Consider the following 115343-nt stretch of genomic DNA (forward strand, 5'->3'; position numbering starts at 1 on the left):
ATTTGCCTGGCGGCACTAGCGCGGTGGTCCCACCTGACCCCATGCCGAACTCAGAAGTGAAACGCCGTAGCGCCGATGGTAGTGTGGGGTCTCCCCATGCGAGAGTAGGGAACTGCCAGGCATCAAACAAAAGCAAAAGCCCCGTACGAAAGTACGGGGCTTTTGCTTTTGTTGTTATCATGCTCTCTGCTCGAGAAGAGAGCATGACAAAAGGCGTGGCGTTTTGAACGTTGCAAAGCAACGGCCGGAAGGGTGAATAACGACGTTATTCATCAACTGCCAGGCATCAAATAAGTGAGAAACCTCAGTCGAAAGACGAGGGTTTTTTGCTATAGAGATTTTAGTGAAATGAAGTGAGTGTCTTTTGCTCAAAATAACATGAGGGGAGCCCGTTGGATCATTGTCACCATGAGTAATGCCTGAGAGATCGCTATTTTCCAGCCAACCAACGGATAATAAACTGGCCAATAGCTGCAATGTTGTTGAGTTCCAAAGCAGGCAGAGTGTGGTTAAGTAAACGATCACTCGCTACTGCTATTACGTTACCCTCAATCAATCCTTCAAATGGCCCGGCCATCCCAGAACGATAGAGTGCAATTTTATCCATTTCCTCATGTTTAAAGCCCTCCACTAAGATCATATCCAGTGAGCTTCTGTCGAAACGGCTGGCGAGATACTGGAGATCGAGCCTTTCCAGCACCGGCGTTTCCGTCATCAGTGCCCATCGCTGACTGCTTGCCACCATCGTCTGATGCGCACCAGCTTTTCTGAGCTCGAAGCTATCCTTGCCTGGCGTGTCAACATCCACATCGTGGTGCGTATGTTTAATCAACCCAACACGAATACCCTGGCTGTTCAGATAAGGAATTAGCTGTTTTAAAAGTGTCGTTTTACCCGTGCCGCTGTAGGCTACGATACCAAGTAAAGGGATTAATGAAGAGTCGTTCACTGTAAATTACCCTTTCTGCTTTCCCAGCTTACAATATCTGCTGGAGTATTGAGATTAGCAAAAGCATCCTGCGCATCAAATGTAACAGGCAGGGCATTTATCTTTTTGAAAAAAAACATGACTTTGCGCTCACCACTAGTGAGATATTCATCTAAAATCGGGATGATATTTTTATTTAATAAACATAGAGTTGGGTGTTCTCGCTGTAGATCTCTGGCGTATAATCCCTGGTGTACTGATTTATGTCGCCAAAATTCTTCAGCCAGATTTCGAGGAAATGCAGGAACATCACATGGAACGAACAAAGCCCAATGCGTTTTGATGGCTTTCAGGCCAGCCAGCATTCCAGCCAGTGGCCCTGAATGGTCTGGAATTAGATCGGCTATCACTTCAAAACGTTGTCCATACCGTTGCTGATTTTGATTAGAATTGATCAGAATCTCACCGACCATCGGTGCTAATCTTTCGGCAATATGCTCGAATAAAGGTTTCCCTACAATTTCTACAAGACCTTTATCCTCGCCCATTCTGGTTGAACGTCCGCCTGCCAAAATAACGCCAGTTATATCTGCCCTACCCATTATTCGCACCTGTAAGATCCACAATGCTGGTAATTGTAACGTTAAATCTCATCAGGAGCAGATTTTACTCAAGCCTCCTAACTGCCTCTTTCCCTGATCATAGAAGACTGATATTTTGTGTGGCTACTGCACATGAAAGGATTTTTTTATGAAAGACCATCGCGTAAATGAGCTGATTGAATTACTTTATCCAGCCTGGAAAAATGATTCGGACCTCAATCTGCTGCAATTTTTGCAGAAACTGGCTGCTGAATGCGGCTATCATGGACCGCTGGCAGAGCTAAGTGACGATATGTTGATTTACCACCTGAAAATGCGTGGCAGTGAAAGTACCACAGAGATCCCGGGCCTGAAAAAGGACTACGAGGATGATTTCAAAACGGCTATTTTGCGCGCCCGCGGTATCATTAAGGATTGATGTAAACTTATGTGAACTTCATGCGACATGCCAAAAATAGATGATACTATTTCCTACTATCATTTTTTCGTGCGGCCTATCTGAATGAAGTTATGAACAATTCTGCTTTCAATTTTCAGGCATTGTCGCCAGATCTGATCCTTGATGCGTTAGAAAGCGTTGGCTTGCTCGCAGAGTCAGGGCTGATTGCATTAAACAGTTATGAAAACCGTGTGTATCAGTTTTTGTGTGAAGACAAAAAACGCTACGTGGTAAAATTTTATCGCCCGGAGCGCTGGAGTGAATCACAAATTCATGAGGAGCACGTTTTTTCTCAGAATATGTCTGACGCTGAAATCCCGGCTGTCGCGCCGCTGAATATAGAAGGTAATACCCTTCATTCCCACCAGGGTTATCTTTTTACCGTGTTTCCAAGCGTCGGCGGCCGCCAGTATGAGATCGATAACCTCGATCAACTTGAGTGGGTTGGGCGTTTTCTTGGCCGTATTCATCAGGTCGGAAGCGAAAGTTTGTTTATCGCCAGACCTACCATAGGCCTTGATGAATACCTTATTCAACCCCGCACGGTGCTTGAAAAAACCACGCTAATTCCTAAACGTCAACGCACCTCATTCCTGGCCGCCACAGACAAACTAATCACAACCATTGGTGAATATTGGCATGATGACTGGCAACCGCTGCGTTTACATGGCGATTGTCATCCGGGAAATATTCTTTGGCGTGATGGTCCGCTATTTGTTGATTTAGACGATGCGCGCAACGGCCCTGCTATACAGGATTTATGGATGTTGTTGCATGGGGATATAAACGAACAAAGACTTCAACTGGATATTCTACTCGAAGCTTATGGTGAATTCGCAGAGTTCGATACCCGCCAGCTGTCGCTGATTGAACCACTGCGTGCGATGCGTATGGTCTATTATCTGGCATGGGTGGCCCGCCGCTGGGAAGATCCTGCTTTTCCGAAAAGTTTCCCCTGGATGAAGGATGAAGACTTTTGGTTAGGTCAGGCTGCAGCGTTTACCGAGCAAATAAAGAAATTACGGGCACCTCCTCTACAGTTGATGCCAATGTACTGAGTCGTGAATAAACGTTAAAAGTTTAATTAATTTGGAGATGGGCTTTATATGAAAAAGATATTCTTGGCACTGATTGGTATGGTTATGGCATTCAGCGCAACGGCAGCACAGTTTTCTAATGGTTCGCAATACGTTACGTTGGATAAGCCTGTAGCAGGTGAGCCACAGGTTCTTGAGTTCTTCTCATTTTATTGCCCGCACTGCTATCAGTTCGAGCAGGTATGGCATGTCTCTGAAGGCATTGAGAAGAATTTGCCTAAAAATGTAAAATATGCGAAATACCACGTTGAATTCCTTGGACCTTTAGGCAAGCAGTTAACCCAGGCATGGGCCGTAGCTATCGCGCTTGGGGTGGAAGATAAAGTCAGCCCGTTGATGTTTGAAGCCGTGCAGAAACAACAGTCAGTACAGACGCCAGATGATATCCGCAAAGTCTTTATTCAAGCCGGCGTTAAAGGCGAAGAATATGATTCTGCGCTTAATAGCTTTGTGGTGAAATCATTGGTTGTTCAGCAAGAAAAAGCCGCTGCTGATCTTGGTTTGCAAGGTGTGCCATCCGTATTTGTAAATGGTAAATACATGGTTAAAAATGATGGGCTTGATACGAGCTCGCAAGAAATGTACGTTAAGCAATATTCAGATGTGATCAATTTCTTGTCTACTCAGAAGTAATCCATTCTAAGAAAAAACGTCAGCCCAGAGCTGGCGTTTTTATTTTCTCTAGTCCGTCATCATAACAATGAATATCTTCAAACCTGTTGTTAGGTGTATATTGAATTCGGTAGTTTTATCAGATTTTATTATTATATCCACATTGCTGATTAAAATTACATGACAGAGGTATTGCAATGATAACGTCGTTAACTTCATGAAAGTGTGAGTTAAAAATAACGTGCCACTTTCCTTCTTACTAGATTAAATTCTTGTTTTTATTTTTATTCACAAAGTTATCCACAGGTTGATCTCGCGAGATCCCTCGCAAGTTTGCTACCAATTTATCTCTCATGGTTCGACTTTATCCCCAGCTATGGCATCCTTAGGCATGTCCGATCACGAATAAAGAAGAATTATGGCCCAAATAGCAGAAAATCCACTTATCCTGGTAGACGGTTCGTCTTACCTTTACCGCGCCTACCATGCATTTCCACCGCTGACTAACTCAGCCGGTGAACCGACCGGCGCCATGTATGGTGTGCTGAACATGCTGCGCAGCCTGTTGCTGCAATACACGCCGAGCCACATTGCCGTTGTTTTTGATGCGAAAGGCAAAACCTTCCGTGATGAACTGTTTGACAAATACAAATCCCACCGCCCACCGATGCCTGACGACCTGCGCGCCCAGATTGAGCCGCTGCACCAAATGGTCAAAGCTATGGGGCTGCCTTTGTTGGTTATTTCCGGTGTTGAGGCTGATGACGTTATTGGTACTCTGGCCCTTGAAGCGGAAAAGGCCGGTCACGCTGTACTTATAAGCACCGGTGATAAAGATATGGCGCAGTTGGTCACGCCGGGCGTTACCCTTATTAACACCATGAATAATGCAATTCTTGGGCCGGATGAAGTGGTCGAGAAGTACGGGGTTCCTCCAGAGCTAATTATTGATTTTCTGGCGCTGATGGGAGACTCCTCGGACAACATCCCTGGCGTTCCCGGTGTTGGTGAGAAGACCGCTCAGGCGCTGTTACAAGGTATTGGTGGTCTTGATGCACTGTATGCGGATCTCGATAAAATCTCCACGCTCAGTTTCCGCGGTGCTAAAACCATGGCAACCAAACTGGCTGATAATAAAGAGGTGGCCTATCTCTCTTACCAACTGGCAACCATAAAAACGGATGTCGAATTGGGAGTCACCTGCGATAAGCTCAACGTGCTTGAACCAGATGCCGCCGAGTTACATACATTGTTTGCCCGTTATGAATTCAAGCGCTGGTTAGCCGATATCGAAGCCGGTACATGGTTAAATGGCAAAAAAGGTTCTCCTAAAGCGACCGCGGGTAAGAAAAAAGGCGCTGTGGAAATTGATATTGCCGACCATGATCCCGTCGAACGTACCCAGTTATCACAAGACGGTTATGTCACCATTCTCGATCAGACGATGCTGGATGAGTGGATAGGTCATCTGAAAGCTTCAGAGGTTTTTGCTTTCGATACCGAAACTGACGGCCTGGATACCCTTACGGCAAATCTGATAGGCCTCTCATTTGCGGTGGAGCCGGGTAAAGCCGCTTATCTTCCTGTTGCCCATGATTATCTGGATTCTCCGGCGCAGCTCGATCGCGATACCGTATTAGCCCAATTGAAGCCATTGCTGGAAGATGAAAAGCAGCTAAAAGTAGGACAGAACCTCAAGTTTGATCGCGGGATCCTGTTGCGATACGGCATCGAGATGAAAGGCATAGCCTTCGATACCATGCTGGAGTCCTATGTACTGGATAGCGTATCAGGCCGACATGATATGGACAGCCTGGCCGACCGATATCTCGGTCATAAGACGGTCAGCTTCGAAGAAATTGCCGGTAAAGGTAAAAACCAGCTCACTTTCAACCAAATTGCGCTTGAGCAGGCAGCACCTTATGCCGCTGAGGATGCCGACGTCACTCTGCAGTTACATCAGACGCTCTGGCCGAAAATCCAGGAAAGCAAAGCGTTGACCACGGTCTTCAATGATATTGAGATGCCGCTGGTTCCTGTGCTGTCCCACATCGAGCGTACTGGCGTTCTTATCGACCAGCATATTCTTGCCGCGCACTCTAAAGAACTGACCTTACGTCTGGCAGAGCTCGAAAGCAAAGCGCATGAGCTGGCCGAAGAGCCATTCAACCTATCTTCGCCTAAACAGCTGCAGGCGATCCTCTATGAAAAACAGAAGTTACCCATCCTGAAGAAAACGCCTGGTGGCGCTCCGTCGACTAACGAAGAAGTGCTGGCCGAACTGGCGCTCGATTACCCGCTGCCGAAGGTCATTTTGGAATATCGTGGTCTGGCGAAACTGAAATCGACCTATACCGACAAATTGCCACTCATGATTAATCCGCATTCTGGCCGCGTACACACGTCGTATCATCAAGCAGTAACGGCCACCGGGCGTTTATCTTCCAGCGATCCGAACCTGCAAAATATTCCCGTACGTAACGAAGAGGGGCGTCGTATTCGTCAGGCCTTTATTGCGCCTAAGGATCACTGCATCGTAGCAGCCGACTATTCACAAATTGAACTGCGCATCATGGCGCACCTTTCAAAAGATGAAGGGTTGTTGAAGGCGTTTGCGGAAGGTAAAGATATCCATAAGGCGACTGCTGCTGAAGTTTTTGGCATGCCGCTGGACAATGTCACCGGCGAACAGCGCCGCAGTGCGAAAGCGATTAACTTTGGTCTGATTTATGGTATGAGCGCCTTTGGTTTATCCCGTCAGTTGAATATCCCGCGTAAAGAATCGCAGCGCTATATGGATTTGTACTTTGAACGTTATCCGGGTGTGCTGGAATACATGGAGCGTACTCGGACACAAGCTTCTGAGAAGGGCTATGTCGAGACGCTAGATGGTCGCCGTCTCTACCTGCCTGATATCAAGTCCAGTAATGCCATGCGCCGCAAGGGCGCTGAGCGTGCGGCGATCAATGCCCCTATGCAAGGTACAGCGGCGGATATCATCAAACGCGCGATGATCAAAGTGGCCGACTGGTTGCTGCAACCCAATGCACCACGTGCGCGTATCATCATGCAGGTTCATGATGAATTGGTATTTGAAGTACACAATGATGATGTCGAGCCTGTCAGCGAAAAGGTCCGCAGCCTTATGGAGGGCAGTATGGAACTGGCTGTTCCGCTGAAAGTTGAGGTGGGTGTAGGTAAAAATTGGGACGAAGCTCACTAAGTGAAGATAAATTAAGCGGTTTTTGTAATTAAGCTACACAATTTCATGAAAAATTTATGAAGGTGATCGCATAACCCGCAAATTTTGTGTAAGTAAACTACAAAAAAGTCTTTTTCCTGCCCATGAATTAAGGTAAAGTCTTGCTCGTAGGGTACAGAGGTAAGATGTTCTATCTTTCAGACCGTTTACTTAACGTAATCGGATTTGGCTGAATTTTTTAGCCGCCCCAGACATTTATGTCTGGGGCGTTTTTTATGGATTTTTTCACCTCTGGTCCTGCTAAATCGCCATTAAAAAAGGCGACTAATTAGCCGCCCTTCGAATGTCTACAACGCTTAGCCAAGCCGTATTTATTTTCAACACAGATTCATGGGTTATACAACGTTACTCGCCAGACAGTTCGTCTTGCAGCACTTCCGGCGGTATCTCACTGAACCAGGTGTTCAGCTTGTCAGTCAGTTTGTCTACGCCCAGCTTTTTCAGCGAAGAGAATGACTCAACCTGAATATCGCCCATAAACTCTTTGACTGTTTCGCGGACCATCTTGATTTGTGCCTGACGGGCGCTGGAAGATAATTTGTCGGATTTGGTGAGCAGCAACATTACCGGCGTGCCCACAGCCACGGCCCAGGAGACCATCTGGCGGTCTAGGTCTTTCAGTGGATGGCGGATATCCATCAAAACAACCAGCCCTTTCAGGGAGTTACGCATTTGCAGATATTCCCCGAGCGCTTTCTGCCACTTACGCTTCATCTCTTCAGGAACTTGCGCATAACCGTAGCCTGGCAGGTCGACCAGACGAATGCCTGGCTCTACTTCGAACAGGTTAATCAGTTGTGTACGGCCAGGTGTTTTACTGATGCGTGCGAGACTTTTCTGTTGGGTAAGCGTGTTTAGCGCGCTGGATTTGCCGGCGTTTGAACGACCAGCAAATGCGACTTCAATGCCTTCATCACTTGGCAGATGCCGGATGTCCGGGGCGCTCATGACGAAATGGGTCATATGATAGTTGTATGTTTGGCTGGTCAAAACGTGCATCTCCGTGAGGCATGGGTGTCTGGTTGGCGATTATAGCTGCAACAGGAGCGGGATGCGTTTCTGTTTTTATAATCCGAATGATGATGAGTAGGGGTCACAGATATGAAGGTGCGGAAAAAATTCCTTCACGATGTAAGACATTTGCCATTCAAAATGCGGGCTATCACGCTGTTTTCGCGCCGTGATGTTTAAAGTTTTAAAATTCAAAATGATGTCGGAATACATAAAAACCCACTCCGATCTTGCGGCGGCTATCTTGAGCCTTTACGCCATTGGGGTAAAGTATTTCTTAATACGATGAAGGCAAGAAAGGAAACACGGATAAATGGGTCTTCAAATAGTAGAGGACCAGTATTGCCACTCAGGGAAGATCAGGGTCAGACGCTCTGAAATGCAAAGGAAAAATCGGGGGGCTGCTGGCATATATGGACAGTAGTGTAAGAATATCCTTCCGATGAAGGAAATAAAAAGGCAGTAAGGCTTACTTGCTGCCTTTTTTCTTTGTGCGCTTTCTGCTAGATTCCGGCGCAAATCTATACTAAATGTACACACCTAAGAGCAGATGCCATGAAACAGCCAGCGAAAGCCCCGCGCGCCAATACCGCGACAGCAAAACCAAAGAAGAAAAAAAATCGCGTCGAACTTGATATCGAAGCGCGCGAACGTAAGCGTGATAACCGCCGTCGTGGGCACAAAGCGGGTTCACGTACCAATCCGGACGGAGAGAAAAACCAAAAAGGCGTGCCAGGTAAGAATGCGGATCCGCGCATTGGTAGTAAGAAAGCTGTTCCACTGGTGATTGAAACTGTTTTTAACAACGCACCTAAAGCGAAGAAAACGCCTAAGCCGCCGGTTGAAGTTGCAATTAAACCGCAGTTATCACCTGAAGAAGAGCTGACACTACTGGAAAATGACCCGCGTCTCGACAGCTTGCTTGATAAGATTGATGACGGTGAAAAACTGAATGCGGAAGATCAGTCTTATGTTGACCAGACACTGGACCGTATCGATGCATTGATGGAATTGCTGGGCATTGAACTCGGCGACGAAGATGACGAAGTGGAAGAGAAAACCAAGAACGAAGACATGATGCAGTTGCTGAAACGTGGGGAATCGAAAGAAGGTTTATAAAACTTGCGCTGGGTCATTCCGACCGCAATGGCCTTACTCTTCGCATATTATCTGCTTTGGTTATTCGTTAAACTACGCCGGTTAACGAAAACCAAAGCACGTTTGTATCATGCACGCGCTGTCCGGCAGACTAAACATCTGCCAGTCATGCGTACCGGCAGGAGCAGACGCCGCAAAGAGTGAGTGCTCATTATGTCAACGAACGCTGCGTCATCAAAAGTGGAATCACAGCAGTCTACTGTCTGGGATTTAGCGCTGATCCAAAAATATAACTATTCTGGTCCACGCTATACGTCCTATCCCACCGCTCTGGAATTCAGTGAAAGCTACAACGACGCCGCCTTTAAGCGCGCAGCCCTGCATTATCCTGAACGCTCACTCTCCTTGTATGTCCACATTCCCTTCTGCCATAAGCTTTGCTATTTCTGCGGCTGCAATAAATTGGTTACCCGGCAGCCGCATAAAGCAGAAGAGTATCTCAACGTCCTGGAGCAAGAGATTCGTCACCGTGCGGAGCTGTTTAAAGGCCGTCAGGTCACTCAGTTGCATTGGGGCGGGGGTACTCCGACTTATCTGAATAAAGCCCAAATAAGTCGTTTGATGGGCCTTCTGCGCGATCATTTTGACTTCCTGCCCGATGCTGAGATGTCGCTGGAGCTGGATCCGCGTGAAATAGAGCTCAATGTGCTCGACCATCTGCGTAGCGAAGGTTTTAATCGCCTGAGTATGGGCGTACAGGACTTCAACAAAGACGTTCAGCGGCTGGTTAATCGTGAACAGGATGAAGCGTTCATTTTTGCTCTGATCGCCCGGGCTAAATCGCTGGGCTTCAACTCGACCAATATTGATCTCATTTATGGCCTGCCAAAGCAGACCGCGGAGAGCTTCGCCTATACGTTGCAACGGGTAGCCGAATTAAACCCCGATCGTCTCAGCGTGTTTAATTATGCGCATATGCCAAAACTGTTCGCTGCCCAGCGTAAAATCAAAGATGAAGATTTACCGGGAGCCGAGGAGAAACTGCGGATTTTGCAGGAAACCATCGCCTCGCTGACGTCATCCGGTTACCGTTTTATTGGCATGGATCACTTTGCGCGGCCAGACGACGAGCTGGCCGTGGCTCAGCAGGAAGGCAAACTTCATCGTAACTTTCAGGGTTACACTACGCAGGGCGACAGTGATTTATTGGGGCTGGGCGTGTCGGCCATCAGCATGTTAGGCGACACCTATGCGCAGAACGAAAAAGATTTGAAAACCTATTATGCACAGGTGGAAGAACAGGGGCATGCGCTGTGGCGTGGTCTGGAAATGACGGCGGATGACTGTCTGCGTCGTGATGTCATCAAAGCATTGATCTGCCACTTCAAACTGGATTTTGCCGAAATAGAAAAGCGTCACGGTATAGAATTCAGTACGTATTTCGCTGACGATCTGGCGTTGCTGGCTCCGCTGGCGAAGGACGGACTGGTGGAAGTGAGCCACGAGAATATCCTTGTTACCCCGCAAGGCCGCCTGCTGATCCGCAATGTCTGCATGTGTTTCGACGTTTATCTGCGCCAGCAGGTCCGCCAGCAACAGTTTTCCCGCGTGATCTGATTTTTCCTGTCGCATAAAAAAACGGCCGCAAAAGCGGCTGTTTCTGTTTACAAGCGGGCGGTTATTCCATTCCCAGTTCTTTCAGTTTTCGGGTCAGCGTATTACGTCCCCATCCCAGTAAGCGTGCTGCTTCCTGTTTATGTCCCTGAGTATGGCGTAATGCTGTGGTCAAAAGCGTTCGCTCCATTTCGGGTTGCGCTTCCGACAACAGATTTTGATGACCGGAACGCAGCGCGCGATCGGCCCACTGCGCCAGCAGCGTCGCCCAACTGTCTGGTAAACTCTGTCCGCTCGCTTCAGGAGCCGAACTTTCAAACAGTTCGCTCGGTAAATCCTGAATCAATACTTCCTGTCCGGCCGCCATGACCGTCAGCCAGCGACAGGTGTTTTCTAACTGGCGTACGTTGCCTTGCCATGGGAGGCGGGTTAGCGCAGTTTCCGTTTCAGGATGCAAATTCTTTGCTTCCACGCCTAACTCTTTGGCCGCAACTTGTAGGAAATAGCGCGCCAAACGCGGAATATCCTCACGACGTTCGCGCAGCGGCGGCAGATGAACGCGGATCACGTTCAGACGGTGGAACAAATCCTCACGGAATTTTCCTTCCTGAACCCGTAATTCCAAGTTTTGATGTGTGGCTGCAATAATTCGCACGTCCACCTTCACCGGAGCATAACCCCCGACGCGGTAAAACTGTCCGTCAGCCAGCACACGCAGCAGGCGGGTTTGAACGTCGAGCGGCATATCGCCTATTTCATCCAGGAATAGCGTGCCGTTGTCGGCCTGTTCAAAACGTCCCTGACGGATCTGGTTCGCGCCGGTAAATGCCCCTTTCTCATGACCGAACAGTTCGGATTCGATCAAATCTTTCGGGATCGCGGCCATATTCAGCGCGATAAACGGCGCTTTTGACCGCGGGCTGTGGCGATGCAGGGCATGTGCAACCAGCTCTTTACCTGTACCAGATTCGCCGTTGATTAATACGCTGATCGACGAGCGGGAAAGGCGGCCGATGATGCGAAACACATCTTGCATCGCCGGTGCTTCACCGATGATATCTGCGGTCGGGCCGCTTGCTGGTTGAGTTCTTGGCGGTTGCTGCTGCTCTTGATAGTGACTGATAGCGCGTTCAACCAGCGCGACCGCTTCATCGATATCGAAAGGTTTTGGCAGATAATCAAATGCCCCTTGCTGATAGGCGCTGACTGCGGCATCCAGATCAGAATGTGCCGTCATTATGATGACCGGAAGCATAGGGTGGCGCTGTTTTATCTGTTTTAGCAGCGCTAAACCATCCATGCCGGGCATGCGGATATCAGATAACAACACGTCAGGGGTTTGAGTCGCGATGGCTTCAAGCACAGCATTGCCGCTATCGAAGGCGGTACAGCTTAAGCCCGCTCCAGTGAGCGCGCGTTCAAGTACCCAGCGGATGGAACTATCGTCATCGACGATCCAGACTATCCCTCGTTGCATAAGAACCTCACTGGCGAATAGGCAGGTAAACCGAGAATTCGGTATGTCCTGGCCAACTGTTAAATTCAACTTTACCCGAATGCTGATCAATCAAACTGCGCGCGATGGACAAGCCCAAACCTGTGCCCCCTTCGCGGCCACTGACCATAGGGTAAAAAAGGGTATCCTGTAAGTGTGCCGGAACGCCGGGGCCGTTATCTTCAATGTCTATCCTGGCCGCCAAACGGTAACGCACTCCGTGCAGGGTAATTTGAAAAGCAGTGCGCGTGCGCAATGTAATCGATCCGCCTTCCTCACCCAAAGCCTGTAAGGCATTGCGGGTAATATTCAGCAGAATCTGTTCGATCTGGTCTGGGTCGTGCGCCAGTTCCGGTAGGCTGGGGTCGTAATCGCGAATCAGCTGTACGTTGTCTGGTTTCTCCATCGATACCAACTGGCAAACACGTTCGGCGACCTGATGTATGCTTTGGGTGATGTGCTGGCTGGGACGCTGAGGGCCGAGTAAACGATCCACCAGATTACGTAGCCTGTCGGCCTGTTCAATGATGACTTTGGTGTATTCAAGCAACGCCGGATCTGGCAACGCGCGGGACAAAAGCTGTGCAGCGCCACGCAATCCACCCAGTGGATTTTTAATTTCATGTGCCAGTCCGCGAATTAAATCCCTCGCCGCCACTTGCTGGGCGTGCTGTAACTGTTCCTGACTCAGCCTCCGTTGGTTATCCATTGGTGCCAGTTCAACCAAGATAAAACCATCTGGCTGCGCCTGAGCCGTCAGTGATAAAACATGTGCCCTGCCATCGACAACCAATGTCACTTCACTATCGGTAAAGCCTTGTCCCGCCTGTAAACTTTCACGCATCAGGTCGATATTAAGAGAGAAATAGCCCACCAGTTCCGGCAGTGGGGTACCAAAAAGTTTGCGTGAACTTTGTGCCAATAATTGTTGAGCTGCCGGATTGGCATAATGCACAGCCAGTTCGTCGTCCAACAATAGAATGCTGTTAATAAGAGAGTTCAGGATCTGTCCAGCATCGGGCAGCTTGCCAGTTGCCATACCGCAGTCTCCCGCACCTGTTCGGTGCATTTCATCCGGCTACCCGGCGAATTCACGGGTTAGTGGGGTTAAGCAGGAAAGAGTGTGGAGAAAAAAGCCCATCCGGAGATGGGCTATACGTTTCCACGGCAACAAATATACCCTTTAGGGTATTGGTCTTACGTATTTCGATTTAGACGCTGTAGTACATTTCAAACTCAACAGGATGTGGAGTCATACGTACACGGTCCATCTCTTCTTTACGCAGCGCGATGTAAGCATCGATTGCATCGTCAGAGAATACGCCGCCACGGGTCAGGAACTCGCGGTCTTCGTTCAGGCACTGCATCGCTTCTTCCAGTGAACCTGCAACTTTTGGAATTTCTGCTTCTTCTTCCGGTGGCAGGTCATACAGGTTTTTATCCATCGCATCGCCAGGGTGGATCTTGTTGATGATGCCGTCCAGGCCAGCCATCATCAGTGCCGCAAACGCCAGATATGGGTTAGCAGCTGGATCAGGGAAGCGAGCTTCGATACGCATAGCTTTAGGGCTTGAGACATGTGGAATACGGATAGATGCAGAACGGTTACGCGCAGAATAAGCCAGCATCACTGGCGCTTCGTAGCCCGGGACCAAACGCTTGTAGGAGTTGGTGGTCGGGTTAGCGTAAGCATTTATCGCTTTAGCATGCTTGATGATACCGCCGATGTAGAACAGTGCCATTTCAGACAGGCCGCCGTATTTGTCACCAGAGAACAGGTTGTTACCGTTCTTGAACAAAGACATATGGCAGTGCATACCTGAACCGTTATCGCCAAACATTGGTTTTGGCATAAAGGTTGCAGTTTTGCCAAACGCGTGAGCCACGTTGTGAACCACGTATTTGTAGATTTGGATTTCGTCAGCTTTCTTGGTCATAGTGTTGAAGCGAGTTGCCACTTCGTTCTGACCAGCAGTTGCGACTTCATGGTGGTGAGCTTCAACAACCAGGCCCATTTCTTCCATGGTCAGACACATGGTAGAACGCATATCTTGGGAGGAGTCGACCGGAGGAACCGGGAAGTAACCGCCTTTTACTGCAGGACGGTGGCCTTTGTTGCCGCCTTCGTATTTTGTCGCTGAGTTCCACGCACCTTCGATGTCATCGATAGCAACGTGAGAACCGGAGATGCTGCTGCCGAAGCGCACATCATCAAACAGGAAGAACTCTGGCTCTGGCCCAAACAGTACAGTGTCCGCAATACCTGAAGAGCGCAGGAAATCTTCTGCACGCTTGGACGTCGAACGTGGGTCACGGTCATAACCTTGCAGAGTCGTTGGCTCAAGGATATCGCAACGAATGATCAGGGTGGTTTCTTCGAAGAATGGATCAAGAACAGCAGTGCTGGCATCTGGCATCAGAACCATGTCAGATTCGTTAATGCCTTTCCAGCCACCAATTGAAGAGCCATCAAACATTTTGCCTTCTTCGAAGAAGTCAGCGCTAACCTGGTGTGCAGGAATGGTGACGTGCTGTTCTTTGCCTTTGGTATCAGTGAAACGTAAATCTACGAATTTCACTTCATGCTCATTCAGCATCGTCAAAACGTGTTCAGCGGACATACTAGTTCTCCCGAATTTCTCATTATCATCGTGGAACGAATAACCATTTAGTTGGCATTTAGTTGGTATTTCTTTAGAAATAGCCAAACAACACTACCGGAGCTGGCGTGTGGCCTAAACAGTTTCTTTAATTGCTCTGATAAGACACTTTCACCCTGTATAAATTTTTTACTTCTAAAAAGTAATAGCGAAATCTGTGCCAACTTTGAGAAAATGCCAATAACGCCATATTTAGGGGCTTTTGCACTCTGTGAGTATGCACCATAACGGCAATGTTGCACTTTTTTGGTGCCTTCCGCGAGATGTGAAGCACCATTATAGTGCGTCATCATGGTTAAGGGGTCTCTTTGCACCGTGAAAGGGATCACAAAGTAACCATCCTTGAGTTGTTTCGATAAGATCCTTGTGATCTTGTTTAGAACCTCGCTTAATACGTGTACAATAGCGCGCTATTTCTAAATGCCTGAGGCAAAGCTGTGATCGAAAATTTGCGTAACATCGCCATTATTGCCCACGTTGACCATGGTAAAACTACTTTGGTCGACAAGTTGCTCCAACAATCCGGGACTTTCGGAGAGCGTGTAGAAGCAACCGAACGCGTAATGGACTCCAACGATTTGGAGAAAGAGCGTGGGATCACCATCCTCGCTAAAAACACCGCCATTAATTGGAAAGACTACCGCATCAACATCGTGGATACCCCGGGACACGCCGACTTCGGCGGCGAGGTTGAGCGTGTGATGTCAATGGTTGACTCGGTGCTGCTGGTTGTGGATGCAATGGATGGCCCAATGCCGCAAACCCGTTTCGTGACCAAAAAAGCCTTCGCTAATGGTCTGAAACCGATCGTGGTAATCAACAAGGTTGACCGTCCTGGCGCACGTCCTGACTGGGTTGTGGATCAGGTCTTCGACCTGTTCGTTAACCTCGACGCGACCGACGAGCAACTCGACTTCCCAATTATCTTCGCATCTGCCCTGTTGGGTATCGCGGGTACCGACCATAACGATATGGCCGCAGACATGACCCCGCTGTATCAGGCAATCGTAGACCATGTTGAAGCACCTAAAGTTGACCGTGATGGTCCACTGCAGATGCAGATTTCTCAACTGGACTACAACAACTACGTTGGCGTTATCGGCATCGGCCGTATCAAACGCGGTGTGGTTAAGCCTAACCAGCAAGTCACTATCATCGATAGCGAAGGCAAAACCCGTAACGGTAAAGTTGCTAAAGTACTGGGCCACATGGGTCTGGAACGTATCGAAACTCAACTGGCTGAAGCTGGTGACATCATTGCAATCACTGGTTTGGGTGAGTTAAATATCTCCGATACCGTTTGTGATGTGCAAAATGTTGAAGCATTGCCACCGTTATCTGTTGATGAACCAACGGTAACTATGTACTTCTGCGTAAACACCTCTCCGTTCTGTGGTAAAGAAGGCAAGTATGTGACTTCACGTCAAATCCTTGACCGTCTTAACAAAGAACTGGTGCACAACGTGGCACTGCGCGTTGAAGAAACTGAAGATGCTGATGCGTTCCGCGTATCCGGCCGTGGTGAGCTTCACCTGTCAGTTCTGATCGAAAACATGCGTCGTGAAGGTTTCGAAATCGCTGTTTCCCGTCCAAAAGTTATCAACAAGATGATTGATGGTCGTAAACAAGAGCCATTCGAAAACGTAACGCTGGATATCGAAGAACAGCACCAGGGTTCAGTCATGCAAGCCATGGGTGAGCGTAAGGGCGATGTTAAGGACATGATCCCAGACGGCAAAGGCCGTATTCGTCTGGATTATCTGATCCCAGCACGTGGTCTGATCGGCTTCCGTACTGAATTCATGACCATGACTTCCGGTACTGGCCTGCTGTACTCCACGTTCAGTCACTACGATGACGTCCGTCAGGGCGAAATCGGCCAACGTCAGAATGGCGTACTGGTTTCCAACGGTCAGGGTAAAGCAGTTGCGTTCGCACTGTACAGCCTGCAGGACCGTGGTAAATTGTTCCTGGGCCACGGCGCAGAAGTGTATGAAGGCCAGATCATCGGTATTCACTCACGTTCGAATGACCTGACCGTGAACTGCCTGACCGGTAAAAAGCTGACTAACATGCGTGCATCAGGTACTGATGAAGCGACAACTCTGGTTCCTGCTATCAAAATGTCTCTGGAGCAAGCTCTGGAATTCATTGATGATGACGAACTGGTTGAAGTCACTCCTCAGTCTGTCCGTATCCGTAAACGTCACCTGACCGAGAACGACCGTAAACGTGCAAGCCGTGGCCCTAAAGAAGCTTAAGTTTCTTCCACGCTAACCGTTTTCAATAAAACAGGATGCCTTCAGGTATCCTGTTTTTTTTTACACTTTTTTCTGACACTTCCCTGCTGCCTGATATTTCCGTCTCTGTTCATGTGTACCTTTTCCCGCTAAAGTTAATCATCATCTTCGAAATCAGGAGCGTGCAATGCTGTACATTTTTGATATGGGTAACGTCATTATTGATATCGACTTCAAACGTGTCCTCGGCGTCTGGAGCAATCTCAGCGGTACGCCTCTGGCGACGTTGATCGAGCGATTCTCTATGGGCGAAGTGTTTCAGAAACACGAACGGGGCGAAATCAGCGACGAAGATTTTGCCGCAGAGCTTTGTGATGAGATGGGCATTGCGCTGAGTTTTGAACAGTTCAGTTTAGGCTGGCAGTCGGTGTTTGTTGGCCTGAGGCCTGAGGTTATCGCTGTATTCAAGACATTGCGCGAGCAGGGGCACCGGGTCGTTGTACTGTCAAACACTAACCGACTGCATCTCAATCACTGGCCTGAACATTATCCTGAGATCGAAGCCAATACTGATGCGCTCTACCTTTCACAAGATTTGGGAATGCGTAAGCCGGAGCCACGGATTTTCGAGCACGTCCTTAACAAAGAGGGTGTTAACGCGAGTCAGGCCGTTTTCTTTGATGATGTTATCGAAAACGTAGAAGCGGCAAGGTTGATGGGCATTGAAGCCGTTCTGGTAGAAGACAATAACACCGTACCGGCCTGGTTTTCCTGAGTGGAGCTTGAATGAGAACAGCGTGGCATCGTGTTAAAACGGGTTGGCATTTTGTACGCCTGTTACTTAAGCGCGCGGATAAAGATGGCCTCACGCTGTTGGCGGGCCATCTTGCCTATGTTTCCCTGCTTTCATTGGTCCCGCTGATCGCCGTGGTCTTTTCTTTGTTTGCGCTGTTTCCGGTATTCTCAGAGATTAGCGCTCAGTTAAAAACTTTTATTTTCAATAACTTCATACCCTCTACCGGCGATGTTATTCAGCGCTATCTTGAGCAGTTCGTTGCTAACTCCAGCAAAATGACGGCGGTTGGTACCTGCGGGCTGATAGTCACCGCGTTGTTGCTCATCGCCTCCGTTGACAGCGTGCTGAACAAAATCTGGAACAGTAAAAATAAAAGGCCAATCGTCTTTTCATTTGCTGTTTACTGGATGGTGTTAACGCTCGGGCCGATACTGCTGGTGGCCAGCGTGGCGATAAGTTCCTATTTACTGTCCCTGAATTGGCTGAGCATCAATGGGGTTCATTCAGTCATCGACCACATGCTGCGCATTCTCCCATTACTCATTTCGTGGATCTCCTTCTGGTTGATTTATCAGGTCGTCCCGACCGTTCGCGTTCCGCCCCTGGACGCGTTAATGGGAGCTTTGGTGGCGGGATCGTTATTTGAACTGGGTAAAAAAGTTTTCGCACTCTATGTCCAACTCTTCCCGTCCTATCAACTGATTTATGGTGTGCTGGCGGTGATCCCGATCTTATTCCTCTGGGTATATGTGAGCTGGTGTATTGTGCTTTTGGGAGCAGAGATCACCGTAACGCTTGGGGAATATCGTTCCTTGCGTAAGCTCCAGTCTGCTGACGCGGCTTCGTTAACCGATAAAGAGCCATAACTCGAAAAGTCTGAAGGATTTTTATGATTGCATTGATTCAGCGGGTTTTAAGTGCCCGCGTCACTGTTGAGGGCGAGATCTGTGGGGAAATTGGCACCGGATTGCTGGTTTTGTTGGGCGTCGAGCAGGGCGATGATGAGCAGAAAGCCAAAAAATTGTGCGATAAGATGATCGGATACCGTATCTTCGGTGATGAAAACGACAAGATGAACCTTAATGTTCAGCAAGCGGGCGGTAGTCTGTTAGTTGTCTCCCAGTTTACGCTGGTGGCTGATACGAAAAAAGGTAACCGCCCTGGTTTTTCGCGGGGCGCCGCGCCGCAGGAAGCTGAACGACTCTATGATTATTTTTGTGGAGAGTGCCGCGAAAAGGGGATAACGACCCAAACCGGGCGCTTTGCTGCTGATATGAAAGTGGCACTGGTCAATGACGGACCGGTGACCTTCTGGCTACAAGTCTGAATGTAAAGGCATTACGCCGGAGAGAACCTATCTATGTACCATTTGAGAGTTCCTGTTACAGAAAAAGAGCTGGCTGCTTATTACTCATTTCGTTGGGAGATGTTGCGTAAACCTTTGCGTCAGCCGGAAGGTTCAGAGCGTGATGCCTATGACGCGATGGCACATCATCAGATGGTGGTCGATGAGAGCGGAAAAACCGTGGCGGTTGGCCGTTTATATATCAATGCCGACAATGAGGCCTCTATCCGCTTTCTGGCCGTCGACCCGAATGTACAGGCAAAGGGGTTAGGTACGCTGGTGGCGATGACCCTGGAGTCCGTGGCGCGGCAGGAAGGGGTGAAGCGTGTAGTGTGTAGTGCGCGTGAAGATGCCATGGCGTTCTTTGCCAAACTGGGCTTCTTGAACCAGGGCGAAATTACGACGCCACAATCCACGCCAGTGCGCCATTTTCTGATGATCAAACCGGTTGCAACACTGGATGACATTCTGCATCGCCCAGACTGGTGCGGGCAGTTACAACAGGCCTGGTACGACCATATACCGCTGAGTGAGAAAATGGGTGTGCGTATCAGCCAATATACCGGGCGGCGTTTCGTGACAACCATGCCGGAAAATGGCAATCAGAACCCTCACCATACCCTGTTTGCCGGAAGCTTGTTTTCGCTGGCGACGCTCACCGGATGGGGGTTGATCTGGCTGCTGTTGCGCGAACGCCATCTGGGTGGAACTATCATCCTCGCTGACGCACATATCCGTTACAGCGCCCCTGTAACAGGCCGACCGCGCGCGATTGCCGATCTCAGCTCCCTCAGCGGTGATCTGGACCGGCTCGCTAAAGGCCGCCGGGCACGGGTTCAGTTGGAGGTCAGTCTGTTGGGGGATGAAACTACGGGCGCTATCTTTGAAGGCACTTACCTGGTACTTCCGGTAACCCCTGAGGCGCCGCTTGAGCCGAAAATTAACTGATATCTTTAAGCCGTCAATACAGAAGTTACCCCACGTCTTGTGGGTAAAAGCACGAAAGATAAAAAACAAAAGGCACTGCTAAGCGGTGCCTTTTGAGTTTCCAGAGTGAGCCAGTGAAATCTACGGCGTGACAGTACCGGCCACCATGCCTCTATTCATTTGCTGATCCAGCTGTTTTCCATCAGCGGCTAACACGTGCAGTTTACCGTTTAATGTGGGCTGGAAATCAATGTTTGCAGGCATCTGACCTTGCAAATTGAGCTGCATATTGGCGTTGCCTTGTAGGTCAAGATGTGTCCAGCCCCAGTTTTCCAGCACGTTTACCGGAACAGCACGGCCATTCATGCTTATTGAGAAGTTACGTTGCGGTAGTTGGTCAACATGGGCGGTGGCCTCGAGCAGACCCTCTTTGGTAAACGCGCTCAGCTCCGTGAATTTCACCTGACTGTCCGTTGCCTCAAGGGCAAGCGAAGGTCGACGTACATCGACTTTATTGAAGGTAGCAGCACTGGCATTGAGATTGAGTTTGCCCGACCAGATACCCCACTGATGATCCCGCGCAAGCAATAAATCCGTACCGAAGCCATCCAGTGCGGTGAGCTGGAAAGGGAACTGCGGTGAGATATCAATGATCAGGTTGCGGTTGGTCATTAATTTCCCGACGTAAACCTCTGACAACCAGTCCGGTAAGGCTTGCACCCAGAGCTGGCGCCAGTTTTGCGGTAGCGTATATTCGAGTGCCGCAACGGTAAGCTCGTTTAATTGCAGACGATGGCTGTCACGTATCCAGTTGCCGGTTGTGCGCAGCAAGCCACCTTCCCAGCGTGCGCTGACCTGTTTAATGGCAATCCCCTGCGGTGAGAGGTCCAGATTGATAATCGGATCGATGACATGCAGGTTGCCGTTAATCATTTCTGTGGCATTCAGTGAGATTTCACCGTCTTGGCTCTGCCAGTCACCTTTCTCGAAGCTGACGTCCTTAACGGACAGATCAACATCACTGAACGCCCAGTCCTTACCTTGCAGGCGGGCATCAATCAAATCAAAACGCTTAACAACGACCTTCGGCTGCTGGTTTAAGTCTTGCAAGAATGCCGACAGCGGCTGTGATGTTTGTAACCGCACATTGCTTAGCCGCACGTTGTCTACTGCCCAGCTACCATCAGGCGCACGGCTGGCTTTACCTGTCAGTTGCCCCCGAGCCAGGTCGCCGCCAAAGTTACTCAGCGTAAGCTGGTTATTATTGATCTGACCTTGCACCAGCACGTTCTCTGCGGGAATGCCATTGATGCTCAAAAATGCAGCGCTAAGCTGGAATTCCGTATTCTCACCCAGCAGATGACCGGCCTTTGGCTGCCATGGATAAATGCCAGCATTTATCTGTTGGCCGTCGACCACCCAGCTATCGGCATCACCTGTGAGTGCCATTTTACTTAGCTGGAGTGTGTTCGCCTGAATAGGGATATTTAATGTGGAAGGATTGAGACTGAGCTGCCCGCTAACTAATACGATACGGTCAAAGAAACGGGGTTCGGTTATCTGGCGCCAACTCAAATCCAGATTTACCTGGGCGGCATTTAGAACATCGGGCTGATTTTTCTGCCCCAGTTTCACGCGGTTCAGCGTTATGCGGCCAGGGTTGGACCAGGTATGATCAATTTTTTCGACTGAGAGGCGGTAATTGCTGTTATTGCTCATCCACTGGCTAAGCTGGCCTGCGGCCCAGCGAGTCTGCAACACGACATAAAGCAGTACAAATGCCAGCACCAACAGTAGAAGGAGTGTCAGTAAAATTTTGCCGATAAATTTCATCGTCTGAATCCATATCCGTCGGGAAAGGGGAAAGAATACTCTGTTTATGCCGTAAACAGCGGCCTTTCTCAATAGGTTAGCACGACAGAGGCAATAAAATGCGGCGAGGGTTCCGGACCTTTCGTCGCATTTGCCGGGGTTACAGCGGAAGTTTATTTTTCGTGAGGAAAAATGAGGTTCAACACAATGGCTGTGATACCTCCGGCCGCGATTCCAGATGAAAGCAGGGTTTTGAGCCAGTCAGGTGCAAATTGCAGGATCAGGGGTTGCTGTGAAACGCCCATCCCGACGGCCAGTGATAATGCCATGATCATAATTGCACGACGATTAAGGCGTTCACGCGACACAATGCGTACGCCTGAGGCGGCGATGGTACCGAACATCACAATGGTCGCGCCACCCAATACCGGCTCCGGAATGTGCTGAACCAATCCTGCCACCGCGGGAAACAGACCAAGGACGATCAGCATCAGTGCAACCACGAAACCCACATAACGACTGGCAACGCCGGTCAGCTGAATGACACCATTGTTCTGGCCGAAGCAGGAATTAGGGAAGGTGTTAAATACTGCCGAAAGCATTGAGTTCAATCCATTCGCCAGCACACCACCTTTAATACGTTTCATATAGAGCGGGCCACTTACCGGCTGCTCGGAGACATCCGAGGTCGCGGTGATATCACCAATCGTCTCAAGCGAGGTCACCATGAAAATCAACATCAGTGGAATAAGCAGATTCCAGTCAAAACCCAGCCCGTAATACAGCGGGGTTGGCAGCGTTATCCAGTGGGTCTGTGTTACGGGTGTAGTGGTGGGCAGCATTCCCATCATCCATGCAGCCAGATAACCTACCGCCATCGCGATCACCAGCGATGCGACGCGCAGATAAGCATTTTTCTGCCGGTTGAGCAGAATGATCACCACAAGAACTATCGCAGCGAGTATCAGATTTTTGGGCGCACCAAAGCTATGGTCACTCATGGCGGCATAACCGCCACCGATGGAGGTCAGCCCGACCTGAATCAATGACAAGCCGATGATCATCACCACAATACCTGAAACTAACGGGGTAATAATGCGGCGCGCCAGATGCAAGAAACGCGACAGAATAATCTCAGTGCAGGAGGCGACCATTAATGTGCCGAAGAGGGCTGCCATCATGGTTGGAACATCCGCCCCACCATTTTTTAGCGCCATGCCCCCCATGATCAGCGGAGCCACAAAGTTAAAACTGGTGCCCTGAATCGACAGCAGACCTGAACCCACCGGACCCCAGGTTTTAATCTGCAATATAGAAGCCAGCCCTGAAGCGAACAGCGACATGCTGATGATGTGCTGAGTGTCCTGAGCCGGAAGCCCAAGAGCCTGGCAAATCAAGAGGGCGGGAGTGATCACCGCGACAAACATCGCCAGTAAGTGCTGACAGGCCGCAAACAGGGTCTGTGGCAGGGGAGGGCGATCCTCAAGACGATAAATCAATTCACTGTTGGGTGTGCGGGAAAGGTCAGGGCGCTGAGTATCTGGCTCGGCGGATTGCGTACTCATGATTTGGGCATCCATTAAGCTGCAAAGCGGGCATTTTTAATGAAAATAAGAATAAAAGCAATCGTTTGCTTTGTCGGCCTATTCTACCGTTAATTTTAATTTGACAAGCATAACTGGGCTGTTTTTCTTGCGTTGAGTTGGCTATCTGACTTCTAATCCCGTATCTGAAAAATATCAGAGAACTGGGATTATTATAACTTAATAATATTATTGGATTTTTTTAAAATGGAGGACTTGAATGATTCATCTTGATACCTACGGCACGTTAGTTGCCGCAACGCTGGTACTCCTGTTAGGACGTAAATGCGTCCAGACTATTTCAATATTTAAGAAATACACAATTCCAGAACCTGTAGCGGGCGGTTTACTGGTTGCTTTACTGTTGCTGCTGGGCAATCAGTTTTTCAGTTGGGAAGTCACTTTTGATATGTCGCTTAAAGAGCCGCTGATGCTGGCCTTCTTCGCCACCATTGGGCTAAACGCTAATCTTGCCAGTTTGCGTTCCGGCGGCAAATCTCTGTTCTTACTGGTGTTGGTTGTCCTGGGATTATTGCTACTGCAAAATGCGATTGGCATTGGCATGGCAAAATTGCTCGGACTCGACCCGCTGATGGGACTGCTGGCAGGTTCAATAACTTTATCGGGTGGACATGGGACAGGCGCTGCCTGGAGTAAATTATTCAGCGAAAGATACGGCTTTGAAAATGCTACGGAAGTTGCTATGGCCTGTGCAACTTTTGGCTTGGTGCTGGGTGGTATTATTGGCGGGCCGGTTGCACGTTATCTGGTCAGTCACTCCTCAACACCCGACGGTTCGCCGGATGATGCTGTAGACCCGAGTGCGTTTGAGAAGCCAACGATTGGCCGGATGATCACGCCTTTGGTGATGGTGGAAACCATCGCACTCATTGCTATCTGCCTGATGGCCGGCACTCACGTTTCGACTTTCTTACAGGGCTCTGCTTTCGAAATTCCGACCTTTGTTTGTGTGCTTTTTGTCGGGGTTATCCTCAGCAATATGCTGGCATGGCTGGGTTTTTACCGGGTATTTGATCGTGCGGTATCTGTGCTGGGTAACGTCAGTCTGTCACTGTTTCTGGCGATGGCACTGATGAGCCTAAAGCTTTGGGAAATGGCCTCACTGGCATTGCCAATGGTAGCTATTCTGGGCGTACAGGCGATGGCGATGGCGCTGTATGCCATCTTTGTGACTTACCGGGTGATGGGGAAAAACTATGATGCGGCAGTACTGGCTGCGGGGCACTGTGGCTTCGGGCTGGGGGCGACACCAACGGCAATCGCCAATATGCAGGCCATTACCAACCGTTTTGGGCCATCGCATCTGGCCTTTTTAGTGGTGCCAATGGTTGGCGCATTCTTTATTGATATCGCCAACGCGATAGTCATCAAATTATTCTTGTTATTGCCGGTATTCCCTGCCATTGCATGATGAGATTGAGTGCCAGGGAAGGCACATAACAAGGCAAATGAAATCAGGCGTTGGTATACCGTACACGCTCCGGTAACCAGCGTTCGATCAATGCATGGGAGTGTTGGGGGAAGTGCTGTTGCAGATAGCGTGCAATTCGTTGCACTTCTGGGATCATCGCCTGGTCACGCAGTAAATCCGCAACTTTAAATTCGGCGCTGCCCGTCTGGCGCGTTCCCAGTAATTCTCCCGGGCCACGGATCTCTAAATCCTGCTGCGCAATAACAAATCCGTCATTACTGTCTCGCAGGACCTGCAAACGTTTTTGTGCTGTTTTGCTAAGTGGCGTTTTATATAACAGGACGCAGTGTGAAGCGATGGCACCGCGCCCGACACGGCCACGCAGTTGGTGCAACTGAGCAAGCCCGAGACGTTCCGGATTTTCGATGATCATCAGGCTGGCATTTGGTACATCCACGCCCACTTCTATTACCGTGGTGGCGACCAGTAACTGTACTTCACCCTGTTTGAAGGCTTGCATCACTGCCAGTTTTTCCTGAGCCTTCATCCGGCCATGAACCAAACCGATTTTAAGTTCAGGCAGGGCAACTTTCAGCCCTTCCCAGGTCGCTTCCGCTGCCTGAGCTTCCAGCATTTCCGACTCTTCGATAAGTGTACAGACCCAGTAAGCCTGACGATTCTCCTGCTCACAGGCGCTCTTCACTCTGGCGATAATATCGCTGCGGCGGGTGTCAGGGATCGCGACGGTGGTCACCGGCGTTCTGCCTGGTGGCAGTTCATCAATCACGGAGGTATCAAGGTCGGCATAGGCCGTCATGGCCAGTGTTCGCGGGATCGGCGTTGCCGTCATAATTAACTGATGTGGGTGGAAACCTTGTTGTTTTCCCTTCTCCCATAATGCCAGGCGCTGGTGGACGCCAAACCGGTGTTGTTCATCGATAATCACCAGAGCAAGTGAGGAAAAAAGAACTTGTTCCTGAAAAATGGCATGTGTACCCACCACCATAGAAACCTGACCACTGGCAATCGCCTCTTGTTGTGCCTGTCGTGCTTTGCCTTTTTGCTTACCGGCCAACCAACCGACCTGTATGCCTAGCGGTTCAAACCACTGACGGAAGTTATTCGCATGCTGCTCTGCCAGAAGTTCGGTAGGCGCCATCAGACCGACCTGCTTACCCTGTGCAATAGCGCACAGTGCGGCTAATGCGGCAACCAGCGTCTTGCCTGAACCCACATCCCCCTGGACCAGACGCATCATCGGATAGTTTTTGGCCAGATCCTGTTCTATTTCGGCCACAACTCGCTGCTGTGCACCGGTCGGACTGAACGGCAGCAATGCTAAGAACGAGTCCTTAAGGCGGTCATCGTGCTGTAGTGGTAGCGCTTTATAGCTTTGAGTGCCAGCGCGTACGGCCAGCATACTCAGATTATGTGCCAGCAGCTCTTCCATGATCAGTCTGCGTTGCGCCGGATGTTGGCCCTTTTCAAGATCAGCAAGCTGAATATCAGGAGGTGGGCGGTGCAATAGATGCAGGGCTTTGGGCAGTGAAATGAGCGACTGACTCAGTTCTTCTGGAAGAAGTTCTGCGATAGGGACGGTATCAAGCAGTGCGAGCGCCTGATCGGTCAGCTTGCGCAGCGTCGCCTGGCGTATCCCTTCGGTGGTGGGGTAGACCGGCGTTAAAGACTCCTGCAGAACAACTTCACTATTTTCTCCCTGAATACGATATTCCGGGTGAATTATCTCTGCTCCCAGCGTTCCGCGTTTGATCTCGCCATAGGCGGTCACACGACGCCCGGTTGCCAGACTGTTTTTCATCGCGGCATTGAAGTTGAAGAAGCGTAACGTAACGATACCTGTGCCGTCACTGATCTGGCAGGTCATCATGCGGCGGCGGCCAAAACTGATATCACTACGCAGCACTTCGCCTTCTACTGTGGCGAAAATACCAGGCAGCAAATCATTGATAGCGTAGAGACGTGTGCGATCTTCATAACGCAGAGGGAGGTGGAGCAGGAGATCCTGAATAGTTTCGAGGCCGAGTTTTGCGAGCTTCTCTGCCTGACTGGCTCCAACGCCTGAAAGTGACGTGAGCGGGATGGCGTCGAGCAGGCGGCCCTTCATCTTTTAACCGTCATTTGCATAGCGGCCCACCACAGGTCATCAGCAATAATTTGCCCGGTTTCATCGATCAAGGGACGGGGTAATTTTTTGCGTTTTGCCACATTTGACAATACTGGATAGCCGCCATCAAACAGCAGCCGTTGTTGCTCTTTCTGGCTAAGAGGGCTTATCTGACGTTGATACATCCCGGCATTCTCGCGCTGGCGCTGTGCTTCATACAAAATGAGTGCAGATGCCACGGAGACGTTGAGCGACTGAACCATACCGGCCATGGGAATAACAATATCGCTGTCAGCCAGTGCCAGTGCTTCAAGTGTAATACCGGTCTTTTCTTGTCCGAGTAAAATACAGGTAGGACGGGTGTAATCGATGGTGCGAAAGTCGACAGCTTTGTCAGACAGATGCGTTGCGAGTATCTGCATGCCTTTCGCCTTCATTTTGGCAACGGCATCCTGAATCGTTTGATGTGTTTTGACTTGAACCCAGCTGTTACTGCCGGCCGCCGAAGAGACTAAAGTACGCATGCGGCTTGAAGGCCAGATGGCATGAACCTCATGAACACCAACGGCGTCAGCTGTGCGAATGACAGCAGCAATGTTATGCGGTTTGTGCACTTCTTCCATGCAAACCGTCAGGTCAGGTTGCCGGGCTGCGAGCATTTCACAGATGCGCGCATAACGCTCAGGTGTCATAACATTTAGTTTCGGTTACGGCTGACTTTAATGACATCCGGCATGATACGAATTTTCCGCATGATATTTGCCAGATGTACACGGTCGCGGGTGGTCAGGCGAATAAAGGCGCTGTAAACACGGCCGTCTTTCTCTTCAGTACTCAGGCTCTGAATATTAGACTGTGCTGCGTTAATCGCTGCCGTTAAATTCGCCAGCGCGCCTTGATGATTGAACATGTCGACTTTAATTTCAGCGATAAACTCTTGATCCGTCTCTTGGTCATCCCAGTCGACCGCCATGAATTTTTCAGGCTCTTTCTGATAGCCGCGGATATTACGGCAGGACTCGTGGTGAACAACCAGACCTTTGCCTGGGCTGATGTGGGCAATAATCGGGTCACCAGGAATAGGGCGGCAACATTTGGCAAAAGTGATCAGCACGCCATCTGCACCTTTAATGGGCAGATTACGCGTTCCGCTGGTTGCCATGGACGATTGGTCACCCATCAGATTTTTGGCGACAACTATGCTCATGGCATTTCCCAGACCAATTTCTGCCAGCAGGTCATCCATGCTGGCGAGCTTCATGCGGTCCAGTTCATTCTTGATATTTTCTGGTGGAAGATCCGATATTTTCTTGCCACTGCCCAAGGCATGATTGAGTAAACGACGCCCAAGAGAAACGGAGTCATCACGTTTTAGATTCTTGAGCATCTGGCGAATTTTGGCACGTGCGCGTGAGCTCACTACAAAATTAAGCCAGGCCGCATTCGGACGGGCGCCCGGCGCGGTAATTATTTCGATAGTCTGACCGCTGGTCAGTGGCTGCGACAGCGGATAAGGCTGGCGGTCAACGCGTGCACCGACGCAGGCATGACCGATGTCAGTGTGCACGGCGTAAGCGAAGTCTACAGGTGTGGCACCGGCCGGCAGTTCAACAATACGGCCTTCCGGCGTGAAGACGTAGATTTCATCCGGGAACAGGTCGGACTTAACGCTCTCGATAAATTCGAATGAGTTCCCTGCGCTTTGTTGCAGCTCCAGTAAACTTTGTAACCAACGCTGCGCGCGAATTTGCGCCGTCGTGCTGTTCTCGCCATTCTCTTTATAGGCCCAATGCGCGGCAACCCCCATTTCTGCCATCTGATCCATGTCTTCAGTACGTATTTGAACCTCTACCGGAACGCCGTGCGGCCCGATAAGGGAGGTGTGCAGAGACTGATAGCCGTTGGCTTTTGGAATGGCAATATAATCTTTAACTCTGCCCGGGCGTGGTTTATACAAGCTGTGAGCCTGACCCAATACGCGATAGCAGGTGTCGAGTTCTTTAACGATGACCCGGAAAGCGTAGATATCCATGATTGAATGGAAACGTTGCTCTTTTAAGTGCATCTTGCAGTAAATCGAATAGAGGTGTTTTTCCCGGCCACTGACCCGGCACTGAATTCCTGCCTCGGTTAGACGCCCCTCGATTTCAGAAAGAATCTTATGGATCATTTCCTTACGGTTACCACGCGCGGCTTTCACCACTTCTTTAATGACGCGATAACGGTTCGGATAGAGTGCTTCAAAACCCAGCTCTTCAAGCTCGATTTTCAAGTGGTGAATACCCAAACGGTGTGCCAACGGGCTGTAAATTTCCAGCGTTTCACGAGCAATTCGGCGGCGCTTATCCGGGCGTAAAGATCCCAGAGTGCGCATATTATGGGTACGGTCGGCGAGTTTGATCAAAATGACGCGGATGTCTTGCACCATTGCCATGATCATCTTGCGGAAATTCTCTGCCTGGGCTTCTTTCTTATCGCGAAATTTCAACTTGTCCAGCTTCGAAACACCTTCAACCAGTTCGGCCACGCTTTTGCCGAACAGTTGTTCCATATCCTGATATGTTGCAGGCGTGTCTTCAATAACGTCGTGTAATAACGCCGCCATCAGAGTCTCGTGGTCGAGCCTCATTTCAGCCAAAATACAGGCTACCGCGACCGGGTGAGTAATATAGGGCTCACCGCTGGAGCGAGTCTGCCCCTCGTGCGCGTCCCGCGCAACGAGGTAAGCCTGCACTAGGCGCTTAATTTGCTCCTCCGGCAGGTATTTTTGAATCAGTTGATTCAGGCTTTCAAAGATGTACAAGTGAGATCCGTTTCGTTAATTAACGACGGCCTTCAGCGATAGCAGTAACTGCCTGAATCTCTGCGGCTTCCTGCTCTTGCTGCTCCTGACGATCGCGAACATCAAGGATCTTATTTGTGATAAGGCCTTCTTCGATTTCGCGCAGGGCGATAACGGTAACTTTATCGTTTTCTTCAGCGACCAGCGGATCTTTACCACCGGATTGAAGCTGGCGTGCGCGGCGAGCAGCCACCAACACCAGGTCAAAACGATTACCAATTTTTTCTACAGCGTCTTGAACAGTTACGCGTGCCATATTATGTGCTACTCCACAGGGTGACGAAAGACTGGGCATAATACTGAAAGTGACTTCAGTCTGCCAATAGTTTGGTGATTAATCCTTCATGACGAAGCTTTTGACGGCTCAGACGAAGACGTTCGGCGCGAATAATGGTTTTTAAATCCGACAGGGCCAGATTAAAATCATCATTCACAATTAAATAGTCGTACTCAGCAAAGTGCTTCATTTCAGCAACGGCTTGCGCCATGCGTTTTGCTATGACTTCTTCACTGTCCTGACCACGGCCACGCAGACGGCGGTCAAGTTCGTCTTTCGACGGCGGCAGCACGAAGATACTGCGTGCCTGCGGCATTTTTTTCCGGATTTGCTGAGCACCCTGCCAGTCAATATCCAAAAACACGTCAACGCCCGAGGCTAAAACCTGCTCTATAGTTTCACGCGAGGTGCCGTAATAGTTACCAAAAACTTCCGCATGTTCCAGGAACGCGTCGTTTTCAATCATCCCGCAAAACTCTTCTTTAGAGACGAAGAAATAGTGATCGCCATGTGTCTCACCCGGACGTACTGCGCGGGTCGTATGTGAAACAGAAACTTGGGTATCGTAAAGCGGTTGTGTTTTCAACAAAGCCTGAATCAGACTTGATTTACCTGCTCCACTCGGTGCGGAAACAATATATAACGTGCCTTGGACCATGATGAAATTTCAACTGAATAGGTTGATGGGAATCTTGCGAAGAGTGATCTTCCGCACAGTATACACGCTAGCCGCTTCCGGTGCAGCGTTCAGACGTATTTCATCGTACCTGAGAACGTTATCACAGTGCAGGAGGTCATTTTCTCGCGTTACCTTCCAAAAATTCTTCTTATTGCTGCAACATCTATTAATGACAGGAATGCCGACTGCATCCTTCATACAAGCGGCTGGAAGAACCCGATGATTCAGCGTTTACTTGTCCTCCACAAGGAGGTGCCCAATGCGCCATATATTCAAGATGTTGCTGCTGTTATTGATTCATTCCTCTTGCCAGGCTGCGGATTGCCCGGACTGGCCACAGTCGCGTTTAAATGAGGAAACTCAAACCTTGGCTAAGCAGCTAGCGCAATGGGACGGTATTTATCATCAACAGGGTCAAAGCCCGATAGACGATGAGTCATATGACAGTCTGCGTCTCAAAGAACGGTTTTGGCTGCAATGTGCCAAACAACCTGACTATGAGCCGAATCCTCCCCGTGTGATTGCATCAACCCGTCAGACTTTGGTGGTGCATCCGATTGCTCACACCGGTCTGAAGAAAATGCGGGATAAAGTTGCTTTGGTAAACTGGATGCATGGGCGCGAGGACCTGTGGGTTCAACCCAAAATTGATGGTGTTGCGGTTTCACTTATCTACCGTGAAGGCAAGCTGGTGGCGTTACTCAGTCGTGGAGATGGTAAGTTTGGTCAGGACTGGACGGATAAAGCGCCCTTCATTGCCGCAATTCCAGCCTCTATTGATGACAAGCGCGGGCTTCTAGTTTTGCAGGGTGAGCTCTATCTGATGATGACCGGACATCAACAAAAGCTGGCGGGGGGCATGAATGCCCGTTCGAAAGTTGCGGGTGCTCTCATACGGCATTCTCCATCTGAACTCTTAAAACAGCTAGGTTTGTTCATTTGGTCCTGGCCCGATGGTCCACAAATTATGGAAAGTCGTCTGCCAGAGCTAACCCGCCTGGGTTTCGCGCAAACCGAAGTGTTCACCAAGAAAGTGGCCTCAGTGAATGATGTGGCTAAATGGCGCGAAGCATGGTTCAGCTTACGGCTGCCTTTTGTCACCGATGGTGTGGTGATCCGCCAGAGTGAGGAACCCGCCGGGAAGTACTGGAAAAACAATACGGCAGACTGGGCTGTTGCCTGGAAATATCCGCCCGTCACAGCATCTACAGAAGTCACTGGCATCGAAACGACATTGGGGCGGCGAGGAAAGATAACTGTCTTGCTCCATCTGAAGGAGATCAAAATCGATGACAAAAATGTTAGCAAAGTCAGTATTGGCTCTCTGGCGCGTCTTAACAAGTGGGATGTTGTCCCTGGCGATCAAGTTGTCATCGCCCTTGCCGGGCAAGGGATCCCGAGGTTAGACAGGGTTATTTGGCGCGTGAAAGACCGGACGTTACCCACTTTACCACAACCCCAAGATCACTCATCGCTTACCTGTTTTTTGCCTACTCCGGGCTGTCAGCAGCAATTTCTCTCCAGGCTTATCTGGCTAAGCGGACCCGAAGGACTGAACATGACGGGCCTTGGCGGTGCCACATGGCGCTCGTTGATTCAGCAGCAAAACGTCAGAAACATGGTCGATTGGTTGCAGTTGACGCCTGAGCTACTGAGTTCCGTTCCGGGTATTAGCCCCAAAATAGCGCAGAAGATTTTTGCGCAGTTGCAGCTGTCACGACAAAAAACATTCAGGCAGTGGCTCTCAGCCATTGGCTTCCCGGCATTTGCGGTCAATGAAGCGGCGACTTATAGAAACTGGTCCCGGGTCAAAGACGTCACGCCATCTCAGTGGCGGCGTTCGACGGGTATAGGTGAGCGGCGGGTGGCTGACATTCTGGATTTCATAGGACACCCACAGGTAAAGGCGCTGACTCAGTTGTTAAGAGAGGAAAATGTACCCGCGTTTGTTGAGGCCAGCCCGTCAGGGATTGATGAATAAAGTGTGGGCAATTAGTGGTCTGAGTGCGGATAGTTGAATACGGGCAAAGCCAACCGAAAACGCAAGGCAACCAGACGTGCAATAAATCCTGCCAGCAGGGTAATAATCACCACCAGATTGTGTGGCAGTGTGAAATATTGCAGACCGATGTAGATCCAGGCCGATCCAAAAGAGATACCTGCGTAAATCTCTTTCTGAAACACCAACGGGATTTGATTGCACAACATGTCGCGTAAAACACCACCAAATACGCCGGTGATGACAGCGGAAACGGACGCGATAATAGCGCCATGCCCCATGTCGAGAGCAACCTGAGTACCAATAATTGAAAAGACCACCAAGCCTAAGGCATCAAGGACTAAGAACAGGCGGCGCAAATGGCGCATAAGCGGTGCCAGCAGAGTGGTCAGGATTGCGGCAGCGGCTACAATTACAATGTATTCGGGATGTTTTACCCAACCCAAAGGATAATGCCCCAGCAGCATGTCTCGCACCGAACCGCCGCCAATTGCCGTGGCCGAAGCGATAATGATCACGCCGAAGGTATCCATTTTACGACGCCCCGCCGCCAAAGCGCCGGTCATAGCTTCAGCAGTGATACCAATAATATAAAGAACGGTGAGCAACATAGACTTTCGCAGGTCTTAATAAGGAAGATTTATCTCTGTTTAGGATAATGAGATTTGTATTGCAGTACGACTGAATTTTTCTTCCACACCTCCATTCGGATTATAAAAAATAATGCATTTATCTTTTTTTCGCTTTTAATCTGGGGAATGAGATGAATGGTTTTATTTTTTCACATTAGAAATAATAGAAAATATCAAGATCACTTAATGCCGTTTGTGTTCACGGCGGTTCTTAATCTCACGCCTTCATCCATCACATTAACAATTTAAGCATGGTGAAAAGGTAACAGAAAGGTTACGATTATTAAAATTAATCACTCATCACAAAATCAATCCATTACGAAGTAAATCACTGACGTACACGCCTGGAGGAATGCATGAAACCTGATATTCCGGTTGCATTGACGCAGCGCGGACCAGCAGAACATGAACGGCGCGAACAGATCATAAATGCTGCTTTTGACCATTTCCGACACTACGGTTACGCCAAAACATCCGTCGCCGATCTGGCAAAGGCAATCGGTGTTTCCAGCGCATATATTTATAAGTTTTTTGAATCAAAACAGGCTATTGGCGAGGCAGTTTGTTCACAGCGCGTTGGCCAGATAGGCTTTGCCTTGCGTAAGATTGCCGATAGTAATGAGTCGGCGACATTACGCCTTCGCACTATCTTTAAGACGCTTATGAGCAAAAGTCTCGATCTGTTTTTCGAAGACCGTAAGCTGCATGACATTGCCGCCGCCGCTGCGGCACAGCGCTGGACCTCTGCGCAAAATCATCGTGCTGAGGTATACAGTATTATCCAGCAGGTCATCGTCGATGGGAGAGAATCAGGAGAGTTTGAGCGTAAAACGCCCCTGGATGAAGTCTGTCTGGCGATCACCAGCGCAATGACACCTTTTTCTCACCCGTTAATGCTCGAGCAAAAGACGCCGGAGCAGTTAGAAGAGCGCGTGGTAGCTATCACTTCTCTGGTATTACGCAGTCTATCGAATTAACGACCGGGACAATATTTTCAGGGTTACGGGTTTGCAAAATCGTAATTCATCACATACTGTCATCCGCTATGACATAACTTCCTGCTGTTGCTGACTCATTTTTCAGCGATTCAGCGCATTAAATGAACGTAGAGAACGAAAGAGGAACATTTTATGACTCATCGTCGAGTGGTTATTACCGGCATGGGGGCTGTGAGTCCTCTGGGCTGCGATATCGAAACTATCTGGAAACGTCTTCTGGCGGGCCAGTCGGGTATTCGTGTTTTGCCTGATGAAATCGTTGAAACCTTGTCGGTGAAAGTTGGCGGGCAAGTGTTAACCAAAGAGCAGGATCCTGAGTCAGGCTTTGAACCGGACCTGTTTGTCGTACCGAAAGACCAGAAAAAAATGGACCGTTTTATTCTGTTTGCCATGGCTGCTGCCGAGATGGCAATAACCAACGCTGGCTGGAAAGCAGAAACCGACGAGCAGCAGGAACGAACTGCAACCGTGATTGGTTCTGGTATTGGCGGCTTCCCGGCTATTGCCCATGCGGTGCGCACCAATGATAGCCGTGGACCTAAACGCTTGTCACCGTTCACTATTCCTTCATTTTTGGTGAATCTGGCTGCGGGCCAGGTTTCTATCAAGCATCATTTCAAAGGTCCAATTGGCGCACCGGTAACCGCTTGCGCCGCGGGTGTTCAGGCGATTGGCGATGCTGTGCGTTTGATTCGCAATGATGAGGCTGACGTGGCGTTGTGTGGTGGTGCAGAGGCGGCTATTGATACCGTGAGCCTGGGCGGGTTTGCAGCTGCCAAAGCCATGTCATCCGGCCATACAGATCATCCTGAAGAAGCCTCACGTCCTTTCGACAGTGCACGAGACGGCTTTGTCATGGGTGAAGGCGCAGGGATGTTGATTATTGAAGAGCTGGAACATGCTAAAGCGCGTGGCGCCACTATTCTGGCTGAAATAGTCGGTTACGGTACCAGCGGAGATGCTTACCATATGACCTCTGGTGCAGAGGATGGTAACGGTGCAGGCCGTGCAATGAAGATTGCCCTGCGTCAGGCTGGCTTGCAGCCCTCCGATATTCAGCATCTTAATGCTCATGCAACGTCTACACCGGTCGGTGATATGGGTGAAATCAATGCGATTAAAACATTGTTTGGCACCGATGGAAAACTGGCAGTGACGTCGACCAAATCGGCAACCGGCCATTTACTTGGCGCGGCAGGTGGTCTGGAAACCATTTTCACCATTCTGGCTATCCGCGACCAAATCGTGCCGCCAACGCTGAATCTGGAAAATAAAGATCCGGCCGCCGAAGGCCTGAACATTATCGGCAACACTGCGCAGCCTCATGCAATCACTTATGCGCTGTCTAACGGTTTCGGCTTTGGTGGCGTCAATGCCTGCGTACTGTTGAAACGCTGGGCAAACTGAGTCGAGTCTTTTCGGCGATAAACGTAAAAAAGCCCGCGATGATGAAAGCGGGCTTTTTATTGTTTTCAAGGAGCTAAAGTTACTCGATATTCTGAATCTGCTCACGCATTTGTTCAATCAGCACTTTCAACTCGATGGCTGACGTTGTGACATCAGAGTTGATCGACTTGGAGGCCAGGGTATTCGACTCACGGTTGAATTCCTGCATCATGAAATCCAGACGGCGGCCGACGGCCTCTTCTTTCTTCATGATTTTGTGCGTTTCTTTGACATGCGCTTCCAGGCGGTCCAGCTCTTCAGCCACGTCAACGCGCTGTGCCATCAGAACCAGCTCTTGTTCCAGTCGTGTATTTTCCAACTGAACCTGCGCATCTTCCAGTTTGCTGACCAGTCGTTCGCGCTGCCATTGCAGAATATTAGGCATTTGGGCACGGACTTTGACTACTTCGGCGCTGACGCCGTCGAGACGCTGTTCGATCATGACTTTCAGTGCAGCCCCTTCGCTTTCGCGGGCGGCGATGAAATCATCCAGCGCAGTTTCCAGTGCGAGCAGCAGTTCAGTGCTGATTGCATCGAGATCCTGTTCTTCCGCCAGCATTACGCCCGGCCAGCGCAGCACTTCCAGTGGATTAATTTCGCCTTCGTCGCTTTGCATTTTGACCCATTGAGCCGCCTGGACCAGCTGCTTCGCCAGCTTTTCATTCAATTGCAGAGCACTCTGCGCACCCGGATCGAGATCAAAACGCAGGTTACATTCGACTTTGCCGCGCGTCAGGCGGGCACGGATGCGTTCGCGCACGACCGGCTCCAGGCTGCGAAATTGCTCAGGCAGACGGATATAAGTTTCGAGATAACGTTGGTTTACTGAACGGAGTTCCCAGGCTGCGCTGCCCCAGTTACCCTTGATTTCGCGGCGGGCATAAGCGGTCATACTACGGATCATGTCTGCGTACCTGTTAATGTAAAGATGAAGCGATTATAGCTTCGCTGGGCGGGCCATGATAGGCATTACCTGATGAAGCCCGTATATACCCGTCATCATTCAAGCTGCCTCTGCGTTGGCTGCCTTCATTTACCCCAGTCATTCACTTGCCGCCTTGATGCAACTCAAATGATTTGAGGTATAATGCGCGGCCAAACATGAATCGCGACCCGGAGATCAACCCATGCGTCCAGCAGGCCGAAATGCACAACAGGTGCGCCCCCTGACACTGACCCGTAACTATACCAAACATGCTGAAGGCTCAGTTTTAGTGGAATTTGGTGATACCAAAGTGCTTTGTACCGCCACGGTAGAAGAGGGTGTTCCGCGCTTTCTGAAAGGTCAGGGTCAGGGGTGGATCACTGCCGAATACGGTATGTTGCCACGCTCAACCCATACCCGTAATTTCCGTGAAGCAGCTAAAGGTAAACAGGGGGGCCGTACTCTGGAGATCCAACGCCTGATCGCCCGCTCCCTGCGTGCTGCAGTTGATTTGAAAAAGCTTGGTGAATTCACCATCACGCTGGACTGTGACGTCTTGCAGGCCGATGGCGGCACTCGCACTGCCTCGATTTCCGGTGCCTGTGTGGCATTAGCCGATGCGCTGAACAAGCTGGTTACCGCAGGTAAGCTGAAAGCTAACCCGATGAAAGGTCTTGTGGCTGCGGTTTCTGTCGGCATTGTGAAGGGTGAAGCGTTATGTGACCTTGAGTATGTTGAAGACTCTGCCGCAGAAACCGACATGAACGTGGTGATGATGGAAGACGGTCGTATGATTGAAGTTCAGGGCACGGCGGAAGGCGAGCCGTTCAGCCATGAAGAGTTACTGAGTCTGTTGTCTCTGGCTCGAGAGGGAATCAACACTATCTTTGCAGCGCAGAAAGCGGCGCTGGCGGAGTAGTTTTTAAGGCGGCTGAAAAGTCGCCTTTTTTATGGCCAGCGTGCCGACGATATCAGATGAGAACAGTTTAGAGAGGAAGCACCCCATGAAGGCTTATCAGCGCCAGTTTATTGAGTTCGCATTGAACAAGCAGGTTTTGAAGTTTGGCGAGTTTACGTTGAAGTCTGGCCGCATCAGCCCTTACTTCTTCAATGCCGGTTTGTTCAATACCGGACGTGACCTGGCGTTATTGGGCCGTTTTTATGCCGAAGCTTTGATGGATTCTCAGATTGATTTCGATTTACTCTTCGGTCCGGCTTACAAAGGCATTCCTATTGCCACGACTACGGCGGTCGCGCTGGCAGAACATCACGATCGCGATGTGCCCTATTGCTTTAATCGTAAAGAAGCTAAAGAGCACGGTGAAGGAGGGTTGCTGGTAGGTAGCCCGTTGCAAGGCCGCGTGATGCTGGTAGATGATGTGATCACCGCCGGAACCGCCATTCGTGAATCCATGGAGATCATTGCTAAGCATCAGGCAACCCTGGCCGGCGTGATGATTTCTCTCGATCGTCAAGAACGTGGGCGTGCCGATATTTCAGCGATTCAGGAAGTTGAGCGAGATTATCATTGTAAGGTGATCTCAATTATTACCCTGGCCGACCTGATTACTTATCTGGAAGAGAAAACCGAAATGGCTGACCACCTGGCGTCAGTCCGCGCTTATCAGCAAAAATACGGTATCTGATGCGTCGTCTCTAAACCTGCAAGGAAGTCAGTATGAATCTGTCGTCGCATAAGAATAGTATTATGCCCTCCGGGGAGGCTGAGCATCTTTGCCGCTCTCTCTCAACGTTAGTGAATACGCCTCCTACCGAAGCCAGCAGGTTAACGCCGGCGACTTACCAGCAAATCCTCAATTATTGCGGCGTGCGGCCTGACATCTCAGGCTGGCGCAGATTCCTGATGCTGTCTCTCTCCTTGCTGGGATTGCTGGCCTTGGTCGCAGGCATGATATTTTTCATCGCCTGGAACTGGGCCGCGATGCCGAAGATGGTGAAATTTGCGCTGGCAGAATTATTGATGATTGCGCTGGCTGTGGTGGTTTGGTGGCGCTGGTATGACGTCATATCACGTGTGGCGCTTTTGGCATTGGGGCTGAGTTTTGGCGGACTGTTTGCATTGTACGGACAGATATACCAGACCGGCGCTGATAGCTGGGAGCTGTTTCGTGCGTGGACCTATGTCCTCCTTCCTTTGGCACTGATTGGTCGTCAAAATGCACTGTGGTTTTGCACCTGGGTCATCGCTAACCTTGCCTTCCAGCTTTATCATGCCAGCCGTGTGCTGTTTTTGTCTGATGATTCCCTGCTGATGTATTTGTCCTGGATGGGCGACATCACGCTGTACGTCTACTTCACTATTCAGGGACTTTTGCTGATCGTGCGCGAAGCGTTGGCTGAGCGTGCGGAGAAAAAAGAATCGCATAACTGGCTAGTGCGCCGCTGGTTACCACGCGCAATGGCAGCATATTTGCTGATGACGATGACACCTGCCGTCGCCGAAGCCGTTTCATACTGGGGCAGCCTTTATACCAGTAAAATAGTCATTCTTATCTGGGCGGTAGCGCTACTGGCCGGATACGCTTATTACCGTTATCGTCGCCCTGATTTATGCATGCTGACGCTGGGCGTGATCAGTGTAATGGTCGTAGGTTGCGTGGTGATCATGCAACTGTTTGACTTCTCATGGGACGTCGGGAGCCTGTTTGCCGCAGGATGTTTGATGGCGTTATGGCTGGCAGGCGGTGGTGCGTTGCTCTTGTACTGGCGGCGTCACCTATACCAGCGACAAGTTGCGGAGATTGCTCACGGCGAAGTTGACGACTTGCTGCATGAACTTCATCAGCATCATCTCCTCAACGATGAACAGGTAGCAGACATTAGACAGCGCGATCACTCTGATGACTTGCCGTGGTATTTACGAGCTGTACTGGCTGCGGGTGGCTGGGCAGCGGCACTGATTATTCTTTTGCTGCTGGCGCTTATTTTTTATATCACTGATTCACTTGATACTCTGAATGGCATCACACTGATCATCCCTTCATTATTAATCGCGGGTCTGGCTACTGTCCTTTTACGGGCGCAGGGGATCGGCAAACAGCATATTGGTCTCGCCTGGGCCATCGCCGCCACTTGCGGATTATGCCTGGGTGTCTATTTACTGATTGACCCGGAATGGGATGGCAATTTCATACTCGGTTGGTTCTCAATCCTGCCTGTACTGGTTTTTATGGCGCTTTGCATGCCAAACCGCATGTATCGTTTTATGGCAGTTACTGCGTTTATCGTTTCTCTGGTGTTATCCACAGGTTATAGCGCCAGTTTATATATGCCGCCACGGCTTGCTATCAGCATACTATCGCTGCTGATAGCCTGTGTTGTGATGCTCTGGTTATGGATTATTAATAGAGCAAACCGGGAGAGAGTGGCTTCCCTGATGTACGGTATCCCTGCCGCATTGATGCTGCTATGCCTCGCCAGTGTGCATTCTAATTTCATTGATGATTTGTTCTGGGATTTCTCGTTCGCAGCTTACCTGCCTGCTGTTTTGGGCTTTGGTATAGCCGAAGGTTTAGCGCTGAGCGGCCTGGTTCAGGCTTGTGTCTTCCGGTCACCGATGACGGTGGTTTATCTGCCAGCGGCCATTATTTGCGCAGCTATTGCTGTTTTTGCGCCGGGCCTTGGTTTGGGGCTGGCACTCTTGCTGGTAGCTCGTTATCTGGGAAGTAAAGGATGGCTGGTGGTATCTGGCTGTTTCCTGATGCTCTATCTGAGTGAGTGGTACTACTTACTCAGCATCACTCTTTTGCAAAAATCGCTGCTGCTGCTGGTAACCGGCGTAGTTCTTCTGGGGCTTGCCATCGCCGCGAAAAAATTACTGCCAGCTGGCACGGGAGTGGCTTATGAAAACTAAAAATTTGATGAAGTGGTTAGTCGGTGGCGTCGTGCTGTTAGCGCTGTTTGCGACCAACGCATCGATTTATAAAAAAGAACAATTATTGAAGCACGGCGTAGTGGTGGTGCTGAAGCTGGCACCCGTCGATCCGCGCTCGCTGATGCAGGGGGATTATATGGCGCTGAGCTATGCGATTACCCAGCCACTTCAACAGCAACTGTATGAGCAAAGCAGTGCTTGCCGTGATTCCGGCGTGCGATGTTTGCCTGTCAGCGGGAAAATTGTTGTGGCGTTGGATGCACAGCATCGCGCAGTGAGTGCGGAATTCGACCAGGGACAGACATTGCGTCCACAGGACGTTTTGATGAAATACCACCGCTACTCCAACTTACTCAATGTTGGTACGAGAAGCTATTTCTTTCAGGAAGGGCATGCAGAACGTTTTGCTAATGCGCGCTATGGTGAATTTCGCGTTGACCATGATGGTACCGCTTTACTCACTTCTCTTCTTGATGCAAAAGGTGAACGCATTCTGCCCTGAGCAGACAAAAGAAAAGGGCCGGAAGGCCCTTTTTCGCACAGTGCATCGATTTACTGCAATTGAGCGGCTATTAGCGGCCAACGGGTATCAAAATCCTGCGTTGGACGATATTTAAATTCCGAACGTACAAAACGCGACAACATTCCTTCGCAGTAAGCCAATAACTGGCTCGCCAGCAAGCTTTCATCCGAGCTATAGCCGCTGCCTTCGCGCATTTTCTTCTCGCGAAGCACTTGTTTCAGCTGTACCTCGATGCGTTCAAACAACTGATTGATGCGCCCCTGCAGGCGGTCTTGTTCAAACATTAATGCATGGCCGGTCATGATTCGTGTCAGGCCAGGATTGCGTTCCGCAAAACCAAGAATCAGCAGCAAGATCAAACGAAGTCTGTTCAGCGTATCCTTCTCATCCTGCAAAATCAGGTTGATTCGGGTGATCAAACTGTCCTCGATAAACTCAATCAGGCTATCGAACATACGTGTTTTACTGGGAAAATGACGATAAAGTGCAGCTTCAGATACCCCAACATTGGCGGCAAGCTTTGCCGTAGTGATCCTCTGGCTGCCATCGCTGGACTGGAGCATTTGCGCTAACGCCTGCAAAATCTCCTCACGCCGGTTCCTTTTGGTAGTTTCTTTTTCTGCCATGTCTGAATAGACCCTTGCTAAAAACGTCTTAAAACATAAGAGACCACACGCTTGCCGCATGAATCATAGAGATCCTGCGGCTTATTGGTTCAATACCTTTCAATTATTTTGGGTATTACAATGCGGTCTGGTAGTGATAAGGATCTGTTCAATATCGTGCGCAACGCGCTGCTGAACAGGTTCTTATTGGCGCCCTGAATGGCCAAAGCCACCTTCGCCACGTTCGCTGCTTTCGAAGTCTTCGACCAGATTGAACTCGGCCTGAATGACAGGCACGAAGACCATTTGGGCAATACGTTCACCCGGCTCAATGATGAAGGTTGTCTGACTACGGTTCCAGACGGAAACCATCAGTTGGCCCTGATAATCCGAGTCAATCAGACCAACCAGATTACCTAAGACTACACCATGTTTATGACCGAGACCCGAGCGAGGCAAAATAACTGCTGCCAGATTAGCATCATCGATATGAATAGCCAGACCCGTCGGTAATAGGGTGGTTTCACCAGGTTTTAATTCAACAGCCGCATCAAGACAGGCCCGTAAATCAAGCCCCGCAGAACCCGGTGTAGCGTAAGCTGGTAATGGAAAAGTCGAACCGATACGCGGATCGAGAATTTTAATGTCTATGGTTTTCATCGTGACAGTTTTCATCATAACGGCTGACTATCTCATCGAGTAAACGTTGGCCAAGGAGGGTTTTATCACTAAGGGGTAAAACAGCTTCTCCGTCCTGCCAAAAGAGCTGCAAAGCATTGGTATCACCGTTGAAACCATGCCCTGCAATGGAAACGTCATTGGCGCAAATCAGGTCCAGATTTTTACGAACCCGCTTTTGCCGTGCATATTCTTCCACATTCTGGGTTTCTGCGGCAAATCCAACAACGTACGGACGGTGGTTTTTCATTGCACCGACGCTGGCGACAATGTCGGGGTTCTTCACCAATTTCAGTGTGATTTCATCGCCTTGCTTTTTGATTTTCTCATCGGCGATGACCTCAGCACGATAATCAGCAACCGCAGCACAGGAGATAAAAATGTGCTGAGACGTGATGCTGGTTTGCACCTCGCGTTGCATATCGAGTGCACTTTCCACATCTACCCGAGTGACGTTGGCAGGCGTTTGCTGTGTTACCGGCCCTGCAATCAGCGTAACGTGAGCGCCCCGAGCAGCGGCGGCTTTGGCGACAGCAAACCCCATCTTCCCTGAACTGTGGTTGGTGATGAATCTTACCGGATCCAGTGCCTCACGGGTTGGACCCGCGGTGATCATGATATTCAGGTGGGTCAGATCCCGGCGCGCGGAAAAATGTTCATTCGCCATTTCGACAATCACTAAAGGATCAAGCATCCGGCCCGGCCCGACGTCGCCACAGGCCTGGCTGCCGCTATCGGGGCCCCATAGCAGCGTGCCGCGCTGGGCCAGGCGGTGCAGGTTCTCCTGCGTAGCAGCAGCCCGGTACATTTGTTGGTTCATGGCAGGAACGACGGCAATGGGAGCTGCGGTTGCCAGACAGACAGTGGTCAGCAGGTCATTGGCCATACCCGCAGCCATGCGGGCAAGTAAATCCGCTGTTGCTGGCGCAATAAGAACCAGATCGGCCCATTTGCCTAGTTCAATGTGCCCCATGGCCGCTTCGGCTGCAGGGTCGAGCAGGTCATCGGACACCGGATACCCAGACACCGCCTGCAAGCTGAGCGGTGTGATAAACGATTTCGCTGCCGCTGTCATGACCACACGCACTTCAGCGCCTCTGTCGCGCAAACGGCGTACCAATTCAGGTGCTTTATAAGCAGCGATACCACCGCTAACACCGAGCACAATATGTTTGCCGTAGATCCCCGTCATCATGATTGTCCGATTCCAAGCAGAAAGAAGCGACATTTTAGCATAACGCCGATTGATGACAGCATCTGGTGCCGTCCTATGGCGAATAATTAATTATTTGCGCGATGCCTCGCAAGGTTGAAAACGCAGTAAATGCAGATACAGGAGGGTGTGGCAGTATGTTGCCGCAACAAGGAGCGTGCATGAAAAAGAATAGGGATATCTGGCAAGGAGAACTTGCGCCAAGAGAGAAATTACTGAAATTGGGTGCCGGAGCATTATCAGACATCGAGTTGCTAGCCATTTTCTTGCGCACGGGAGGAAGAGGTCTAAATGTGATTAAACTGGCTGAAAGTATGATTGAGCACTTTGGCTCATTGCACCATCTTATGTTGGCTGAGTTCGAAGAGGTAAATGCCATTAAAGGTCTTGGCTTGGTCAAGTATGTGCAGTTATCTGCCGTGTCAGAGTTATCACGACGTTGCCATGCCAGCCATCTTTCCAGTGAAAGTGCGCTGCTAAACCCGGCAATAATCCAACAATACTTACAAAATATTCTCGCTTATCGCGAAAGAGAGGTGTTTTTGGTACTTTTTCTCGACAATCAACATCGCGTTATTCGCCATGAGGAGATGTTTGCTGGTACCATTAGCAGCGTAGAAATTCATCCTCGCGAAATTGTTCGCGAGGCGCTAAAGGTTAATGCGGCAGCTATCATTCTGGCGCATAATCACCCGTCCGGCGTAGCTGAACCCAGCGCAATGGACATTCGGGTGACCGAGCAGATAATAAAAGCCTGCCAACTGTTGGGTATTCGTGTGCTTGACCATTTAGTCATAGGCCACGGAGAAACGGTCTCTTTTGCCGAGCGCGGTTGGATTTAGACTTCTTTTTTGAAGATCCTTAAGGATCTTTAGTTGTTCGGGACTTGAGCACTTACGCTACAGAGCGTATACTACGCCACCTTTGAGAATCTTGGGTTTGGCGTTAAGAGCCTATCTCAGCAGGTTTCATACCTGATGATTTGGTTTTTTACCCGACGACAGTGAGTCGGTTCTCAGTGGAGTTTGCTGAGATGGGCTCTAAAAGCCTGACGAGGCGGCCATACCCTATACGAAGCTCGAGCTGATTTGATTTTTGGAGATATAGACATGTCCCGAGTCTGCCAAGTTACTGGCAAGCGCCCGGTGAGCGGTAACAACCGTTCCCACGCAATGAACGCGACCAAACGCCGTTTTCTGCCAAACCTGCACTCACACCGTTTTTGGGTTGAGGCTGAGAAGCGCTTTGTAACTCTGCGCGTATCTGCTAAAGGTATGCGTGTTATTGATAAGAAGGGTATTGAGACGGTCTTGGCCGATCTGCGTACCCGCGGTGAGAAGTATTAAGGAACTGAATCATGGCTAAAGGTGTTCGCGAGAAGATCAAGCTGGTTTCTTCTGCTGGTACTGGTCACTTCTATACCACTACGAAGAACAAGCGCACTAAGCCGGAAAAATTGGAACTGAAGAAATTCGATCCAGTTGTCCGTCAACATGTGATCTATAAAGAAGCTAAAATTAAATAGTTTTAGTGGATTAATAAAACCCGGCTCCGGCCGGGTTTTTTATTGCCTGATTTCTGAGTATCCGTATTCTCGGGTACTGTAGCGGCTTCGCGCTTTGCGTCTTTCTTGATTTTCTTTAGGAGAAATTATGCCTGAATTGCCTGAGGTGGAAACCAGCCGAAGAGGTATCGAGCCTTACCTTGCAGGACATACCATTGTTCATGCCATCGTGCGTAATTCCCGTTTGCGCTGGCCGGTTTCACCAGAAATCCTTGCCCTGAGCGACCAGCCGGTGATTAGCGTTCAGCGTCGGGCAAAGTATCTGCTGGTGGAATTGCACACCGGATGGATCATCATTCATCTCGGGATGTCAGGCAGTTTGCGGATGCTGCGTGAAGAGACCGAAGCAGGAAAACATGATCACGTCGATTTAGTTATGGAAAGCGGCTATGTGCTGCGTTATACCGATCCACGTCGTTTTGGCGCGTGGCTGTGGTGTGAGAATTTAGCGGCAAGCAGCGTGCTGGCACATCTTGGTCCAGAACCGCTGAGTGAAGATTTTTCTGCCGATTATTTGTTTGAGAAATCGCGCAACAAGAAATCGCCGGTCAAACCCTGGTTGATGGACAACAAAGTTGTGGTGGGTGTGGGGAATATCTACGCCAGTGAATCACTGTTTGTTGCCGGTATATCTCCCGCAAGACCCGTCAATCAACTGACACACCACGAAATGTCACTGTTGGTAGCTACCATTAAAGCCGTGCTCTTGCGCTCGATAGAACAGGGAGGTACCACGCTGCGTGATTTCCTTCAGTCTGATGGTAAGCCGGGTTACTTTGCGCAGGAGTTACAGGTTTATGGTCGTGCCGGAGAACCTTGTCGGGCTTGCGGAACGCCGATCTTGAGTCAAAAACAAGCTCAGCGGACCACCTTCTTCTGCCCTAAATGCCAGAGGTGAGTATGCGCAACGCTAGTCTCCAGCTATTTTTTTAAGTAATGCCTGAGTGATATTGTCTGGAAGGAAGGGTTTGATATCACCGCCGTGACGAGCTACTTCCTTCACCAGAGACGAAGAGATAAATGACCACTCTTTTGACGGCATCATGAACACGCTTTCCAGCGTCGGCATCAAATGTCGGTTCATATTAGCCAGTTGCATCTCATATTCGAAATCCGATACTGCCCGTAATCCTCTCACCAAAACTGTAGCATTGTTGTTTTTGGCAAAGGTGGCCATGAGGTCACTAAAGCCAATGACTTCAACGTTGCTAAGATGCGAGATGGCGACGGTGGCAAGTGCAACACGTTCGTCCAGTGAGAACAGCGGTTTTTTACTTGGGCTGGCGGCGACCGCCAGAATCACGTGATCAAACATCAGCGCTGCGCGGGTGACCAAATCCAAATGACCATTAGTCATGGGGTCGAAGGTGCCAGGATAAATCGCTTTAGTGCTCATTATTGCTCACTTCTGCAGTTGATGGCTCAGAGCCCACAGGGCGGCATATTTGTTAAAGGTATATTGTGCGTTGACCCCAGCAAGAATCAAACCTTGTTTCCCATCGAGAAAACCTGTCCGAAGTATCCACGTTTTGAAAAAAGCGCCAAGAGTATGGCTGATAATGGAGAAGAAGCTGCAACGGCGACCTTGCTGATGGCGCTGCTTTGCCCAGGCTTCGGCGTAATTAAGCTGTTTACGCTGGAAATCGAATAAGTTACAACAGGTTAGATGCAGCAGATCGCCTTTAAGCGGCACGATTTCAGCGGTGCCAATAGACAGTGACTCATGAACCAGATCGTCGTTATAGCGGAAATGTGTCGCATTGTATAAACGGTTTACACGATCAGGATACCAGCCGCTGTGGCGCATAAAACGGCCAAGGAACAGATTAAGCCGGCCCAGACTATAGACCCGGTTCTTATCTGCATTTTGCAATACTGATTCGATGGATTGCCGCAGTTCAGGTGAGACACGTTCGTCGGCATCGATCATCAAAATCACATCACCAGTGGCATAACGCTGAGCCAGTTGGCGCTGTTTACCAAAACCTTGCCAGTTGGTATTTTGATAGAATTTCGCGCCGAAGCGCCGCGAGATCTCTTCTGTTGCATCGGTGCTGCCGGAATCAAGTACGATAATCTCATCTGCCCAAGAGATCGAGCTTAGACAATCAGTCAGTAGCTCTGCTTCATTGCGCACGATGAGCACGACTGAAAGACGTTTTTTATCAGTCATTATTGGCTCCGTTGCGGCAGATAAGGCTCCAGCAAATGCAGAAGGCGCTGCAATGCACCTTGATTCTGGCGCAGAACTTCAACGGCATGGCGGCCATAATAGAGTCGGTAATCTTCGTCAGTCAGCAAAGTGGAAATTTCTTTCACCAGCGACATGGTATCCGTGACGGTGATCAGGCCATCGGCCTGCGCAAGTTTGGCACAAATATCTTTGAAGTTAATGGTATGCGGGCCCATCAGCACGGGAATAGCATGAGCAGCGGCTTCAAGTGGATTATGCCCACCGCGTTCAACCAAGCTTCCACCAACAAATGCCAGATCGGCAATGCCATACAGCAGCATTAGCTCACCCATCGTGTCGCCGATAACCACCTGCGTTGCGGCAGAAGGGACTTCACCCGTGCTTCGTTGAATAAAGGTAAGGCCGGCTTTTTGTGTTAACTCACGCGCAACAGAGAAGCGTTCCGGATGACGTGGCACCAGAATCAGCAGTAAATTAGGATGGGTTCTTAGCAACATTTTATGCGCATCGAGAAGCAATGTCTCTTCACCATCGTGCGTGCTGGTTGCAATCCATACCTGGCGACGCGACGCCCACTGGCTACGCAGTGCAATGGCTTTTGCTGCCAGCTCCGGCGTGACGGATATATCAAATTTCAAACTGCCGGTGATCGCCAGTTGATTGCGTTTAAGGCCTAGCGCAATGAAGCGAGCGCCATCTTCTTCATTCTGAGCGGCGATCAAGGTGATGCGTTGCAAAATTTTACGAATGAACTCACCAAGCTTTTTATACCCTTTGGCTGAACGTTCAGACAGGCGTGCGTTGGCAATCACTAAAGGAATTTTACGGTTATGTAATGCGCTTATCAGGTTAGGCCAAAGCTCGGTTTCCATAATAATAACCAGCTTAGGGTTAACTTGATCGAGAAAGCGGTTGACCGAGCCGACCAAGTCATAAGGCAGATAGACATGGTGTACGTCTTTGCCGAAGGCTGACTGCACACGTTCGGATCCCGTGGGGGTCATGGTCGTTACGGTGATGGGTAAATAAGGGTAGCGATGGCGAAGTGCTCGAACCAGCGGAATTGCCGCCAATGTTTCGCCAACCGAAACGGAGTGCAGCATGATACCGCCCGGAACGACCTTGCCTTTACAGAAGCCATAACGCTCAGCCCAGCGTTTACGATAGGCAGGAGATTTTCGGCTACGTAAAAGTAAACGGATCCAGATGAGAGGCTGAATAAGGTAAACTAATACCTGATATAAACGCAGTAACATGCTTTAAAATTCATTTATATGGGGTATCAGGAATAGTATCATAACTGCGGGTGAAAGGCGCTAAACTTGCGCGATTTCTACGCTTGATAAGGGCACAATGATGATATCGTCAACGGGAATAGAATGAAAAACATACTGATTATTCGGCGGGACAATATTGGCGATTTAGTTTGTACAACGCCATTGATTGAAGGCGTGAAAAAAGTCTATCCGATGGCGAATGTTTATCTGCTCATTAATTCAGTTAGCCAGGATGTAATTAAGAATAATCCTTATATTTATCGAACTTATATTTATAAAAAAGCCAAGCATCGAGCCAAAAGTCAAACAGTATTTGGGGTCTACCTTGAGCGTGCTATAATATTCCTTAAACTAAGGTCTATACACTTTGATGCTGCAATCCTGGCAAACCCAACTCCCTGTAAATACAGTTTGAGAATGGCAAAAATGGCCGGGGTGAAGAATATCATCGGCGCTGATTCTGGTATTAAAGGGATCGCGTCTGCTTATACTGAGGCCGATTTTTCAGGTAAGCATCAGGTCGAAAAAACTTTTAGTTATTTGAAATCTATTAGCGACGATAATATATCCATTCCTGATGTTAATGTTTTTCCTACCAATGAAGAAGTTTTGACCGCAGAACATAAACGTGAAAAGCTATTACCGGGTTGTGATTATATCTTCGGTGTGCACATTAGCAGTCGCAGCCCTAAACGGCGCTGGTCAGTAGAGAATTATGCCGAAATTATTCGCAGAATGACCGCTGAAAACCGTTGCGGCGTTTTGATTTTCTGGTCACCTCAAGGGACCTTATCACCAGATGATGTTGGCGATCTGGCCCGTGCTGAACAGTTAAAAGCGTTATGTGGAAGCGATCGCGTTGCTTTATATCCTACAGGCTCTGTACGTGAGTTAATCGGTGGCTTTGAACAGTGCAGCACGATACTTTGTAGTGATGGTGGGCAAATGCATCTGGCTTCTGCATTGCATAAAAAATTGGTGGTGTTTTTCGGTGATACCGACAAAGAAGCCTGGCATCCGTGGTCAGGGAAATACAGGATATTACAGACCTCAACGGGGGAGTGTATGGATATTACTGTCGATGAAGTCTGGCAGTCATTGTCAGAAATAAAATAACGTAAAGGCGGGTTGTCCGCCTTATCTATTATTTTTTCGCAAGATTTTTATACTTCTCACAAATATAACTAATTTCATATATTTTCAGTGAATTTTTATCAATCTCTGGTGGATTATCATATATATCGACAATTTTTTGACTAAGTGAATGAGTATCGACGTCAGCAAGTCCCCGATTCATGCCTGTGTTCTTTAGTATTTCAACTGGCCCACCAGGGCAAGCCGTACTTACCACAGGAGTGCCACAAATTAATGCCTCCACAAGCACATTACCAAAGCCTTCACTGTCTGAACTTAAAATTAACTGCTTAGCATGTTTAATGTAAGGGAAGGGGTTTTCTTTAAAACCTGCAAAGATCACGCGATCAGCAATATTTAAAGTTACAGCTAGTTTCTTGATTTTATTAACATAAGTATCATTCCCTGTACCAATTAATACGAGCGGTACTTGTAACTTTGTTTTTGCATAGGCTTCAAGTAGGCGGTCATGCCTTTTTTGTACATGGAAACGACCTACATGAAGTAGGTATTCCTGGTCAGCCATATCGCAAGGTTGATCAGCCATTGCTTCGATTTCAGCGATATTGAAAGGATTATTGATGACTTGTACATTACGCGGATTAGCCAATATATTTTCTTGTAAATCCACGCCTACGGCCTCAGAAACAGCAACCACTTTTTTTTGTTCATAGACGCTGGCCATTTTTCGCCGCTTATTCCAGCGATTTAACCCTTTGCGGTGGCCTAAATAGGTTGTCGAAAGAATGCCATGGATACAGAACCACAGACGGTCCGAAGAATAAATACTGCTTTTCATTACAATACGATCGGTCTTATGCAGATTAGATAAGATCAGGTCAAAGCGGCCTCGTTCGTTCTCAATTTCTAATACTGCTTTGTCCAGTTGTCTGCCTCTGCGCGAAAGTTCAGTCAGTTTCCGCCACGGAGTCCGTGAATTATCGGCAACAACTTTATAGTTAAGTCCTTCAGGTATCGTGTAGTCACAGACATCGCGAAGTGAAATAAGAGTGACATCAACGCCTGAATTTTGCATACCCTGACATAGGGTTAGTACGACTTTCTCAGCCCCACCGCCCGGCAAACCATCAATAATAATTAAAATACGCATAGTCAATCCAATATTTTTTTGTAGAGGTTAATAAGCTGTTCTGAAAGACGTGCTGGTGTTTCTTTCATAATTCTTGTCCTCGCAGCAAGTGACATGCCCGAATCAAATAATGAAGTTGGCAGGGCGCGAATGGACTCCGCCAACGCTTTTATATCAAGGGCATCGCAGATGAATCCATTCTCGCCTTGTACAATAAACTCGGAACCGCCGCAGGTTGCGCTGGTAATAACCGGTAAACCACAGGACATCGCTTCTAAAATAACGTTGGGGAACGGATCGTAAAGTGTCGGCAACAGTAAAGCATCGGCAGCCTGATAAAACGGCAGCGTGTGCTTTTGTACGCCGGCGAAGCGCACTCTGTCCACGCAGCCCAATGTGTTCGCCAGGGCACGATAGCGTTTTTCATCTTTGTCCTGGCCTACAACCAATAGCATACTTTCGGTCAATGCAGTCGCGCGGATAGCCGCTTCCAATCCTTTGCGTTCAAAACCTGAGCCTACAAAGATCATGCAGTGTGCAGACGGTGGAATATCAAACTGCTGGCGAAGTTGATGACGAAGACTCTCTGTAGCGGGTAAAAATTTCTGACTGTCGATGGCATTATAGATAACGGAGATTTTTTCGTCAGCCAAGCCAAAGTCTGCCATGATTTCATTTTTAATCATCTGTGCATTGCAAATGACAGCTTTAAGCTCAGGGGCTGCGTACATCTCCTGTTCTGCCCGCATAACATAACGGTGGAAGCGATCGGCCATCAATAATTGACCGCGCCATTGTGGTAGTAAACGGCTTCGCTGCAATAGCCAATGGCGATGAACACCATCACCGGCGCGATAGATATCGCATCCTGCGATGCGCTCATGACTCTGAACGATATCGAATTTCTCTTTATTCCATATCTGACGTGCTGCGTTTGCAAAGCCTTGCTCACGGCTTACCCGTCCCCATTTCATGGGATCGCAGAGATGAATATGCCAATTTGGATTGGTCTCACCCAGCCATTCGCGGGTAATGACATTTAAATCCAGATCCTCACCCTCGAGCGCTTCCAGCGCCCGAGCGACAAAACGTTCAGCTCCACCATCTGGGCGGTATTTTTGGCGGACTAACGCCAGTCTAAAATGCTTCATGGCAATAATTGTCTCGCTGCATCAATAACCGGTTGAACAGGAATCGCATCCAGATAGCGCTCAGCGGTGTGAGTGTTAATAGCATCAGGGTCGGGTAGTTCGCAATAATTGCCGGCCCAGATAACCTGCCCAACGGCTTGCCACGGTGACCAGAAGGCCAGCTTCGAAGGGCCAAATAGTGCGACCAGCGGTGTTTTCAATGCTGCAGCCATATGCATAGGCACTGAATCCACGCCGATGAATAAAGCAGCTCTGTCTATCAACGAGGCTAATTGTCGCAGCGTTAACTGTCCGGCTAAAGAATAAACATGTTCTTTGGGGCACAGGGCAAGTATTCGATCGACTATTTTCAACTCACTGTCAGCCGGTCCACTGGTGAGGATCACGCAGACGCCCTCGGCCTGCAGAGCAGTAATCACCTCAGCCATTTTTTCATCAGCCCAGCACTTAAATAACCATCGGGAAGTGGGCTGAACGACAACGAAATTGCGGTTTATGGCACGATCGCTGAGGAGGTGTTCTACCTTTGATTGATCCTCAAGAGAATAGCTCATTGTCACCTGACTAATCTGCGGGCTGAGATGCAGAGGAGTGAGAATGGAGAGGTTCTGTTCTACGGTATGCAGTTCGTTGTGATTGGCAACATCAACTAAATGGGTATGGCAGTTTTGCCACAGCATGTTTTTTCGCTTGGGGAAATCAAAACCAATCCTGACGGGCGCCCCTGTCAGTTTCGCCACTAAAGCACTTCGCCATTGATCGGCAAGATTGATCACCAGATCGTACTTGCGTGCCATAAGGCGTCTGATCAGCTTTTTTTCATGGCGCAGATGGGCAAGCGTGCCCTGTTTTTTCCAGGTGCGATCAATCGTGAAAAGTGTGGTCAATGAAGTATTACTTGCCAACATTTCCCTGGTCTCTAGGTACATCAACATATCTAATTCTGCGTCGGGATAGTGTTGTTTCAACGTACTGATGACCGGCGTTGTCAGCAACATGTCGCCGTGATGTCTCAGCTTAATGATCAGAATACGCCGGGGGCGCGCAATGGTTTTAAGGGCTGTGGCGTTTGTCATCATTCATCACTATCTGAGAAATCAAGCCCTGATTCTAAAGGAGCGTAGGGGATGTGGCTATACTTCGACGCCTTTCTTGCCTTGTGCGGTGAAATACCAAAGAATAGGCAACAAACGGTGTAACACGTTGTCCAATCCGTTTCCTGCCTTCATCCGCGTGATGAGCATCTATATTATGTAAATCGGTAACGGGCAGTTGAACCTAATGAGTCTCAATCAGGCACGCTTTATGACAAAACCCGCATTTATCATCACTATTGATACCGAAGGTGACAATCTTTGGCAGAATCACCAGCAGATCCTGACAGAAAACACGCGTTTTTTGCCAAGGTTTCAGACGCTCTGCGAAACGTATGGTTTCAAACCGGTTTATCTCACTAATTATGAGATGGCGAGCGATGGCCAATACGTTGAGTTTGCTCGTGATGTGATAGCCCGTGGGCAGGGTGAAGTGGGGATGCACCTTCACGCCTGGAATAATCCACCTCTTTCGCCGTTGACTGAGGATGATTGGCGTCATAAACCTTATCTGATTGAGTTTCCCAGGGATCAAATACGCGCAAAGTTCGAATATATGACCCGGCTTCTGGAAGATACATTCCAGACTAAAATGTTAAGCCATCGTGCCGGTCGCTGGGCGCTTAATGAGTATTATGTCTCCCTGTTACTGGAGTTTGGATATCAGGTCGACTGTTCCGTTACGCCTAAAGTTAACTGGCAGTCCTCTCCCGGCGCACCTCATGGAAATGGGGGGACGGATTATCGTTATTTCCCGTCAAACTCTTATTTTATCGATCCCGACAATATCGCCCAGCCAGGTAACTCTTCACTGCTTGAAGTACCGATGAGCATTCAGTACAAATATCCCGGCTGGATAAACGGCCTGAAACAGAGCGTAAATACCCTGCGAGGTAAGAGCCGACCTCACTCTGTGCACTGGTTGCGTCCTTCGGGAGGTAATGCAGAAAATATGCAGAAGGTGGCAGAAAAAAGCCTGGCAACAGGTCATGATTTTGTAGAATTTATGCTGCACTCTTCCGAATTCATGCCTGGAGGAAGCCCAACGTTCAAAACGAAGAAGGATATTGAAGGACTGTATCGTGATTTGGAACGCCTATTTAAATGGCTTAGTGAGCGAACTGTCGGCATGACATTGGCTGAATATTATCAGAAGAAAGTGGAACAAGATGTCTAAAAAGTGGAAAGTAAAGTTATCCAATTGGTTCTTACGCCGTTACGTTGCCAGACAGGGTGGATTGCTCGATAAATCGACGCTTAATAATCAGACCCATTTTGAGAGTATCGTTATTTACTCCACGACGGCATTAGGTGACTTCATGTTTAACACGCCTGCCATTCGTTCAGTAAGACAGAGATATCCTGACGCTTACATCACCCTGGTCGCACATAGGAAAAACCAGGAACTGGTCGATAACGGCATCTATTACGACCGTGTAGTTTACTGGGATAATAAAGTTAAATCTCTACCTACGCTGGTCAAATCTCTGAAAGAGCACCAGCCTGATCTTGCCTTAATTCTGCATTCACATCTTCCTTACGATGTAATAAGCGCCGTAATGTCTGGTGTTAAATATATCATCAGAGACAATTACATGAATGGTATTAGTGGGCTGGAAGAATGGCTTTCTAATTATGTATTCAACTATTATGGACACTTTGTCCGGCGTAAGCTTGAACTGGTCAGTATTTTGGGTTGTGACAGTAATAATGTTGCCATGGAAATACCCTCCCCTTATCAGGCTGGGGTGAAAGACCCTCACCATACGGTTATTGGCATGCAAATAGGTGCATCAACTGAGTCCCGCTGTTGGCCCATCACTCATTATTCTAAATTGGCAGATATTTTATCAGAATGTCATTCGAATGTTCGGATAGTATTGATTGGTGGTGGAACAGATATTGCTCGGGGAGATGCGATGATTGCACAAGTCTCTGATAGTACAAAACAAATTATTGATAATAAGATTGGGAAAACCGATTTGCAGCAACTGATTACTATGATCGATGGTTTTGATTTATTGGTCACTGGCGACACTGGCCCATTACATCTTGCTGTTGCTGTTAAAACAAAAACTATCAGTCTTTTTGTAACTGCTGATTCACGGTCTACCGGACCTATTCAGGACACCGAATTACACCGTATTATTCAGGTTTCCCGAATGGGGTATACTCTTTCTCTGGAAAAAATTAGCCCCATGGGAGTAATTCAACCGGAGCGTGTTTATTCTGAGTTGGTTGCCCACCTAAGTATGCCCAGGCATTGAACTATCTTTATTAACGGTAAAATTATCGTATTTTCAGCATCGCGTTTATTTTTGAGATGTAAGTATCCACAAGTGGGTACTTCATCTGAAAATATTTTCTTCGAGAAAGTGATGTGTTTTTACATAAGCTTGCTGCTAATTTAAAAAGCTTTACGGTGGTGGGCGGGTAGTAATAATACCCATGAATTTTTTTGGTCATTTTCTTAACTTCGATAAAGCAGTTCTCTATCATAGGGGCGACTAATTTAGCTATTTCAGTATCATTTTCATGCGTTTTAATGAAATAGAGCATTTTATACATAGCAAAAAGAATATCTTCGATGTCTTTATTTTTAATGTTTCTCGTTATGCCACTGTCATTAATACGATAGAAATAGAGCTGCTCATCAATATGCGCAATTTTTTTGGTTTTAAAATATTGAAATGGTGTGAAAATCACGTCTTCATATCTGCGTCCCTTCACGAAGGTATCACCCTTTAATAACTCACGTCTAAATATCCGGCTCCATAAATGCCAGTTGGAGCGTTCAAAAATAGGTTTTAAACAATCAATCTCTGAACCTTTGAAATCATAAGGGGTGCAGCTTACATTTTTGCTGACGTCATCAGTTGGAGGGCGTTCGGTAAACTCAAGGAAATTAAAGTCAATGATATCAAACTCACTCTTGCGCAGATAGGGTGCCAGCGTTGAGTAGTAGACAGGACTAAGAATGTCATCACCGTCTAAAAAGGTTACATAGATACCTGTCGCTTTTTGCAAACCAACGTTACGAGTTTCAGCGATACCCTGGTTAATTTGGCTGACGTAAGAGACGTGCTTGAAATCCTGTTGCTCAAGAAAACTTTCGACCAACGTGTTGGAACTATCATCAGAACCATCATCGATGATGATCACTTCCACTTCATCACTAATTTGTTCAAATAATGATTGTAGAGCCTCAATAATGAATTTTTCATTATTATGAAAGGGAACGATAATCGACAGCAGTGGCTGCTTAGTGGTTTGCATCATACTGGTTGCCCGCTATCTGAACATAGGTGGATGCGTGTTTACCGATCAAAATGCTGAAAATAATAGCAAGCCCGAATATCCCGGTAGCCTCAGAGCTGAAGAACAACACGTCACTTAAGCCGTAAATAATTATAGTCATTATTATTGCCAGCAGCGCTGTATTTTTTTGCGATTTTAGTGAGAGATAGAGTAATGATAAATACAAAGCAGCCAACAGCAGACTGCCCCAGATACCGCGCAGTGAATAGGTGTCAACCAACTCATTGTGCATATGCACGTTAGTATAAGGCAGTGCTCCGGAAAGTAAGGGATACTCAGCCGCTATGGCGGTGAGTTCACTTCCCCGCTGCTCTGCTGATTGACCTAAAACATGTTGATTACCGGTCATTATCCCGGCTTTAAACATTGAGATTCGGGACCCAATAGAGTTACTACTTTGAGTCTGAGACAAGGCGCTCATATCTATTGTTAACGCTTCGATACGTTTATCGATAATGCTTCTAAGGAAAAAAGCACTCAGGAAGATTAATATACCTATAGACAGGCACGAAATGTATTTTTGTTTTTTTGTTATCTCTTTATCAGCAAGAAACATAATCATACTAATGGCTGGGAATGCAAGGATGGCAGCGCGTGTTTGCGTATGAATGAGCGCAACATAGCTTATAGCAAAGCCTAATACGAACAGGATTAGGCGGTATCTTGTATTGATATGAAGCAGTGTATAAAGCATTAGCATATCAACAGCGGTAATGATGTATGCAGCGACTGTTGCGCGGTCAAAGTTCAACTCGCTGCGGACATCACCTTCCTTAATGCTATAATAAATAACATATAAATTGACAATTATGCCGAGCAATAATACAGCGGGTTTAACGAGTCGATTGAAATCAATGCGCTCATTAAGTGCAACTATTAGCACAAAACCTGTGGCAATAAGTAATTTTCCGGTAACCATAAAAGCACGATACAGATTGATGTACTCTCCTGGCTGCTTATAAGCCGCGACCCAAAGAACGCTACCCAGCCCAACGGCAACAAAAAGAAGTGGCGCCCAAAGCAAATCAATTCTTCGGGTATAGTATTTAAAATTGAGTATTAATGCGATCAAAGCCAGATAGCTGCTAACAAAAAAAATATTGCGCCCCTGGCTCCAGTTGAAGGAGATAGCAAAAAAACTGACTAAGCATCCGAAATAGATAAGATAGCTAAATACCGGATAGGGCGTTTCTCTTCTGAACATCAACATTCATTCCAGTTAGTTTATCGGGATGCGATATAACGGGTTAATATTACTTCAAACTGCGCTTTAAACGAGGTGTAATCGAGTACGCCAGTTGTTAATTTTTGGGCATTTTCACGCATGCGCTGATAATTATCATTTTGTAAAAGTTGTTCTACTGCGTTTGCGCAGTCTATATGGCAAAGCAGTTTTGGTTCAACAAGCTTGTCCTGAATAGGGTCATACACATCATAGGGGAAATCGACATGCACATCAGTCAGTCTCTGATGTTCCTCTATACTTATTTTTGGGGTTAAGCCTATCCCACATTCATTATTTTTCACCGCCTCTGGCTGCCCATCCACGAGGGGAAAAATCACCGGCACGCCATAATAGAGCGATTCCACGCAAGATAAGCCGAATGGTTCAGTCACGGGTGTACTCATGTACACATCTGTTCGATTGAAGAAGTCAGCCACATTGTCCTGGAAACCCGTGAAGGTCACATGGTCATTTAACTGTAATTTCTCCGACAGAGCTTCAAAAAGCGCGCGGTCGGGACCTTTGCCCGCAATTTCCAGCTGGACCTTATGCCCGCGTCTGATCAGCTCTTGCACCATAAGCAGTGACACACTAATACCCTTTAGAGTGACTAACCTTGATGCTGTGCCGATCCTTAGCGTTTCGGGGAGTACTTTCGGCCCAAATTGAATACCCGATGGGGTCAGAATACGATTTGGTAATACTTCAACCGCTAAAGGCAGGTTGAAACGAAGTTCCATAACCCGTTTTGATGCCCATGAAGCCGATATCACACCATCGAGCATGGAGAAGAAACCCAATGTTTTGCGGTTTTTCGGATAACGCCACGAACATCCATGGTCATAATAGACTAACTTTCCGCGTGCCGGTTTTGCGGACAAAACCGGCACTAAATCCCAAACAATAATAATATCCGCGTTGGTTTTTTCGATTTTGCGTTTCAACACGAATTTGCGCAAGAACTGTGGATAGCGTGTTGAGAAAGCATTTAATATTCGGTTAGCGTAAGTAATTTTTTTACCGGCTAGCTTCTCCTCAATCTCGCTGCCGACCTGGCTGTTAATGCAGAGGATCTGATTGATATTATCGGTATCATCATTAACGTATTGCAGAAAAAGACGTTCAACACCGCCCATTTTTTCTAAGTTGATAATATGCAGCTTTTTCATCGAAGTGCCTTCTCCATTGCTTCGATTACTGTAGCAGGGGAAATGCTGGCCATATTTTTATCTGCAGCAGTTAATGATATTTGATTTTTCCCATACCCTCCAATCAAACCCGGATCCGTTGGCCCGTAGAGTGTGATGTTAGGACGGTCCAGCGCTGCCGTGAGATGACTCAGGCCGGTATCCACTGAGATAACTGTTTTCGCGCCAGCCAAAATTTCAGCTATCTGTTGCAGGCTGAGTTTCGGCAATACTTCAACATGAGCAAAACCTTCGGCCAGCCTCAGTGCTCGTTGGTATTCATGCTCAGCTCCCCAGGGTAGTTTGATGCTAATACCGCGGGTTTCGAGTGAACCTATCAATTCGCGCCAGTGGCTTTCCGGCCAGTGTTTATCTGCGCGAGTTGTGGCATGCAGAAAGACCAGATAACGGTTGGCATCGGCTGGACGTTGAGACAGAAAGCGTGAGGCGATGGCGTAATTGCCCCGTGTTGAGGGCTTTTCGTAGCCAAGACTTTTAGCGAACAGTTCACGACTACGTTCAACCGCATGCTGTTTTTTGTCGATGTCATGGCGCTGATTAAAGAACCAGCTGGCAAAAGGCTCCCGTGCGCTTTTTGCATCCTGACCGTGCTTTTTGCCTTTGGCAACGCGGGTGATCAGCGCAGCACTTTTAATCAGACCTTGTGCATCAATGACCGCGTCATAGGTACGTAACTGTAATTCTCTTTTAAAGTCGCAGCGTTGCTGGCGGGTTTCAGAACCAAACCAGTTTTTACGCCAGCGGCGAATAGCGACCGGGATCACTTTGTCTACTGCCGGATGCCAGCTGGGAATCTGTGCGAAATTTTCTTCCACTACCCAGTCAAACGAGATACCCGGGATGGCATTCATCGCATCGGTTAACGCTGGAAGCGTATGCAGAACATCGCCCATTGACGATGTTTTAACGATCAGTACCCGCATTACAGCCCTTCTCCTGCTGCCAAAAGCTGTGACAGTTCCTGATAAACCGCTTCAGGTTGAATATCGATCAGACTTTGGTGGTAGCCCTGTTCTGTATCGCCTTTACGCACTTTATGATAGCCGGTGATGAGGCGAATGACTTTGGCATGCTGGCTCAGTGGTGGCGTAAAGTCTGGGCTGCTTGGCCCGTAAAGTGCTACCAGCGGCTTGTTCAGTGCGGCCGCAACATGCATCAAACCTGAATCATTACTGACCACGGCCTGACAGGCGGCAATCAGCACAACAGCCTGATCTAACGATGTTTTACCGGCCAGATTCATGCAAAATCCCTGGGCCTGTTCTGCCAATGCTAAACGAATATCTTCACCAGCAGGGTGATCTTTTGCCGAGCCGAAAAGCACTATCTGATAACCCGCAGCGATGAGTTTCCCTGCCAGGGTGGCGTAATGATAGTGCGGCCAGCGCTTAGCCGGGCCGAACTCTGCGCCGGGGCAGAATCCAATAAGAGGGCGGTCAATGGAGAGCGCAAAAGATCCACGGGCTGCCATGGCTTCTGTCTCGGTGACCTGCAACTGCGGCCAAAGTAATGGCTGAGGCAAGTCGGCGGCAGAATTTATCTGCGGTTCATCATAGGCCAGTGCTGCATAGCGCTGGACCATCAGTGGGAAAGCCTGTTTATCCAGTATGCGCAGATCGTTGAGCAAGCCGTAACGCATCTCGCCGCGCCAGCCGGTACGCTGAGGAATCTGAGCAAAGAAAGGTATGAGCGCAGACTTGAAAGAGTTCGGCAACACGAAGGCACGCTGATAATGGGTGTCTCGTAACGCGACGCCCAAACGGCGCCGTGCGCCAAGTTCCAATGCACCATGGCCCAAAGGCATCGGTATAGCATGGCTGACCTCCGGCATTCTTTCAAGCAACGGCCGGCACCACGCCGGCGCCATGACGTCAATCTGTGCCGCGGGCTCAATGGCCTTAATGGTCCGGTAAAGACTTTGTGACATCATCATGTCGCCCACCCAGGAAGGGCCAATGACCAGCATTTTCATTCCGTACTCATCCCTCAGCTAACGTTTACAACTTTACTCAACGCGGATTTCACACCGTGCGGTTAAGCCACGCCATGTATTCACCTACGCCTTCTGCCACAGTCTTGAATGGTTTGTCATAACCCGCTGCGCGCAGGGCTGACATGTCAGCCTGCGTAAAGGACTGGTAACGGCCTTTCAATTTTTCAGGGAATGGAATGGTTTCGATATGACCCGTTTTGTGGTGTTCGATCACCGCTTCAGCGACAGCCTGGAAGGATTCTGACCGGCCCGTCCCGCAGTTGAAGATCCCTGATACGCCGTTTTGCCAGAACCACAGGTTTACTGCTGCTACGTCACCAACGTAGATAAAGTCCCGCTTAAAACCTTCACTTCCTGCGAACAGTTTTGGATTCTCGCCGGCATTAATCTGGTTGTTCAGATGGAATGCAACGCTTGCCATGCTGCCCTTATGGCCTTCACGCGGGCCATATACGTTGAAGTAACGGAAACCACAAATCTGTGACTGTGCCTGCGGCAGAATTTCACGCACATACTGGTCAAATAGGAATTTGGAGTAGCCATAAACATTTAGCGGTTGTTCATATTTACGATCTTCGACAAAGCTGATGCTCTGGCTGCCGTAGGTCGCAGCGGAAGAGGCGTAAAGGAAAGGGATTTCGCGCTCAAGGCAGAAATGCAGGATGTCTTTCGAGTATTGATAGTTGTTGTCCATCATGTACTTGCCATCCCACTCGGTGGTGGATGAACAGGCACCTTCATGGAAAATAGCGTCGATTTCGCCAAGGTCATCGCCGGCTACAATGCTGGCAATAAAATCTTCTTTGTCGCAGTAATCTGCAATATCCAGATCGACCAGATTGACGAACTTGGTGCCGTCTTTCAGGTTATCAACCACTAAAATATCGCGGTATCCCATTTCATTAAGCGATTTAATGATGTTGCTGCCGATAAAACCAGCGCCGCCAGTGACGATTATCATGGGACTCACCTTTAATCATTTAGAAAACCACGCACCATGCGTGGCTTATACAGTTAGCAACATCATAACACTTCATAATGCGGGCCACATTGGGAAGCTATCCGATAAGTCGTATTCTTGTGTATCAAGACTTAAGGCGTGAACTATGCTGCAAAACGAAGATATTTTGACAGCTTCACTCGTTATTCATTATACGGATTAGTAATGTGTCTGATGAATGAGTCATTTTCAGGAGATAACGTTATGTCCGCTTCGTTTTATCGCCAGTTGGAAGAAGATCTCGATCAGGCACGTGCTGATGGTCTGTTTAAAGAAGAACGAATCCTTACTTCCGCTCAGCAGGCGAAGATCACGGTGGCCGGAGGCCAACCAGTCATCAACTTTTGTGCTAACAATTACCTCGGTTTAGCCAACCACCCGGAACTGATCGCTGCAGCTAAAGCAGGACTGGACAGTCACGGCTTTGGCATGGCTTCGGTTCGTTTTATCTGCGGCACTCAAGATACGCACAAAGAGCTGGAAAGCCGTCTGGCAGATTTCCTCTGTATGGACGATGCGATCCTTTATTCCTCCTGTTTTGACGCTAACGGCGGATTGTTCGAAACTTTACTCGGCGCCGAAGATGCCATTATTTCTGATGCACTCAATCATGCATCGATTATCGACGGTGTGCGTTTATGTAAAGCCAAACGCTACCGTTATGCCAACAACGACATGGCCGAACTCGAAACCTGTTTAGAAAAAGCCAAAGCCGAGGGCGCGCGACATATTCTGGTGGCCACCGATGGCGTATTTTCTATGGATGGCGTTATTGCCAATCTGGGCGGTATCTGCGATCTGGCCGAACGCTTTGACGCACTGGTGATGGTAGATGATTCCCACGCCGTTGGTTTCGTTGGTGAGCACGGGCGTGGAACGCATGAATATTGTGACGTGATCGGGCGGGTAGATATCATTACTGGCACGCTCGGCAAAGCGTTGGGTGGTGCATCCGGCGGCTATACCGCGGCGCGCAAAGAAGTGATCGACTGGCTGCGGCAGCGTTCCCGCCCTTATTTGTTTTCTAACTCCCTTGCGCCTTCTATTGTCGCCGCCTCGCTGAAAGTCCTTTCAATGCTGGAAGAGGGCAGCGAATTGCGCCAACGCCTGATGGATAACGCGACGTTGTTCCGTGAAAAAATGACCGCTGCCGGTTTTACCCTGGCAGGCGCCGATCACGCGATTATTCCGGTGATGCTGGGCGAGGCCAAACTGGCGCAGGAGTTTGCTTCGGCGCTTCAGCATGAAGGTATTTACGTCACCGGTTTCTTCTTTCCTGTGGTGCCAAAAGGTCAGGCGCGCATCCGTACCCAGATGTCTGCCGCGCACACCACCGAACAAATCGAACAGGCGGTGGACGCCTTCACCCGCATCGGTAAAAAACTTGGCGTCGTCGCCTGAGGAAGCCGTATGAAAGCGTTAGCAAAGTTAAAGCGTGAAGAAGGCATCTGGATGACAGATGCGCCGGTGCCAGAGGTCGGCCATAACGATCTGCTGATCAAAATCCGTAAAACCGCTATTTGTGGTACTGACGTGCATATTTATAACTGGGATGAATGGTCACAAAAAACCATTCCGGTTCCAATGGTGGTTGGGCATGAATATGTTGGTGAAGTCGTCGGAATTGGCCAGGAAGTGAAAGGCTTTACACTGGGGGATCGCGTTTCCGGCGAAGGGCACATTACCTGTGGACACTGCCGCAACTGCCGTGGAGGGCGCACGCATCTGTGCCGTAATACACAGGGTGTTGGCGTGAATCGCCCGGGTGCTTTTGCCGAATATCTGGTACTGCCGGCTTTTAATGCTTTCAAAATTCCAGACAATATTTCCGACGATCTGGCGGCGATTTTCGACCCGCTGGGCAATGCGGTGCACACCGCACTCTCCTTTGATTTAGTCGGAGAAGATGTGCTGGTGTGTGGCGCCGGGCCGATTGGTATTATGGCAGCGGCGATTTGCAAGCATGTCGGCGCACGGCACGTCGTTATTACGGACATGAATGAGTACCGGCTGGAACTGGCGCGCAAAATGGGCGTCACCCGTGCGGTGAACGTGAAGAATGAAAATCTTGACCAAGTGATGGTTGAACTGGGAATGACCGAAGGCTTTGATGTGGGGCTGGAAATGTCAGGTGCGCCACCTGCTTTTCGTTCCATGCTCAATGCCATGAACCACGGAGGCCGAATTGCGCTGTTGGGTATTCCGCCGTCTGATATGTCGATTGACTGGAATCAGGTGATCTTCAAGGGGCTGTTTATAAAAGGTATTTATGGTCGTGAGATGTTTGAAACCTGGTACAAAATGGCGGCTCTGATCCAATCAGGTTTGGATCTCACACCGCTTATCACTCATCACTTCCCGATCGATGATTTCCAGAAAGGCTTTGACGCGATGCGTTCCGGGCAGTCGGGTAAAGTTATCCTCGACTGGTCTTAGCTTTTTCTGCATAAAGAACCAAGGGCAGCATACACTGGCCTTGGTTCTTTATGATATTCGCTTAGGGCTTTTTCGCAAACCAGGTGTTCCAGGTGCGTTCAACGAAGGTAATCGCAGGCAATTGTGCGAGGCTTTCACCCATGGTTTTAAACATCACACCCGCGTAAACCGGCGGGACAGGGTGTTTTACTGAGCACAGGCGTATACCTTTAAATGCAGTTTTCGGCGTAATGGTATTGGTGGGTACCTTACCTGGAGGGGTGCTGTGCGTCGGTTCATTCAGCAGGTCGCTTGGACGAACCAGTACGATGTCAGAAGGCAGGTTGGGCAGCATCTGTTGCAAGACCCGCACCGTGGTTGGATGCGGATGGCCGATAGCAATGGCATAACCATTACGTCGCGCAAGCTGAATGGCTCGCTCGAACTGACGACGGATCTCCGCTTCGTTCTGTACATCGTCTAAAAAGACGTTGCGTTTAATGACCCGAACTCGTGTTCCTGCCGCCGCCTGCACTGACCTGGTATTGCCAATTGTCATGCTGTCGAGGAAAAACAGATTGTGGGCGTTCATTGCCTGCATCACATTTTCCATACCCGGCAGGCTGGACGTCATGGCGCTACCCATATGGTTGTTGATGCCCACGGCGTAGGGCACGCTGGCGATAGCCTTATCGACAATACGTTTGACTTCTTCGCGGCTCATTGACGGCGTTAACGTGTCTTTTTCCAGCGGCTGTTTACTCAGCGGTGCCATTGGCAGGTGGATCAGAATTTCACGGCCCTGCTGATGGGCTTTTTCCATCATCACGCGCGTATCCGGGGCATTAGGGAAAATCGCGATGGAGACGGCCTTGGGCATTTGCAACACCTGATTTTCGTTCTGCTGCCGGTAACCAAAATCATCAATAAGAATGGCTAACCTGGCGGCCTGCGCCTGACAAGCAAACAAGGCGGTGCCACAGAGTGCGGCTAAAACGGATTTTTTATATCGCAACGCTATCTTCCCAACCACGGCTGTGGGTTAACGGCCTGGCCCTGACGACGGATTTCGAAATACAGCGATGGCTGGCCCTGACCGCCGCTGGTGCCCACTAATGCAATGGCCTGACCAGATTTTACCTGATCCCCCACATTCACCAGTGCGCTTTGGTTGTAACCATAAAGGCTCATATCGCCTTTGCCGTGTTCAATGACCACCACGAGACCGTAACCTTGTAACCAGTCGGCCAGCAGAACGCGGCCGTCGGCAACGGCTTTAACTTCGCTGCCTTCACGGGCAGAAATCACGATGCCTTTCCAGCGCAGTTCACCTTGCAACTCCTCGCCAAAGCGATGCAGAACGGAACCGCGTACTGGCCATATGTCCTGACCCGCCGGACGACCAAGGCCTCCGGTGCGTGATACCAGTGCCTGCTCGCCTTGCGTCGGTTTGTAGGTCGCGCCTTTCTTCTTCGCCACCTGTTGTTTGGCGCGTATGGCTGCGGCTTCTTTGGCTTCTTTCTCAGCTCGGGCGCGTGCTGCACGCTCGGCTGCGGCAATTTTATCGCGCAAGCGTGTTTCGTTGGCGCGCAACTCCGCCAGGTTTTGCTCATCTTTTTGCAATGAACTTTCCAGTGCGGTCAGTGTATTTTTTCTGGCTACACGAGCCTGTTCGAGTTTCTGCTGTTGGCTTTGCTGTTCACTGAGCACACTTTTCTGCTGAGTTTGTTTTGATTGCAGAGTGACTCGCTGCGAAGCAAGATCTGTACGTGTTTGCTTAAGTTCTTCGATAGATTTTTGGCGCGCTTCGTTGAAATAACCAAAATAGGCCAGGATCCGCTCGCTGCGCTCGCTCTCTTCACCACTGAGGAGTAATTGCAAACCATTGTGCTGGCCGACACGGAAGGCAGCATCGAGCTGCTTCGCAAGAATTGCTTCCTGATTTTTTTGCTGTTTTTGTAGTTTGTCTATCGAGGCGTTCAAACCGGAAATATCTTTGCCGAGTGAGGATAAGGTTGACTGGGTATCACGTAATCCTCGGCTGGCCGAGGCAATGATTTTTTCCTGCGCTTGTAGCTGATCCTGCAAGGAACTGCGTTGCTGTTTCTGCTGCTTAACGCTCTTCTCTTTTTCGGCAATACTTTGCTGGAGAGTTTTGAGCTGATCTTTATTGTCATCAGCATGGGTAGAGAAAGGAGGAACAAGCAATGAAACGCAGAGCAAAAGCGTAGACGCCCGGATCCCCGAAGTCGCCTTTTCTTTGACAGAAAGGCGGTTTTTCATTGCGCTGAAATTGATGAATTTGCTCAAACTTTTTCCCGCTTGCCGACCGTGGATGATAGACAATTTGGCTACCCTTCGGGTTATCGTACCACTAATCAACCAGCTGATGCACAAACAAAAAAGGCGTCTCAGCTTCAACTGATACGCCTTTAAAAGATAAATTATCCTGCTTTTATTTAGCGATAAATAACGGCTTCCCGCTCATTTCCTGCGGGATTTGCATGCCCATTAAGGCCAACATGGTTGGCGCGATATCAGAAAGCTTGCCACCTGCAACCGCCTGAGCGTGACCACCGATATAAATCAGCGGTACTGGCAGGCTGGTGTGCGCGGTGTGTGCCTGACCGGTGGCCGGATCACTCATTTGTTCAGCGTTACCGTGATCGGCTGTGATCAGCAGTTGGCCGCCCGCTTGTTTCACCGCATCTACAACTTGAGCGATGCAGGCATCCAGCGTCTCAACCGCTTTAACCGCCGCTTCGTAAATACCGGTATGACCGACCATGTCGCCATTTGGGTAGTTACAAATAATGGTGTCATATTTACCGCTGGCGATGGCGCCCAGCAGTTTTTCGGTCAATTCTGCCGAGCTCATTTCCGGCTGCAAATCATAGGTCGCGACGTTCGGTGATTTAATCAGAATGCGATCTTCGCCGGTGAACGGTTGTTCCATACCCCCGTTAAAGAAGAAGGTGACATGGGCATATTTCTCAGTTTCAGAAATACGCAGCTGGGTTTTGTCGTGCGCCATCAGCCACTCACCCAACGTATTTTTCAGCGAAGCGGGTGGGTAAGCGCAGGCAGCGTCGATGTCGGCGGCGTATTCGGTCAGCATCACGAAATCGCCGAAATTAATCACTTTTTCGCGGATAAAACCGTCGAAGTCCGGACTGATGAAGGCACGGGTGATTTCACGAGCGCGGTCAGCGCGGAAGTTCATGAAGATCATCGCATCGCCATCATCCAGTGTGGCATCCGCTTCGCCCGCCTTGCGCAGAACGGTTGGTTTGACGAATTCGTCATTTTCATCACGCGCATAGGCAGCCTGTAAACCGGCTACGGCATTGTCTGCGGTGAATGCGCCTTTGGACTGCGTCATCAGGTCATAGGCCAGCTGTACTCGGTCCCAGCGGTTGTCGCGATCCATGGCATAGTAACGGCCAATGATTGAAGCAATGCGGCCGGTGCCGATTTGCGTGAATTTTTCACTGAAGCGTTTTAAAGCAGCTTCGGCGCTGCGCGGTGGTGTGTCGCGGCCATCAAGGAATGCGTGCAAATAAATTGCTTTTGCGCCACGGCGGTGAGCCATGTCGACCATTGCCATAATGTGATCTTCGTGGCTGTGAACGCCGCCGGCAGAGAGCAGGCCCATAATGTGTACAGCTTTACCGGCACTTACGGCACGGTCAACGGCGGCAGCCAGAATAGCGTTTTCAAAGAAGTCACCCTCTTTGATTTCTTTATCGAGGCGAGTCAGATCCTGATAAACGATACGACCTGCGCCCAGATTGACGTGACCGACTTCTGAGTTCCCCATCTGACCGTCCGGTAAGCCAACATCCAAACCTGAAGCGGCGATCAGGCTATGCGGGTAGGTTTGCCACAGGTTGTCCATCACCGGGGTTCTTGCATTCAGAATGGCGTTATCCTGTTGGTCTTCGCGATGGCCGTAGCCGTCCAGAATGATCAGTACCATGGGTTTTTTGTTGCTCGACATGTCAAATGACCTCGTTGAAAAGTAAATGCGAAATAGGCTCGCCGGTTACCGGGATTTGCCTCCGGGATAAGAGCCAGCGCGGCTATTTCCACTTTTGTCGTGGGATTTTACCTTAGTGGGCAAACACAAATAGCCATGAGAGATCAAAGATGACGCAATGTTTGGATTAACTTTCAGTATAAATGCGTGTTATTTTTTTGGGATATGCCGCAGTTTGTGGCATTAGGCGGTGCTTACTGGCTGTATTTGCCGCAGCGCGCAGGTATACTCTCAAGCCTTGAATTTTCCCCCAACAGACGGGAGTTGCTACACCCCATGCAAGATATTATGCCGTTCATTAGTGCGCATCCGGTTCTCAGCCTGGCGTGGGTTGCGTTGCTGATTGCAGTGATTGTGACCACGTTTAAAACACGTTTTTCTAAAGTAAAAGAGATCACCCGCGGTGAAGCAACCCGCCTGATCAACAAAGAAGATGCTGTGGTGGTTGACGTGCGTGCGCGTGAAGAATTCCGTAAAGGTCATATCTCTACATCGTTAAACGTGTTGAGTACTGATATTAAGAACAATAACTTAGGCGAACTCACGAAGCATAAAGCTCAGCCGGTGATCGTCGTTTGTGCCAATGGCACTGCTTCGCGCTCCGCGGCGGAAGGCTTGATCGGCGCTGGCTTCGAGCATGTCTATACTCTGAAAGATGGAATCTCAGGCTGGAGTGGTGAAAACCTACCTTTAGCGCGCGGTAAGTAATTACCGGGCATGATTCAGCAACATCAAAATCTATATTATTAGAGGTGGCACCCGTGGCTAAAATTGAAATCTACACCAAAGCAACTTGTCCTTATTGCCATCGTGCGAAAGCTTTGCTCAATAGCAAAGGCGCAACATTTGATGAGATTGCCATTGATGGTGATGCGGATAAACGTGAAAAAATGATCGCACGTAGCGGCCGTTCTACCGTACCTCAGATTTTTATCGGCGGGCAGCACATTGGTGGCTGCGATGATTTACATGCACTTGATGCGCAAGGCGGGCTGGATCCGTTGCTGTAAGCAGACATTCTGCTGCTGTGCATTTTCATTAAGTGTTTAAAAGGACTGTTAACTTAAGGGTACTACTCACATGTCAGAACAAAACAACACCGAGATGGCTTTCCAGATCCAGCGTATCTACACCAAAGATATTTCCTTCGAAGCGCCAAATGCGCCTCAGGTTTTCCAGCAAGACTGGCAGCCAGAAGTTAAACTTGATCTTGATACGGCTTCCAGCAAACTGGCTGATGACGTATATGAAGTAGTATTGCGCGTTACCGTAACTTCTTCACTGGGCGATGATACTGCGTTCTTGTGTGAAGTTCAGCAAGGCGGGATTTTCTCCATCTCTGGTATTGACGGGAATCAGCTGGCGCATTGTCTGGGTGCTTACTGTCCGAATATTCTGTTCCCTTATGCCCGTGAGTGTATTACCAGCCTGGTATCTCGCGGTACTTTCCCGCAGCTCAATCTGGCACCCGTTAACTTTGACTCGCTGTTCATGAACTATCTGCAACAGCAGGTTGATGGCGAAGGTGCAGAACCACATCAGGATGCCTGATGAAAACCGTCAATGCTTCAATGACTGTGATCGGTGCCGGTTCTTACGGCACCGCTTTAGCAATAACCCTTGCCAGAAATGGCCACAACGTGGTGCTCTGGGGTCATAACGCCGAAAACATTCGTACGTTACAGGCCGCTCGCTCCAATCAGGCGTTTTTGCCCGACGTTCCTTTCCCTGACAGCCTGGTGCTGGAAACCGATCTTTCTGTTGCTTTGGCCGCCAGCCGTAATGTGCTTGTGGTGGTACCCAGCCACGTCTTCGGCGATGTATTACGGCAGATTAAACCGCATCTGCGTGCGGATGCCCGCATCGTCTGGGCGACCAAAGGCCTGGAAGCTGAAACTGGACGCCTGTTACAGGATGTCGCCCGTGAAGCGCTGGGTGAAAGTATTCCGCTTGCGGTGGTCTCCGGCCCAACGTTTGCCAAAGAACTGGCGGCAGGCATGCCAACGGCCATTGCTCTGGCTTCAACCGATACTGAATTTGCCGAAGATCTCCAGCAACTGTTGCACTGCGGTAAAAGCTTCCGGGTTTACAGCAATCCCGACTTCATCGGCGTTCAACTGGGTGGGGCGGTGAAAAACGTTATCGCTATCGGCGCAGGCATGTCAGATGGGATCGGTTTTGGGGCCAATGCCCGCACTGCATTGATCACCCGCGGTTTGGCTGAAATGAGCCGACTGGGCTCCGCGCTGGGTGCCGATCCTTCCACCTTTATGGGCATGGCGGGGCTAGGCGATTTGGTGTTAACCTGCACAGACAATCAATCCCGTAACCGTCGGTTTGGTATTATGCTCGGTCAGGGGATGGACGTTCAGGGCGCGCAGGATAAGATTGGTCAGGTGGTCGAAGGCTACCGTAATACCAAAGAAGTCCGGGCGTTGGCACAGCGTTATCACGTTGAAATGCCAATCTCTGAGCAGATCTACCAAGTGCTGTATTGCCATAAAGATGCTCGCGAAGCGGCGATCAGTTTATTGGCCCGCACCAGTAAAGACGAAAAAAGCAGTCATTGAGCTTGTGCTGAGTCATAGCCGCTCTATTGGCCGCCCGATAGAGCGGCTTTTTATTACCCAATCGCCTCATACTTTATTTATCCGTAAGGAATAGTGATGTCGTTAGAAGAGCTAGAACTGGTCTGGAAAAACATTAAATCAGAGGCGAGAGCACTGGCTGAGTGTGAACCTATGCTGGCGAGCTTTTTTCATGCGACGTTGCTCAAGCATGAAAATCTCGGCAGCGCATTAAGCTATATTCTGGCGAATAAACTCGGTAGCCCGATTATGCCCGCCATTGCTATCCGTGAAGTGGTCGAAGAAGCTTACCGCAACGATGCACAGATGACGCTTTCTGCTGCCCGTGACATTCTGGCTGTGCATCAGCGTGATGCCGCTGTGGATAAATACTCCACGCCTTTGCTATATCTGAAAGGCTTTCACGCCCTTCAGGCTTACCGCATCGGTAACTGGCTATGGAAACAGGATCGTCAGGCGCTGGCAATCTACTTCCAGAATCAGATTTCCGTCACCTTCGGCGTTGATATTCACCCAGCGGCTCGTATTGGTTGTGGCATCATGCTCGACCACGCAACGGGGATCGTGATTGGCGAAACGGCTGTCGTTGAAAACGATGTGTCAATTCTGCAGTCTGTTACGCTCGGTGGCACCGGAAAAACCTGCGGTGATCGCCATCCGAAGATTCGCGAAGGTGTGATGATTGGTGCGGGTGCGAAAATTCTCGGCAACATTGAAGTGGGTGTAGGGGCAAAGATTGGTGCGGGTTCTGTCGTGCTCCAGTCCGTTCCGGCGCATACCACAGCAGCCGGTGTTCCGGCACGTATCGTCGGGCGGCCGGAAAGTGAAAGGCCATCCATGGATATGGATCAGTATTTCAACGGCATCGCACAGGGTTTTGAATTCGGCGACGGGATTTGAAACTGACAGTGGCATCTATTTGGATGCCACTTCTTAATATTTAGCGCAACAGAGCTGCCTACGCTTTGACCACTGCGCCGGGATAACCTAATTGCCTCCAGGCTTCGTATACCACCACGGACACTGCATTCGATAAATTCATGCTGCGGCTTTCTGGTTGCATCGGAATACGGATTTTTTGCTCTGCGGGCAGATTGTCCAGAATGGTCGCAGGTAATCCGCGAGTCTCCGGGCCAAATAACAGAAAATCCCCTTCCTGATAACTGACGGCGCTGTGCGCAGGCGTGCCTTTGGTGGTCACGGCAAAGATGCGCTGCGGATTTTCGCTGGCAAGGAAAGCATCGTAGCTGGCGTGATGCCTGATACTGGCGAACTCATGATAATCCAGGCCGGCGCGACGCAGTTTTTTGTCGTCCCAGCCAAAACCGAGCGGTTCGATCAGATGTAGCTGGAAGCCGGTATTGGCACACAGGCGAATAATGTTGCCCGTGTTTGGTGGGATTTCCGGTTCAAAAAGTACGATATTAAGCATGCGCCCCTCCCTGTAAGAGGGACGCAGAATAGCAGAATCTCAACGCTGATGCAGCGGTAGCCACATGATAAGACGCAGACCGCCCAGCGGACTGTCTTCTGCTTTTACCCAACCACGATGCTGTTGAACGGCAGTATCGACAATCGCCAGCCCGAGCCCCGTGCCGCCAGACTCGCGATCGCGTGCTTCGTCAGTCCGGTAGAAAGGACGGAAAATCTGTTCCCGGTCGGTTTCACTGACACCAGGACCGTCGTCATCAACCGTGATGGTGATACCTTCGCTGTCACACTCAAAGTTAAGCGCAATGTGTGTGTTGGAGTAACGCAGAGCGTTACGCACGATATTTTCCAGTGCGCTGTCGAGTGCTGCCGGGTTGCCGAACAGTTTCCATGGGCCCGGCGGAGTCGGAACTTCCAGCGTTTTCCCCATCTGTTCGGCTTCGAACTGTGCGTTGTCGATAACATCTTCCCACAGCTCATTAGCCTTCAGCATCTCACGCGTCAGCTCATTTTTATGCTGGCTGCGAGATAAGACCAGCAAGTCATTGATCATACTGTCGAGACGTTGTGCTTCCATCTCAATACGTTGCAACTCTTTGCCTTCACCATGGCGACGTCGCATCAGCGCAGTGGCTAATTGCAGGCGCGTCAGCGGTGTTCTTAACTCGTGCGAGATGTCTGATATCAGGCGCTGCTGTGCGTTCACCATGCGTTCGAGTGCGCTGACCATCTGATTGAAACTGGCTCCGGTAGCGAGGAACTCTTGCGGTCCGGCTTCCAGCTCCGGATGTTGTTTAAGATTGCCACGCGCAACGTCATCTGCGGCGTTTTTCAGTTTACGGGCTGGTTTTGCCAGACTCCATGAGAGCCAAAGTAGCAGCGGTGAGCTGATTAACATGGTGACAATAAGCAGCAGCAACGGTCGGTCAAACATCAGGTTGATGAAGTCTGACTGCGGGCTGCTGGCCGGCCTTAACAAATAAAGCTGATAATTATCTTCGCCGTCACGTACAGAAAAAGGGCCGACCATTTCTACGCGGCCATATTTTTTCTTTTTGGGGCGATCGGAATTGTCGGACTGGCCGATAAAGTTACGTACAATCTGCATTTCATTACGCTGCGCGCCAATCACCCGGCCTTCGCTGGTGACCAGCAGCAGACGTTGGCCTGGCGGCGCCCATTTATCAATGGCACGAAATAGCCTGCGCCACCACATCAGGTCGTTGGCCGGATCGCCTGCCAGTTCGGCTTCTACGTGCTGCTCTATCATCAGGCCCTGCCGCTGTTCGTTGTCGAGCAGCGGAGTTAACTGGCGTGAATCAAGTTTCGGCACCATTAAGACCAGCATCAGTACCAGGGCAACGGTAAACCAAAAAATGGCAAAGATGCGTGCCGTCAAGCTGTTGATCATGTAGTGGACACCATCAGATATCCACGTCCACGCAGGGTTTTAAACCAAGGATGTCCATCCAGACGATCGGGCAGTTTTCGGCGAAGATTAGAAATATGCATATCGATGGCGCGGTCAAATGGCGTCAGGCGTTTACCCAGTACTTCCTGGCTAAGATGTTCACGCGATACCACCTGCCCTAAATGTTTCGCCAGCAGATATAACAAGGTAAATTCTGTTCCGGTTAGATCCAAAGCAACGCCACTAAAGCTGGCCTCCTGTCGGCCAGGATTAAGCTGCAATCCGTCAACCTCGAGCGTAGGTGAGCCGTTACTTTCGCCTACCTGTTGTTGCTCTGTCCAGTTTGAGCGGCGCAGCATAGCGCGTATGCGCGCGACCAGTTCGCGATCGTTAAAGGGCTTGGCCAGATAGTCATCCGCACCCAGTTCGAGGCCCAGTACGCGGTCCAGCTCGCTTCCGCGCGCTGTCAGCATGATCACCGGCGTCTGATGACGTTGGCGTAATTCTTTAAGGGTTTCAATGCCATTTTTCTTCGGCATCATGACATCGAGAAGCAATAAGTCGATGCTGTTATCCAGCTTTTCCAGTGCCTGCTCACCATCGTAAGCAACCACTACATTGAAGCCTTCCATTTCGAGCAATTCTTTCAAAAGTGAAGTGAGTTCACGGTCGTCATCAACCAACAGAATTTTATTCATTGTATTTACCTCTAGACGCAAAATACGTCATCAATTGCCGCTATTCCATGACTTTACGTACTTTTACAAGCACTGACGCTTGTTTGCAGCGGCAGGTTTAGACTGCTTTTCAATGATTCGCGATAAGCGATAAAGACTATAGGAGTTAGTGATGTCTAAGGTAGCTGCATTCGTTACGGCCTCGATGCTGACACTGAGTTCAGGTGTTGTTTTGGCGGATACCGCTAACGTCATGCCTATGGCCCCTTCAGCTCACGATACCAACATGCTGGACAAGCATCAGGAACGCAACACCATGTTTGATGGCGTGAATCTCACTGAGCAACAACGTCAGCAAATGCGTGACCTTATGCACCAGGCGCGTAAACACTTACCTCAAGTCAACGTCGATCAGTTGGAAACCATGCATGAATTGGTCACCGCCAAGAACTTTGATCAAAAAGCTGTTAGAGCACAAGCCGAATTGATGGCGCAGGAACAGGTGGATCGCCAGGTTGAAATGGCCCGCATCCGCAACCTAATGTTCAATCTTCTGAGCCCTGAACAGAAAAAAGTATTAAACCAGAAACATCAGCAGCGCATACAAGAAATGCAGCAGCAGATGGCTGGCTTACAACCCACTTCTGCCCAGAAGCCAAGCAGTATGAGTACCCAGTAATATCCCTATCTTTTCTTGTCATGGATTCCATCCCTGTCTTCCCCACCGAAAGGCGGGGCTTTTTTTGCCTAATCAATAAGCAAGGATAGGCATAACCACGCAGGAGTCGCCGCCCCGTATCTTCCCGTTCAATCCTAAGACGCTTATCTTTTATTATCAGTCAGATGAATCTATCAACAGTGTTACTCTTAGGATAGACGTTTATCTGGACACCATTTTTTTGCTTTCCTGAGTTCTTTGGGCTTTCACTATTGTTGTCTACATAAAAGCCAGAGTTCATAAACCCCGCGAGCAGACTAGGGAAATATGTTGTAAAAACAGTGTGAATCGGTAAATTTCCCAAAGGTTATCAGCGTAAGCATATTCTTGCTGACTTGAATCAATTCAGCCGTGGTGTTTTGTTATACTATTAGCATCAAACGCTATTAGCTAATGAGTCGTATGATTTTGGGTATTGATATCCCGGCCCATAGGCATGCTCAAGAATTCTTAAGAAATTGCATCTACAAGTTCAGAGGTGATCATGATTAAAAAAATCGGTGTACTGACAAGTGGCGGCGATGCGCCAGGCATGAATGCTGCCATTCGCGGTGTTGTGCGCGCAGCTTTATCAGCAGAGTTGGAAGTTTTCGGTATTGAAGATGGCTACCTCGGCTTGTATGAAAACCGCATGAGGAAGCTGGATCGCTACAGCGTCTCAGATATGATTAACCGTGGCGGTACTTTCCTGGGCTCTGCTCGTTTTCCCGAGTTTCGTGATCCGGAAAAACGCAGAGTTGCCCTGCAGAATATGAAAGACCGTGGTATTGATGGTTTGGTGGTTATCGGTGGTGACGGCTCTTATGCTGGCGCAGATCTTCTGACAAAAGAAGGTGGCATTCACTGTATCGGTTTACCGGGGACTATCGATAACGATGTCGCAGGTACTGACTACACTATCGGTTTTTTCACCGCACTAGGCACTGTGGTTGAAGCTATCGACCGCTTACGTGATACTTCCTCTTCACACCAGCGTATCTCTATCGTTGAAGTGATGGGCCGTTATTGCGGTGATCTGACCTTGGCTGCTGCCATTGCCGGTGGTTGCGAATTTATCGCTATACCTGAAGTTGAATTCAAACGTGATGATCTGGTTGCTGAAATAAAAGCGGGTATTGCGAAAGGTAAAAAGCACGCCATCGTTGCCATCACTGAAAAGCTGGATGATATTGATGAGTTGGCTAAATACATCGAAAAAGAAACCTGCCGCGAAACCCGTGGTACTGTTTTAGGCCACATTCAGCGTGGCGGTGCGCCAGTTGCCTATGACCGTATTTTAGCTTCCCGCATGGGCGCTTATGCTGTTGACCTTCTTTTGCAGGAAGATCGTGACTATTCCAACGGCGGTTTCTGCGTTGGTGTAGAAAACGAAAAAATGGTACATGAATTAATCTCTATTTGTATCTCGCCAGAGAATAAGAAGAGTAAATTTAAAGAAGATTGGTATGACACGGCAAAAAAACTGTTCTAAAACAGCTGCTCACTGAGTATGAGAAGCCTCCGCTTGTGGAGGCTTTTTTTATGAGCATCACTCCTTTATTCCCGAATGGAATAGCAGAACACCTTTTAATCTTTAATTGTTCACTTTTTCTCTGGCAGGCTCTATCAATCTAATTCGATCAATCAAAGTGGTTGAGTATATTTCTGGGAGAAAGTGCGATGGGTAAATGGGGTGTAGGTCTGGCGTTATTGCTGGTGGCAACGGGAGCCATTGCCAAGGATATTCAAATCCTGAACGTGTCTTATGATCCGACGCGTGAGCTTTATGAGCAATACAACAAAGCATTCAGTAAATATTGGCAGGGTAAAACCGGCGATACCGTCACTGTCCGTCAATCTCATGGCGGTTCCGGCAAGCAGGCAACGTCTGTCATTAACGGTATTGAAGCTGATGTAGTGACGCTGGCACTGGCCTATGATATTGATGCGATTGCCGAACGTGGCCGCATTGATAAACAGTGGATCAAGCGCCTTCCTGATAACTCTGCACCCTACACTTCCACCATCGTTTTCCTGGTGAAGAAAGGTAACCCTAAGCAAATTCACGACTGGAATGACCTGGTCAAACCGGGCATCTCCGTCATTACACCCAATCCTAAAACCTCTGGTGGGGCACGCTGGAACTACCTGGCCGCCTGGGGCTACGCGTTGCATCACAACAATAATGATAAAGCTAAAGCGCAGGAGTTCGTTAAAGCCTTATATAAAAATGTTGAAGTACTGGACTCTGGTGCTCGTGGCGCAACCAACACCTTCGTTGAGCGCGGCATTGGAGACGTATTGATTGCCTGGGAAAATGAGGCATTACTGGCCACCAAAGAGGTAGGGAAAGATAAATTCGAGGTGATCACGCCGAGTGAATCTATCCTGGCTGAACCCACGGTTTCTGTGGTTGATCGCGTTGTCGACAAACGCGGTACTCGGGAAGTCGCTGATGCCTACCTGAAGTACCTTTATTCACCTGAAGGCCAGACAATTGCGGCAGAAAATTACTATCGTCCACGTGATGCTGCCGTGGAGAAGAAATTTGATGCTGAGTTCCCGAAACTAAAACTATTCACTATCGGTGAGGTTGCCGGTACTTGGGCCGAAGCGCAGAAAAATCATTTCGCGACCGGCGGTATCTTTGACCAAATCAGTAAGCGTTAATGCCCGTCATACTTGAAGCTGTATCTGTGTTGGCTGCGTTTACTTGCCCGAATCACTGACTTGAGTCAGTGATTCGGGATTATGAGTCTCATAAATGAGACTCACCCTGCGGGCCAGCGCTAGCGCTATTCAAGCCGGTCAAGACCGGTTTGTCGCTCTCTTGCCGCCTTGATACAGCTCCAATTATTTAAGGCATTAGATTCAGCGAATAAAAAACCCCGGTTTCATTTAGAAGTCGGGGTTTTTTATGTCAACGCAAACTACACGTCAAAAAAGCAGAACTTACGCCTTTTTCGCTTCAGCAGCTGCTTTAACGATCACCGCGAAAGCGTCAGCTTTCAGGGATGCACCGCCAACCAGCGCGCCATCGATATCCGGCTGAGCAAACAGCTCTGCTGCATTTTTGTCGTTCACAGAACCGCCGTACTGAATAATCACTTGTTTAGCGATTTCAGCATCTTTCTTAGCAATGTGATCACGGATGAATTTGTGAACGGCCTGTGCCTGAGCTGGAGTGGCAGATTTTCCGGTACCGATAGCCCAAATTGGTTCGTAAGCGATAACTGCACCTTTGAATGCTTCAGCGCCAAGGGTATTTAGCACCGCATCGAGTTGTTTCGCGCAAACGGCTTCCGTTTTACCGGCTTCGTTTTCTGCGTCGGTTTCACCGATGCACAGAACTGGAATCAGGCCTGCGGTTTTCAGTACGCCGAATTTCTTCGCGATGAACTCATCACTCTCTTTATGATAAGTGCGGCGTTCTGAGTGACCGATGATGATGTATTTCGCACCAATGTCTTTGAGCATATCGGCAGATATTTCACCGGTGAAAGCGCCAGACAAGTTGGCATCAACATTTTGTGCGCCTAAGGCAATACGGCTGCCTGCCAGTGCATGTTTAGCCTGTGACAGATAAACTTCTGGCGGTGCGATAGCAACGCCACAACCTTCAACCGTGCTCAGCTCGGTGCGCAATGCAGCGATCAGTTCGTTAACCATATGGGTACTACCGTTCAGCTTCCAGTTACCCATCACTAATGGATGTCGCATATTTTTTCCTCCAAAAGGGGACGCGAGTGTCGATTAAAATTTCTGCCAAACAAGCAGATTACCTGCCCAACAGTATAGAGATGATTGGCGCTAAAGGCTTTGCTTTTTGTCATTAAATGCCATCATGCAAGTCTCAGGAAAGTGCAAGTTTTACCGGTTCGATCGCGAAGGTCAGCCCTTTCTCACCGTTATCGGAAATCACATAACGGATCGCTCCCAGCGGTTGCTGATAGAACTGCTGGCCCTTGCCTTTTTCAATCAGTGCATTCACTTTTGCCACGCTTTGTTCCACAGATAACGTGCCTTCGAACTGTCGCATCAGATTGGCCATATAGCTGATAGCCAGAGCGCGGGCCGCTTTCTCTTCTGCTCCCTGAATCGGCAAATAGGTAATTTGCAGCGTTTTGATTTTGCCGGTGCCTTTCTCCAGCGCGGTCGAAGCATAGAGATTCTCGTTAATCTTGCTGGCTGCCCGGGTCAACATCTCATTGGGGGATTTATCACTAATGGCGCGAAACTCGCTGATCTGCTGTGTCGGATTATCCGCGTTATATTTCTCGCGGAAATTTACCAGGGTCATTTCAAACGTAGGTGCGCCGACGAGTAAATAGGGTGCCTTGGGCATCTCTTCCATTGTCTGGTGGTCAACCGGTACTTCGGCGCGGGCCATATTCAAACCAGAAAGTAGGAGCAGTGCTGGCAGTGTCAGACGTATAAGGAGTTTTGCAGTCATAACGTTGTTCTTGTGTTGAGACGATGGTCGATTAAAGCGGGGAATCGGGGGCAATGTCAAAAGGAGTCCATAAATATTGCCGTCTCGCCATCCGCCTGAGTTACACTTTGTCGCAGTTTTTTCCCGCCCCGCATGATATGCCTTTTGATGGAATCAATCCCACGATGAGACTGCAACACGCCTTATTTTCGTTTAATGGCCGCTTAGGCCGCCGTGATTTTTGGATCTGGATGGTCAGTTGGTTGGTGTTGATGGTGGGTGCATTTACCTTTGCCGATCGTCAGTGGATTGAGATTAAATCAGCGGCATTCGCCGTAGTGGTTTTGCTTTGGCCAACGGCAGCGGTGATGGTGAAGCGCCTACATGACCGCAACCGATCTGCCTTGTGGGCACTCTTTTTTATTCTGGCGTGGATGCTGGCCGCCGGCCACTGGGACATGATCCCGGCGCTGTGGCAATGGGTGGTCGGACGGTTGATACCCATTATTCTATTTGTGGCGCTGTTTATCGATTGTGGTGTATTTGCCGGTACGCCGGGCATAAATCGTTTTGGCCCGGAACCGGAAAGCGTCAAACTGAAATAATTCCTTCGCCGGGTTATTACCAGTAGTGTTCACTGGTCATATGACCAGGTTTGCGTTTGAGATGTTTACGCATGCCGCGGCTGTCCTTGAGGATTTGCTGGGTATCACGCACCATCTGCGGGTTACCGCACAGCATGATATGGCTATGTTCAGCCTCCATTTTCAGCCCTACGGCGGCTTCGAGCGAACCGTCTTCAATCAATGCTGGAACCCGGCCAGTTAGCGACCTTGGCGTTTTTTCGCGACTCACAACGGTCTGAATATGCAGTTTTCCGTTGTAACGCTGCTGGAGTTGCTGCATCAGTGGCAGGTAGCTGAGATCTTGCGAGAAGCGTGCGGCATGCACCAGAACGATATTTTGGAATCTCTCCAGCCCAATTCCTTCCTGTAAAATCGATAAGTAAGGGCCGATTGCCGTGCCGGTCGCCAGCATCCACAAGGTGTCACACTCCGGCACTTCGTCAATGACGAAAAACCCCGCAGCTTCTTTGGTCACCTGAATTTCGCTGCCAACCTGTAACTTATGCAGACGTGGGCTGAGTTTTCCTTCCGGTACTGTCACCAGATAAAACTCCAGGTTGTTGTCGCTTGGCGCATTGACGTAGGAGTAGGCGCGCTGCACCCGTTCTCCCTCAATTTCCATCGCCAATTTGGCGAACTGCCCCGCACTGAATGCATCGACCGGGGCGTTTACCGTGATGCTGAACAAGCTGTCAGTCCAGTGTTCAATGTTGGTCACTTTGCCGTTAACCCAATCCGCCATAAAAAGTACTCCCGTTGCAAGTCTGTGCCGGGAGCAGAAATCCGCAGCCCGATTTACCTTGCTGATTTTATTTCATATTCTGTGAATCGATTATCGATTAAATGTTATCAGCCTGTTCAGCGAGGGTAAGTTTGTTTCGCCGTCGTACAGTTATCTTTACGAAGATGGCACTAAAGTCGACCAGCAATATAAAGACTATTTACCGTCAAAACCTCGCTTATTCACACAAGTTTGTTAATTTATGCGCCCGACGGCCTCCCTGCGTCAATATTGGTTAATTATACTGACATACGGCGATTTGATTGATTAATGAACTGAAAAATGAAAAAACTGGAAAATATTCACCTGCTTGTGATGTTGATTTTGCTGGTAGCCGTTGGGCAGATGGCCCAAACCATCTATGTGCCGAGTATCGTGGATATGGCGCAGAGTTTGTCGGTTAAACCGGGTGCGGTGCAGCGGGTGATGGCGGCTTATTTGATCGCTTACGGCTCATCGCAGCTGATTTACGGCCCATGGTCAGACAAAGTCGGCCGCAAACCGGTGATCCTCACTGGCATGATGATTTTCCTGGTGGGTGCGGCGACGGCCATGATGGCACAAAGCCTGGCTCTGTTGATTATCGCCAGCGCAGTGCAAGGCATGGGCACCGGCGTTGCTGGCGTGATGGCCCGCACCATGCCGCGTGATTTATACAGCGGCGGCGCATTGCGTCAGGCTAACAGCTTGCTGAATATGGGTATTCTGGTCAGCCCGTTGATTGCTCCTCTCATTGGAGGTGTGCTCTCCGCCTGGCTGGGCTGGCGTGCCAGCTTTGGCTTCCTGTTGGTTCTCTGCGCAGGTGTGGCATTTTCGATGTATCGTTGGCTACCGGAAACCCGTCCGGTGAGTCATGAGTCGCGCGGCATGCTGAGCAGCCTGCGCCTGCTGCTGACGGACGGTAACTTTACCCGCTATCTGGTGATGTTGGTCGGTGCGCTTGCCGGTGTGGCGGTGTTCGAGGCAAGCTGCGGCGTATTGATGGGCGGTGTGCTGGGGCTGAGTGCCATGACTGTCAGTATTCTGTTTATTTTACCTATTCCTGCCGCTTTCTTTGGAGCCTGGCATGCTGGCCGTTCGGAGAAAAGTTTTCAGCAATTAATGTGGCACTCGGTATTCAGCTGTCTGTTGGCGGGCGTACTGATGTGGATCCCTGGCTGGCTCGGTGTGATGAACATCTGGACGCTCATCGTGCCCGCATCCTTATTCTTTTTCGGTGCTGGGATGTTATTCCCGTTGGCGACGACTGGCGCAATGGAGCCTTTCCCTTATCTGGCGGGAGCGGCAGGTGCGTTGGTGGGCGGAATGCAGAACGTCGGTTCGGGTATTGTGGCGTGGATGTCAGCCATGTTGTCGCAAACCGGCCAGTTCAGCTTGGGCTTGCTGATGTTTGGCATGGCCATGCTGATATTACTTTGTTGGTGGCCGATGGCAAATCGACAGCAGGAGCAGGGACATACGATTTAGTCGTGCATTTATCATTTCGAATAAGCGCATAAAAAAGCAGAACCACGGTGGCTCTGCTTTCTGCAACCTGTCAGATTATGAACTCATGCAGGGCTGCATCTTTGCGATCGAGATAGTGCGTGGAGCGGATGCGGCGAATAGTGCGTGATTTCCCACGGATTAGCAGCGTTTCGGTGGTGGCCATATTGCCCTTGCGGCTTATGCCTTCCAGCAAATCACCTTTGGTAATACCGGTGGCGGAGAAAATCACGTTATCGTTGCGTGCCATATCATCCAGCATCAGCACTTTGCCTGCTTCGATACCCATCGCTTTGCAACGCGTCAGCTCTTCCTCACCGATGCGGCGGTTGTCAGGGGTATCGCCCTTTACGTCATGACGCGCCAGTAAACGGCCCTGCATATCACCATCTAGCGCGCGGATCACGGCGGCTGAAATCACTCCTTCCGGCGCACCACCAATACCGTAAAGCACATCCACTTCACTTTCTGGCATACAGGTCAGAATAGTCGCTGCGACATCACCATCAGGAAAGGCAAACACCCGCACCCCCGATTGCAGCATTTCACGGATTGCGTTGTCATGACGAGGTTTTGCCAGTACAGCCACCGTCAGTTCACTCAGTGGTTTACTCAGCGCTTTCGCCACGTTGACAAGGTTTTCAGCCAATGTGAGATCCAGATTAATCACGCCTTTAGCACCAGGACCGACGGCGATTTTTTCCATGTACATATCGGGTGCATTCAGAAAGGAACCTTGGTCGCCCACCGCCAGCACGGCCAGGGCATTGGACTGACCCATGGCGGTCATGCGGGTGCCTTCGATAGGATCTACGGCGATATCTACGGCATCACCGTTGCCGGTTCCGACCTTTTCACCAATATAGAGCATTGGCGCCTCATCAATTTCGCCCTCGCCAATCACGATTTTGCCGTCGATATCGACTTTATTAAGCATGATACGCATCGCCTGTACGGCGGCGTTATCGGCGAGATTTTTATCGCCGCGACCCAGCCATTTATAACCGGCCAGAGCGGCGGCTTCGGTCACGCGGGAAAACTCGATAGCTAATTCACGTTTCATTGATAAATCCGTTTGATGAAAGGAAGGGGGGTGAGGCAAACGCTCATCTCTGCCGCTGATTTTAGCACAGGGGTCTGTCACCGCGATCCCATAAAAAAACTCCCCATTAAGGGGAGTTTGCAATGTGGTGTTGGCTGCCAAATTCGGCGGTCAATATTGGATTATTATTCGTCGTGATCTTCCCATGAGCGCACACGGGCAACGGCTTTTTGCCAGCCTTTGTAGCGTACATTACGTTCAGTCGTTTCGATGCTCGGACGAAATTCGCGTTCAATCGTCGCTTTACTGCGTACTTCTTCGAGGTCATTCCAGAACCCCACGGCCAGGCCCGCCAGGAATGCGGAACCCAGTGCCGTCACTTCCAGCACGGCAGGGCGTTCAACACGGGTGCCGAGAATGTCAGACTGGAACTGCATGAGGAAGTTGTTGGCGACAGCGCCACCGTCAACGCGCAGGGATTGCAGACGGGTGCCGGAATCGGCCTGCATTGCATCCAGTACGTCGCGGGTTTGATAAGCGATAGATTCCAGCGTTGCACGAATAATGTGGTTACTGTTGGCGCCACGGCTCAGACCGAAGATCGCGCCACGGGCATACGGGTCCCAGTAAGGTGCGCCAAGGCCAGTGAACGCCGGCACCACGTAAACACCGTTGGTGTCTTTCACTTTGGTGGCGAAATATTCGGAGTCGGTCGCATCGCTGATCAGTTTCAGCTCGTCGCGCAGCCACTGAATTGACGCACCCCCGACGAATACCGCACCTTCCAGCGCATAGTTTACTTCGCCTCGCGGACCGCAGGCAATGGTAGTCAGCAGACCGTTTTTAGACATTACGGCTTCTGTGCCGGTGTTCATCAGCAGGAAGCATCCGGTGCCGTAGGTATTTTTCGCCATACCCGGTTGAACACACAGCTGGCCATAGAGCGCGGCCTGCTGATCGCCGGCAATACCCGCGATAGGAATACGCGTGCCACCTTTACCACCGATGTTAGTCTGGCCATATATCTCAGAAGAAGAACGGACCTCCGGCAGCATGGCGCGCGGGATATCCAGTACTTCCAGCATACGTTCGTCCCACTCCAGACTGTGAATGTTGAACATCATGGTACGCGAGGCGTTGGTGTAATCTGTAACGTGAACGCGTCCCTGGGTCATTTTCCATACCAGCCAAGTATCAACAGTACCAAACAGCAGCTCGCCGCGTTCTGCGCGCTCACGAGAGCCTTCAACGTGGTCGAGGATCCACTTCAGTTTGGTGCCGGAAAAATACGGATCAACCACCAGGCCGGTGTTGTTACGGATGTACTCTTCCATCCCGTCTTTCTTCAGCTTTTCACATATATCAGCTGTGCGACGGCATTGCCAGACGATGGCATTATAAATCGGTTTGCCGGACTCTTTTTCCCACACGATGGTGGTTTCACGCTGGTTGGTAATACCAATACCGGCGATCTGGTCTGAGTTGATGTCGGCTTTCGCCAGTACTTCAACCAATACGGAACTTTGCGAAGCCCAGATTTCCATCGGGTCATGTTCTACCCAACCGGATTTTGGATATATTTGCGCGAATTCACGCTGTGACACACTGATAATATTGGCATCGTGGTCCAGGACCACTGCGCGGGAACTGGTGGTACCTTGGTCCAGCGCGACGATATATTTTTTTTCGTGAGTCGTATCTGCTGACATAATAATATTCCTACGAATTAGAGTGCTGTGGAACGGTTTAGCCGATCAGGCTTTGCGTTGTTTGGCTGACTGCTGGGCGGCCGCCTCTGCTGCTGCTTCTTCTGCGTCGTGAATTTCATACGGTAGATGGCGACCGATCAGCGCTTTATAACCGAAGGCGCCAAGGCATGCCCCAATCAGCGGACCAAAGATAGGCACCAAGAAGTAAGGGATATCGCGGGCGCCGGTGAAGGCGACTTTACCCCAGCCGGCGAAGTAGGCAAATACCTTCGGACCGAAGTCACGTGCCGGGTTCAGTGCAAAGCCGGTTAACGGGCCCATTGACGCACCGATAACCGCGATCAAAATACCGATAAGAAGAGGTGCCAGCGGGCCACGTGGAATACCGTTGCCGTCATCTGTCAGGCCGAGAATTAAGGCCATCAGAATCGCAGTGATCACCGTTTCAACTAAGAATGCCTGGAAAACACTTATATGCGGATTTGGATAAGTTGAGAAAACCCCGGCCAGATCTAAGCTTTCTACGCTACCGCGTACCATGTGGTGAGTTTGTTCAAAATCGTAGAAAAGATTGTAGTAAAGGCCGTAAACCAGTGCTGCGGCGCAAAAGGCCCCGGCAACCTGCGCGAGAATGTATGGCAGAACTTTGCGTCCTTCAAAGTGTGCGAACAGACAAAGCGCGACGGTAACTGCTGGATTAAGGTGAGCGCCAGAAATCGCTGCAGTTAGGTAAATGGCCATCGCCACACCCAACCCCCAGATGATACTGATTTCCCACTGACCAAAAACTGCCCCGGCAAGCTTCAGCGCGGCAACGCAGCCTGCACCGAAAAAGATAATAAGCCCGGTGCCCAGAAACTCAGCGATGCACTGACCTTTTAATGTGGAACTCATGGTTTGGCTCATAGTCGGATCCTATAAAGGATGATGTTAAGGGTTAGTTATATTTTTTCTTACTAGAAGTATTGGAACGTAATCGGAATAAGACGTTCATCATCAAATGAGAACGTAATGTGAATTTATCGTTAACGAGCATAAACGAGAAATAGCGAAATCAAATTTTGCGTGTTGTGTCATAAAAATGAGCGATTTCGAGTGTGTTGTGCATTCACTCTCTCCTGGAAAGCGGTCTTGAGTCCGGTTTATTCCTCATTATTTGATTCTCGCTCTGCCGGCGTTCTATTCGTCGCATCTGGGCAACGTTATGCGAAATTAGCCTGCGATTCTCGCGACAACTCGTGCTTTTTAAGCATTTGCTGATAGTTTTGACGATAAAATTGCAACAGACTGCGTTTAGGTTAGGTATGTTGCTAGACACGGCAAGACTGGCTACATACAATCGTGTTTCAAGACATCGACGGGTTTTACGGCATTTTCTTCAGGAAATATCAGGAAAATCTGCGCGGTGCGAGAATTTTTGAGCCGTATCCGGATGATGCGGCAGAACTTACAAGATGTGCGCCTTGCGAACATAAGGGGACCGAAGAATGTCATTTGAAGTATTTGAGAAATTAGAAGCAAAAGTTCAGCAAGCGATTGATACCATTACCTTGCTGCAGATGGAAATTGAAGAGCTGAAAGAGCAGAACAACACGCTTTCTCAGGAAGTTCAGCATGCCAGCGGTAATCATGAGTCTTTGGTACGTGAAAATGCACAGCTGAAAGATGAACAACACGTATGGCAGGATCGTCTGCGTGCGCTGTTGGGTAAAATGGAAGAAGTCTGAATCCCGACTTTGGCCCATTAAAAAAGGACGCCGCGGCGTCCTTTTTTAATGGGCTGTCCCAGCCACAAGAGATGATTTACTCAATATCGAGCGGGTCTTCAGACAAAATGATGCCGGTGTTATCAGCATATAAGTGGTCACCGGTGAAGAAAGTCACGCTACCGAAATTTACGCGGATGTCACTTTCGCCAATACCTTCACTGGCGGCACCCGCAGGGATCGCAGCCATTGCCTGAATGCCGATATCAAGGTCTTGCAAGTCATCCACCTGACGGACAGCACCATAAATCAGGATGCCTTCCCACTGGTTTTCCAGCGCCAGTGCAGCCAGGTCAGCGTCGAGTAATGCGCGACGCACCGAGCCACCACCGTCAACGACCAGCACGCGGCCTAAACCGTTCTGCTCGAGCAGGTCATAGAGCAAGCCATTGTCTTCGAAGCACTTCACCGTGGTGATCTGCCCGCCAAATGAAGTACGTCCGCCAAAGTTGGAGAACAAGGGTTCAACGACATTCACTTCTTCGTGATAGATATCGCATAGTTCGGAGGTATCGTATTTCATAGGATTTCATCTGGTTGCTGCATGAGTATTCAGTATATCCCTTTCTGAAGTGTGTTGGCAAAATCATCAATTGTTATATTTTGCCAGCCGTATGAACTGCGCACCGCCTGTTAACTGAGCAATAGGCCTAACGCAAACAGCACGTTAGCCAGTAATGCCGCTTTTACCATGTGTTCCAATAAAGGACGCACTTCCATCGATGTTTTGGCTTTATTCACGCGGTGGACGTGGATTGCCAGCATCGGCAGCGCCAGAAGGAATAGCCAGCCAGTCCAGTGGTGCAAATGGGCAGCGGAGAATATCGTCAGACATAACGTGGCGGCAGTGAGAATAATGGTGTGATAACGACGCGCATTCACCGGCCCGAGACGCACCGCCAGGGTGTTCTTGCCGTTGGCGCTGTCAGTGTCGATATCGCGCAAATTGTTGATATTGAGTACTGCGGTTGACAGCAAACCCGTCGCCGTCGCTGGCAGCATCACGATCCAGTCGAAATATCCTGCCTGCAAATAGAACGTACCGGCAACGCTTATCCAGCCAAAGAAAATCAGCACTGAGATATCGCCGAGGCCCATATAACCGTAAGGGCGGGTGCCGACGGTGTAGGTTATCGCGGCGCCAATCGACAGCAGGCCAAGGATCAGGAAGCCGACGACGTCGCTCGGTTTGTTACACGCCACCGCGATTAGCGCGATACCGCAGATAATGGTCAGCACGATGGTCAAGATAATGGCGCGCTTCATCTGTGCGGTCGTAATCATCCCTTTTTGCATTCCTCGCAAGGGTCCGACGCGGTCCGGTGTGTCGCTCCCTTTCTCTGCATCGCCGTAATCATTCGCCAGGTTCGACAGAATTTGTAGACACCCAGCGGTGAGCAGCGCCAGCAGCGCGGTCAATGGATGAAAAACGCCTTGCAGGCTGGCAATGGCCGAGCCCATGACGATAGAAGCAAAAGCCAGGGGCAGCGTTTTGGGACGCAGGCTTTCAAGCCAGGCGCGGGCGGGCGTCGTCGGAGTGCAGGGAGTCATAGTACTCATAGATGGATTCGCTCAGGTGAACAGTCAGTCCGAAATCTAAAAAAAAAGCAGGGAGGCAAACGCCTCCCTATGGATCTCTTTCGGAACGTATGAGCGAATTATAAGATAAATCGGCTCAGATCTTCATCTGCTACCAGTTGATCAAGGTGGCTTCTAACATAATCTGCATCAATGTTTATGGAGATACCGTGACTTTCACTCGCGTCATAGGAGATATCTTCCATCAAACGTTCCAGAACGGTGTGCAGACGACGCGCGCCGATGTTCTCGGTAGTTTCATTAACCTGCCATGCGGCCTCCGCAATGCGGCGGATACCATCGGTGGTAAAATCAATAGTAACGCCTTCTGTTGCCATCAGTGCTTTGTACTGATGCGTCAGCGATGCGCTTGGCTCGGTCAGAATGCGTTCGAAGTCTTCGGTAGACAGTGCCTGTAATTCAACGCGGATCGGTAAACGGCCCTGCAATTCTGGGATTAAGTCTGATGGTTTGGCCGTCTGGAATGCACCGGAGGCGATAAACAGGATGTGGTCCGTTTTGACCATGCCGTGCTTGGTCGACACCGTACAGCCTTCCACCAGTGGCAGTAGATCGCGCTGGACGCCTTCGCGTGATACGTCTGGACCTGAATTCTGACCGGCGCGCTTACAGATTTTGTCGATCTCATCGATGAACACGATACCGTGTTGTTCAACGGCTTCGATCGCCTGTTCTTTAAGTTCTTCCGGGTTTACCAGTTTGGCCGCTTCTTCTTCGACCAGCAGCTTGTAGGCTTCTTTGATCGTCATTTTGCGCGGTTTTTGCTTCTGGCCTGCCATGTTCTGGAACATGGATTGCAGCTGATTGGTCATCTCTTCCATACCTGGTGGAGACATGATTTCGACACCCATTGGAGCGGCTGCAACATTGATTTCAATTTCTTTGTCGTCGAGCAGTCCTTCGCGCAGTTTCTTGCGGAAAGATTGGCGCGCAGTTGAGGGCTCCTGCGCTTCGTCGGCCTGGCCCCAATTGTTCTTCGCTGGTGGGATCAATACATCAAGAATACGCTCCTCTGCCAGTTCTTCGGCGCGGTGACGGTTCTTGTCGATGGACTGCATACGTACCATTTTCACGGCGGAATCAGTCAGGTCACGGATGATGGAATCCACTTCTTTACCGACATAACCCACTTCGGTGAATTTGGTCGCTTCAACTTTGATGAACGGCGCGTTAGCTAGCTTTGCCAGACGGCGAGCAATTTCTGTTTTACCAACACCGGTCGGGCCGATCATCAGAATATTTTTTGGGGTAACTTCGTGGCGCAGCGCTTCGTCGAGCTGCATGCGACGCCAGCGGTTACGCAGAGCGATGGCAACGGCGCGCTTCGCTTTGTCCTGGCCAATGATGTAGCTGTCTAGTTCGCTGACTATCTCGCGCGGGGTCATTTCAGACATAGTTTTCGATCCTTACGCTTTAGAAGACAATTCTTCGATGGTGTGGAATTGGTTGGTGTAGATACAGATGTCACCCGCAATGCTGAGTGATTTCTCAACGATATCGCGGGCGCTCAGTTCTGTATTTTCCAGCAACGCACGGGCAGAGGCCTGAGCGTAAGGACCACCGGAACCGATGGCAATCAGGTCATTTTCTGGCTGGATCACGTCACCGTTGCCGCTGATGATCAGGGATGCATTTTCATCGGCGACGGCCAGCAGTGCTTCGAGACGGCGCAGCATGCGGTCGGTGCGCCAGTCTTTTGCCAGTTCCACAGCGGCTTTCACCAGATGGCCCTGATACATTTCCAGCTTGCGTTCGAACAGCTCAAACAGCGTGAAAGCGTCAGCGGTGCCGCCCGCGAAACCGGCTATGACTTTGTCATGATACAGGCGACGTACTTTCTTCACGTTGCCTTTCATCACCGTATTTCCCAATGTGGCCTGACCATCACCACCGATAACGACCTGGCCGTTGCGGCGTACACTTACAATTGTTGTCACGAGCAGTTCCTCGTTGCAGACGGAAAAGATCCCCGCGCACTGTGTGAGACCAAGGTGTCACACAAGTGTACGAGGCATATTGAATTAATAGATTGGGGATTAAAACGGGTTTTCAACCCCCGGTAGTGAGGGGAATGCAGCCGGAGATACCTGCGCTCTTCAGGCGTGACAGAGTGCCATCGGCACCTGAGCGATTATTGTAAGGGCCTATGACAACACGATTCCAGCCACCGCCGGTGGTTATCCGGCCTTCAAAGCCTTCAAATGCCAGTTTTGCGCGCTGAGATTCAGCCTGATCTGTACCTTTGAACGAACCACACTGCACCATAAACTTCTGAGTTTTTTCCTGCTCTTTCGGTTTATCCTTTGGCTTCTCTGGCACTGCCTGAGTGATCACCGCCGGTTGTTGAGTCTGCTGTGGTATTTGCTCTTTTGGTTTTGGCTGAACTGGCTGAGTCTGCGGTGCACGAACCGGTTGAGCCGGAGCAGTTTGCTGCATATTTTTTGGTGTAGTTTGTTGCTGAATATAAGGCTGCTGGCTGGTGGTCTGCCGTTGAACAGGCGCGCTATGAGCACCCTGAGTTTGGTCGTTATACGGTACCTCAGACAGGGTGGTTGGCTGCTGGCGCATATCGGCCTGCATCTGTTCAAGTAATTGACGCTGCTCCGGCGTCAGTTGGGTTTTCGTCTGTACTTCACCACCGGCAGTTGGCTCGGTTGGCGCAGCGACACCCATCTGCCGGTTTTCCAACTCTTTAATGTAACGCCAGCGTTCTTCCGGTTTAGGCGGCAAGCCGTTGCCAGGCCGTACAGGGTGCATCGGCAGAATCGCAGCATCTTCAGCTTTGTTGTGCGTAATAAAATAGAGACCACCGATAAACACCACCAAGACCGCAACGGCTAATACCACCATGGTTTTGGAGATCATCGGGGAACTGCTTTTTTTCTTCCGGCTGGTACTTTTCCGCCGCGCTCCAGAGCGCCCACGGCTTACATAGTCTCTTTGTGCCACTATCGTTTCGCTGTGTCGTTGTAATGAGAGAAGTGCGTCATGTTACTCAACCCTGAACCTTTACTGAAAAGAAAACTTGCTGAAGTAGAAACATTTTATCAGCGCTTGGGGGCAGCAGTACTGCCACGGACGATCAGTTCGCTTTCCAGCAAACGCGAGCCACTATGTACTGTATTGCCGTACAACTGTTCAAGTAATAATAACATGGCTTGACGCCCAAGCTGGAATCTTGGCTGTGCCACGGTGGTCAACGGAGGATCGAAGTACTGGCTAAGTTTAATATCATCAAAGCCGACAACCGATAAATCCTGCGGGATGTGTAGACCCATTTTCTTCGCCTGATACATGGCACCAATTGCCATGACGTCGTTATGGCAGAAAATAGCCGTCGGTGGCACCGGCTGACTCATCAGTTCGGCAAGCGCCAATGCACCTGATTCGTAACTGAAATCGCCTTTTGCCGTATAGCTGCTTTCCACCATCAGTCCGTTACGGCGTAAAGCCTGAATGTATCCCTGCGACCGGTACTGGCATAGCGGCATGTTGTCTGGTCCGGCAATACACCCTATACGCTGGTGGCCCAGACCAATCAGGTAATGTACGGCTTCATAGGCAGCAGTCAGATTGTCGATATGCACGGTGGGTAATTCGAGTTCTGGTGCGAATTCATTTGCCATCACCATGGGAGGTAAATTGCGTTGCTCTTCTTTGCTGGCATCAAAAGGCAAATCAGACCCGAGCAACAGCATGCCGTCGATCTGCTTGGTGATAATCAGATTGATGAAGGTTTTTTCCTGCTGATTCTGCTGCGCACAGTCGCCGATCAACACCAGATAACCATTCTCAGCGGCCGTACGCTCGATCCCCTGGATCACATCAGCGAAATAGGGATCGCAGATATCCGGAACGATCACCAGGATAGTCCGGGATTCATTGCGTTTCAGGTTGCGAGACAGCGCATGAGGAGAATAGCCGACCTCGACGACGGCCAGTTCCACTTTTTGGCGGGTTGTGGCCGATACTTTTTCTGGATTCATCAATGCGCGAGATACTGTCGCTGTCGAAACACCTGCCATTTCTGCCACATCTTTCATGGTGGCGGCGGCTAACTCTTTCTTTTCGTCCAACGCCCCTCTCCTTGCAACTGCATCATTCTGATTCGACAACATGAATTCATCCTCAACGCTACCCTGGTTCCCTGAGATTCAACCTGTATTAATCCGTCGCTTAGCGCGTCCGGCTTACAGAGGCTGCGTAGCTCATCACATTCTAAACAGTTTGTGGTTAGGATTTGTTACCTAATTTGCATGAAAAGTGTGACCCAGATGCTTTTTTTTCGATCCATCATGCAGAAAACATGAGGTCTTTCGTATATCAGCTGTCAATGGGGTCAACATCCAGCGTCCATTTCACCTTTCTTGACTGCGGTAAATTTGCAATCAAAGGTTGAGAACTTTTAATCAAATGCTGCAAAATGCGGCGGGATGGATGCTGCAAAAGCAGTTGCCAGCGGAAGCGACCATTACGCTTGGCCGCCAGTGCGGGGACCGGGCCTAAAATCCACAGAGATTCATCTTTCAGCGGGCTGGCCTCAAATAAATTACGCAGCTGCTGTAAAAATAGCGCAGATTGCTGATTGTCGTGATCTTCCGAACGAATCAATATGTGGCTGGTGTAAGGCGGTAAAAACACGCTTTTGCGTTCTGCCAGCGTTTGCCTGGCAAAGGCGTCGTAGCCGTGCTCAAGCAACCCTTTCAGCAACGGATGGTCGGGGTGGTGAGTTTGTAGCACCACTTCGCCTTGCTTACCTGCACGGCCCGCCCGCCCTGAAACCTGCGTGTAAAGCTGAGCGAAACGTTCAGCAGAACGAAAATCGGCCGAGAACAAAGCACCATCGACATCAAGCAGTGACACCAGCGTGACATCCGGGAAGTGGTGGCCTTTGGCCAGCATTTGTGTGCCGATGAGGATCCGGGCACCGCCGCGATGCACTTCCGCCAAATGCTGTTCCAGTGAGCCTTTGCGGCTGGTGGTATCTCGGTCGATGCGGGTGATGGGCGTGTCAGGAAAGAGCGGTGCCAGTTCGTGCTCAAGCTGCTCAGTGCCTACGCCGACGGAGACCAACTGCGTAGAGCCACAATCCGGGCATTGATGAGGAACGGTGCGCTGGCTATCGCAATGGTGACAGCGTAATTGACGCTGATTCTGATGCAGCGTGTAGTAGTGATCGCAGCGCTGACACTCGGCTATCCAGCCACACTCATGGCATAACAGCGCGGGGGCGTAACCACGGCGGTTAAGGAACAGCATTACCTGATTGTCAGCTTTCAGATGTTGCTGCATACGCTGGATCAGCGGTTGCGAAAGGCCAACTTTCAGCGGCATACCTTTCAGGTCTATCAGATGCTGTTGTGGCGGTTTTGCATTACCAGCACGTTTGGTCAGCTTCAGTTGGCGATATTTACCCAGTTCTACGTTATGCAGTGTTTCCAGTGCGGGCGTTGCGGAGCCCATGATGATTGGAATATTTTCTTCGTGCGCGCGAAAAACCGCTAAATCACGAGCATGGTAACGCCAGCCTTCCTGTTGCTTATAGGAGCCGTCATGCTCTTCATCAATAATAATCACGCCCAGCCGCGCAAAAGGCGTAAATAAGGAAGAGCGCGTGCCGATGACAATACCGACTTCGCCATTACGTGCGCGCAGCCAAACGGCCAGACGCTCACTGTCATTCAACCCGGAGTGCAGAACATCGACTGGGGCGCTAAACCTTTCGCGGAAACGGGCAATCGTCTGTGGCGTCAGGCCTATTTCCGGCACCATCACCAATGCCTGACGGCCCTGCGCCAGAATGTTTTCCAGCACGCTCAGGTAAACTTCTGTTTTTCCTGAACCTGTAACGCCCGCTAGCAACCAAGCGGAGAATTGCTGATCTTCGCTGCGAATCGCCCCGACGGCGGTGGCCTGTTCGGTATTCAACCGCAGGCGTTCTCCGATAATGGTGAAATCCTTTCGCCAGTCCTGGGTGGCGGGCGCGATACTGCGCAAATCTGCCAGCCCTTTGGCACGCAGTGCCTGAAGGGCTGCGTCGGTCAGTTCGAGGTCATTCACCTGATGGCGATAAACCCCACCTTGCATCAGCGCCGCCATGGCCTGCTGTTGCTTGGCTGCCCGTTTCAGGCTGTCGAGCGGGGTAGCTCGCCCTTGTTCGGTGGCGAACCATTGCCATAACGGCGTCAGTTCTGCAGGCTTTCCCTGGCGCAACAAGACGGGAAGGGCATGAAACAGCACTTCGCCCAGCGGAAAGTGGTAATACTCCGTCGCCCAAAGAAGAATGCGCCACAAATCTGGGGTAAAAAGGCTGGATGAATCGAGAACGTCTCGCACTGCTTTAAGTTTATCAAGACCGAATTCGCTGGTCTCGCTGATGCCCGTCACAATGCCAATTGCGTCGCGTTTACCAAAAGGCACGCTGACGCGACAACCTTTCACCACCTGCAACCCTTCAGGTAAGAGATAGTCAAATGTGCGGGAGAGCGGAACGGGTAGCGCAACGTGGGCAACAGGCATCAGAGGGTCCAGACTTTAAAAAAATGACGAGATAGTGTACACTGCGCCACTCGAAATGCATGAACATCATTGCGCGGCCCAGTTAGATTCTGTATGATTCGCCGCCTTTGATGCATTTCGCATCAAAGCCTAATCATCCACTACTACGCGTGGTGTCCGACAAAACAGGGTTGGATAGCGACGCGGCCTTAAGAAGAGGTTTCCATGAAACAAGGTATTCACCCTAAATACGTAGAGATTACTGCATCTTGCTCATGCGGTAACGTTATCAAAACTCACTCAACTGTGGGTCACGATCTGAACCTAGACGTGTGTGGCGAATGCCACCCGTTCTACACTGGTAAGCAACGTGAAGTCGCTACCGGTGGCCGTGTTGACCGCTTCAACAAGCGTTTCAGCATGCCAAGCAGCAAGTAATCGCTGTTTGAGAGCAAAAAAACCCGCTTCGGCGGGTTTTTTGTTGCCTGTTATTCAGTCAAAACGTCACTTTATTGATCGGGCGGGCCGTTCTCACAGCCAATGATGCCTGCACGAGGGAGCGCACAGGCTGTTCATTGCATCGTCTAATATTCCCAGGTATCAGGATCCACACCCAGTTCACGCATCAGGATCTTCGCCGCTTCCGGTATTTCATCACTGCGTTCTTTGCGCAGATCTTCGTCATTCGGCAAAGGCTGACCGGTAAAGGCGTGCAGGAAAGCCTCACACAACAATTCACTGTTGGTCGCATGACGCAGGTTGTTCACCTGGCGACGGGTGCGTTCATCGGTGAGAATTTTGAGGACTTTCAGCGGAATGGATACCGTAATTTTCTTAACTTGTTCGCTTTTCTTACCGTGTTCAGCGTAAGGGCTGACATATTCGCCGTTCCACTCAGCCATGGGACACCTTAAATTTATCAAAAAAAATAATAGTCTGAAAACCGAGGGATTATGCCCGATTTTCGCTGATCTCACTAAATAAATGTCCCTCAGGGACCGGTTAATATCAGAGAAATGTGCGCTGTGCTATTCATTCGGTTCACGTGCTGGTCTGTCTACGTACTACCTGAACACTCTGAGACTGATAACGCTATAATTTTAGCGGGTATTGCCCTGTTGCTCAATCTATACGCAAAGAAGTTTAGATGTCCAGATGTATTGACGTCTATACTGGCAGCGATTAATCTTGATCACCCATCCTCAGCATCCTGGCAGGAAGAAACAACTATGACGCTCAAGCAAGCGACAATTGTAGTCGGCAGTGGCCTGAACAATGACCAGCAATATGGCTGTGTCGTTCCCCCGATCCATCTTTCCAGCACCTACAATTTCGAAGATTTTAATCAGCCAAGAGCCCATGACTATTCACGACGCGGAAATCCGTCGCGTGACGTCGTTCAGCGCGCCCTGGCCGATCTCGAAGGCGGAGCGGATGCGGTGATGACCAGCAGTGGTATGTCTGCGATTCATTTAGTGTGCACGGTGTTTCTCAAGCCCGGCGATCTGCTGGTTGCGCCTCATGACTGTTATGGCGGTAGCTACCGTCTGTTTGACAGCCTGAGCAAGCGCGGTGCTTACCGTGTGCTGTTCGTCGATCAGGGAAACCCGCAGGCGCTGGCCGCTGCACTGGCTGAAAAGCCTAAGCTGGTGCTGATTGAGACGCCAAGTAATCCGCTGCTGCGGGTTGTGGATATTCAGGCGATTTGCGATGCCTCGCACGCTGCCGGCGCACTGACCGTCGTCGATAACACCTTCCTCAGCCCGGTGCTGCAGCAACCGTTGAAACTTGGTGCGGATTTAGTGGTCCATTCTTGTACTAAATATCTGAATGGTCACTCTGACGTTGTCGCCGGAACGGTGATTGCCAAAACGGCTGAGCACGCAACAGAACTTGCCTGGTGGGCCAATAACATTGGCGTGACTGGTGCTGCCTTTGACAGTTATTTGCTGCTTCGCGGGCTGCGCACGTTGACGGTACGCGTAAAACAACAGCAGGAAAATGCGCTGGCCATTGTTACTTATTTACAGCAACAACCCTTGGTGAAAAAGCTGTATCATCCTTCCCTGCCAGAGAACCAAGGGCACGAGATTGCCTGCCGCCAGCAGTATGGCTTTGGCGCTATGATTAGTTTTGAATTTGACGGAGATGAAGCCCATTTGCGGCATTTCCTCTCCGAATTGAAGCTGTTTACCCTCGCAGAATCGCTGGGCGGTGTTGAGAGTTTGATTTCCCACACGGCGACCATGACCCACGCGGGCATGGCACCGGAGGCGCGTAAAGCCGCCGGGATATCTGACAGCCTGCTCAGGGTTTCTGTCGGTCTTGAAGACAGCGAAGATTTGATTGCCGATCTGGAGCACGCATTCCAGGCGGCGGTAACGAGGTAAGTATGAATGCAATAGCGGTAGCAGCACCGGCGGGAAGCCGGCAGTTGCATAAGTTTGGTGGTAGCAGTCTGGCGGACGTGAAATGTTACTTGCGCGTGGTCGGGATCATGGCCGAGTACGGTAACCCGGGCGACATAATGGTGGTATCTGCAGCAGGCAGCACCACTAACCAGCTGATCAGCTGGCTCAAGCTCAGCCAGACCGATCGCCTGTCGGCGCATCAGGTTCAGCAGGCCTTGCGCCGTTATCAAAGTGATCTGATCGCCGGTCTTCTGCCACCGGAAATGGCAGAACCGCTTATTGGAAAATTTATCCAGGATCTCGAACGTCTGGCGACTTTGCTGGATGGCAACATCACCGAGGCGGTGTATGCCGAGGTGGTCGGGCATGGTGAAGTCTGGTCTGCACGCCTGATGGCCGCGCTGCTGGCAATGAAAGATCTGCCGGCTGCCTGGCTTGATGCGCGTGAGTTTCTGCGTGCAGAACGCGCTGCCCAACCTCAGGTCGATGAAGGGCGTTCATACCCGCTATTGCAACAACTTCTTGCGCAGCATCCACAGCAATATCTGGTCGTGACAGGTTTTATCTCGCGTAACGAAGCGGGCGAAACGGTGCTGCTGGGCCGTAACGGCAGTGACTACTCTGCCACGCAGATTGGCGCGCTGGCAGGCGTCAACCGTGTCACCATTTGGAGCGACGTCGCTGGGGTTTACAGCGCTGACCCCCGCAAAGTAAAAGATGCTTGTTTGCTGCCTTTATTACGTCTTGATGAAGCCAGTGAACTGGCCCGTTTGGCCGCACCGGTTCTGCATACCCGAACTCTGCAGCCCGTTTCCGGCAGCGATATTGACCTGCAACTGCGCTGTAGCTATCAGCCGGAACAGGGTTCAACCCGTATTGAACGCGTGCTGGCCTCCGGGACCGGCGCGAAAATCGTCACCAGTCATGATGACATCTGCCTGATTGAGATTGTTATCCCTTCGCAACACGACTTCCAGTTGGCCTATAAAGATGTCCAACTGCTGCTTAAGCGTGCTCAGGTCAAACCGCTGGCTACCGGCATTCATCCCGATCGTAACCTGCTACAACTCTGCTACACCTCGGAAGTGGTCGGCAGTGCTTTGCAGGCGTTGGAAGAAGCAGGCTTGCCAGGTCGTTTATCGTTACGCGAAGGATTGGCACTGGTGGCACTGGTGGGTGCTGGTGTCTGTAAGAACCCGCTGCACAGTCACCGTTTTTATCAGGAATTGAAAGATCAACCGGTCGAATTTATCTGGCAGGCAGAAGATGGCATCAGTCTGGTGGCGGTACTCCGCCTTGGGCCGACCGAACATCTGGTTCAGGGTTTACACAACACGCTGTTCCGCGCGGAAAAACGTATCGGCCTGATGTTGTTCGGCAAAGGCAACATCGGTTCACGCTGGCTCGAACTCTTTGCCCGTGAACAAAAAAACATTTCCGCCCGCAGCGGTTTTGAATTCTTTCTGGCAGGCGTTGTGGACAGTAAACGCAGCCTGTTGAGTTATGACGGGCTGGATGCCAGCCGCGCGCTAGCATTCTTTGACAATGAAGCGCAGGACCATGATGAAGAGTCTCTGTTTCTGTGGATGCGGGCGCATCCCTATGATGATTTAGTGGTGCTGGACGTCACCGCGAGTGCCGAGTTGGCCGATCAGTATCTGGATTTCGCCAGCTATGGTTTTCACGTCATCAGCGCCAATAAAGTCGCTGGTGCGTCCAGCAGCAATCAGTACCGTCAGATCCGTGACGCCTTCGCCAAAACGGGTAGCCATTGGCTGTATAACGCCACCGTCGGTGCCGGTTTACCGGTCAACCATACGGTGCGTGACCTGCGCGACAGCGGCGACAGCATTCTGGCGATCAGCGGGATTTTCTCCGGCACTTTGTCATGGCTGTTCCTGCAATTCGACGGCACGCTGCCTTTCACCGAGCTGGTGGATTTAGCCTGGCAGCAAGGGCTAACGGAACCGGATCCACGGGTCGACCTGTCTGGTCAGGATGTGATGCGTAAACTGGTGATTTTGGCGCGTGAAGCGGGCTATGATATCGAACCTACCCAGGTGCGAGTTGAGTCTCTGGTGCCGCTCGGCTGTGAAATCGGCTCAGTAGATCAGTTCTTTGAAGACGGAGACGCACTGAATCAGCAAATGCTGCAACGTCTGGAGGCGGCACAGGAAATGGGACTGGTGCTGCGTTACGTGGCGAGATTTGATGCGAACGGCAAAGCGCGAGTTGGTGTTGAAGCCGTGCGCGACGACCATCCGCTAGCGTCATTACTGCCTTGCGATAACGTATTTGCCATCGAAAGCCGCTGGTATCGCGACAACCCGTTAGTGATACGCGGGCCAGGTGCTGGACGTGATGTCACCGCTGGCGCGTTACAATCTGACCTTAACCGGCTGACGCAATTGCTATAATTCTTCTGCTCCCCTTCGCCGGGGGAGCAGCTAAAAGCCAAACCTGAAAGTGGTTCGTTCGGCTCCTTCCCCTCTCACGAGAGGAAGGTTGGGATGGGGAACGTGAAATTCCCTCAATATGAGTGAAGATTAATCATATGCGGATGCATGTTTGCCGTTGACAGCTTTGCTGACTTCCTTCATTGTCTATCCATACGTTTAGACGTCTAGACGCTTATTATATACAACGAAGTGAGCCACGAGGTAGAGAGCATGAGTTTTTTCCACGCCAACCAGCGCGAAGCATTGAACCAGAATCTGGCCGAGCTGCAAGGCCAGATTAACGTCTCTTTTGAATTTTTCCCGCCGCGTACCAGCGAAATGGAAGATACGTTGTGGAGCTCAATCGATCGTCTAAGCAGCCTCAAGCCAAAATTTGTTTCTGTCACTTACGGCGCTAACTCAGGCGAGCGTGACCGGACGCACAGCATCATTAAAGGAATTAAAGATCGTACTGGTCTGGAAGCTGCACCGCATTTGACCTGCGTTGATGCCAGTCGCGAAGAGCTGATTCAAATTGCAGAAGATTATTGGCAGAGCGGTATTCGACACATTGTGGCGCTGCGTGGTGATTTACCCCCGGGTGGCGGTAAACCTGACCTTTATGCCACCGATCTGGTGCATTTGCTGAAGGGCGTGGGTGATTTTGATATCTCAGTCGCGGCTTATCCGGAAGTTCACCCAGAAGCCAAAAGCGCTCAGGCTGACCTGATTAATCTTAAACGTAAAATCGATGCCGGTGCCAACCGTGCCATTACTCAGTTCTTTTTCGACGTCGAAAGTTATCTGCGTTTTCGTGATCGCTGCGCCGGGCAGGGCATCGACGTGGAGATCGTCCCAGGCATTCTGCCGGTGTCGAATTTTAAACAGTTGACCCGTTTTGCCACCATGACCAACGTACGCGTGCCAAACTGGATGACCAGCATGTTTGAAGGACTGGATGATGACGCCGAAACCCGCAAAATGGTGGGTGCCAATATCGCAATGGACATGGTGAAAATCCTCAGCCGTGAAGGCGTGAAGGATTTCCATTTCTACACCCTCAACCGCGCCGAGATGAGCTACGCTATCTGCCATACGTTGGGTGTTCGTCCGGAAGCCGCTGCGCCGATCCGCGCCGTGGTCTAATCCTCTCTTCAGACAACGTTTTCTGACATAAATATCAGGCGAAAAAAAACCAGCATAATCGCCGGTTTTTTGTTTTTGTCGTTCTGCTAGCCGGTGTTACGCATACCTGCTGCCACACCTGCGATAGTCACCATCAGCGCCTGTTCAACACGAGCATCAGGCGTTTGGCCCTCTTTTTCCAGCTGACGCGAACGATGCAGCAATTCAGCCTGCAGGACGTTCAGCGGATCAGTATAGACATTACGTAGCGCGATAGATTCGGCAATCCACGGCAGATCGGCCATCAGATGGTCATCATTAGAAATCGCCAATACCACTTTAATATCGTTTGCCAACTGCTCACGCAGCTTTTGTCCGAGCGGCCAAAGTTCTTTATCCACCAAGCGTTGATCATAGTATTCCGCCAGCCACAGATCGGCCTTGGCAAACACCATTTCAAGCATACCGATGCGGGTTGAGAAGAACGGCCAGTCGCGGCACATAGATTCCAGCTCATCGCGTTTACCTGCATCCACCACGGCTTGCAGACCGGCACCTGCGCCTAACCAGGCAGGCAGCATCAGGCGGTTTTGCGTCCAGGCGAAGATCCAGGGAATAGCACGCAGGCTTTCGACGCCGCCGTTGGCTTTACGTTTTGCCGGGCGTGAACCCAATGGCAATTTCCCCAGTTCCTGCTCCGGCGTTGCGGCGCGGAAATAGGGCACGAAGTCTTTGTTTTCGCGCACATAGCCGCGGTACATGTTGCAGGATACGTCAGACAGCTGTTCCATGATATCCACCCAGGCCTTTTTAGGTTCCGGAGGTGGCAGCAGGTTGGCTTCCAAAATCGCACCAGTATAGAGCGCAAGGCTGCTGATAGTGACTTCAGGCAGGCCAAATTTGAAACGTATCATCTCGCCCTGTTCGGTCACGCGCAGGCCGCCTTTCAGGCTGCCCGGCGGTTGTGACAGCAGTGCCGCGTGGGCAGGTGCGCCGCCGCGACCAATCGAGCCGCCGCGTCCGTGGAACAGCGTCAACAGAACACCGGCTTTCTCACAGGTTTTGATCAGCGCATCCTGCGCGCGGTATTGTGCCCATGATGCTGCCATTACGCCCGCATCTTTCGCGGAGTCGGAATAACCGATCATCACCATCTGCTTGCCCTGAATACAGCCACGGTACCAGTCGATACTCAGCAATTGGGTCATGACGGAATCAGCATTGTTCAGGTCGTCTAGGGTTTCGAACAGCGGTGCGACGGGTAGTGCGAACGGACAGCCCGCCTCTTTCAACAGTAAATGTACCGCAAGCACGTCTGACGGGGTTTTTGCCATCGAAATCACGTAGGCGGCAATTGACCCTTCCGGCGCTTCGGCGATGACCTGACAGGTGTCGAGCACTTCTTTGGTGAACTCGCTTGGCTCCCAGAAACGCGGCACCAGTGGACGCTGAGAATTCAGTTCGCGGATCAGGAATGCCTGTTTGTCAGACTCTGACCAGCTTTCGTAGTCACCAAGGCCCAGATAGCGGGTGATCTCGGCAATCGCGTCGGTATGACGGGTGCTCTCCTGACGAATATCTATACGTACTAACGGCACGCCGAAACAGCGCACGCGGCGCAGTGTATCCAGCAACTGGCCGTTAGCAATAATGCCCATGCCGCAAGCTTGCAGCGACTGGTAACACGCGTATAGCGGCTCCCAAAGCTGCTCATTGTTCACCAGTAAATCATGCGGGGCTGGCATGCGCTCGCCTTTCAGACGCGCTTCCAGATAGGCTTGGGTGGAAAGTAGCTGAGTACGCAAACGTTTCATAATCACGCGGTAAGCTTCAGTCTCACTTTCGGCATCGGCGAGTGCTCGCAACTCTGGTGTACACTCGGTCATGGAAAGTTCGGAAACCAGTACCGCGATGTCGCGCAGGAACAGGTCAGTGGCCTTCCAGCGGCTCAGCAGTAGCACGTGGCGGGTGATGTCGGCGGTGACGTTTGGGTTGCCGTCGCGGTCGCCGCCCATCCATGATGTGAAGCGCACCGGTACGGCCTCAACTGGCATTTTGTAGTCGAGCGAGGTTTCCAGTTGTTCGTTGAATTCACGCAAGAAAGCAGGAACGCCTTCCCAAAGACTGTTTTCAACTACCGCAAAACCCCATTTGGCTTCATCAATCGGAGACGGACGATATTTGCGGATTTCATCGGTATGCCATGACTGGGCGATCAGCTGGCGCAGACGGCGCATGATCTGTTTGCGTTCGTAGTCAGCCAGATCGTTATGGTCGAGTTGCTTTAGGCAGCTGTTCACTTCGACCAGTTTGTGGATCAGTGTCCGGCGGGCAATTTCGGTCGGGTGTGCGGTTAACACCAGCTCGATGGAAAGTTGTTCAACCGCGTCACGCAGTTGCTGGGAAGTCAGATTTTTGGACTTCAAACGATCAATCAGTTGCGCCAGTGCATCCGGATTACTCGCGGCTTCGCCGTGTGGCGAAATGCTGTGATATTGCTCAGCAACATTGGTTAAATTCAAAAATTGGCTGAAAGCACGGGCCACAGGCAGCAGTTCATCGTTGGACAAATTTTGCAGCGTGGAAAGCAACTCCTGACGATCTGCATCATTACCGGCACGTGAGGATTTGGATAACTTACGAATTTTCTCAACACGGTCAAGGATCTGCTCTCCCAGCGTATCTTTGATCGTGTCGCCAAGCAGTTTCCCTAAGGTACTGACATTACTACGCATTGCGGAATATTGTTCGTTCATATCGCCTCTGACCCGTTCTCATATTTAAAATTATATTTTGTAAATAAACATCACCCGTTAGACGCTTTCGCCATAATTCATTTTTACGCTGCGAACGTGATCACATTTTCAAAAACAGCACCTGTTTTACCGCAAAAATGCCCATTCCCTCACTAGAAAAATGGTGTTTTAGGCAAATTCACTGAATTTTCATCATCACCAGCCACATATCAGTTTGGCTAATCGCGCTTTTGTACAGTATCAAAGGACACCCGCAGGTACTCTGTTTGTTTCTGTCGCCTTGGAAATACAGAATTAGTGGTAGCAGAAATGGTTCACAACCTGTGTGATCAACTCGCGGGTTGGTTTGATAAATGCAGTATCAAGGTATTCATCTGGCTGATGCGCCTGTTCTATTGAACCGGGGCCAAGCACCAGCGTCGGGCAGAGTTCCTGAATGAACGGCGCTTCGGTGCAGTAGTTGACGATCTCGGTTTCCACGCCGAGCAACTTTTCCACTACCTGAACCAACGGGTGGTCCGGCGGACATTCATATCCAGGAATCGGTGGATGTAACGCTTCTATGGCCACCCGGCCCGGCCAGCGGCTGCTTACCGGTTCCAGCGCTTCCTGAAGCAAACCGTCAAGGTCAGAGAGCGTCAGTCCCGGCAGCGGGCGGATGTCCATGTGCAATTCGCAGCAGGCACAGATGCGATTGGCCGCGTCACCACCGCTGATATGGCCGAAGTTCATGGTTGGATAAGGAATAACAAAACCGCTGTGGTTGTAACGCTGTTTCAGCGTATTACGTAGGCCAATCAGCTGGGTGATCGACTCATGCATCAGGTCGATAGCATTAACGCCACGACCAGGGTCGCTGGAGTGACCGGATTGACCGGTTATGCGTATCGCATTCGAGATGTGGCCTTTATGCGCACGTACCGGTTTCAGGGACGTCGGTTCGCCGATGATCGCGCAGTCCGGACGAATTGCGGTATTCCTGGAAAAATAGCTGGCACCGGCCATGGTGGTTTCTTCATCGGCGGTTGCCAGAATATATAGCGGTTTAGTCAGTTTGCTGGTATCGATATCACGTAGTGCATCGAGGATAAAAGCAAAGAAACCTTTCATGTCTGCTGTACCCAAACCGTACAGCTTATTTTCGTGTTCGGTCAGGGTAAAAGGGTCGCGGGTCCAGCGGCCATTGTCATAAGGAACCGTATCGGTATGACCTGCCAATAACAAGCCGCCTGCGCCTTCACCTATGCTTGCCAACATATTGAATTTATTGTGGGTGTTGGGCACCGATTGAATCTCAACCTTAAAACCGAGATCGCGGAACCAGCCAGCCAACACATTGATTAAGGTTTCATTACTCTGATCCAATGCGCTGTCTGTAGCACTGATCGAGGGTATCGCGATTAATGCCCGGTATAGCTCAATAAAAGGAGGTAATTTCATCTTCATTGTTGACAGCCTTTAGTTAGGGTAGTATTCATATTCATGCAGTTTATGTGAATAAAAATACAATAAACCAGAGCGTAAGGAAACCGGAAGTTTTACCGGCCCTGTAAAACGAAATGGTTGAAAATCTCGCGGGTGAACGGCGTATAACGCGGTGAACCCTGTTACCTAAAGAAGTACGCTGTGTTGCAGAGCAATACGGTTAAGTTGAGAAGGTGAACAGACCCCATGTTAAATACGCTGATTGTTGGTGCCACTGGTTATGCAGGAGCTGAACTCGCGACCTACCTGAGCCGCCATCCACATATGAACATAACCGGTTTAACGGTTTCAGCGCAAAGTGCAGATGCAGGGAAATTACTTTCTGATTTGCACCCTCACTTGAAAGGCATCGTTGATCTGCCTGTTTTAGCGATGAAGGATGTGCAGGAAGCTGCGAAAGGCGTTGATGTTGTTTTCCTCGCAACGGCTCATGAAGTCAGCCACGACTTAGCGCCGCAGTTTCTGGCTGCCGGTTGTGTGGTGTTTGATCTCTCCGGCGCGTTCCGCGTCAAAAAACCTGAGTTTTACGCCGAATTTTACGGCTTTGAGCACCAGCATATCGACTGGCTGGACAAAGCGGTGTACGGCCTGGCCGAATGGCAGGCTGACAAAATCAAAGAGGCACAGTTGATCGCTGTTCCGGGCTGCTATCCGACGGCTTCACAACTGGCGATCAAACCTTTGCTCGAAAATGATCTGCTTAATGACAGCCAGTGGCCGGTGATTAACGCCACCAGCGGCGTCAGCGGTGCAGGGCGCAAAGCCTCTATTGGCAACAGTTTCTGTGAAGTTAGCCTAAAGCCATATGGCCTGTTCAACCACCGTCATCACCCCGAAATTGTTGAGCACCTTGGCGTGCCGGTGATTTTCACTCCACATTTAGGTAATTTCCCACGCGGTATTCTTGCTACCATCACCTGCCGTCTGAAAGCGGGGGTGACGGAGCAGGATGTTGCGCAAGCTTTCCACAATGCCTATCACGATAAACCTCTGGTACGTTTATACGCCAAAGGTGTTCCGGCACTGAAAGATGTGGTCGGGTTGCCGTTCTGTGATATCGGTTTTGCAGTTAAAGGGGAACATCTGATTGTTGTCGCGACCGAAGATAATCTGCTTAAAGGCGCATCAGCGCAGGCAGTGCAGTGCCTGAACCTGCGATTTGGTTTCCCCGAAACGCTCTCCCTGATTTGATAAATATTACATTAAAGTCAAATACTTATTTTTTAACCGATTGAGGCGCAAACAGCTATGAATCCGTTAGTCATTAAATTAGGTGGTGTGTTACTGGACAATGAAGAAGCGCTCGAGCGCCTGTTCATGGCGCTGGTGACTTATCGCCAGCAATATCAGCGCCCATTGGTTATCGTTCACGGTGGTGGCTGTTTGGTCGATGAGCTGATGAAAAAGCTTAACCTGCCGGTGGTTAAAAAAGCCGGTCTGCGTGTCACCCCAGCTGACCAGATTGATATTATTACCGGTGCACTGGCTGGCAGCGCGAATAAAGCCCTACTTGCGTGGGCGATTAAAAATAATATCAATGCGGTTGGCCTGTCGCTGGCCGATGGCGGTTCTGTCAGTGTGACGAAGTTGAGTGAAGAGCTGGGTAATGTCGGTAAAGCCGAAGCCGGTTCTCCGGTGCTGATTAACATGCTGACCGGGTCAGGCTATCTGCCGATTGTCAGTTCTATCGGTATCACCGCGTCTGGTGAGCTGATGAACGTCAACGCCGATCAGGCTGCGACGGCCCTTGCGGAAACGCTGGGCGCAGATTTAATCCTGCTGTCAGATGTCAGTGGTATTCTCGATGGCAAAGGCCAGCGTATTCCTCAGATGTCGGCGCAAGAAGCCGAGTTGCTGATTGAGCAGGGTATTATTACCGACGGCATGATTGTTAAAGTTCACGCCGCGCTGGACGCAGCCCGTACGCTTGGACGCCCGGTGGACATTGCCAGCTGGCGTCACGCCGAGCAGTTACCGGCACTTTTTAACGGTACCGCGATCGGCACCCGAATTCTGGCGTGATCGCCGTATGTAAAACCCCATTGACCGACTTGTTGAATCAATAAAATTTTTAAAGGAAATCATCATGGTAGCAACCAAAGGCATCAAGAAAATTGTTCTGGCTTACTCCGGCGGCCTGGACACCTCAGCGATCATTCCATGGCTGAAAGAAAACTATGGCGACTGCGAAGTTGTGGCGTTTGTGGCTGATATTGGTCAGGAACGTGGCGATCTGGAAGGTATTGAACAAAAGGCTCTGCGTACCGGTGCCTCTGAATGCCACGTGGTTGATCTACGTGAAGAGTTCATCAAAGAGTACGTTTATCCGGTGCTGAAATCAGGTGCTCTGTACGAAGGCAGCTATCTGCTCGGTACTTCAATGGCGCGTCCGTTGATTGCGAAGGCACAGGTTGAGCTCGCACTGAAAGTTGGCGCAGATGCACTGTGTCACGGTGCGACCGGTAAAGGTAATGATCAGGTGCGTTTCGAAACCACCTACACTGCGCTGGCACCACAGTTGAAAGTGGTTGCGCCATGGCGTGAGTGGGATCTGCGTTCCCGTGAAGCCCTGCTGGATTACCTGAAAGAGCGTAATATTCCAACCACCGCATCGCTGGAAAAAATCTATAGCCGTGACGAAAATGCATGGCACATCTCCACCGAAGGTGGTGTGCTCGAAAGCCCGTGGAATGCAGCTAACAAAGATTGTTGGGCATGGACTGTTGCTCCGGAAGATGCACCGGACCAGGCTGAAACCGTTACCGTTAAAGTGGAAAAAGGCGAAGTCGTTGCAGTAAACGGCGTAGAACTCAGCCCGTTCCAGTGCCTCGAAGCGCTGAACGTACTCGGTGTGAAACATGGCATCGGTCGTATCGACATTGTTGAAAACCGCCTGGTCGGCATTAAATCCCGTGGCTGCTACGAAACCCCGGGCGGCACCATCATGATGGCGGCATTGCGTGGCGTTGAGCAGTTGGTTCTGGATCGCGACAGCTTTAAATGGCGTGAGCAGTTGGGCCATGAAATGTCTTACGTGGTTTACGATGGCCGCTGGTTTGCACCACTGCGTGAGTCTATTCAGGCTGCTGCAGATGCACTGGCTGAAGACGTTAATGGCGAAGTGGTCATCAAACTCTACAAAGGCACAGCCTCAGCGATTCAGAAAAAATCGCCGAACAGCATGTACTCTGAAGAGTTTGCCACCTTTGGTGAAGACGAAGTGTATGACCACAGCCACGCGGGCGGCTTTATTCGTCTGTTCTCGTTGTCATCACGCATTCGCGCACTGAACGCTAAGAAATAAGATAGGCTATTTTACTTGCCATTTTTGGGCTTGGGCAGTGCTCGAAATCCTCATGTACTGTATGTACGCTGCGGTTTCTGCGCGCTGTCCGCACCCAAACTGGCTGTGACAATAACGCCTGTTTACGGATTACATTAAGGGCGCACAGGCTGCGTCCTTTTGCATACATTTCAGGAGGAGATTTTATGGCACTTTGGGGCGGACGTTTCAGCCAGGCAGCCGATCAACGGTTTAAAGAGTTAAACGATTCACTACGCTTTGATTACCGGCTGGCAGAGCAGGATATCGTCGGGTCAGTGGCCTGGTCAAAAGCGCTGGTGACAGTCAATGTACTGACCGCTGACGAACAGCTACAGCTTGAAGAAGCATTGAATATCTTGCTGGAAGAAGTCCGTGCTAACTCGCGTGCTATTTTGGAAAGCGATGCTGAGGATATTCACAGCTGGGTTGAGCAGAAGTTAATCGACAAAGTCGGCAACCTCGGCAAGAAATTGCACACCGGCCGTAGCCGTAACGACCAGGTAGCAACTGACCTCAAGCTGTGGTGCAAAGAGCAGGTGGTTGAACTGCAACTGGCGGTAAAACAGCTGCAACATGCATTAGTGGAAACGGCTGAAGCTAATCAGGATGCCGTTATGCCGGGCTATACGCATTTACAACGTGCTCAGCCGGTAACGTTCGCCCACTGGTGCATGGCTTATGTAGAAATGCTGGCGCGTGATGAGAGCCGTCTACAAGATACCCTGAAACGCCTAGATGTTAGCCCGCTGGGCAGTGGCGCATTGGCTGGTACCGCCTATCCGATGGATCGCGAACAGCTGGCTGGTTGGTTAGGTTTTGCTTCAGCCACCCGCAATAGCCTGGACAGCGTGTCTGACCGCGACCACGTGCTGGAACTGCTTTCTAATGCATCGATAAGCATGGTTCACCTGTCGCGTTTTGCCGAAGATTTGATTTTCTTCAACAGCGGCGAAGCGGCTTTTGTTGACCTGTCAGATCGCGTGACCTCGGGCTCATCACTGATGCCACAGAAGAAAAACCCAGACGCACTGGAGTTGATTCGTGGCAAATGTGGCCGCGTGCAAGGCGCACTGACCGGCATGATGATGACCATGAAGGGCCTGCCGCTGGCGTACAACAAAGATATGCAGGAAGACAAAGAGGGGCTGTTTGACGCGCTCGATACCTGGATGGATTGCCTGAACATGGCTGCACTGGTGCTGGATGGCATTCAGGTGAAGCGTCCGCGTGCGAAAGAAGCCGCTCAGCAGGGTTACGCTAACTCCACCGAACTGGCGGATTATCTGGTCGCTAAAGGTATTCCTTTCCGTGAAGCGCACCATATTGTTGGCGAAGTTGTTGTGGAAGCTATTGCTCAAAGCAAAGCGCTGGAAGCTTTGACGCTGGCAGACTTGCAGAAGTTTAGCAGCGTGATTGGCGACGATGTATACCCGATCCTCGAACTGCAATCCTGCCTCGACAAGCGCGCAGCGAAGGGAGGGGTCTCGCCTGAGCAGGTTGCGTTGGCGATCGGTGAAGCGAAAGCACGCTTGGCATAACTTTTATCGTAGACGTGAAGAATAAAAAAAGCGGGCACCAAGCCCGCCAATGTGTTCACGTCGTCATATTTCATTTTGTCTTAATGCGTTGTCTTATTGCGCCAATTCGCACACTTCAGCTTCGCTGTTCAGATAGACATCCAGATCGTCGCTTCCACCGATGTGGCGACCGCCTATAAAGACTTGTGGCACAGTTGCTCGGCCTGTAATAGCACGCAGACTCACCGTGGTCGCATCTTTGCCTAATACAACTTCTTCGTATTGAATACTACGTTCCTGTAGCATTTGTTTGGCTTTTGAGCAGAAAGGGCAGCCCGGTTTGGTGAAGACAGAAACGGATTCCTGCACTTTAAAATCTGGGGCCAGGTATTTGAGCATGGTGTCTGCATCAGAAACTTCAAACGGGTCGCCTGGTTTGTTAGGTTCGACAAACATTTTTTCTACCACGCCGTTACGCACCAGCATGGAGTAACGCCACGAACGCGGACCGAAGCCTAAATCAGCTTTCTTGACCAGCATATCCATGCCTTTAGTGAATTCACCGTTGCCGTCAGGAATGAAGGTGATATTGGCCGCGCTCTGCTCGGATTTCCATGCATTCATGACGAAAGTATCGTTGACAGAAACGCACAGAATGCTGTCTACGCCGTGACGCTTAAATACGCCAGCCAGTTCGTTATAGCGTGGCAAGTGGCTTGAGGAACAGGTCGGGGTGAAGGCACCCGGCAATGAAAACAGAATGACCGTTTTATTTTTAAACAGTTCATCACTGGTGAGATCGACCCATTGATCGCCCTGACGAGTATGGAATGTAACTTGTGGTACTGGCTTCCCTTCGTGATTAGCAAACATTAATAACCTCTTAATTAATAAAAATAAAATCGGCTTTATAGCTATGTTCTTTTGATGGAGACATTATTAACGATTATTGTTGATAGTTATAATCGTTGATTGCTATCTTATCTATCGTTGCGAACTATCGGTGGACCCGTTACGGGAATGGAGGATAAATGAATATTCGTGATTTAGAGTATCTGGTGGCACTGGCTGAATTTCGCCATTTTCGCCGTGCAGCTGATTCTTGCCATGTGAGCCAGCCGACCTTGAGTGGACAGATCCGCAAACTGGAAGATGAACTGGGTGTGATGCTGCTGGAAAGAACCAGCCGCAAGGTACTTTTCACTCAGGCAGGTTTATTGCTGGTAGACCAGGCGCGGACGGTGCTTCGTGAAGTCAAAGTATTGCGCGAAATGGCTAGCCAACAGGGCGAGGCGATGTCCGGGCCGCTGCATATCGGGTTGATCCCAACGGTCGGGCCTTATTTGCTGCCACAAATTATTCCCACGCTGCACAAAACTTTTCCAAAACTGGAGATGTACCTGCATGAAGCGCAAACCCAGCAACTGCTTGCGCAGCTTGATAGCGGAAAGCTGGACTGTGCAATTTTAGCGCTGGTTAAAGAGAGTGAGGCATTTATCGAAGTACCGCTGTTTGATGAGCCGATGAAACTGGCGATTTATGATGAGCATTCTTGGGCATCGCGCGATCGCGTGGCCATGGCTGATCTGGCTGGTGAGAAGTTGTTGATGCTGGAAGATGGGCACTGCCTGCGCGATCAAGCTCTGGGGTTCTGTTTCCAGGCTGGGGCAGACGAGGACACGCATTTTCGTGCTACCAGTCTTGAAACGTTGCGCAATATGGTGGCCGCTGGTAGCGGCATCACGTTGTTACCCGCGCTGGCTGTGCCGAAAGAGCGCAGCCGCGACGGCGTAACCTATCTGGTGTGTGACAAGCCGGAACCGAGACGGACCATTGCTTTGGTCTATCGTCCCGGTTCCCCGCTGCGTGGTCGCTATGAGCAACTTGCAGAGGCCATTAAGGTTCACATGCAGGCTCATATGGACGCCGTGGCGTTAAAACAGGCGGTTTAAGCCGTTTAGCGCTGCAACACGATAGGCTTCGGCCATGGTCGGGTAGTTGAAGGTCGTATTAACGAAATACTCGATAGTATTACCTTCGCCTTTCTGTTCCATGATCGCCTGGCCTATGTGGATGATTTCCGCCGCGCGCTCTCCAAAGCAGTGAATTCCGAGTATTTCCTTGGTTTCACGATGAAATAGCAGCTTCAGGCTACCCACATTCATACCGGCAATCTGCGCGCGGGCCAGATGTTTAAACTGCGCGCGACCCACTTCGTACGGTACTCTCATCGCCGTAAGTTCCTGTTCGGTTTTGCCGACGGAGCTGATTTCTGGAATGGTATAAATGCCGGTCGGAATGTTTTCGATTAAATGCACTTTTGCTTCACCTTGGATCATCGCCTGAGCGGCAATGCGTCCCTGGTCGTAAGCGGCAGAAGCCAGACTCGGGTAGCCAATCACATCGCCGACCGCATAAATATGCGACAGTGCCGTCTGGTACATGCTGTTTACTTTCAGCAAACCTCGGCTGTCGGCGACCAGCCCAATATTTTCCAGACCCAGATTGTCGGTGTTACCTGTGCGTCCGTTGGCGTACAACAGTGCATCCGCTTTCACTTTCTTACCGGATTTCAGATGCATGATCACGCCATCTTCGACCCCTTCGATTTTCTCGAACTCTTCATTGTGGCGAATGACCACGCCGTTATTCCAGAAGTGGTAGGAAAGGGCATCCGACATCTCCTGATCAAGGAATGACAGTAATCTGTCACGCGTGTTGATTAAATCGACTTTTACGTTTAATCCACGGAAGATCGACGCATATTCGCACCCAATAACCCCTGCGCCGTAGATGATCACATGCCGCGGCTCATGGCTCAGTTCGAGAATTAAATCGCTGTCGTAAATACGCGGATGATTGAAATCAACGTCGTGCGGACGATAAGGACGTGAGCCACAGGCGATAATGATGTTGTCTGCGGTGATCTGTTCATGGGTACCATCGGCGAAACGGACATTGATCGTATGTTCATCAACGAAGCTGGCATCGCCGGAAATAAGCTGGCATTGATTACGTTCGTAGAATCCCTGACGCATACGGGTCTGCTGATTAATCACTGTATCGGCATGGCGCAATATGTCAGGAAAGCTAGAACTCATGGTGCGTGAGTTGTCGCTGTAGAGCGGGTTCTGGTTAAATTCGATAATTCGGCTGACGGCGTGACGCAGGGCTTTGGAAGGGATAGTACCCCAGTGAGTACAGCCGCCACCGACGTTATTATAGCGTTCGATGACCGCAACTCTGGCCCCTTGTTTAACCAGTCCCATTGCGGCGCCTTCTCCGCCAGGGCCGGAGCCAATGATGATGGCATCAAAATGAGATTGCTGTTGCATGGTTCGAAACCTATTTTTATACAAAATAACAACGAGAAAGTAACATATTAGTCCGGTTTTCCCTACGCTGAGTTGTCAAATCGTGGGAAAACTGCAACATTCTGACCCACTTTATGCTGCGGTTTCTTTCACTCGGGCGATCAAAAACTTTGGTATAGTGAAATTGCATTGGGCAAACCGTTAAATAAGAAGAAAAAATTCCGTATGAAGGTTATGGGCGTAAGAGCACAACAAAAAGAGCGTACGCGTCGCTCACTGATTGAGGCGGCATTTAGCCAACTCAGTGCTGAACGCAGCTTTGCCAGTTTGAGTTTGCGTGAAGTGTCCCGTGAGGCGGGGATCGCGCCGACCTCATTTTACCGGCATTTCCGTGACGTCGATGAACTCGGTCTGACCATGGTAGATGAGAGCGGCTTAATGCTTCGTCAACTGATGCGTCAGGCACGTCAGCGTATTGCCAAAGGTGGCAGCGTGATCCGTACTTCTGTTTCCACCTTTATGGAGTTCATTGGTAATAATCCTAATGCTTTTCGCCTGCTATTGCGTGAACGTTCCGGTACTTCTTCGGCCTTCCGTGCCGCTGTTGCTCGTGAAATTCAGCACTTCATTGCGGAACTTGCTGACTATCTGCAACTCGAAAACCATATGCCGCGCAGTTTTACCGAAGCGCAGGCAGAAGCCATGGTCATTATCGTGTTCAACGCCGGTGCCGAGGCACTTGATGTGGACATAGCCCAGCGGCGTCAGCTGGAAGAAAGGTTGGTGCTGCAGCTACGCATGATTTCCAAAGGCGCGTATTACTGGTATCGCCGTCAGCAGGAGAGAACGGCGTTGTCTCCCATCAATAAGCCCAGAGGTATAGAAAATGACTCAACAAGCGAACCAAGATAATGGCACCTTGGTCCTGGCTTTGATTTCCGGGCTGTCTATCAGCGGCACGTTCGCTGCGTTTTTCAGCCCCGTCGTTACATTTTCTATTTTTCCGATCATTACACTGGTGCTGGCCCTCTATTGCCTACATCTGCGCTACCATCAGGGTGAAATGTCCAAAGGCTTACCGACCCTGGCCGCCATCAGTTTCCTACTGGGGATGTTGCTGCATAGCACGATTATACGAGCAGAATATCCGCAGATCGGGTCCAATTTCCTGCCGTCAGTGATTTGCGTTGTGTTGTTCTTCTGGATTGGCGCGAAGCTGAAGAAGCGTAAATCTGATCGCATTTGATGTCGACTTCCTGCTGATGTGTGTCGCAAAAGGCACGTCGCAAAAAAGTTATAGAGGGCAGCCTGCGGGTTGCCCTTTTTATTAGCGGCTATATTTGTAAACTCAATATTTCAAAACTCCCTGATCGCTGTTAATAAATGAACTATCGTTTCATTTATATCGAACCGATATTCAATAATTAGACGTTGATCGTCCACATCTTCATTTTTTTGCCATAAAGTCAGAGTGGGTGGCAAAACCAGAAAGGCTTTAATTGCGACCCATCGCTAATTTGAATCATGGCAGAACGGTCATTGTCCGTTCGCATTTTGCCAAAGCTTATTGGTGATTCACTCAGGGGAATGATGGCAATGAAAACACGGAAAATAGGGTTACTGAATTATCTGGCCTACGGCTCCGGGGACTTTCTCGGCGCGGGGACTACGGCACTGACCGCTGCGTGGCTTCTCTATTTCTACACCACTTTTTGTGGCCTGAGCCCTATCGAAGCCA

Annotated in this window: 107 protein-coding genes and 1 rRNA gene (1 of these 108 running past the window's edge); 53 read left to right on the plus strand and 55 right to left on the minus strand. The window is 50.0% G+C overall.

Features of this window, described 5'->3' with window-relative positions; genetic code table 11:
* Positions 1-5: 5 nt before the first annotated feature.
* Positions 6-121, plus strand: a 5S ribosomal RNA gene (rrf, locus tag ACMV8I_RS17510).
* A 309-nt stretch (positions 122-430) separates the two neighbouring features.
* Here rrf and mobB read toward each other — a convergent pair.
* Together mobB and mobA are read right to left on the minus strand one after the other, a co-directional pair.
* Positions 431-949, minus strand: a complete 519-nt coding sequence (gene mobB / locus ACMV8I_RS17515; RefSeq protein ID WP_498866481.1) for a molybdopterin-guanine dinucleotide biosynthesis protein MobB — start codon at positions 947-949, stop codon at positions 431-433.
* Positions 946-1530, minus strand: a complete 585-nt coding sequence (mobA, locus tag ACMV8I_RS17520) for a molybdenum cofactor guanylyltransferase MobA (RefSeq protein ID WP_498866482.1) — start codon at positions 1528-1530, stop codon at positions 946-948. The genes mobB and mobA overlap by 4 nt, the downstream gene beginning before the upstream one ends.
* 148 nt (positions 1531-1678) lie before the next feature.
* Here mobA and ACMV8I_RS17525 point away from each other — a divergent pair, with 148 nt between their 5' ends.
* The 5 genes from ACMV8I_RS17525 (at position 1679) to spfP (ending at position 7113) form a co-directional block, all read left to right on the plus strand.
* Positions 1679-1948 carry a YihD family protein gene (locus ACMV8I_RS17525; protein ID WP_498866483.1) on the plus strand — a complete coding sequence of 90 codons (270 nt, stop codon included), beginning with the start codon at positions 1679-1681 and terminating at the stop codon, positions 1946-1948.
* Positions 1949-2040: 92 nt separating this feature from the next.
* Positions 2041-3027, plus strand: a complete 987-nt coding sequence (locus ACMV8I_RS17530; RefSeq protein ID WP_498866484.1) for a serine/threonine protein kinase — start codon at positions 2041-2043, stop codon at positions 3025-3027.
* Between the two features lie 48 nt (positions 3028-3075).
* The gene (dsbA, locus tag ACMV8I_RS17535) at positions 3076-3699 is read left to right on the plus strand and encodes a thiol:disulfide interchange protein DsbA (RefSeq protein ID WP_498866485.1); all 624 of its coding nucleotides are present in this window, start codon (positions 3076-3078) and stop codon (positions 3697-3699) included.
* A gap of 397 nt (positions 3700-4096) precedes the next feature.
* Positions 4097-6901 (plus strand): DNA polymerase I, encoded by a 2805-nt coding sequence (gene polA, locus ACMV8I_RS17540; RefSeq protein ID WP_498866486.1) that lies wholly within the window; start codon positions 4097-4099, stop codon positions 6899-6901.
* A gap of 164 nt (positions 6902-7065) precedes the next feature.
* Positions 7066-7113: a small protein SpfP gene (gene spfP / locus ACMV8I_RS17545; protein ID WP_498866582.1), complete on the plus strand. Its 48-nt coding sequence runs from the start codon at positions 7066-7068 to the stop codon at positions 7111-7113.
* 172 nt (positions 7114-7285) lie between these two features.
* On the opposite strand, the gene yihA is transcribed toward spfP, so the two are convergent.
* Entirely contained in the window at positions 7286-7930 is a 645-nt protein-coding gene (yihA, locus tag ACMV8I_RS17550; RefSeq protein ID WP_498866487.1) for a ribosome biogenesis GTP-binding protein YihA/YsxC, read from the minus strand.
* A gap of 576 nt (positions 7931-8506) precedes the next feature.
* On the opposite strand from yihA, the gene yihI reads away from it, so the two are divergent.
* Positions 8507-9070: a Der GTPase-activating protein YihI gene (gene yihI / locus ACMV8I_RS17555; RefSeq protein ID WP_498866488.1), complete on the plus strand. Its 564-nt coding sequence runs from the start codon at positions 8507-8509 to the stop codon at positions 9068-9070.
* 192 nt (positions 9071-9262) lie between these two features.
* Complete coding sequence (hemN, locus tag ACMV8I_RS17560; protein WP_498866489.1) at positions 9263-10666, plus strand: oxygen-independent coproporphyrinogen III oxidase; 1404 nt, start codon at positions 9263-9265, stop codon at positions 10664-10666.
* A 61-nt stretch (positions 10667-10727) separates the two neighbouring features.
* Here the strand turns inward: hemN and glnG are convergent, their stop codons facing one another.
* From glnG to ACMV8I_RS17580, 4 genes are all read right to left on the minus strand, one after another.
* The gene (gene glnG, locus ACMV8I_RS17565) at positions 10728-12140 is read right to left on the minus strand and encodes a nitrogen regulation protein NR(I) (protein ID WP_498866490.1); all 1413 of its coding nucleotides are present in this window, start codon (positions 12138-12140) and stop codon (positions 10728-10730) included.
* Positions 12141-12147: 7 nt separating this feature from the next.
* The gene (gene glnL / locus ACMV8I_RS17570; RefSeq protein ID WP_498866491.1) at positions 12148-13197 is read right to left on the minus strand and encodes a nitrogen regulation protein NR(II); all 1050 of its coding nucleotides are present in this window, start codon (positions 13195-13197) and stop codon (positions 12148-12150) included.
* A 172-nt stretch (positions 13198-13369) separates the two neighbouring features.
* Entirely contained in the window at positions 13370-14779 is a 1410-nt protein-coding gene (gene glnA / locus ACMV8I_RS17575; RefSeq protein WP_498866492.1) for a glutamate--ammonia ligase, read from the minus strand.
* 47 nt (positions 14780-14826) lie between these two features.
* A complete protein-coding gene (locus tag ACMV8I_RS17580; protein WP_498866493.1) occupies positions 14827-15111 on the minus strand; it encodes a hypothetical protein in 285 nt (94 codons plus the stop codon).
* A gap of 144 nt (positions 15112-15255) precedes the next feature.
* Between ACMV8I_RS17580 and typA the strand changes: the two genes are divergently transcribed.
* From typA to fabY, 5 genes are all read left to right on the plus strand, one after another.
* On the plus strand, positions 15256-17079 hold the full coding sequence (gene typA / locus ACMV8I_RS17585; RefSeq protein ID WP_498866494.1) for a ribosome-dependent GTPase TypA: 1824 nt from the start codon (positions 15256-15258) through the stop codon (positions 17077-17079).
* A 166-nt stretch (positions 17080-17245) separates the two neighbouring features.
* Positions 17246-17833 carry a glucose-1-phosphatase gene (yihX, locus tag ACMV8I_RS17590; protein ID WP_498866495.1) on the plus strand — a complete coding sequence of 196 codons (588 nt, stop codon included), beginning with the start codon at positions 17246-17248 and terminating at the stop codon, positions 17831-17833.
* 11 nt (positions 17834-17844) lie between these two features.
* Positions 17845-18720, plus strand: a complete 876-nt coding sequence (locus ACMV8I_RS17595; protein WP_498866496.1) for a virulence factor BrkB family protein — start codon at positions 17845-17847, stop codon at positions 18718-18720.
* A gap of 23 nt (positions 18721-18743) precedes the next feature.
* Positions 18744-19181 (plus strand): D-aminoacyl-tRNA deacylase, encoded by a 438-nt coding sequence (gene dtd / locus ACMV8I_RS17600; RefSeq protein WP_498866497.1) that lies wholly within the window; start codon positions 18744-18746, stop codon positions 19179-19181.
* A gap of 33 nt (positions 19182-19214) precedes the next feature.
* Positions 19215-20147, plus strand: coding sequence for a fatty acid biosynthesis protein FabY (gene fabY, locus ACMV8I_RS17605; RefSeq protein ID WP_498866498.1), 933 nt, complete (start codon positions 19215-19217; stop codon positions 20145-20147).
* Between the two features lie 120 nt (positions 20148-20267).
* Here fabY and ACMV8I_RS17610 read toward each other — a convergent pair whose 3' ends face one another.
* Together ACMV8I_RS17610 and ACMV8I_RS17615 are read right to left on the minus strand one after the other, a co-directional pair.
* Positions 20268-21959, minus strand: a complete 1692-nt coding sequence (locus tag ACMV8I_RS17610; RefSeq protein ID WP_498866499.1) for an AsmA family protein — start codon at positions 21957-21959, stop codon at positions 20268-20270.
* Positions 21960-22111: 152 nt separating this feature from the next.
* The gene (locus ACMV8I_RS17615) at positions 22112-23503 is read right to left on the minus strand and encodes a uracil-xanthine permease family protein (RefSeq protein ID WP_498866500.1); all 1392 of its coding nucleotides are present in this window, start codon (positions 23501-23503) and stop codon (positions 22112-22114) included.
* 238 nt (positions 23504-23741) lie between these two features.
* Here ACMV8I_RS17615 and gltS point away from each other — a divergent pair, with 238 nt between their 5' ends.
* Positions 23742-24953 (plus strand): sodium/glutamate symporter, encoded by a 1212-nt coding sequence (gene gltS, locus ACMV8I_RS17620; RefSeq protein ID WP_498866501.1) that lies wholly within the window; start codon positions 23742-23744, stop codon positions 24951-24953.
* Between the two features lie 43 nt (positions 24954-24996).
* Here gltS and recG read toward each other — a convergent pair whose 3' ends face one another.
* From recG to gmk, 5 genes are read right to left on the minus strand one after another with little or no spacing between them, the layout of a single operon-like run.
* On the minus strand, positions 24997-27078 hold the full coding sequence (gene recG / locus ACMV8I_RS17625) for an ATP-dependent DNA helicase RecG (RefSeq protein WP_498866502.1): 2082 nt from the start codon (positions 27076-27078) through the stop codon (positions 24997-24999).
* Positions 27075-27770 carry a tRNA (guanosine(18)-2'-O)-methyltransferase TrmH gene (gene trmH / locus ACMV8I_RS17630; RefSeq protein WP_498866503.1) on the minus strand — a complete coding sequence of 232 codons (696 nt, stop codon included), beginning with the start codon at positions 27768-27770 and terminating at the stop codon, positions 27075-27077. The genes recG and trmH overlap by 4 nt, the downstream gene beginning before the upstream one ends.
* 5 nt (positions 27771-27775) lie before the next feature.
* Positions 27776-29881, minus strand: a complete 2106-nt coding sequence (spoT, locus tag ACMV8I_RS17635) for a bifunctional GTP diphosphokinase/guanosine-3',5'-bis pyrophosphate 3'-pyrophosphohydrolase (RefSeq protein ID WP_498866504.1) — start codon at positions 29879-29881, stop codon at positions 27776-27778.
* 19 nt (positions 29882-29900) lie between these two features.
* Complete coding sequence (gene rpoZ, locus ACMV8I_RS17640) at positions 29901-30176, minus strand: DNA-directed RNA polymerase subunit omega (RefSeq protein WP_056777549.1); 276 nt, start codon at positions 30174-30176, stop codon at positions 29901-29903.
* Positions 30177-30231: 55 nt separating this feature from the next.
* A complete protein-coding gene (gene gmk, locus ACMV8I_RS17645; RefSeq protein WP_498866505.1) occupies positions 30232-30855 on the minus strand; it encodes a guanylate kinase in 624 nt (207 codons plus the stop codon).
* Positions 30856-31135: 280 nt separating this feature from the next.
* On the opposite strand from gmk, the gene ligB reads away from it, so the two are divergent.
* A complete protein-coding gene (gene ligB, locus ACMV8I_RS17650) occupies positions 31136-32857 on the plus strand; it encodes an NAD-dependent DNA ligase LigB (protein WP_498866506.1) in 1722 nt (573 codons plus the stop codon).
* 11 nt (positions 32858-32868) lie between these two features.
* Here ligB and ACMV8I_RS17655 read toward each other — a convergent pair whose 3' ends face one another.
* Positions 32869-33486: a trimeric intracellular cation channel family protein gene (locus ACMV8I_RS17655; protein WP_498866507.1), complete on the minus strand. Its 618-nt coding sequence runs from the start codon at positions 33484-33486 to the stop codon at positions 32869-32871.
* 377 nt (positions 33487-33863) lie between these two features.
* Here ACMV8I_RS17655 and ACMV8I_RS17660 point away from each other — a divergent pair, with 377 nt between their 5' ends.
* Both ACMV8I_RS17660 and fabF read left to right on the plus strand, forming a co-directional pair.
* On the plus strand, positions 33864-34484 hold the full coding sequence (locus ACMV8I_RS17660; protein WP_498866508.1) for a TetR/AcrR family transcriptional regulator: 621 nt from the start codon (positions 33864-33866) through the stop codon (positions 34482-34484).
* Positions 34485-34637: 153 nt separating this feature from the next.
* Positions 34638-35912 (plus strand): beta-ketoacyl-ACP synthase II, encoded by a 1275-nt coding sequence (gene fabF / locus ACMV8I_RS17665; protein WP_498866509.1) that lies wholly within the window; start codon positions 34638-34640, stop codon positions 35910-35912.
* 79 nt (positions 35913-35991) lie between these two features.
* Here fabF and ACMV8I_RS17670 read toward each other — a convergent pair whose 3' ends face one another.
* Positions 35992-36855, minus strand: coding sequence for a YicC/YloC family endoribonuclease (locus tag ACMV8I_RS17670; RefSeq protein ID WP_498866510.1), 864 nt, complete (start codon positions 36853-36855; stop codon positions 35992-35994).
* Between the two features lie 223 nt (positions 36856-37078).
* On the opposite strand from ACMV8I_RS17670, the gene rph reads away from it, so the two are divergent.
* From rph to ACMV8I_RS17690, 4 genes are all read left to right on the plus strand, one after another.
* On the plus strand, positions 37079-37795 hold the full coding sequence (rph, locus tag ACMV8I_RS17675) for a ribonuclease PH (protein ID WP_498866511.1): 717 nt from the start codon (positions 37079-37081) through the stop codon (positions 37793-37795).
* A gap of 85 nt (positions 37796-37880) precedes the next feature.
* Positions 37881-38522: an orotate phosphoribosyltransferase gene (gene pyrE, locus ACMV8I_RS17680; protein WP_498866512.1), complete on the plus strand. Its 642-nt coding sequence runs from the start codon at positions 37881-37883 to the stop codon at positions 38520-38522.
* 32 nt (positions 38523-38554) lie between these two features.
* Entirely contained in the window at positions 38555-40750 is a 2196-nt protein-coding gene (locus ACMV8I_RS17685; protein ID WP_498866513.1) for a DUF4401 domain-containing protein, read from the plus strand.
* The gene (locus ACMV8I_RS17690) at positions 40740-41273 is read left to right on the plus strand and encodes a GDYXXLXY domain-containing protein (RefSeq protein ID WP_498866514.1); all 534 of its coding nucleotides are present in this window, start codon (positions 40740-40742) and stop codon (positions 41271-41273) included. Before ACMV8I_RS17685 ends, ACMV8I_RS17690 begins: the two co-directional genes overlap by 11 nt.
* Positions 41274-41323: 50 nt before the next feature.
* Here the strand turns inward: ACMV8I_RS17690 and slmA are convergent, their stop codons facing one another.
* The 3 genes from slmA to coaBC all read right to left on the minus strand — a co-directional run bounded on the left by slmA (position 41324) and on the right by coaBC (position 43772).
* Entirely contained in the window at positions 41324-41920 is a 597-nt protein-coding gene (slmA, locus tag ACMV8I_RS17695; protein ID WP_498866515.1) for a nucleoid occlusion factor SlmA, read from the minus strand.
* A gap of 183 nt (positions 41921-42103) precedes the next feature.
* Entirely contained in the window at positions 42104-42559 is a 456-nt protein-coding gene (gene dut, locus ACMV8I_RS17700; protein ID WP_498866516.1) for a dUTP diphosphatase, read from the minus strand.
* Positions 42540-43772 (minus strand): bifunctional phosphopantothenoylcysteine decarboxylase/phosphopantothenate--cysteine ligase CoaBC, encoded by a 1233-nt coding sequence (coaBC, locus tag ACMV8I_RS17705; RefSeq protein ID WP_498866517.1) that lies wholly within the window; start codon positions 43770-43772, stop codon positions 42540-42542. Before coaBC ends, dut begins: the two co-directional genes overlap by 20 nt.
* A 179-nt stretch (positions 43773-43951) precedes the next feature.
* On the opposite strand from coaBC, the gene radC reads away from it, so the two are divergent.
* From radC to mutM, 4 genes are all read left to right on the plus strand, one after another.
* Complete coding sequence (gene radC, locus ACMV8I_RS17710; RefSeq protein WP_498866518.1) at positions 43952-44632, plus strand: RadC family protein; 681 nt, start codon at positions 43952-43954, stop codon at positions 44630-44632.
* Between the two features lie 267 nt (positions 44633-44899).
* Positions 44900-45136 (plus strand): 50S ribosomal protein L28, encoded by a 237-nt coding sequence (gene rpmB, locus ACMV8I_RS17715; RefSeq protein ID WP_004953342.1) that lies wholly within the window; start codon positions 44900-44902, stop codon positions 45134-45136.
* A gap of 11 nt (positions 45137-45147) precedes the next feature.
* A complete protein-coding gene (gene rpmG, locus ACMV8I_RS17720) occupies positions 45148-45315 on the plus strand; it encodes a 50S ribosomal protein L33 (protein WP_004392084.1) in 168 nt (55 codons plus the stop codon).
* A 127-nt stretch (positions 45316-45442) separates the two neighbouring features.
* Positions 45443-46252, plus strand: a complete 810-nt coding sequence (mutM, locus tag ACMV8I_RS17725) for a bifunctional DNA-formamidopyrimidine glycosylase/DNA-(apurinic or apyrimidinic site) lyase (RefSeq protein ID WP_498866519.1) — start codon at positions 45443-45445, stop codon at positions 46250-46252.
* 12 nt (positions 46253-46264) lie between these two features.
* Here the strand turns inward: mutM and coaD are convergent, their stop codons facing one another.
* Genes coaD through waaA form a run of 3 tightly spaced genes read right to left on the minus strand, consistent with a single transcriptional unit; the run spans position 46265 to position 48804 of the window.
* Positions 46265-46750 (minus strand): pantetheine-phosphate adenylyltransferase, encoded by a 486-nt coding sequence (coaD, locus tag ACMV8I_RS17730; protein WP_498866520.1) that lies wholly within the window; start codon positions 46748-46750, stop codon positions 46265-46267.
* Between the two features lie 6 nt (positions 46751-46756).
* Positions 46757-47527, minus strand: coding sequence for a glycosyltransferase family 2 protein (locus tag ACMV8I_RS17735; protein ID WP_498866521.1), 771 nt, complete (start codon positions 47525-47527; stop codon positions 46757-46759).
* On the minus strand, positions 47527-48804 hold the full coding sequence (waaA, locus tag ACMV8I_RS17740; protein ID WP_498866522.1) for a lipid IV(A) 3-deoxy-D-manno-octulosonic acid transferase: 1278 nt from the start codon (positions 48802-48804) through the stop codon (positions 47527-47529). Before waaA ends, ACMV8I_RS17735 begins: the two co-directional genes overlap by 1 nt.
* Before the next feature lie 123 nt (positions 48805-48927).
* Here waaA and ACMV8I_RS17745 point away from each other — a divergent pair, with 123 nt between their 5' ends.
* Complete coding sequence (locus tag ACMV8I_RS17745; protein ID WP_498866523.1) at positions 48928-49941, plus strand: glycosyltransferase family 9 protein; 1014 nt, start codon at positions 48928-48930, stop codon at positions 49939-49941.
* A gap of 28 nt (positions 49942-49969) precedes the next feature.
* Here the strand turns inward: ACMV8I_RS17745 and ACMV8I_RS17750 are convergent, their stop codons facing one another.
* Genes ACMV8I_RS17750 through rfaQ form a run of 3 tightly spaced genes read right to left on the minus strand, consistent with a single transcriptional unit; the run spans position 49970 to position 53279 of the window.
* The gene (locus ACMV8I_RS17750) at positions 49970-51070 is read right to left on the minus strand and encodes a glycosyltransferase (protein WP_498866524.1); all 1101 of its coding nucleotides are present in this window, start codon (positions 51068-51070) and stop codon (positions 49970-49972) included.
* A 2-nt stretch (positions 51071-51072) separates the two neighbouring features.
* Positions 51073-52200, minus strand: a complete 1128-nt coding sequence (locus tag ACMV8I_RS17755; RefSeq protein WP_498866525.1) for a glycosyltransferase family 4 protein — start codon at positions 52198-52200, stop codon at positions 51073-51075.
* Positions 52197-53279: a putative lipopolysaccharide heptosyltransferase III gene (gene rfaQ / locus ACMV8I_RS17760; RefSeq protein ID WP_498866526.1), complete on the minus strand. Its 1083-nt coding sequence runs from the start codon at positions 53277-53279 to the stop codon at positions 52197-52199. Before rfaQ ends, ACMV8I_RS17755 begins: the two co-directional genes overlap by 4 nt.
* 226 nt (positions 53280-53505) lie before the next feature.
* Here rfaQ and ACMV8I_RS17765 point away from each other — a divergent pair, with 226 nt between their 5' ends.
* Positions 53506-54471, plus strand: coding sequence for a polysaccharide deacetylase family protein (locus tag ACMV8I_RS17765; protein WP_498866527.1), 966 nt, complete (start codon positions 53506-53508; stop codon positions 54469-54471).
* Complete coding sequence (locus ACMV8I_RS17770; protein WP_498866528.1) at positions 54464-55561, plus strand: glycosyltransferase family 9 protein; 1098 nt, start codon at positions 54464-54466, stop codon at positions 55559-55561. Before ACMV8I_RS17765 ends, ACMV8I_RS17770 begins: the two co-directional genes overlap by 8 nt.
* Positions 55562-55583: 22 nt before the next feature.
* Here ACMV8I_RS17770 and ACMV8I_RS17775 read toward each other — a convergent pair whose 3' ends face one another.
* Genes ACMV8I_RS17775 through rfaD form a run of 6 tightly spaced genes read right to left on the minus strand, consistent with a single transcriptional unit; the run spans position 55584 to position 61999 of the window.
* Entirely contained in the window at positions 55584-56573 is a 990-nt protein-coding gene (locus ACMV8I_RS17775; RefSeq protein ID WP_498866529.1) for a glycosyltransferase, read from the minus strand.
* The gene (locus ACMV8I_RS17780) at positions 56557-57822 is read right to left on the minus strand and encodes an O-antigen ligase family protein (RefSeq protein ID WP_498866530.1); all 1266 of its coding nucleotides are present in this window, start codon (positions 57820-57822) and stop codon (positions 56557-56559) included. Before ACMV8I_RS17780 ends, ACMV8I_RS17775 begins: the two co-directional genes overlap by 17 nt.
* Before the next feature lie 14 nt (positions 57823-57836).
* Positions 57837-59006, minus strand: a complete 1170-nt coding sequence (locus ACMV8I_RS17785) for a glycosyltransferase (RefSeq protein ID WP_498866531.1) — start codon at positions 59004-59006, stop codon at positions 57837-57839.
* Complete coding sequence (gene rfaC, locus ACMV8I_RS17790; RefSeq protein WP_498866532.1) at positions 59003-59968, minus strand: lipopolysaccharide heptosyltransferase RfaC; 966 nt, start codon at positions 59966-59968, stop codon at positions 59003-59005. The genes ACMV8I_RS17785 and rfaC overlap by 4 nt, the downstream gene beginning before the upstream one ends.
* The gene (gene rfaF / locus ACMV8I_RS17795; protein WP_498866533.1) at positions 59968-61017 is read right to left on the minus strand and encodes an ADP-heptose--LPS heptosyltransferase RfaF; all 1050 of its coding nucleotides are present in this window, start codon (positions 61015-61017) and stop codon (positions 59968-59970) included. Before rfaF ends, rfaC begins: the two co-directional genes overlap by 1 nt.
* Before the next feature lie 49 nt (positions 61018-61066).
* The gene (rfaD, locus tag ACMV8I_RS17800; protein WP_498866534.1) at positions 61067-61999 is read right to left on the minus strand and encodes an ADP-glyceromanno-heptose 6-epimerase; all 933 of its coding nucleotides are present in this window, start codon (positions 61997-61999) and stop codon (positions 61067-61069) included.
* A gap of 243 nt (positions 62000-62242) precedes the next feature.
* Here rfaD and ACMV8I_RS17805 point away from each other — a divergent pair, with 243 nt between their 5' ends.
* Positions 62243-63439: a glycine C-acetyltransferase gene (locus tag ACMV8I_RS17805; RefSeq protein ID WP_498866535.1), complete on the plus strand. Its 1197-nt coding sequence runs from the start codon at positions 62243-62245 to the stop codon at positions 63437-63439.
* Positions 63440-63448: 9 nt separating this feature from the next.
* On the plus strand, positions 63449-64474 hold the full coding sequence (tdh, locus tag ACMV8I_RS17810) for an L-threonine 3-dehydrogenase (RefSeq protein WP_498866536.1): 1026 nt from the start codon (positions 63449-63451) through the stop codon (positions 64472-64474).
* Between the two features lie 61 nt (positions 64475-64535).
* Here the strand turns inward: tdh and ACMV8I_RS17815 are convergent, their stop codons facing one another.
* The 3 genes from ACMV8I_RS17815 to gpmM all read right to left on the minus strand — a co-directional run bounded on the left by ACMV8I_RS17815 (position 64536) and on the right by gpmM (position 68453).
* Positions 64536-65468 carry a divergent polysaccharide deacetylase family protein gene (locus ACMV8I_RS17815; protein ID WP_498866537.1) on the minus strand — a complete coding sequence of 311 codons (933 nt, stop codon included), beginning with the start codon at positions 65466-65468 and terminating at the stop codon, positions 64536-64538.
* Positions 65469-65470: 2 nt separating this feature from the next.
* Positions 65471-66736, minus strand: coding sequence for a murein hydrolase activator EnvC (envC, locus tag ACMV8I_RS17820; protein WP_498866583.1), 1266 nt, complete (start codon positions 66734-66736; stop codon positions 65471-65473).
* 172 nt (positions 66737-66908) lie between these two features.
* Positions 66909-68453, minus strand: coding sequence for a 2,3-bisphosphoglycerate-independent phosphoglycerate mutase (gene gpmM, locus ACMV8I_RS17825; RefSeq protein ID WP_498866538.1), 1545 nt, complete (start codon positions 68451-68453; stop codon positions 66909-66911).
* 315 nt (positions 68454-68768) lie between these two features.
* On the opposite strand from gpmM, the gene ACMV8I_RS17830 reads away from it, so the two are divergent.
* From ACMV8I_RS17830 to cysE, 5 genes are all read left to right on the plus strand, one after another.
* Positions 68769-69200 carry a rhodanese-like domain-containing protein gene (locus tag ACMV8I_RS17830; RefSeq protein WP_498866539.1) on the plus strand — a complete coding sequence of 144 codons (432 nt, stop codon included), beginning with the start codon at positions 68769-68771 and terminating at the stop codon, positions 69198-69200.
* 53 nt (positions 69201-69253) lie between these two features.
* On the plus strand, positions 69254-69502 hold the full coding sequence (gene grxC / locus ACMV8I_RS17835) for a glutaredoxin 3 (RefSeq protein ID WP_498866540.1): 249 nt from the start codon (positions 69254-69256) through the stop codon (positions 69500-69502).
* Between the two features lie 70 nt (positions 69503-69572).
* Complete coding sequence (secB, locus tag ACMV8I_RS17840) at positions 69573-70043, plus strand: protein-export chaperone SecB (RefSeq protein WP_498866541.1); 471 nt, start codon at positions 69573-69575, stop codon at positions 70041-70043.
* Complete coding sequence (gene gpsA / locus ACMV8I_RS17845) at positions 70043-71062, plus strand: NAD(P)H-dependent glycerol-3-phosphate dehydrogenase (RefSeq protein ID WP_498866542.1); 1020 nt, start codon at positions 70043-70045, stop codon at positions 71060-71062. Before secB ends, gpsA begins: the two co-directional genes overlap by 1 nt.
* A 96-nt stretch (positions 71063-71158) precedes the next feature.
* Positions 71159-71980: a serine O-acetyltransferase gene (gene cysE / locus ACMV8I_RS17850; RefSeq protein ID WP_498866543.1), complete on the plus strand. Its 822-nt coding sequence runs from the start codon at positions 71159-71161 to the stop codon at positions 71978-71980.
* A gap of 58 nt (positions 71981-72038) precedes the next feature.
* On the opposite strand, the gene trmL is transcribed toward cysE, so the two are convergent.
* From trmL to cpxR, 3 genes are read right to left on the minus strand one after another with little or no spacing between them, the layout of a single operon-like run.
* A complete protein-coding gene (gene trmL, locus ACMV8I_RS17855) occupies positions 72039-72512 on the minus strand; it encodes a tRNA (uridine(34)/cytosine(34)/5-carboxymethylaminomethyluridine(34)-2'-O)-methyltransferase TrmL (protein WP_498866544.1) in 474 nt (157 codons plus the stop codon).
* 39 nt (positions 72513-72551) lie between these two features.
* On the minus strand, positions 72552-73922 hold the full coding sequence (gene cpxA, locus ACMV8I_RS17860; protein ID WP_498866545.1) for an envelope stress sensor histidine kinase CpxA: 1371 nt from the start codon (positions 73920-73922) through the stop codon (positions 72552-72554).
* Positions 73919-74620: an envelope stress response regulator transcription factor CpxR gene (gene cpxR / locus ACMV8I_RS17865; RefSeq protein WP_498866546.1), complete on the minus strand. Its 702-nt coding sequence runs from the start codon at positions 74618-74620 to the stop codon at positions 73919-73921. The genes cpxA and cpxR overlap by 4 nt, the downstream gene beginning before the upstream one ends.
* 151 nt (positions 74621-74771) lie before the next feature.
* Here cpxR and cpxP point away from each other — a divergent pair, with 151 nt between their 5' ends.
* The 3 genes from cpxP to ACMV8I_RS17880 all read left to right on the plus strand — a co-directional run bounded on the left by cpxP (position 74772) and on the right by ACMV8I_RS17880 (position 77966).
* Entirely contained in the window at positions 74772-75278 is a 507-nt protein-coding gene (cpxP, locus tag ACMV8I_RS17870) for a cell-envelope stress modulator CpxP (RefSeq protein WP_498866547.1), read from the plus strand.
* A 523-nt stretch (positions 75279-75801) separates the two neighbouring features.
* The gene (gene pfkA / locus ACMV8I_RS17875; RefSeq protein WP_498866548.1) at positions 75802-76788 is read left to right on the plus strand and encodes a 6-phosphofructokinase; all 987 of its coding nucleotides are present in this window, start codon (positions 75802-75804) and stop codon (positions 76786-76788) included.
* Positions 76789-76976: 188 nt separating this feature from the next.
* Positions 76977-77966, plus strand: coding sequence for a sulfate ABC transporter substrate-binding protein (locus ACMV8I_RS17880; protein ID WP_498866549.1), 990 nt, complete (start codon positions 76977-76979; stop codon positions 77964-77966).
* A 282-nt stretch (positions 77967-78248) separates the two neighbouring features.
* On the opposite strand, the gene tpiA is transcribed toward ACMV8I_RS17880, so the two are convergent.
* Positions 78249-79016 carry a triose-phosphate isomerase gene (gene tpiA, locus ACMV8I_RS17885; RefSeq protein ID WP_498866550.1) on the minus strand — a complete coding sequence of 256 codons (768 nt, stop codon included), beginning with the start codon at positions 79014-79016 and terminating at the stop codon, positions 78249-78251.
* A 133-nt stretch (positions 79017-79149) separates the two neighbouring features.
* Positions 79150-79749: a DUF1454 family protein gene (locus ACMV8I_RS17890; protein WP_498866551.1), complete on the minus strand. Its 600-nt coding sequence runs from the start codon at positions 79747-79749 to the stop codon at positions 79150-79152.
* 164 nt (positions 79750-79913) lie between these two features.
* Between ACMV8I_RS17890 and ACMV8I_RS17895 the strand changes: the two genes are divergently transcribed.
* The gene (locus ACMV8I_RS17895; protein ID WP_498866552.1) at positions 79914-80333 is read left to right on the plus strand and encodes a DUF805 domain-containing protein; all 420 of its coding nucleotides are present in this window, start codon (positions 79914-79916) and stop codon (positions 80331-80333) included.
* A 16-nt stretch (positions 80334-80349) separates the two neighbouring features.
* On the opposite strand, the gene fpr is transcribed toward ACMV8I_RS17895, so the two are convergent.
* Positions 80350-81096: a ferredoxin--NADP(+) reductase gene (gene fpr, locus ACMV8I_RS17900; RefSeq protein WP_498866553.1), complete on the minus strand. Its 747-nt coding sequence runs from the start codon at positions 81094-81096 to the stop codon at positions 80350-80352.
* A gap of 321 nt (positions 81097-81417) precedes the next feature.
* Here fpr and emrD point away from each other — a divergent pair, with 321 nt between their 5' ends.
* Positions 81418-82602 carry a multidrug efflux MFS transporter EmrD gene (gene emrD, locus ACMV8I_RS17905; protein WP_498866554.1) on the plus strand — a complete coding sequence of 395 codons (1185 nt, stop codon included), beginning with the start codon at positions 81418-81420 and terminating at the stop codon, positions 82600-82602.
* A gap of 70 nt (positions 82603-82672) precedes the next feature.
* Here emrD and glpX read toward each other — a convergent pair whose 3' ends face one another.
* The 3 genes from glpX to ACMV8I_RS17920 all read right to left on the minus strand — a co-directional run bounded on the left by glpX (position 82673) and on the right by ACMV8I_RS17920 (position 86277).
* Positions 82673-83683, minus strand: a complete 1011-nt coding sequence (gene glpX / locus ACMV8I_RS17910) for a class II fructose-bisphosphatase (protein ID WP_498866555.1) — start codon at positions 83681-83683, stop codon at positions 82673-82675.
* 164 nt (positions 83684-83847) lie between these two features.
* Positions 83848-85371 (minus strand): glycerol kinase GlpK, encoded by a 1524-nt coding sequence (glpK, locus tag ACMV8I_RS17915; RefSeq protein WP_498866556.1) that lies wholly within the window; start codon positions 85369-85371, stop codon positions 83848-83850.
* A 45-nt stretch (positions 85372-85416) separates the two neighbouring features.
* Positions 85417-86277, minus strand: coding sequence for an MIP/aquaporin family protein (locus ACMV8I_RS17920; RefSeq protein ID WP_498866557.1), 861 nt, complete (start codon positions 86275-86277; stop codon positions 85417-85419).
* A gap of 581 nt (positions 86278-86858) precedes the next feature.
* Between ACMV8I_RS17920 and zapB the strand changes: the two genes are divergently transcribed.
* Positions 86859-87098 (plus strand): septal ring assembly protein ZapB, encoded by a 240-nt coding sequence (gene zapB / locus ACMV8I_RS17925; protein ID WP_498866558.1) that lies wholly within the window; start codon positions 86859-86861, stop codon positions 87096-87098.
* Between the two features lie 76 nt (positions 87099-87174).
* Here the strand turns inward: zapB and rraA are convergent, their stop codons facing one another.
* From rraA to priA, 7 genes are all read right to left on the minus strand, one after another.
* Positions 87175-87660, minus strand: coding sequence for a ribonuclease E activity regulator RraA (gene rraA, locus ACMV8I_RS17930; RefSeq protein ID WP_463739203.1), 486 nt, complete (start codon positions 87658-87660; stop codon positions 87175-87177).
* 110 nt (positions 87661-87770) lie between these two features.
* Positions 87771-88697: a 1,4-dihydroxy-2-naphthoate polyprenyltransferase gene (locus ACMV8I_RS17935; protein ID WP_498866559.1), complete on the minus strand. Its 927-nt coding sequence runs from the start codon at positions 88695-88697 to the stop codon at positions 87771-87773.
* 98 nt (positions 88698-88795) lie between these two features.
* A complete protein-coding gene (gene hslU, locus ACMV8I_RS17940) occupies positions 88796-90130 on the minus strand; it encodes an ATP-dependent protease ATPase subunit HslU (RefSeq protein WP_498866560.1) in 1335 nt (444 codons plus the stop codon).
* A 12-nt stretch (positions 90131-90142) separates the two neighbouring features.
* Complete coding sequence (gene hslV / locus ACMV8I_RS17945; RefSeq protein WP_498866561.1) at positions 90143-90673, minus strand: ATP-dependent protease subunit HslV; 531 nt, start codon at positions 90671-90673, stop codon at positions 90143-90145.
* 112 nt (positions 90674-90785) lie between these two features.
* Positions 90786-91685: a cell division protein FtsN gene (gene ftsN / locus ACMV8I_RS17950; RefSeq protein ID WP_498866562.1), complete on the minus strand. Its 900-nt coding sequence runs from the start codon at positions 91683-91685 to the stop codon at positions 90786-90788.
* Positions 91686-91783: 98 nt separating this feature from the next.
* Positions 91784-92812 (minus strand): DNA-binding transcriptional regulator CytR, encoded by a 1029-nt coding sequence (cytR, locus tag ACMV8I_RS17955; protein WP_498866584.1) that lies wholly within the window; start codon positions 92810-92812, stop codon positions 91784-91786.
* Positions 92813-93059: 247 nt separating this feature from the next.
* Complete coding sequence (priA, locus tag ACMV8I_RS17960; RefSeq protein ID WP_498866563.1) at positions 93060-95255, minus strand: primosomal protein N'; 2196 nt, start codon at positions 95253-95255, stop codon at positions 93060-93062.
* Positions 95256-95459: 204 nt separating this feature from the next.
* Between priA and rpmE the strand changes: the two genes are divergently transcribed.
* Positions 95460-95672: a 50S ribosomal protein L31 gene (rpmE, locus tag ACMV8I_RS17965; protein WP_188474934.1), complete on the plus strand. Its 213-nt coding sequence runs from the start codon at positions 95460-95462 to the stop codon at positions 95670-95672.
* Positions 95673-95818: 146 nt separating this feature from the next.
* On the opposite strand, the gene metJ is transcribed toward rpmE, so the two are convergent.
* A complete protein-coding gene (gene metJ / locus ACMV8I_RS17970) occupies positions 95819-96136 on the minus strand; it encodes a met regulon transcriptional regulator MetJ (RefSeq protein WP_004392248.1) in 318 nt (105 codons plus the stop codon).
* Positions 96137-96463: 327 nt separating this feature from the next.
* Between metJ and metB the strand changes: the two genes are divergently transcribed.
* From metB to metF, 3 genes are all read left to right on the plus strand, one after another.
* Positions 96464-97624 (plus strand): cystathionine gamma-synthase, encoded by a 1161-nt coding sequence (metB, locus tag ACMV8I_RS17975; RefSeq protein WP_498866564.1) that lies wholly within the window; start codon positions 96464-96466, stop codon positions 97622-97624.
* A 2-nt stretch (positions 97625-97626) separates the two neighbouring features.
* Complete coding sequence (locus ACMV8I_RS17980) at positions 97627-100062, plus strand: bifunctional aspartate kinase/homoserine dehydrogenase II (RefSeq protein WP_498866565.1); 2436 nt, start codon at positions 97627-97629, stop codon at positions 100060-100062.
* Positions 100063-100314: 252 nt separating this feature from the next.
* Positions 100315-101229 carry a methylenetetrahydrofolate reductase gene (gene metF / locus ACMV8I_RS17985; RefSeq protein ID WP_498866566.1) on the plus strand — a complete coding sequence of 305 codons (915 nt, stop codon included), beginning with the start codon at positions 100315-100317 and terminating at the stop codon, positions 101227-101229.
* Positions 101230-101315: 86 nt separating this feature from the next.
* Here the strand turns inward: metF and ppc are convergent, their stop codons facing one another.
* The gene (ppc, locus tag ACMV8I_RS17990; protein WP_498866567.1) at positions 101316-103964 is read right to left on the minus strand and encodes a phosphoenolpyruvate carboxylase; all 2649 of its coding nucleotides are present in this window, start codon (positions 103962-103964) and stop codon (positions 101316-101318) included.
* Positions 103965-104258: 294 nt separating this feature from the next.
* Positions 104259-105410: an acetylornithine deacetylase gene (gene argE, locus ACMV8I_RS17995; protein ID WP_498866568.1), complete on the minus strand. Its 1152-nt coding sequence runs from the start codon at positions 105408-105410 to the stop codon at positions 104259-104261.
* Between the two features lie 225 nt (positions 105411-105635).
* Here argE and argC point away from each other — a divergent pair, with 225 nt between their 5' ends.
* The 4 genes from argC to argH all read left to right on the plus strand — a co-directional run bounded on the left by argC (position 105636) and on the right by argH (position 110312).
* Entirely contained in the window at positions 105636-106640 is a 1005-nt protein-coding gene (gene argC / locus ACMV8I_RS18000; protein ID WP_498866569.1) for an N-acetyl-gamma-glutamyl-phosphate reductase, read from the plus strand.
* Between the two features lie 57 nt (positions 106641-106697).
* On the plus strand, positions 106698-107471 hold the full coding sequence (gene argB, locus ACMV8I_RS18005) for an acetylglutamate kinase (protein WP_498866570.1): 774 nt from the start codon (positions 106698-106700) through the stop codon (positions 107469-107471).
* A 64-nt stretch (positions 107472-107535) separates the two neighbouring features.
* Positions 107536-108753: an argininosuccinate synthase gene (locus ACMV8I_RS18010; RefSeq protein ID WP_498866571.1), complete on the plus strand. Its 1218-nt coding sequence runs from the start codon at positions 107536-107538 to the stop codon at positions 108751-108753.
* 185 nt (positions 108754-108938) lie between these two features.
* Complete coding sequence (argH, locus tag ACMV8I_RS18015) at positions 108939-110312, plus strand: argininosuccinate lyase (RefSeq protein ID WP_498866572.1); 1374 nt, start codon at positions 108939-108941, stop codon at positions 110310-110312.
* A gap of 93 nt (positions 110313-110405) precedes the next feature.
* Here the strand turns inward: argH and ACMV8I_RS18020 are convergent, their stop codons facing one another.
* Positions 110406-111164, minus strand: a complete 759-nt coding sequence (locus tag ACMV8I_RS18020) for a glutathione peroxidase (RefSeq protein WP_498866573.1) — start codon at positions 111162-111164, stop codon at positions 110406-110408.
* Between the two features lie 158 nt (positions 111165-111322).
* Between ACMV8I_RS18020 and oxyR the strand changes: the two genes are divergently transcribed.
* Positions 111323-112243 (plus strand): DNA-binding transcriptional regulator OxyR, encoded by a 921-nt coding sequence (oxyR, locus tag ACMV8I_RS18025; protein ID WP_498866574.1) that lies wholly within the window; start codon positions 111323-111325, stop codon positions 112241-112243.
* On the opposite strand, the gene sthA is transcribed toward oxyR, so the two are convergent.
* Complete coding sequence (gene sthA / locus ACMV8I_RS18030) at positions 112226-113626, minus strand: Si-specific NAD(P)(+) transhydrogenase (protein WP_498866575.1); 1401 nt, start codon at positions 113624-113626, stop codon at positions 112226-112228. The two genes, oxyR and sthA, sit on opposite strands and share 18 nt — an antisense overlap.
* Before the next feature lie 213 nt (positions 113627-113839).
* On the opposite strand from sthA, the gene fabR reads away from it, so the two are divergent.
* The 3 genes from fabR to ACMV8I_RS18045 all read left to right on the plus strand — a co-directional run.
* Positions 113840-114517, plus strand: a complete 678-nt coding sequence (gene fabR / locus ACMV8I_RS18035; RefSeq protein WP_498866585.1) for an HTH-type transcriptional repressor FabR — start codon at positions 113840-113842, stop codon at positions 114515-114517.
* Positions 114492-114851 (plus strand): YijD family membrane protein, encoded by a 360-nt coding sequence (locus ACMV8I_RS18040; RefSeq protein ID WP_498866576.1) that lies wholly within the window; start codon positions 114492-114494, stop codon positions 114849-114851. The genes fabR and ACMV8I_RS18040 overlap by 26 nt, the downstream gene beginning before the upstream one ends.
* Positions 114852-115201: 350 nt before the next feature.
* On the plus strand, positions 115202-115343 hold the 5' portion of the coding sequence (locus tag ACMV8I_RS18045; RefSeq protein ID WP_498866577.1) for an MFS transporter. Its footprint extends 1454 nt past the window's final position; 142 of the gene's 1596 nt are visible here — the first part of the coding sequence; its start codon is at positions 115202-115204; the stop codon falls past the right edge of the window.

This window comes from Ewingella sp. S1.OA.A_B6 (assembly GCF_049889095.1).
Lineage (GTDB): Bacteria > Pseudomonadota > Gammaproteobacteria > Enterobacterales > Enterobacteriaceae > Ewingella.

Bases quoted from the DNA above. Each gene is read 5' to 3' on its own strand.
- fabY (WP_498866498.1), top strand. From the start codon at position 19,215: ATGTACCATTTGAGAGTTCCTGTTACAGAAAAAGAGCTGGCTGCTTAT.
- ACMV8I_RS17780 (WP_498866530.1), bottom strand. From the start codon at position 57,822: ATGTTGATGTTCAGAAGAGAAACGCCCTATCCGGTATTTAGCTATCTT.
- ACMV8I_RS18010 (WP_498866571.1), top strand. From the start codon at position 107,536: ATGGTAGCAACCAAAGGCATCAAGAAAATTGTTCTGGCTTACTCCGGC.
- ACMV8I_RS17610 (WP_498866499.1), bottom strand. From the start codon at position 21,959: ATGAAATTTATCGGCAAAATTTTACTGACACTCCTTCTACTGTTGGTG.
- gmk (WP_498866505.1), bottom strand. From the start codon at position 30,855: ATGGTCCAAGGCACGTTATATATTGTTTCCGCACCGAGTGGAGCAGGT.
- hemN (WP_498866489.1), top strand. From the start codon at position 9,263: ATGTCAACGAACGCTGCGTCATCAAAAGTGGAATCACAGCAGTCTACT.
- ACMV8I_RS17685 (WP_498866513.1), top strand. From the start codon at position 38,555: ATGAATCTGTCGTCGCATAAGAATAGTATTATGCCCTCCGGGGAGGCT.
- ACMV8I_RS17615 (WP_498866500.1), bottom strand. From the start codon at position 23,503: ATGAGTACGCAATCCGCCGAGCCAGATACTCAGCGCCCTGACCTTTCC.
- ligB (WP_498866506.1), top strand. From the start codon at position 31,136: ATGCGCCATATATTCAAGATGTTGCTGCTGTTATTGATTCATTCCTCT.
- ACMV8I_RS17530 (WP_498866484.1), top strand. From the start codon at position 2,041: ATGAACAATTCTGCTTTCAATTTTCAGGCATTGTCGCCAGATCTGATC.
- ACMV8I_RS17670 (WP_498866510.1), bottom strand. From the start codon at position 36,855: ATGATCCGTAGTATGACCGCTTATGCCCGCCGCGAAATCAAGGGTAAC.
- hslU (WP_498866560.1), bottom strand. From the start codon at position 90,130: ATGTCTGAAATGACCCCGCGCGAGATAGTCAGCGAACTAGACAGCTAC.
- ACMV8I_RS17690 (WP_498866514.1), top strand. From the start codon at position 40,740: ATGAAAACTAAAAATTTGATGAAGTGGTTAGTCGGTGGCGTCGTGCTG.
- metJ (WP_004392248.1), bottom strand. From the start codon at position 96,136: ATGGCTGAGTGGAACGGCGAATATGTCAGCCCTTACGCTGAACACGGT.
- ACMV8I_RS17980 (WP_498866565.1), top strand. From the start codon at position 97,627: ATGAATGCAATAGCGGTAGCAGCACCGGCGGGAAGCCGGCAGTTGCAT.
- ACMV8I_RS17785 (WP_498866531.1), bottom strand. From the start codon at position 59,006: ATGAAAAAGCTGCATATTATCAACTTAGAAAAAATGGGCGGTGTTGAA.
- ACMV8I_RS18040 (WP_498866576.1), top strand. From the start codon at position 114,492: ATGACTCAACAAGCGAACCAAGATAATGGCACCTTGGTCCTGGCTTTG.
- ACMV8I_RS17660 (WP_498866508.1), top strand. From the start codon at position 33,864: ATGAAACCTGATATTCCGGTTGCATTGACGCAGCGCGGACCAGCAGAA.
- ppc (WP_498866567.1), bottom strand. From the start codon at position 103,964: ATGAACGAACAATATTCCGCAATGCGTAGTAATGTCAGTACCTTAGGG.
- ACMV8I_RS17775 (WP_498866529.1), bottom strand. From the start codon at position 56,573: ATGATGCAAACCACTAAGCAGCCACTGCTGTCGATTATCGTTCCCTTT.
- sthA (WP_498866575.1), bottom strand. From the start codon at position 113,626: ATGCAACAGCAATCTCATTTTGATGCCATCATCATTGGCTCCGGCCCT.
- ACMV8I_RS17895 (WP_498866552.1), top strand. From the start codon at position 79,914: ATGAGACTGCAACACGCCTTATTTTCGTTTAATGGCCGCTTAGGCCGC.
- cpxP (WP_498866547.1), top strand. From the start codon at position 74,772: ATGTCTAAGGTAGCTGCATTCGTTACGGCCTCGATGCTGACACTGAGT.
- glnL (WP_498866491.1), bottom strand. From the start codon at position 13,197: ATGGCAACTGGCAAGCTGCCCGATGCTGGACAGATCCTGAACTCTCTT.
- oxyR (WP_498866574.1), top strand. From the start codon at position 111,323: ATGAATATTCGTGATTTAGAGTATCTGGTGGCACTGGCTGAATTTCGC.
- ACMV8I_RS17595 (WP_498866496.1), top strand. From the start codon at position 17,845: ATGAGAACAGCGTGGCATCGTGTTAAAACGGGTTGGCATTTTGTACGC.
- ACMV8I_RS17655 (WP_498866507.1), bottom strand. From the start codon at position 33,486: ATGTTGCTCACCGTTCTTTATATTATTGGTATCACTGCTGAAGCTATG.
- ACMV8I_RS17770 (WP_498866528.1), top strand. From the start codon at position 54,464: ATGTCTAAAAAGTGGAAAGTAAAGTTATCCAATTGGTTCTTACGCCGT.
- dsbA (WP_498866485.1), top strand. From the start codon at position 3,076: ATGAAAAAGATATTCTTGGCACTGATTGGTATGGTTATGGCATTCAGC.
- ACMV8I_RS18020 (WP_498866573.1), bottom strand. From the start codon at position 111,164: ATGTTTGCTAATCACGAAGGGAAGCCAGTACCACAAGTTACATTCCAT.
- secB (WP_498866541.1), top strand. From the start codon at position 69,573: ATGTCAGAACAAAACAACACCGAGATGGCTTTCCAGATCCAGCGTATC.
- waaA (WP_498866522.1), bottom strand. From the start codon at position 48,804: ATGTTACTGCGTTTATATCAGGTATTAGTTTACCTTATTCAGCCTCTC.
- rfaF (WP_498866533.1), bottom strand. From the start codon at position 61,017: ATGAAAATGCTGGTCATTGGCCCTTCCTGGGTGGGCGACATGATGATG.
- ACMV8I_RS17745 (WP_498866523.1), top strand. From the start codon at position 48,928: ATGAAAAACATACTGATTATTCGGCGGGACAATATTGGCGATTTAGTT.
- ACMV8I_RS17750 (WP_498866524.1), bottom strand. From the start codon at position 51,070: ATGCGTATTTTAATTATTATTGATGGTTTGCCGGGCGGTGGGGCTGAG.
- tpiA (WP_498866550.1), bottom strand. From the start codon at position 79,016: ATGCGACATCCATTAGTGATGGGTAACTGGAAGCTGAACGGTAGTACC.
- rpmG (WP_004392084.1), top strand. From the start codon at position 45,148: ATGGCTAAAGGTGTTCGCGAGAAGATCAAGCTGGTTTCTTCTGCTGGT.
- pfkA (WP_498866548.1), top strand. From the start codon at position 75,802: ATGATTAAAAAAATCGGTGTACTGACAAGTGGCGGCGATGCGCCAGGC.
- yihX (WP_498866495.1), top strand. From the start codon at position 17,246: ATGCTGTACATTTTTGATATGGGTAACGTCATTATTGATATCGACTTC.
- fabR (WP_498866585.1), top strand. From the start codon at position 113,840: ATGGGCGTAAGAGCACAACAAAAAGAGCGTACGCGTCGCTCACTGATT.
- metF (WP_498866566.1), top strand. From the start codon at position 100,315: ATGAGTTTTTTCCACGCCAACCAGCGCGAAGCATTGAACCAGAATCTG.
- gltS (WP_498866501.1), top strand. From the start codon at position 23,742: ATGATTCATCTTGATACCTACGGCACGTTAGTTGCCGCAACGCTGGTA.
- glnG (WP_498866490.1), bottom strand. From the start codon at position 12,140: ATGCAACGAGGGATAGTCTGGATCGTCGATGACGATAGTTCCATCCGC.
- coaD (WP_498866520.1), bottom strand. From the start codon at position 46,750: ATGAGCACTAAAGCGATTTATCCTGGCACCTTCGACCCCATGACTAAT.
- rph (WP_498866511.1), top strand. From the start codon at position 37,079: ATGCGTCCAGCAGGCCGAAATGCACAACAGGTGCGCCCCCTGACACTG.
- gpsA (WP_498866542.1), top strand. From the start codon at position 70,043: ATGAAAACCGTCAATGCTTCAATGACTGTGATCGGTGCCGGTTCTTAC.
- yihI (WP_498866488.1), top strand. From the start codon at position 8,507: ATGAAACAGCCAGCGAAAGCCCCGCGCGCCAATACCGCGACAGCAAAA.
- ACMV8I_RS17830 (WP_498866539.1), top strand. From the start codon at position 68,769: ATGCAAGATATTATGCCGTTCATTAGTGCGCATCCGGTTCTCAGCCTG.
- tdh (WP_498866536.1), top strand. From the start codon at position 63,449: ATGAAAGCGTTAGCAAAGTTAAAGCGTGAAGAAGGCATCTGGATGACA.
- ACMV8I_RS17890 (WP_498866551.1), bottom strand. From the start codon at position 79,749: ATGACTGCAAAACTCCTTATACGTCTGACACTGCCAGCACTGCTCCTA.
- coaBC (WP_498866517.1), bottom strand. From the start codon at position 43,772: ATGATGACGGGGATCTACGGCAAACATATTGTGCTCGGTGTTAGCGGT.
- polA (WP_498866486.1), top strand. From the start codon at position 4,097: ATGGCCCAAATAGCAGAAAATCCACTTATCCTGGTAGACGGTTCGTCT.
- dtd (WP_498866497.1), top strand. From the start codon at position 18,744: ATGATTGCATTGATTCAGCGGGTTTTAAGTGCCCGCGTCACTGTTGAG.
- ACMV8I_RS17525 (WP_498866483.1), top strand. From the start codon at position 1,679: ATGAAAGACCATCGCGTAAATGAGCTGATTGAATTACTTTATCCAGCC.
- ACMV8I_RS17920 (WP_498866557.1), bottom strand. From the start codon at position 86,277: ATGAGCCAAACCATGAGTTCCACATTAAAAGGTCAGTGCATCGCTGAG.
- mobA (WP_498866482.1), bottom strand. From the start codon at position 1,530: ATGGGTAGGGCAGATATAACTGGCGTTATTTTGGCAGGCGGACGTTCA.
- ACMV8I_RS17755 (WP_498866525.1), bottom strand. From the start codon at position 52,200: ATGAAGCATTTTAGACTGGCGTTAGTCCGCCAAAAATACCGCCCAGAT.
- rraA (WP_463739203.1), bottom strand. From the start codon at position 87,660: ATGAAATACGATACCTCCGAACTATGCGATATCTATCACGAAGAAGTG.
- priA (WP_498866563.1), bottom strand. From the start codon at position 95,255: ATGCCTGTTGCCCACGTTGCGCTACCCGTTCCGCTCTCCCGCACATTT.
- slmA (WP_498866515.1), bottom strand. From the start codon at position 41,920: ATGGCAGAAAAAGAAACTACCAAAAGGAACCGGCGTGAGGAGATTTTG.
- cpxR (WP_498866546.1), bottom strand. From the start codon at position 74,620: ATGAATAAAATTCTGTTGGTTGATGACGACCGTGAACTCACTTCACTT.
- gpmM (WP_498866538.1), bottom strand. From the start codon at position 68,453: ATGTCGAGCAACAAAAAACCCATGGTACTGATCATTCTGGACGGCTAC.
- ACMV8I_RS17880 (WP_498866549.1), top strand. From the start codon at position 76,977: ATGGGTAAATGGGGTGTAGGTCTGGCGTTATTGCTGGTGGCAACGGGA.
- argH (WP_498866572.1), top strand. From the start codon at position 108,939: ATGGCACTTTGGGGCGGACGTTTCAGCCAGGCAGCCGATCAACGGTTT.
- rfaC (WP_498866532.1), bottom strand. From the start codon at position 59,968: ATGCGGGTACTGATCGTTAAAACATCGTCAATGGGCGATGTTCTGCAT.
- zapB (WP_498866558.1), top strand. From the start codon at position 86,859: ATGTCATTTGAAGTATTTGAGAAATTAGAAGCAAAAGTTCAGCAAGCG.
- glpK (WP_498866556.1), bottom strand. From the start codon at position 85,371: ATGTCAGCAGATACGACTCACGAAAAAAAATATATCGTCGCGCTGGAC.
- dut (WP_498866516.1), bottom strand. From the start codon at position 42,559: ATGAAAACCATAGACATTAAAATTCTCGATCCGCGTATCGGTTCGACT.
- radC (WP_498866518.1), top strand. From the start codon at position 43,952: ATGAAAAAGAATAGGGATATCTGGCAAGGAGAACTTGCGCCAAGAGAG.
- cysE (WP_498866543.1), top strand. From the start codon at position 71,159: ATGTCGTTAGAAGAGCTAGAACTGGTCTGGAAAAACATTAAATCAGAG.
- fpr (WP_498866553.1), bottom strand. From the start codon at position 81,096: ATGGCGGATTGGGTTAACGGCAAAGTGACCAACATTGAACACTGGACT.
- rpmE (WP_188474934.1), top strand. From the start codon at position 95,460: ATGAAACAAGGTATTCACCCTAAATACGTAGAGATTACTGCATCTTGC.
- rfaD (WP_498866534.1), bottom strand. From the start codon at position 61,999: ATGATAATCGTCACTGGCGGCGCTGGTTTTATCGGCAGCAACATCATT.
- argB (WP_498866570.1), top strand. From the start codon at position 106,698: ATGAATCCGTTAGTCATTAAATTAGGTGGTGTGTTACTGGACAATGAA.
- ACMV8I_RS17765 (WP_498866527.1), top strand. From the start codon at position 53,506: ATGACAAAACCCGCATTTATCATCACTATTGATACCGAAGGTGACAAT.
- pyrE (WP_498866512.1), top strand. From the start codon at position 37,881: ATGAAGGCTTATCAGCGCCAGTTTATTGAGTTCGCATTGAACAAGCAG.
- mutM (WP_498866519.1), top strand. From the start codon at position 45,443: ATGCCTGAATTGCCTGAGGTGGAAACCAGCCGAAGAGGTATCGAGCCT.
- trmH (WP_498866503.1), bottom strand. From the start codon at position 27,770: ATGACACCTGAGCGTTATGCGCGCATCTGTGAAATGCTCGCAGCCCGG.
- trmL (WP_498866544.1), bottom strand. From the start codon at position 72,512: ATGCTTAATATCGTACTTTTTGAACCGGAAATCCCACCAAACACGGGC.
- argC (WP_498866569.1), top strand. From the start codon at position 105,636: ATGTTAAATACGCTGATTGTTGGTGCCACTGGTTATGCAGGAGCTGAA.
- ACMV8I_RS17580 (WP_498866493.1), bottom strand. From the start codon at position 15,111: ATGATGACGCACTATAATGGTGCTTCACATCTCGCGGAAGGCACCAAA.
- envC (WP_498866583.1), bottom strand. From the start codon at position 66,736: ATGAAAAACCGCCTTTCTGTCAAAGAAAAGGCGACTTCGGGGATCCGG.
- ACMV8I_RS17735 (WP_498866521.1), bottom strand. From the start codon at position 47,527: ATGACTGATAAAAAACGTCTTTCAGTCGTGCTCATCGTGCGCAATGAA.
- cpxA (WP_498866545.1), bottom strand. From the start codon at position 73,922: ATGATCAACAGCTTGACGGCACGCATCTTTGCCATTTTTTGGTTTACC.
- rpmB (WP_004953342.1), top strand. From the start codon at position 44,900: ATGTCCCGAGTCTGCCAAGTTACTGGCAAGCGCCCGGTGAGCGGTAAC.
- glpX (WP_498866555.1), bottom strand. From the start codon at position 83,683: ATGAAACGTGAATTAGCTATCGAGTTTTCCCGCGTGACCGAAGCCGCC.
- rfaQ (WP_498866526.1), bottom strand. From the start codon at position 53,279: ATGATGACAAACGCCACAGCCCTTAAAACCATTGCGCGCCCCCGGCGT.
- ACMV8I_RS17805 (WP_498866535.1), top strand. From the start codon at position 62,243: ATGTCCGCTTCGTTTTATCGCCAGTTGGAAGAAGATCTCGATCAGGCA.
- fabF (WP_498866509.1), top strand. From the start codon at position 34,638: ATGACTCATCGTCGAGTGGTTATTACCGGCATGGGGGCTGTGAGTCCT.
- emrD (WP_498866554.1), top strand. From the start codon at position 81,418: ATGAAAAAACTGGAAAATATTCACCTGCTTGTGATGTTGATTTTGCTG.
- ACMV8I_RS17935 (WP_498866559.1), bottom strand. From the start codon at position 88,697: ATGAGTACTATGACTCCCTGCACTCCGACGACGCCCGCCCGCGCCTGG.
- metB (WP_498866564.1), top strand. From the start codon at position 96,464: ATGACGCTCAAGCAAGCGACAATTGTAGTCGGCAGTGGCCTGAACAAT.
- rpoZ (WP_056777549.1), bottom strand. From the start codon at position 30,176: ATGGCACGCGTAACTGTTCAAGACGCTGTAGAAAAAATTGGTAATCGT.
- glnA (WP_498866492.1), bottom strand. From the start codon at position 14,779: ATGTCCGCTGAACACGTTTTGACGATGCTGAATGAGCATGAAGTGAAA.
- argE (WP_498866568.1), bottom strand. From the start codon at position 105,410: ATGAAGATGAAATTACCTCCTTTTATTGAGCTATACCGGGCATTAATC.
- recG (WP_498866502.1), bottom strand. From the start codon at position 27,078: ATGAAGGGCCGCCTGCTCGACGCCATCCCGCTCACGTCACTTTCAGGC.